The sequence below is a fragment of the Nonomuraea sp. NPDC048826 genome (assembly GCF_043198225.1).
Taxonomy (GTDB): Bacteria; Actinomycetota; Actinomycetes; order Streptosporangiales; family Streptosporangiaceae; genus Nonomuraea.
In genome coordinates this window covers 167,245-269,088 of the sequence record NZ_JBICUQ010000008.1, presented here as the reverse complement: position 1 = coordinate 269,088, position 101,844 = coordinate 167,245, and the positions used below count along the sequence as shown (strand labels likewise).

Annotated in this window: 101 protein-coding genes and 1 pseudogene (1 of these 102 only partly in view); 54 read left to right on the top strand and 48 right to left on the bottom strand. The window is 72.5% G+C overall.

All coding sequences use genetic code 11. The annotated features are described in order from the left end of the window. Positions 1–255 precede the first annotated feature (255 nt). From ACGFI7_RS28900 to ACGFI7_RS28885, 4 genes are read right to left on the bottom strand one after another with little or no spacing between them, the layout of a single operon-like run. Complete coding sequence (locus ACGFI7_RS28900; RefSeq protein ID WP_393409930.1) at positions 256–849, bottom strand: phosphoribosylanthranilate isomerase; 594 nt, start codon at positions 847–849, stop codon at positions 256–258. A gap of 10 nt (positions 850–859) precedes the next feature. Continuing rightward, complete coding sequence (locus ACGFI7_RS28895) at positions 860–1,285, bottom strand: hypothetical protein (protein WP_393409929.1); 426 nt, start codon at positions 1,283–1,285, stop codon at positions 860–862. 55 nt (positions 1,286–1,340) lie between these two features. Further along, the gene (locus ACGFI7_RS28890; RefSeq protein ID WP_393409928.1) at positions 1,341–2,036 is read right to left on the bottom strand and encodes a response regulator; all 696 of its coding nucleotides are present in this window, start codon (positions 2,034–2,036) and stop codon (positions 1,341–1,343) included. Next, the gene (locus ACGFI7_RS28885) at positions 2,033–3,634 is read right to left on the bottom strand and encodes a sensor histidine kinase (RefSeq protein WP_393409926.1); all 1,602 of its coding nucleotides are present in this window, start codon (positions 3,632–3,634) and stop codon (positions 2,033–2,035) included. Before ACGFI7_RS28885 ends, ACGFI7_RS28890 begins: the two co-directional genes overlap by 4 nt. A gap of 129 nt (positions 3,635–3,763) precedes the next feature. Here ACGFI7_RS28885 and ACGFI7_RS28880 point away from each other — a divergent pair, with 129 nt between their 5' ends. Together ACGFI7_RS28880 and ACGFI7_RS28875 are read left to right on the top strand one after the other, a co-directional pair. Continuing rightward, positions 3,764–4,381, top strand: coding sequence for a class I SAM-dependent methyltransferase (locus ACGFI7_RS28880; protein ID WP_393409924.1), 618 nt, complete (start codon positions 3,764–3,766; stop codon positions 4,379–4,381). Beyond that, positions 4,381–5,562, top strand: coding sequence for an acyl-CoA dehydrogenase family protein (locus ACGFI7_RS28875; RefSeq protein WP_393409923.1), 1,182 nt, complete (start codon positions 4,381–4,383; stop codon positions 5,560–5,562). Before ACGFI7_RS28880 ends, ACGFI7_RS28875 begins: the two co-directional genes overlap by 1 nt. Before the next feature lie 146 nt (positions 5,563–5,708). Here ACGFI7_RS28875 and ACGFI7_RS28870 read toward each other — a convergent pair whose 3' ends face one another. The 3 genes from ACGFI7_RS28870 to ACGFI7_RS28860 are packed head-to-tail and all read right to left on the bottom strand — an operon-like array spanning position 5,709 to position 8,158. Continuing rightward, on the bottom strand, positions 5,709–6,488 hold the full coding sequence (locus ACGFI7_RS28870) for an enoyl-CoA hydratase/isomerase family protein (protein ID WP_393409921.1): 780 nt from the start codon (positions 6,486–6,488) through the stop codon (positions 5,709–5,711). After that, positions 6,485–7,399, bottom strand: coding sequence for an alpha/beta hydrolase (locus ACGFI7_RS28865; protein WP_393409920.1), 915 nt, complete (start codon positions 7,397–7,399; stop codon positions 6,485–6,487). Before ACGFI7_RS28865 ends, ACGFI7_RS28870 begins: the two co-directional genes overlap by 4 nt. A gap of 9 nt (positions 7,400–7,408) precedes the next feature. Next, on the bottom strand, positions 7,409–8,158 hold the full coding sequence (locus ACGFI7_RS28860; protein ID WP_393409918.1) for a gamma-glutamyl-gamma-aminobutyrate hydrolase family protein: 750 nt from the start codon (positions 8,156–8,158) through the stop codon (positions 7,409–7,411). Positions 8,159–8,570: 412 nt separating this feature from the next. Between ACGFI7_RS28860 and ACGFI7_RS28855 the strand changes: the two genes are divergently transcribed. Then, positions 8,571–9,689, top strand: a complete 1,119-nt coding sequence (locus tag ACGFI7_RS28855) for a globin domain-containing protein (RefSeq protein ID WP_393409917.1) — start codon at positions 8,571–8,573, stop codon at positions 9,687–9,689. On the opposite strand, the gene ACGFI7_RS28850 is transcribed toward ACGFI7_RS28855, so the two are convergent. Next, positions 9,690–10,442, bottom strand: a complete 753-nt coding sequence (locus ACGFI7_RS28850) for a helix-turn-helix domain-containing protein (RefSeq protein ID WP_393409916.1) — start codon at positions 10,440–10,442, stop codon at positions 9,690–9,692. Positions 10,443–10,614: 172 nt separating this feature from the next. Here ACGFI7_RS28850 and ACGFI7_RS28845 point away from each other — a divergent pair, with 172 nt between their 5' ends. Then, entirely contained in the window at positions 10,615–11,694 is a 1,080-nt protein-coding gene (locus ACGFI7_RS28845) for a WD40/YVTN/BNR-like repeat-containing protein (protein WP_393409914.1), read from the top strand. Between the two features lie 3 nt (positions 11,695–11,697). Beyond that, the gene (locus ACGFI7_RS28840; protein ID WP_393409913.1) at positions 11,698–12,006 is read left to right on the top strand and encodes a molybdopterin synthase sulfur carrier subunit; all 309 of its coding nucleotides are present in this window, start codon (positions 11,698–11,700) and stop codon (positions 12,004–12,006) included. A gap of 9 nt (positions 12,007–12,015) precedes the next feature. Here the strand turns inward: ACGFI7_RS28840 and thyX are convergent, their stop codons facing one another. The 3 genes from thyX to ACGFI7_RS28825 all read right to left on the bottom strand — a co-directional run bounded on the left by thyX (position 12,016) and on the right by ACGFI7_RS28825 (position 16,167). Beyond that, positions 12,016–12,744 (bottom strand): FAD-dependent thymidylate synthase, encoded by a 729-nt coding sequence (gene thyX, locus ACGFI7_RS28835; protein ID WP_393409912.1) that lies wholly within the window; start codon positions 12,742–12,744, stop codon positions 12,016–12,018. 94 nt (positions 12,745–12,838) lie between these two features. Continuing rightward, entirely contained in the window at positions 12,839–13,990 is a 1,152-nt protein-coding gene (locus ACGFI7_RS28830; RefSeq protein WP_393409910.1) for an amidohydrolase family protein, read from the bottom strand. 50 nt (positions 13,991–14,040) lie between these two features. Next, positions 14,041–16,167 carry an anthranilate synthase component I gene (locus ACGFI7_RS28825; protein ID WP_393409908.1) on the bottom strand — a complete coding sequence of 709 codons (2,127 nt, stop codon included), beginning with the start codon at positions 16,165–16,167 and terminating at the stop codon, positions 14,041–14,043. Positions 16,168–16,395: 228 nt separating this feature from the next. Here ACGFI7_RS28825 and ACGFI7_RS28820 point away from each other — a divergent pair, with 228 nt between their 5' ends. The 5 genes from ACGFI7_RS28820 to ACGFI7_RS28800 all read left to right on the top strand — a co-directional run bounded on the left by ACGFI7_RS28820 (position 16,396) and on the right by ACGFI7_RS28800 (position 24,974). Beyond that, the gene (locus ACGFI7_RS28820) at positions 16,396–17,835 is read left to right on the top strand and encodes a glycosyltransferase family 39 protein (RefSeq protein WP_393409907.1); all 1,440 of its coding nucleotides are present in this window, start codon (positions 16,396–16,398) and stop codon (positions 17,833–17,835) included. A gap of 127 nt (positions 17,836–17,962) precedes the next feature. Next, positions 17,963–21,466 (top strand): S8 family serine peptidase, encoded by a 3,504-nt coding sequence (locus ACGFI7_RS28815; protein WP_393409905.1) that lies wholly within the window; start codon positions 17,963–17,965, stop codon positions 21,464–21,466. 70 nt (positions 21,467–21,536) lie between these two features. After that, on the top strand, positions 21,537–22,376 hold the full coding sequence (locus ACGFI7_RS28810) for a DUF4394 domain-containing protein (protein WP_393409903.1): 840 nt from the start codon (positions 21,537–21,539) through the stop codon (positions 22,374–22,376). A gap of 46 nt (positions 22,377–22,422) precedes the next feature. Next, positions 22,423–24,021, top strand: coding sequence for a CocE/NonD family hydrolase (locus tag ACGFI7_RS28805; protein WP_393409902.1), 1,599 nt, complete (start codon positions 22,423–22,425; stop codon positions 24,019–24,021). Continuing rightward, a complete protein-coding gene (locus ACGFI7_RS28800; RefSeq protein ID WP_393409900.1) occupies positions 24,003–24,974 on the top strand; it encodes a helix-turn-helix transcriptional regulator in 972 nt (323 codons plus the stop codon). The genes ACGFI7_RS28805 and ACGFI7_RS28800 overlap by 19 nt, the downstream gene beginning before the upstream one ends. Positions 24,975–25,034: 60 nt before the next feature. Here ACGFI7_RS28800 and ACGFI7_RS28795 read toward each other — a convergent pair whose 3' ends face one another. Together ACGFI7_RS28795 and ACGFI7_RS28790 are read right to left on the bottom strand one after the other, a co-directional pair. Then, positions 25,035–25,925 carry an SDR family oxidoreductase gene (locus tag ACGFI7_RS28795; protein WP_393409898.1) on the bottom strand — a complete coding sequence of 297 codons (891 nt, stop codon included), beginning with the start codon at positions 25,923–25,925 and terminating at the stop codon, positions 25,035–25,037. A gap of 403 nt (positions 25,926–26,328) precedes the next feature. Then, positions 26,329–26,958: a DUF4240 domain-containing protein gene (locus ACGFI7_RS28790; protein ID WP_393409896.1), complete on the bottom strand. Its 630-nt coding sequence runs from the start codon at positions 26,956–26,958 to the stop codon at positions 26,329–26,331. 1,349 nt (positions 26,959–28,307) lie between these two features. Here ACGFI7_RS28790 and ACGFI7_RS28785 point away from each other — a divergent pair. Continuing rightward, positions 28,308–30,197: an alpha-glucuronidase gene (locus ACGFI7_RS28785; protein WP_393409895.1), complete on the top strand. Its 1,890-nt coding sequence runs from the start codon at positions 28,308–28,310 to the stop codon at positions 30,195–30,197. On the opposite strand, the gene ACGFI7_RS28780 is transcribed toward ACGFI7_RS28785, so the two are convergent. The 7 genes from ACGFI7_RS28780 to ACGFI7_RS28750 form a co-directional block, all read right to left on the bottom strand. Further along, entirely contained in the window at positions 30,191–30,883 is a 693-nt protein-coding gene (locus tag ACGFI7_RS28780) for a hypothetical protein (RefSeq protein WP_393409893.1), read from the bottom strand. The two genes, ACGFI7_RS28785 and ACGFI7_RS28780, sit on opposite strands and share 7 nt — an antisense overlap. Positions 30,884–30,887: 4 nt before the next feature. Further along, entirely contained in the window at positions 30,888–32,528 is a 1,641-nt protein-coding gene (locus ACGFI7_RS28775) for an extracellular solute-binding protein (protein WP_393409892.1), read from the bottom strand. A 35-nt stretch (positions 32,529–32,563) separates the two neighbouring features. Beyond that, positions 32,564–33,439: a carbohydrate ABC transporter permease gene (locus ACGFI7_RS28770; protein ID WP_393409890.1), complete on the bottom strand. Its 876-nt coding sequence runs from the start codon at positions 33,437–33,439 to the stop codon at positions 32,564–32,566. Continuing rightward, positions 33,436–34,422, bottom strand: coding sequence for an ABC transporter permease (locus ACGFI7_RS28765; protein WP_393409888.1), 987 nt, complete (start codon positions 34,420–34,422; stop codon positions 33,436–33,438). The genes ACGFI7_RS28770 and ACGFI7_RS28765 overlap by 4 nt, the downstream gene beginning before the upstream one ends. Then, positions 34,419–36,761: a glycoside hydrolase family 3 N-terminal domain-containing protein gene (locus tag ACGFI7_RS28760; protein ID WP_393409887.1), complete on the bottom strand. Its 2,343-nt coding sequence runs from the start codon at positions 36,759–36,761 to the stop codon at positions 34,419–34,421. The genes ACGFI7_RS28765 and ACGFI7_RS28760 overlap by 4 nt, the downstream gene beginning before the upstream one ends. Before the next feature lie 212 nt (positions 36,762–36,973). Then, entirely contained in the window at positions 36,974–37,978 is a 1,005-nt protein-coding gene (locus tag ACGFI7_RS28755) for a LacI family DNA-binding transcriptional regulator (RefSeq protein ID WP_393409886.1), read from the bottom strand. A 163-nt stretch (positions 37,979–38,141) separates the two neighbouring features. Further along, a complete protein-coding gene (locus tag ACGFI7_RS28750; RefSeq protein WP_393409885.1) occupies positions 38,142–38,999 on the bottom strand; it encodes a helix-turn-helix domain-containing protein in 858 nt (285 codons plus the stop codon). A gap of 75 nt (positions 39,000–39,074) precedes the next feature. On the opposite strand from ACGFI7_RS28750, the gene ACGFI7_RS28745 reads away from it, so the two are divergent. Then, positions 39,075–39,908, top strand: coding sequence for an alpha/beta fold hydrolase (locus ACGFI7_RS28745; protein WP_393409883.1), 834 nt, complete (start codon positions 39,075–39,077; stop codon positions 39,906–39,908). Here ACGFI7_RS28745 and ACGFI7_RS28740 read toward each other — a convergent pair. The 3 genes from ACGFI7_RS28740 to ACGFI7_RS28730 form a co-directional block, all read right to left on the bottom strand. Continuing rightward, positions 39,905–40,363: a VOC family protein gene (locus ACGFI7_RS28740; RefSeq protein ID WP_393409881.1), complete on the bottom strand. Its 459-nt coding sequence runs from the start codon at positions 40,361–40,363 to the stop codon at positions 39,905–39,907. The genes ACGFI7_RS28745 and ACGFI7_RS28740 overlap by 4 nt on opposite strands. A gap of 26 nt (positions 40,364–40,389) precedes the next feature. Beyond that, entirely contained in the window at positions 40,390–40,809 is a 420-nt protein-coding gene (locus ACGFI7_RS28735; RefSeq protein ID WP_393409880.1) for a hypothetical protein, read from the bottom strand. Between the two features lie 70 nt (positions 40,810–40,879). Beyond that, positions 40,880–40,990, bottom strand: coding sequence for a DUF397 domain-containing protein (locus tag ACGFI7_RS28730; protein ID WP_393410527.1), 111 nt, complete (start codon positions 40,988–40,990; stop codon positions 40,880–40,882). Between the two features lie 125 nt (positions 40,991–41,115). On the opposite strand from ACGFI7_RS28730, the gene ACGFI7_RS28725 reads away from it, so the two are divergent. Continuing rightward, complete coding sequence (locus tag ACGFI7_RS28725) at positions 41,116–41,382, top strand: GntR family transcriptional regulator (RefSeq protein WP_393409879.1); 267 nt, start codon at positions 41,116–41,118, stop codon at positions 41,380–41,382. A gap of 54 nt (positions 41,383–41,436) precedes the next feature. On the opposite strand, the gene ACGFI7_RS28720 is transcribed toward ACGFI7_RS28725, so the two are convergent. The 3 genes from ACGFI7_RS28720 to ACGFI7_RS28710 form a co-directional block, all read right to left on the bottom strand. Further along, on the bottom strand, positions 41,437–42,102 hold the full coding sequence (locus ACGFI7_RS28720) for a lytic polysaccharide monooxygenase (protein ID WP_393409877.1): 666 nt from the start codon (positions 42,100–42,102) through the stop codon (positions 41,437–41,439). Between the two features lie 193 nt (positions 42,103–42,295). Further along, positions 42,296–42,430 (bottom strand): hypothetical protein, encoded by a 135-nt coding sequence (locus ACGFI7_RS28715; RefSeq protein ID WP_393409876.1) that lies wholly within the window; start codon positions 42,428–42,430, stop codon positions 42,296–42,298. Beyond that, on the bottom strand, positions 42,427–42,765 hold the full coding sequence (locus tag ACGFI7_RS28710; protein ID WP_393409874.1) for a DUF6285 domain-containing protein: 339 nt from the start codon (positions 42,763–42,765) through the stop codon (positions 42,427–42,429). Before ACGFI7_RS28710 ends, ACGFI7_RS28715 begins: the two co-directional genes overlap by 4 nt. Before the next feature lie 46 nt (positions 42,766–42,811). Between ACGFI7_RS28710 and ACGFI7_RS28705 the strand changes: the two genes are divergently transcribed. The 6 genes from ACGFI7_RS28705 (at position 42,812) to ACGFI7_RS28680 (ending at position 48,707) form a co-directional block, all read left to right on the top strand. Continuing rightward, entirely contained in the window at positions 42,812–43,993 is a 1,182-nt protein-coding gene (locus ACGFI7_RS28705; protein ID WP_393409872.1) for an acyl-CoA dehydrogenase family protein, read from the top strand. Then, positions 43,990–44,934: a phosphotransferase family protein gene (locus ACGFI7_RS28700; RefSeq protein ID WP_393409871.1), complete on the top strand. Its 945-nt coding sequence runs from the start codon at positions 43,990–43,992 to the stop codon at positions 44,932–44,934. Before ACGFI7_RS28705 ends, ACGFI7_RS28700 begins: the two co-directional genes overlap by 4 nt. Positions 44,935–44,961: 27 nt before the next feature. After that, the gene (locus tag ACGFI7_RS28695; RefSeq protein ID WP_393409870.1) at positions 44,962–45,681 is read left to right on the top strand and encodes an ABC transporter ATP-binding protein; all 720 of its coding nucleotides are present in this window, start codon (positions 44,962–44,964) and stop codon (positions 45,679–45,681) included. After that, complete coding sequence (locus tag ACGFI7_RS28690; RefSeq protein ID WP_393409869.1) at positions 45,678–46,499, top strand: ABC transporter permease; 822 nt, start codon at positions 45,678–45,680, stop codon at positions 46,497–46,499. Before ACGFI7_RS28695 ends, ACGFI7_RS28690 begins: the two co-directional genes overlap by 4 nt. Positions 46,500–46,529: 30 nt before the next feature. Next, a complete protein-coding gene (locus tag ACGFI7_RS28685) occupies positions 46,530–47,222 on the top strand; it encodes a class I SAM-dependent methyltransferase (RefSeq protein WP_393409867.1) in 693 nt (230 codons plus the stop codon). Between the two features lie 63 nt (positions 47,223–47,285). Next, positions 47,286–48,707, top strand: coding sequence for a dihydrolipoyl dehydrogenase family protein (locus ACGFI7_RS28680; RefSeq protein WP_393409866.1), 1,422 nt, complete (start codon positions 47,286–47,288; stop codon positions 48,705–48,707). Here ACGFI7_RS28680 and ACGFI7_RS28675 read toward each other — a convergent pair. The 3 genes from ACGFI7_RS28675 to ACGFI7_RS28665 are packed head-to-tail and all read right to left on the bottom strand — an operon-like array spanning position 48,695 to position 52,026. Beyond that, the gene (locus tag ACGFI7_RS28675) at positions 48,695–49,348 is read right to left on the bottom strand and encodes a TetR family transcriptional regulator (RefSeq protein ID WP_393409865.1); all 654 of its coding nucleotides are present in this window, start codon (positions 49,346–49,348) and stop codon (positions 48,695–48,697) included. The genes ACGFI7_RS28680 and ACGFI7_RS28675 overlap by 13 nt on opposite strands. Positions 49,349–49,386: 38 nt before the next feature. Further along, complete coding sequence (locus ACGFI7_RS28670) at positions 49,387–51,150, bottom strand: bifunctional sugar phosphate isomerase/epimerase/4-hydroxyphenylpyruvate dioxygenase family protein (RefSeq protein WP_393409863.1); 1,764 nt, start codon at positions 51,148–51,150, stop codon at positions 49,387–49,389. A gap of 33 nt (positions 51,151–51,183) precedes the next feature. Next, a complete protein-coding gene (locus ACGFI7_RS28665) occupies positions 51,184–52,026 on the bottom strand; it encodes a shikimate dehydrogenase (RefSeq protein WP_393409862.1) in 843 nt (280 codons plus the stop codon). Positions 52,027–52,219: 193 nt separating this feature from the next. On the opposite strand from ACGFI7_RS28665, the gene ACGFI7_RS28660 reads away from it, so the two are divergent. The 5 genes from ACGFI7_RS28660 to ACGFI7_RS28640 all read left to right on the top strand — a co-directional run bounded on the left by ACGFI7_RS28660 (position 52,220) and on the right by ACGFI7_RS28640 (position 58,308). Next, entirely contained in the window at positions 52,220–53,563 is a 1,344-nt protein-coding gene (locus ACGFI7_RS28660) for an MFS transporter (RefSeq protein ID WP_393409860.1), read from the top strand. A gap of 111 nt (positions 53,564–53,674) precedes the next feature. Continuing rightward, positions 53,675–54,481: a hypothetical protein gene (locus tag ACGFI7_RS28655; RefSeq protein WP_393409859.1), complete on the top strand. Its 807-nt coding sequence runs from the start codon at positions 53,675–53,677 to the stop codon at positions 54,479–54,481. After that, the gene (locus ACGFI7_RS28650) at positions 54,478–55,575 is read left to right on the top strand and encodes a hypothetical protein (protein ID WP_393409858.1); all 1,098 of its coding nucleotides are present in this window, start codon (positions 54,478–54,480) and stop codon (positions 55,573–55,575) included. The genes ACGFI7_RS28655 and ACGFI7_RS28650 overlap by 4 nt, the downstream gene beginning before the upstream one ends. Before the next feature lie 13 nt (positions 55,576–55,588). Beyond that, positions 55,589–57,016: a hypothetical protein gene (locus ACGFI7_RS28645; RefSeq protein ID WP_393409857.1), complete on the top strand. Its 1,428-nt coding sequence runs from the start codon at positions 55,589–55,591 to the stop codon at positions 57,014–57,016. Beyond that, complete coding sequence (locus ACGFI7_RS28640) at positions 57,013–58,308, top strand: AAA family ATPase (protein WP_393409856.1); 1,296 nt, start codon at positions 57,013–57,015, stop codon at positions 58,306–58,308. Before ACGFI7_RS28645 ends, ACGFI7_RS28640 begins: the two co-directional genes overlap by 4 nt. On the opposite strand, the gene ACGFI7_RS28635 is transcribed toward ACGFI7_RS28640, so the two are convergent. After that, positions 58,305–59,246: a GNAT family N-acetyltransferase gene (locus ACGFI7_RS28635; RefSeq protein WP_393409855.1), complete on the bottom strand. Its 942-nt coding sequence runs from the start codon at positions 59,244–59,246 to the stop codon at positions 58,305–58,307. The genes ACGFI7_RS28640 and ACGFI7_RS28635 overlap by 4 nt on opposite strands. A 66-nt stretch (positions 59,247–59,312) precedes the next feature. On the opposite strand from ACGFI7_RS28635, the gene ACGFI7_RS28630 reads away from it, so the two are divergent. Next, on the top strand, positions 59,313–59,633 hold the full coding sequence (locus ACGFI7_RS28630) for an STAS domain-containing protein (protein WP_393409853.1): 321 nt from the start codon (positions 59,313–59,315) through the stop codon (positions 59,631–59,633). A 79-nt stretch (positions 59,634–59,712) separates the two neighbouring features. Beyond that, the gene (locus tag ACGFI7_RS28625; protein WP_393409852.1) at positions 59,713–60,144 is read left to right on the top strand and encodes an ATP-binding protein; all 432 of its coding nucleotides are present in this window, start codon (positions 59,713–59,715) and stop codon (positions 60,142–60,144) included. A gap of 49 nt (positions 60,145–60,193) precedes the next feature. On the opposite strand, the gene ACGFI7_RS28620 is transcribed toward ACGFI7_RS28625, so the two are convergent. After that, on the bottom strand, positions 60,194–60,328 hold the full coding sequence (locus ACGFI7_RS28620) for a hypothetical protein (protein ID WP_393409850.1): 135 nt from the start codon (positions 60,326–60,328) through the stop codon (positions 60,194–60,196). Between the two features lie 80 nt (positions 60,329–60,408). Beyond that, on the bottom strand, positions 60,409–61,368 hold the full coding sequence (locus ACGFI7_RS28615; RefSeq protein ID WP_393409849.1) for a Ppx/GppA family phosphatase: 960 nt from the start codon (positions 61,366–61,368) through the stop codon (positions 60,409–60,411). 222 nt (positions 61,369–61,590) lie between these two features. On the opposite strand from ACGFI7_RS28615, the gene ACGFI7_RS28610 reads away from it, so the two are divergent. Both ACGFI7_RS28610 and ACGFI7_RS28605 read left to right on the top strand, forming a co-directional pair. Further along, positions 61,591–62,406: a formylglycine-generating enzyme family protein gene (locus ACGFI7_RS28610; protein WP_393410525.1), complete on the top strand. Its 816-nt coding sequence runs from the start codon at positions 61,591–61,593 to the stop codon at positions 62,404–62,406. 4 nt (positions 62,407–62,410) lie between these two features. Then, positions 62,411–63,562, top strand: coding sequence for a glycosyltransferase (locus tag ACGFI7_RS28605; RefSeq protein WP_393409847.1), 1,152 nt, complete (start codon positions 62,411–62,413; stop codon positions 63,560–63,562). A 26-nt stretch (positions 63,563–63,588) separates the two neighbouring features. Here ACGFI7_RS28605 and ACGFI7_RS28600 read toward each other — a convergent pair whose 3' ends face one another. From ACGFI7_RS28600 to ACGFI7_RS28585, 4 genes are all read right to left on the bottom strand, one after another. Then, positions 63,589–64,488 carry a hypothetical protein gene (locus ACGFI7_RS28600; RefSeq protein ID WP_393409846.1) on the bottom strand — a complete coding sequence of 300 codons (900 nt, stop codon included), beginning with the start codon at positions 64,486–64,488 and terminating at the stop codon, positions 63,589–63,591. 89 nt (positions 64,489–64,577) lie between these two features. Continuing rightward, positions 64,578–65,447, bottom strand: coding sequence for a hypothetical protein (locus tag ACGFI7_RS28595; RefSeq protein WP_393409845.1), 870 nt, complete (start codon positions 65,445–65,447; stop codon positions 64,578–64,580). Positions 65,448–65,519: 72 nt separating this feature from the next. Continuing rightward, positions 65,520–66,410, bottom strand: a complete 891-nt coding sequence (locus ACGFI7_RS28590; RefSeq protein WP_393409844.1) for a hypothetical protein — start codon at positions 66,408–66,410, stop codon at positions 65,520–65,522. A gap of 48 nt (positions 66,411–66,458) precedes the next feature. Then, complete coding sequence (locus ACGFI7_RS28585; protein WP_393409842.1) at positions 66,459–66,686, bottom strand: hypothetical protein; 228 nt, start codon at positions 66,684–66,686, stop codon at positions 66,459–66,461. A 79-nt stretch (positions 66,687–66,765) separates the two neighbouring features. Here ACGFI7_RS28585 and ACGFI7_RS28580 point away from each other — a divergent pair, with 79 nt between their 5' ends. Together ACGFI7_RS28580 and ACGFI7_RS28575 are read left to right on the top strand one after the other, a co-directional pair. Beyond that, positions 66,766–67,422: a response regulator transcription factor gene (locus ACGFI7_RS28580; protein WP_393409841.1), complete on the top strand. Its 657-nt coding sequence runs from the start codon at positions 66,766–66,768 to the stop codon at positions 67,420–67,422. A 2-nt stretch (positions 67,423–67,424) separates the two neighbouring features. Further along, entirely contained in the window at positions 67,425–68,570 is a 1,146-nt protein-coding gene (locus ACGFI7_RS28575) for a sensor histidine kinase (protein ID WP_393409839.1), read from the top strand. Here the strand turns inward: ACGFI7_RS28575 and ACGFI7_RS28570 are convergent. Both ACGFI7_RS28570 and ACGFI7_RS28565 read right to left on the bottom strand, forming a co-directional pair. Further along, positions 68,567–71,632 carry an NACHT domain-containing protein gene (locus tag ACGFI7_RS28570; RefSeq protein ID WP_393409837.1) on the bottom strand — a complete coding sequence of 1,022 codons (3,066 nt, stop codon included), beginning with the start codon at positions 71,630–71,632 and terminating at the stop codon, positions 68,567–68,569. The genes ACGFI7_RS28575 and ACGFI7_RS28570 overlap by 4 nt on opposite strands. Positions 71,633–71,708: 76 nt before the next feature. After that, entirely contained in the window at positions 71,709–73,571 is a 1,863-nt protein-coding gene (locus tag ACGFI7_RS28565) for a propionyl-CoA synthetase (RefSeq protein WP_393409835.1), read from the bottom strand. A gap of 151 nt (positions 73,572–73,722) precedes the next feature. On the opposite strand from ACGFI7_RS28565, the gene ACGFI7_RS28560 reads away from it, so the two are divergent. Further along, positions 73,723–74,367 (top strand): DNA polymerase beta superfamily protein, encoded by a 645-nt coding sequence (locus ACGFI7_RS28560; protein ID WP_393409834.1) that lies wholly within the window; start codon positions 73,723–73,725, stop codon positions 74,365–74,367. Positions 74,368–74,394: 27 nt separating this feature from the next. Continuing rightward, positions 74,395–74,730 (top strand): annotated as a pseudogene (locus tag ACGFI7_RS28555) (DNA polymerase beta superfamily protein); the annotation flags it as partial. Here the strand turns inward: ACGFI7_RS28555 and ACGFI7_RS28550 are convergent. Continuing rightward, the gene (locus ACGFI7_RS28550) at positions 74,693–75,625 is read right to left on the bottom strand and encodes a GNAT family N-acetyltransferase (protein ID WP_393409833.1); all 933 of its coding nucleotides are present in this window, start codon (positions 75,623–75,625) and stop codon (positions 74,693–74,695) included. The pseudogene ACGFI7_RS28555 and the gene ACGFI7_RS28550 sit on opposite strands and share 38 nt — an antisense overlap. Positions 75,626–75,761: 136 nt before the next feature. On the opposite strand from ACGFI7_RS28550, the gene ACGFI7_RS28545 reads away from it, so the two are divergent. Together ACGFI7_RS28545 and ACGFI7_RS28540 are read left to right on the top strand one after the other, a co-directional pair. After that, positions 75,762–76,676 (top strand): hypothetical protein, encoded by a 915-nt coding sequence (locus tag ACGFI7_RS28545; RefSeq protein ID WP_393409832.1) that lies wholly within the window; start codon positions 75,762–75,764, stop codon positions 76,674–76,676. A gap of 25 nt (positions 76,677–76,701) precedes the next feature. Continuing rightward, complete coding sequence (locus ACGFI7_RS28540) at positions 76,702–77,223, top strand: hypothetical protein (protein WP_393409830.1); 522 nt, start codon at positions 76,702–76,704, stop codon at positions 77,221–77,223. An 8-nt stretch (positions 77,224–77,231) separates the two neighbouring features. Here ACGFI7_RS28540 and ACGFI7_RS28535 read toward each other — a convergent pair whose 3' ends face one another. Beyond that, a complete protein-coding gene (locus ACGFI7_RS28535) occupies positions 77,232–78,026 on the bottom strand; it encodes a class I SAM-dependent methyltransferase (RefSeq protein WP_393409829.1) in 795 nt (264 codons plus the stop codon). 134 nt (positions 78,027–78,160) lie between these two features. Between ACGFI7_RS28535 and def the strand changes: the two genes are divergently transcribed. The 4 genes from def to ACGFI7_RS28515 all read left to right on the top strand — a co-directional run bounded on the left by def (position 78,161) and on the right by ACGFI7_RS28515 (position 80,298). Further along, entirely contained in the window at positions 78,161–78,682 is a 522-nt protein-coding gene (def, locus tag ACGFI7_RS28530; protein ID WP_393409828.1) for a peptide deformylase, read from the top strand. Positions 78,683–78,771: 89 nt separating this feature from the next. Continuing rightward, positions 78,772–79,200, top strand: a complete 429-nt coding sequence (locus ACGFI7_RS28525; protein WP_393409827.1) for a CBS domain-containing protein — start codon at positions 78,772–78,774, stop codon at positions 79,198–79,200. A 10-nt stretch (positions 79,201–79,210) separates the two neighbouring features. Then, positions 79,211–79,561, top strand: coding sequence for an MmcQ/YjbR family DNA-binding protein (locus tag ACGFI7_RS28520; protein ID WP_393409825.1), 351 nt, complete (start codon positions 79,211–79,213; stop codon positions 79,559–79,561). A 44-nt stretch (positions 79,562–79,605) separates the two neighbouring features. Beyond that, the gene (locus ACGFI7_RS28515; RefSeq protein WP_393409824.1) at positions 79,606–80,298 is read left to right on the top strand and encodes a B3/4 domain-containing protein; all 693 of its coding nucleotides are present in this window, start codon (positions 79,606–79,608) and stop codon (positions 80,296–80,298) included. Between the two features lie 14 nt (positions 80,299–80,312). On the opposite strand, the gene ACGFI7_RS28510 is transcribed toward ACGFI7_RS28515, so the two are convergent. Next, entirely contained in the window at positions 80,313–81,275 is a 963-nt protein-coding gene (locus tag ACGFI7_RS28510; protein ID WP_393409823.1) for a hypothetical protein, read from the bottom strand. Between the two features lie 87 nt (positions 81,276–81,362). Between ACGFI7_RS28510 and ACGFI7_RS28505 the strand changes: the two genes are divergently transcribed. From ACGFI7_RS28505 to ptsP, 8 genes are read left to right on the top strand one after another with little or no spacing between them, the layout of a single operon-like run. Then, a complete protein-coding gene (locus ACGFI7_RS28505) occupies positions 81,363–82,124 on the top strand; it encodes a DeoR/GlpR family DNA-binding transcription regulator (protein ID WP_393409822.1) in 762 nt (253 codons plus the stop codon). Then, on the top strand, positions 82,121–83,230 hold the full coding sequence (pfkB, locus tag ACGFI7_RS28500; protein WP_393409821.1) for a 1-phosphofructokinase: 1,110 nt from the start codon (positions 82,121–82,123) through the stop codon (positions 83,228–83,230). Before ACGFI7_RS28505 ends, pfkB begins: the two co-directional genes overlap by 4 nt. 52 nt (positions 83,231–83,282) lie before the next feature. Then, the gene (mtlA, locus tag ACGFI7_RS28495; RefSeq protein ID WP_393409819.1) at positions 83,283–84,509 is read left to right on the top strand and encodes a mannitol-specific PTS transporter subunit IIC; all 1,227 of its coding nucleotides are present in this window, start codon (positions 83,283–83,285) and stop codon (positions 84,507–84,509) included. 3 nt (positions 84,510–84,512) lie between these two features. Further along, the gene (locus ACGFI7_RS28490) at positions 84,513–84,821 is read left to right on the top strand and encodes a PTS lactose transporter subunit IIB (protein ID WP_393409817.1); all 309 of its coding nucleotides are present in this window, start codon (positions 84,513–84,515) and stop codon (positions 84,819–84,821) included. Beyond that, positions 84,814–85,242, top strand: coding sequence for a PTS sugar transporter subunit IIA (locus ACGFI7_RS28485; protein ID WP_393409815.1), 429 nt, complete (start codon positions 84,814–84,816; stop codon positions 85,240–85,242). The genes ACGFI7_RS28490 and ACGFI7_RS28485 overlap by 8 nt, the downstream gene beginning before the upstream one ends. Next, positions 85,239–86,243, top strand: a complete 1,005-nt coding sequence (locus ACGFI7_RS28480) for a zinc-binding dehydrogenase (RefSeq protein ID WP_393409814.1) — start codon at positions 85,239–85,241, stop codon at positions 86,241–86,243. The genes ACGFI7_RS28485 and ACGFI7_RS28480 overlap by 4 nt, the downstream gene beginning before the upstream one ends. Positions 86,244–86,253: 10 nt before the next feature. Continuing rightward, complete coding sequence (locus tag ACGFI7_RS28475; protein WP_393409813.1) at positions 86,254–86,535, top strand: HPr family phosphocarrier protein; 282 nt, start codon at positions 86,254–86,256, stop codon at positions 86,533–86,535. Then, positions 86,528–88,144 (top strand): phosphoenolpyruvate--protein phosphotransferase, encoded by a 1,617-nt coding sequence (gene ptsP / locus ACGFI7_RS28470; protein WP_393409812.1) that lies wholly within the window; start codon positions 86,528–86,530, stop codon positions 88,142–88,144. The genes ACGFI7_RS28475 and ptsP overlap by 8 nt, the downstream gene beginning before the upstream one ends. Here the strand turns inward: ptsP and ACGFI7_RS28465 are convergent. Together ACGFI7_RS28465 and ACGFI7_RS28460 are read right to left on the bottom strand one after the other, a co-directional pair. Beyond that, positions 88,141–89,532: an FAD-binding oxidoreductase gene (locus ACGFI7_RS28465; RefSeq protein ID WP_393409811.1), complete on the bottom strand. Its 1,392-nt coding sequence runs from the start codon at positions 89,530–89,532 to the stop codon at positions 88,141–88,143. The two genes, ptsP and ACGFI7_RS28465, sit on opposite strands and share 4 nt — an antisense overlap. A 107-nt stretch (positions 89,533–89,639) precedes the next feature. Continuing rightward, positions 89,640–90,281 (bottom strand): SDR family oxidoreductase, encoded by a 642-nt coding sequence (locus tag ACGFI7_RS28460; RefSeq protein WP_393409810.1) that lies wholly within the window; start codon positions 90,279–90,281, stop codon positions 89,640–89,642. 22 nt (positions 90,282–90,303) lie between these two features. On the opposite strand from ACGFI7_RS28460, the gene ACGFI7_RS28455 reads away from it, so the two are divergent. Next, complete coding sequence (locus tag ACGFI7_RS28455; RefSeq protein ID WP_393409809.1) at positions 90,304–90,996, top strand: HAD family hydrolase; 693 nt, start codon at positions 90,304–90,306, stop codon at positions 90,994–90,996. 52 nt (positions 90,997–91,048) lie between these two features. Beyond that, entirely contained in the window at positions 91,049–92,473 is a 1,425-nt protein-coding gene (gene gndA / locus ACGFI7_RS28450) for an NADP-dependent phosphogluconate dehydrogenase (RefSeq protein WP_393409807.1), read from the top strand. A 13-nt stretch (positions 92,474–92,486) separates the two neighbouring features. Here the strand turns inward: gndA and ACGFI7_RS28445 are convergent, their stop codons facing one another. Both ACGFI7_RS28445 and ACGFI7_RS28440 read right to left on the bottom strand, forming a co-directional pair. Further along, positions 92,487–93,239, bottom strand: coding sequence for a thioesterase family protein (locus ACGFI7_RS28445; protein WP_393409806.1), 753 nt, complete (start codon positions 93,237–93,239; stop codon positions 92,487–92,489). Positions 93,240–93,471: 232 nt separating this feature from the next. Beyond that, positions 93,472–93,822, bottom strand: a complete 351-nt coding sequence (locus ACGFI7_RS28440) for a VOC family protein (protein ID WP_393409804.1) — start codon at positions 93,820–93,822, stop codon at positions 93,472–93,474. Between the two features lie 68 nt (positions 93,823–93,890). Here ACGFI7_RS28440 and ACGFI7_RS28435 point away from each other — a divergent pair, with 68 nt between their 5' ends. The 3 genes from ACGFI7_RS28435 (at position 93,891) to ACGFI7_RS28425 (ending at position 96,722) form a co-directional block, all read left to right on the top strand. Beyond that, positions 93,891–94,685 (top strand): TIGR02569 family protein, encoded by a 795-nt coding sequence (locus ACGFI7_RS28435; RefSeq protein ID WP_393409803.1) that lies wholly within the window; start codon positions 93,891–93,893, stop codon positions 94,683–94,685. A 163-nt stretch (positions 94,686–94,848) separates the two neighbouring features. Next, positions 94,849–95,775, top strand: coding sequence for a helix-turn-helix domain-containing protein (locus ACGFI7_RS28430; protein WP_393409801.1), 927 nt, complete (start codon positions 94,849–94,851; stop codon positions 95,773–95,775). Between the two features lie 515 nt (positions 95,776–96,290). Beyond that, on the top strand, positions 96,291–96,722 hold the full coding sequence (locus ACGFI7_RS28425) for a type II toxin-antitoxin system PemK/MazF family toxin (protein ID WP_393409799.1): 432 nt from the start codon (positions 96,291–96,293) through the stop codon (positions 96,720–96,722). A gap of 18 nt (positions 96,723–96,740) precedes the next feature. On the opposite strand, the gene ACGFI7_RS28420 is transcribed toward ACGFI7_RS28425, so the two are convergent. From ACGFI7_RS28420 to ACGFI7_RS28410, 3 genes are read right to left on the bottom strand one after another with little or no spacing between them, the layout of a single operon-like run. Then, the gene (locus tag ACGFI7_RS28420) at positions 96,741–97,148 is read right to left on the bottom strand and encodes a cupin domain-containing protein (protein WP_393409797.1); all 408 of its coding nucleotides are present in this window, start codon (positions 97,146–97,148) and stop codon (positions 96,741–96,743) included. Next, positions 97,148–97,969, bottom strand: a complete 822-nt coding sequence (locus ACGFI7_RS28415) for a phosphoenolpyruvate hydrolase family protein (protein ID WP_393409796.1) — start codon at positions 97,967–97,969, stop codon at positions 97,148–97,150. The genes ACGFI7_RS28420 and ACGFI7_RS28415 overlap by 1 nt, the downstream gene beginning before the upstream one ends. After that, entirely contained in the window at positions 97,970–99,175 is a 1,206-nt protein-coding gene (locus ACGFI7_RS28410) for a Tm-1-like ATP-binding domain-containing protein (RefSeq protein ID WP_393409795.1), read from the bottom strand. A gap of 34 nt (positions 99,176–99,209) precedes the next feature. Between ACGFI7_RS28410 and ACGFI7_RS28405 the strand changes: the two genes are divergently transcribed. The 3 genes from ACGFI7_RS28405 to ACGFI7_RS28395 all read left to right on the top strand — a co-directional run. Next, a complete protein-coding gene (locus ACGFI7_RS28405) occupies positions 99,210–100,739 on the top strand; it encodes an NAD(P)/FAD-dependent oxidoreductase (protein WP_393409793.1) in 1,530 nt (509 codons plus the stop codon). A 105-nt stretch (positions 100,740–100,844) separates the two neighbouring features. After that, a complete protein-coding gene (locus ACGFI7_RS28400) occupies positions 100,845–101,564 on the top strand; it encodes a DUF3152 domain-containing protein (protein WP_393409792.1) in 720 nt (239 codons plus the stop codon). Positions 101,565–101,573: 9 nt separating this feature from the next. Next, on the top strand, positions 101,574–101,844 hold the 5' end (the start) of the coding sequence (locus ACGFI7_RS28395; protein WP_393409791.1) for a carboxylesterase/lipase family protein. The gene runs 1,160 nt beyond the window's last position; only the first 271 of its 1,431 coding nucleotides appear in the window; the start codon lies at positions 101,574–101,576; its stop codon lies off the right edge, out of view.

Here is a 101,844-nt window from a genome sequence, read left to right as displayed (position 1 = left end):
GCAGAGGTCGCGTCCGAGCCAAGCTCGGGGGCAGAGGTCGCGTCCGAGCCAAGCTCGGGGGCAGAGGTCGCGTCCGAGCCAAGCTCGGGGGCAGAGGTCGCGTCCGAGCCAAGCTCGGGGGCAGAGGTCGCGTCCGAGCCGAGCGCAGGGGCAGAGGTCGCGTCCGAGCCGAGCGCCGGGACCGCGTCCAGGGCGGGGGCGGGGGTCGCGGCCGGTTCTGGGGCGGGGGGCGGGGTTGGGGGTGGGGTGGGCATGTCAGGCCGCGTCGCGGGCGGCGGTGATGAAGGCGGTGATCAGGGCCGGGTCCTTGACGCCCGGGGAGGTCTCGACGCCGCTGGAGACGTCCACCCCCCACGGCCGGGCGGCGGCGACGGCCTCGGCGACGTTGGCCGGGGCCAGGCCGCCCGCGAGGAGCCACCGCCCGGTGGGACGGCCGCGGACGGCCGACCAGTCCCATGGCTCGCCGGAGCCCGCCCGGGGCGCGTCGACGATGAGCAGGCTCTCGTCGTGGGCACCGCACCGCAGGTCGGCCTGGGCGTCGACGGCCCTGATCAGGGTGAGGTCGAGGTCCTTGAGCGCGGTGAAGTCGCCGTGCGGGTGGCGGCCGTGCAGCTGGATGGCGCGCACGCCGGCCGTGAGCGCCGCGGCCCGGACCGTCGCCGGGTCCTCGCCGCGGAAGACGCCCACGGTCAGCACCTCCGGCGGCACCCCGGCGGCCAGCTCGGCGGCCCGCTCGGGGGTGATCCGGCGTGAGCTGCTGGTGAGCACGAAGCCGATGGCGTCGGCGCCGGCCTCGACGGCGGCGGCCACGTGGCCGGGGTCGGTCAGGCCGCAGATCTTCACGTACACACGAACGAGATTAGCGGCGGCGGGACGCCCCCGGCGACCACGACCAGATGACCAGCGCGGTGGTGAGCCCGAACATGAGGATCCCGTTCGGCAGGTGGGCGCCGAGCATCATCCAGGTGAAGTGCTGGCCCATCCCGGCGAGGAACAGCACGAGGCTGGCCAGGGCGGGCCAGCCGGCGCCGCGGCCGGGCCGCCAGACGAGCACGGCGATGATGATCTGCACCAGCCCGACGAGGTGGACGAGGAGCCCGGCCATCACGTGGGACTCGGCCATCGCCCCGTCGGTGGCGACCGACTGGCCGGCGAGCGAGCCGGCCACGACGAGCCCGGCCGCGTGGGCGATGATCGACACGCGCAGCGCGTACAGCAGGCCGCTGCTGACCGGCTTGGCGGGGGTCTCGGCGGGCGGGCGCCGGAAGAGGTCGGTGTCACTCATAATCAGGTCCTTTCGATCGAGGACCAAGAATGCGCGCCGGGCCCGCCCGGGGTCGTCAGCCTGCCGGGTTACCCGGTGCTCCGCCGCGCGGCGGACGCACGGGGCGGAAGGACGCGTCGACGAGGCCGCTGCGGTGCGCGACCACGGCCGCCTGGATCCGGTTGCGCAGGCCGAGCTTCTCCATCGCGGCGGCGATGTGGGTCTTGACGGTGGTGACGCCGACGTGCAGCTCCTCGGCGATCTCGGCGTTGGACAGGCCGGTGCCGACCAGGGCGAGGACCTCGATCTCGCGCTCGGTGAGCCCGCGCGGGGCGCCGCCGATCTGTTCCTCGGCGTCGAGGAAGCGTTCGACGACGCGGCGCAGCACGGACGGCGCGAGGAGTTGCTCCCCGGCGTGGGCGCGGCGGATGGCGTCGACCATGCGTTCCGGTTCGTCGTCCTTGACCAGGAAGCCGACGGCCCCGGCGCGGAGTGCGGCGTAGACGTTGGAGTCCTCGGCGAAGGTGGTGAGCACCACGATGCGGGTGGACGGGCGGACGGCGAGCACCCGTTTGATCGCCTCCAGCCCGTCGACCCTGGGCATGCGCAGGTCCATGAGGATGACGTCGGGCAGGTGGCGCTCGGCCAGCCGGACGGCCTCGGCGCCGTCGTCGGCCTCGCCGACCACCTCCATGTCGCTGTTGGCCTGCAGCAGCATCCGCACGCCCGCGCGGACGAGGACCTGGTCGTCGGCGATGAGGACGCGGATCACGAGACGCCCCTGGCCGCCGGCAGGTTGGCGGCGAGCAGCCAGCCGCCTTCCTCGTCCGGCCCGGCGTGGAGCGCCCCGCCGAGGGCCCGGACCCGTTCCCGCATGCCGGCGAGCCCGCGCCCGGACGATGGCAGGCGCTCGATCGTGGTGGGCGGGCGGCCGTTGTGGATCTCGACGTCGACCCCGTCGCGGTCGGCGCTGACCCGGACGCGGACCTTGGTGCCGGGTCCTGCGTGTTTGAGCACGTTCGTGAGGCCTTCCTGGACGATGCGCGCCGCGGAGGTGCGGGCCACGAGCGGGGCGTGGTCGGTGTCCGGGTCGAGTTCGAGGTCCACCACGAGGCCGGCGGCCGTCATCCGCTCGGCGGACTCGCGGATGACGTCGTTGGGGTCGGCGAGCAGGTTGGACTGCCGGTCGGGGTCGCGCAGCAGGTCGATCAGGCCCCGCAGGTCCTCCAGCACCTGATGGCCGGTCTCGCGGATGTCGGTGAGCGCGTCGGCGACCGGGCCGTCGGGCGCGGTGTAGCGGGCGGCGCTGGCCCGCAGCACCATGGCGCCGACGTGGTGGGCGACGATGTCGTGCACGTCGCGGGCGATGCGCTCGCGCTCGGCGAGCTGGTCGGCGCGCATCTGGGCGACGGTGAGCCGGGTGGACTCGCGCACGCGCAGCCGCTCGGCCGCGGCGGCGGCCTGCCTGACCCCGAGGTAGCGGCCGATCGCCACCGGGGTGACGACGAGGGCGCAGACGATGGCGGCCCGGAAGACGGTGGTCTCGGTGCCGGGGCCGACGACGGCGACCGCGGCCAGCAGGCAGGTGGCCAGGTAGGCGAGGGCGGTCCACAGCCAGGAGGCGACCCGCATGGCGAACACGGCCAGCGCGATCAGGACCAGCACCAGGCTGGCGTTGACCACGTCGGGCAGGTAGGTGTCGGCGGCGACGAGCAGCATGCCCTGGAACAGGAAGACCAGGCCGGGCAGGCGTCTGGCCACGCCGAGCGACAGCCCGGCGGCGACCGCGAACACCCCGGTCACCCAGGCGGGCTGGGGTCCGGCGTGCCAGCTCGTCCAGGTGCTCAGCATGGTGTGGGCCAGGCCGCCCGCGGCGAGCAGCACGTCGGGCGTGATGTCACGGTGTTCCAGCTCGCCCACCGAACCCCGCAGGTAGCCGCCGACCACGACCGGGAAGACGGCGATGCCCGCGCAATAGAGGCCGATCCTGAACGACAGGGTCATGCCGGGGTCGACCAGGTTGACCGCGGTGGCGATCACGGTGGCGGCCATGACCATCCCGACGGCGCGCGGCCGTTCCCGGTAGGCGGTGACCGCGACCGCGACCAGCAGCAGCATCTGGGCGGTGTTGGAGCTGTAGGCGCTGATCTGGTCGGTGACGACCAGGGCGGCCGCGAGCCACAGCGCGACCGCGAGCGGCCACCGCCGCACGAATCCCAGGGGCGCGCCGACCAGCAACGCCAGCGGGACGACCGTGGAGGACGGCGGAAGCTCCCCCTGCAGCGCCTGGCCGAACATCAGCAGGTCCAGGCTGACGCCCGCGGCGGCGAGGAGCAGGTCGAACGGCACACCGCGCCAACGCCAACTCATGCCACCCAAGGTATCCAGCCGCGCCTCGTGGACAGTCCTCCCGGCGGAGGATGGTATCTCCTCCATCTGGCCGGATCTCCGTCCCCTTGAGGGAGACGCGGACGCGATCTTCACGTCTACGGTCTAGCCATGTCGAACGACACCGCACTGTTCCTGGCGCAGTTCCTGCGTTCACCGGGCACCATAGGAGCGCTCGCGCCGAGCTCGCAACGGCTCGCCGCCGCGGTCTGCGCGCCGGTGCCCGAGCGCGGCGAGCCGACCGTGGTCGAGCTGGGGCCGGGGACGGGCCCGTTCACTGTGGAGATCCAGCGCAGGCTGGCCGGTCGCGGCCATCACCTGGCCGTGGAGCTCAACGAGGCGATGTCGGCGCTGCTGGCGGAGCGCTTCCCCGCGGTGGACGTGGTGAACGGCGACGCGGCCAAGCTGCCCGAGCTGCTGGCCGAGCGCAACCTGGGACAGGCGGACGTGGTGGTGAGCGGCCTGCCGTGGGCGGCTTTCCCGCAGGCGCTGCAGCTGGCGCTGATGGGCTCGGTGACGTCGGTGATGAGCCACGCGGGCGCGTTCACGACCTTCTCGTACGTGCACGCGATCCCGCTCAGCCGGGCGCGGCGCTTCCGGGCGCTGCTGACCGAGCGGTTCGAGGAGGTGGTGGCCGGGCGGACGGTGTGGCGTAACGCTCCCCCGGCGTTCGTCTTCCATGCGCGCAGGCCTCGCCCGCGAACAGAGCTTTCTTCTACCATGGCTTGATGGATTTCACTCTCCCGGAGAGCGCGCTCGCGGTGCAGCGGGGCATCGCCGACATCTGCTCCCGTTACGACTTGGACTACTGGCAGCGCTGTGAGGCCGAGAAGCGCTGGCCCGAAGAGGTGTGGCAGGAGCTGGGCAAGGGCGGGTGGCTGGGTCTGGCGGTGCCGGAGCGGTTCGGCGGCGGCGGGCAGGGGCTGCTGGAGCTCGCGGTGGCGACCGAGACGATCTCGGCGTCGGGTGCGGCGGGCGGATCGGCTTTCACGTACGTGCTCACGCCCGGGTTCGGCGCCATGACCCTGACCCGGCACGGCCAGGGGTGGCAGCAGGAGGAGCTGCTGCCGAGGCTGGCCACCGGCGAGCTGGAGACGTGCTTCGCGCTGACCGAGCCGGACGCGGGCTCCAACGCGCTGGCGATCACCACATCGGCCCGCCGCGACGGCGACGAGTTCGTGCTCAACGGGCAGAAGATCTGGATCACCGGTGTGCAGCGGGCGACCTGGATGCTCCTGGTCACCCGGACGGTCCCGGCGTCGGAGGCCAGGCCGCGCAGCCACGGGCTGACGGTGTTCCTGGTGAACGTGCCGGAGGCGGTCGCCGCCGGGCGGCTGTCGTACCAGCCGATCCCGAAGATGGGCGCCAACACGACGCCGTCCAACATGGTGTTCATCGACGACCTGCGGGTGCCTGCCGCGAACGTGGTCGGCGAGGTCGACCAGGGCGCGGCCGTGCTGTGGGACATCCTCAACCCCGAGCGCATCCTGCTGGCGGCCTCCGCGCTGGGCGGCGCCGAGGTGGCCCTGCGGGTGGCCGTGCAGTACGCCAAGGAGCGCGAGGTGTTCGGCCGGCCGATCGGCGCCAACCAGGCGGTGGCCTTCCCGCTCGCCCAGGTCAAGGCGAAGATCGAGCTGGCCAGGCTGATGCTCTACAAGGCGGCCTGGTCGTTCGACCGGCAGCTGCCGTGCGGCACCGAGGCCAACATCGCCAAGCTGACCGCCTCCCAGGCCGCCTGGGAGGCCGCCGACGCCGCCTTCCAGACGCACGGCGGCATGGCGTACTCCCTGGAGTATCCGGTGGCCCGCCTGCTCGCCGACGCCCGGATCGGGAAGGTGGCACCCGTGACTGAGGAGCTTCTGCTCAACTACCTCGCGACCCAGGTGCTCGGCCTCCCTCGCGGCTTCTGACCGCCCCCCGGCCGTGACCTCGCGGCGGGCCGCTGCTTCGTCCCCCGAGGCGGCGTTCTCGGCCCCGGCCGACAGGCCCGCCGTGTGGTCCGGCCTTGCGTTCCATGCCTGTGCGCCTACCCGCGGCACGGGACCGAAACCACTTCTCAGGCGAAGCGGGGCGGGCGCTTCTCGCGCAGCGCCCGCACGCCCTCGGCGACGTCGGGGCCGGTGAAGCCGAGGAACTCCATGGCCAGCGAGGCGTCGAACGCGGGCCCGGCCAGGCGCAGCCAGTTGTTGAGCGCGTACTTGGTGAGCCGGATGGCCTCCTGCGAGCCGGCGGCGAGCTTGACCGCGATGTCCATGGCGGTCTCGTGCACCGCGTCGTCGTCGACGCACAGGCTGACCAGGCCCATCCGCTCGGCCTGCTCGCCGGTGACGGGCTCGCAGAGCAGCAGGTGGTACTTCGCCTTGGCCATGCCGCACAGCAGCGGCCAGATGATGGCGGCGTGGTCGCCGGCGGCGACGCCCAGCCGGGTGTGGCCGTCGATGATCCGGGCGGTGCGGCCGGCCACGGAGATGTCGGCGAGCAGGGCCACGGCCAGCCCGGCGCCCACGGCAGGGCCCTGGATGGCCGAGACGACCGGCTTGGCGCAGTTGAGCACGTTGTAGACGATGTCGCGGGCCTCGGCGAAGACGCGCAGCCGGGTGTCGTGGTCGCGCGTCATCTCCTCGATCATGGACAGGTCGCCGCCGGCGGAGAACGCCTCGCCCTCGCCCCTGATGACCACGGCCCTGACCGCGTCGTCGCGGTCGACGTCGCGCCAGATCTCGGCCAGCTCGCGGTGGCCGGCGCGGTCGACGGCGTTGAGCCTGCGCGGCTCGCTGATGGTGATCCGCAGCACGCCTTCGGCGGGGGTGTCGGTCTTAAGCCGCTCGTAGGTCACAGCGCCTCCTTCAGCCGGGCGGCGATGTGGTCACGGGCCTCGGTCGCCTGGTCGAACAGGCGCGGCAGGCCGAAGAAGCTGTGCACGGCCCCGTCGAAGCGGCGCAGGTCGACCGGCACCCCGGCCTCGGCGAGCCGGGCGGCGTAGCGTTCGCCCTCGTCGCGCAGCACGTCGCAGCCGGCGGTCAGCACGGTGGCGGGCGGCAGCCCGGCGAGCGACTCCAGCCGCAGCGGCGACAGGCGCGGGTCGTCGGGGTCGGCCCCGCCGGCGTACTGGCGCAGGAACCAGGCCATCTCCGCGGCGTCCAGGCCGTGGCCGCGGGCGAACTCGCGGTAGCTCGGGGTGTCCATCCGGGCGTCGAGCACCGGGTAGACCAGCACCTGGTGGGCCAGGCTCAGCCCGGCGTCGCGGGCCTGCCAGGCGGCCACCGCGGCGAGGTTGCCCCCGGCGCTGTCGCCGATCACCGCGACCTTGCCGTCGCACTGGTAGAAGGCGGGCCGGGCGAACACGTCGCGCACGACGGTCCAGGCGTCGTCGGCGGCGGCCGGGAACGGGTGCTCGGGGGCGAGCCGGTAGTCGACCGAGACGACCACGGCGCCGGTGCGGATGGCCAGGTCGCGGCCGAGCGCGTCGTTGCGCTTGACGCTGCCGAAGACGAACCCGCCGCCGTGGAAGTAGACCAGGACGGGCAGCGGGGCGTCGCCCCGGTCGGCCCGGTAGATCCGGATGGGCACGCCCTCGGCCGTCTCGTCGCGGACCGAGGGCAGCTGCGTGAGAGGCCCGCGCTGGGCGGCCAGGCCGTCGACGGCGCGCATCTCGCGGATCCGCTCCAGGTCGAGCGTCTCCGGGTCGACGCCCAGGTCCGACGGGTAGGCGGCGACGTACGCGCGTGCCTGGGGATGCAGCGACATGATCGAAGCCTAGCGGGCCGCCTCCACGAGCGCATCGAACAAGCCGTGGCCCGTCACGCCGTCTCCGGTCTCCCGCTCCGGGTGCCACTGCACGCCCACGCCGAACCGGTGGCCCTGCAGCTCGATGCCCTCCACGATCTGGTCGTCGGCCCAGGCCACGGCCAGCAGCCCGGTGCCGAGCCGGCGCACCGACTGGGTGTGCGGGGCGACGGCCTCCACGTGGTCGCCGACGGCCTTGCCGAGCTTGCTGGACACGCTCACCTGGATGCGGTGCGGGGCGCCCGGCTCGTTGTGCCGCTCGCTCTCCAGCATCTCGGGCAGCCACGGGATCAGGCTGCCGCCCTGGGCCACGTTGAGCACGTGCATGCCGCGGGCGATGCCCAGGATGGGCAGGTCGGCCTGCACGGCGGCCCGGGCCAGCGCCAGCTCGAACCGGTCGCGGTGCGGCTGCGGCTCGCCCGCGCGCGGGTCCTGCTCGTCGCCGTAGGCCGCCGCGCCCACCCCGGTGCCGCCGGTCAGCACGATGCCGCTCAGCCCGCGCACGTAGTCGGCGATGGCGTGGCCGTTGATCGGCGGCAGCACGACCGGGGCGCCGCCCGCCCGGTCGATCGCTCTGGCGTAGGCGGGTGGGGAGAGCACGGCCTCCCGCACGTAGTCATCCCATCGGGCGGCTTCGAAGTAGGCGGTGACGCCTATCAACGGTCGGGACATGGCGATCTCCAGGGGAGCGTTGTGCGGGGCGGCCTGGGGCGCAGGCACATGCCCATCATGGCGCACACCATTTCGGTTATGTCGCTTGTCCCACAAGTCTCCTGGCGGCTGCCCGTCTGGAGCCCGCCGTCCGGGTCCGGGGCGGGGGCCGAGGGGGCGGCGGCGGGGGTACGGACCGCCCGGCTCCCGAAATTTCACCACAAAAGACGAATGAGATTCCTTCTCACATTCACCGCTCAATGCCATTCCGGATAGGTGCGGAAAATAACATGACCGTTACTGATAGTTCAGATCTGCACCTCATCGGGCGAATCGGTTGTGAGGCCACGGAGGCGATGTAACACTGATTTCGAGCGCTCGGACGTGCCGGGGCAGGCCGGACGCTCGTCACCCGGAGCCGTCAGGGAGGTGGGACGACACGACCGGAATTGTTTTCCGGTCAATAGGACGGGTTGGGTATATGACATTGAATCCGCGCCTGGTCAAGGAGAGTTTCTCCATCATCGAGCCGGTGGCCGACAAGGCGGCCGCCTACTTCTACGGCAGGCTGTTCGCGGAGAACCCGCACCTTCGCGGGATGTTCCCGCCGGCCATGGACGCGCAGCGCGACCGGCTCTTCAGCGCGCTGACCCGCATCGCGTGGAGCGTCGACAGCCCGGAGAGCATGCGCTCGTTCCTGAGCCAGCTGGGGAGGGACCATCGCAAGTACGGAGTGGTCGCCGAGCACTACACGGCCATCGGCAGCGCCCTGCTCGCCACCGTCAGGCGCTTCGCCGCCGACATCTGGAACGCCGAGATCGAGGCCGCGTGGGTGTCGGCCTACACGGCCGCCGCCAACCTGATGATCGAGTCGGCCGAGGCCGACGCCGGCGTCTCCCCCGCCTGGTGGCTGGCGGAGGTCACCGACCACGAGCGCCGTCACGACGACATCGCGGTCCTCACCCTGCGCCCCACGCAGCGGCTGCCGTACACGCCCGGCCAGTACGTCAACGTGCAGACCGCGCGCTGGCCGAGGGTGTGGCGGACGTACTCGATCGCGAACGCGCCGCGGCCGGACAACACGATCCGGCTGCACGTGCGGTCGGTGCCCGGCGGCTGGGTGTCCACCACGCTCATCCGCGACACCCGCATCGGCGACACCCTCATGCTGGGGCCGCCGATGGGCACCATGGCCGCGCCCGCGCGCAGCGTCAGGGACATGCTGTTCGTGGCCGGCGGCACCGGGCTCGCGCCGCTCAAGGCGATCATCGAGCAGGTGATCGACTCCGGCCGCCGGCCCACCATGCACCTGCTGTACGGGGCGCGCACCTCGGCCGAGCTGTACGACCTGCCGGACCTGATCCGGATGGAGTCGGCGTTCCCGTGGCTGCGGGTGCTGCCCGTGGTGTCGGACGAGCCCGGCTACGAGGGGATGCGCGGCCGCCTGCCGGACGTGACCCGCCGTTTCCACTCCTGGACCGAGCACGAGGTGTACGTGTGCGGCCCGCCCTCGATGGTCACCGAGACCGTACGCAACCTGCAGGCCGACGGGGTGCCGCCGGCGCGCATCCACCGGGACGTGCTGCACGGCGAGCCCTGATCAGCGGAACGCCGCGGCGGTCTCCTCGTCGGCGGGCCAGAACGTCTCGATGGCCAGCTCCGAGGCCGTCACCTCGACGGGGGTGCCGAAGGTGGCGATCGTGGTGAACATGGACAGCACGCGGTCGCCGTGCCTGATCCGCAGCGGCAGCAGGATGTCGCCGGGGCCGGGCACGTGCGCCACGTTCAGGTCCACGCCCGGATACCGGTAGCCGGCCAGCTCGTCGTGCAGCTCGGTCAGCCGCCCGTTCCCGGACATCTCGGCCTGCCTGCGCAGCCGGTGCAGCAGGTGGGCCCGGACCTCGGCCAGGTTCAGCAGCCGCCCGCCCATCGCCTCCGGGTGCAGCGACAGCCGCATCACGTTGACCGGCTCGCGCAGCAGCTCCTCCGGCACCCCCGCCATGAACATCCCGGCCGCCGGGTTGGCCGCCACCAGGTTCCAGGAGGCGTCCACCACCAGCGCCGGGTACGGCTCGTGCCCGGCCAGGATTGTGTCGAGCGCCTGGCGCACCACGCCCATCTCCGGGGCGCGCACCTCCCGCTCGGCGAACACCGGCGCGAACCCGGCCGCGACCAGCAGCCGGTTGCGGTGCCGCAGCGGCACCTCCAGCTCCTCGGCCAGCTTCATCACCATCTCCCGGCTGGGCCGGGCGCGCCCGGTCTCCAGGAAGCTGATGTGCCGGGCGGAGACGTCCGCCTCGATCGCCAGGTCGAGCTGACTGATCCGGCGTCGTTGCCGCCACCCTCGCAGCAAATCACCGAAATTCTCTTCTTGTACGGCCACAGCTCCCATATCCCGAAGATTAGTGACATTCAGGGAAGGGACACGATTACCCATGAGGTAATCGCGCGGCAAATCGCCCAGTACTCGGCGGGCCGCCCATGCGCGTGGCACGATGGCCGCAAGCGACGATGGGAGCGATGCCATGACAGACGCGATGCTCGCGATCGGCACCCGCAAGGGCCTGTTCCTCGCCCGTTCCTCCGGCGGAGGGGCGTTCCACGTCGAGCCGATCCAGTTCTCCACCGTCGGGGTCCACTCCGTGGCGATCGACACCCGCGGCCCGTCCCCCCGCCTGCTGGCCGGGATCGAGTACGGCCACTTCGGCCCCTCGGTCATGTACTCCGACGACCTCGGCGCGACCTGGCAGGAGGCCGACCGGGCGCCGATCGCCTTCCCCGAGAAGACGGAGGCCACGCTCACCCGCGTGTGGCAGCTCGTGCCGTCGCCGTCGGAGCCCGGCGTGGTGTGGGCCGGCACCGAGCCGGGGGCCCTGTTCAGGTCAGAAGACGGCGGCGTCACCTACACCCTGGTCGAAGGGCTGTGGGAGCACCCGCACCGGCCGCAGTGGCAGCCGGGCGGCGGCGGGCTGTGCCTGCACACGATCATCCCGCACCCGGCCGACCCGCGCGTGATGGGGGTGGCGATCTCCACCGGCGGCTTCTACCGCACCTCGGACGGCGGCCTGTCGTGGGAGGCGGCCAACCAGGGCATCCGGGCCCCGTTCCTGCCGGAGGGGCAGCAGTATCCGGAGTTCGGCCAGTGCGTGCACAAGGTCGCGATGGACCCCGGCCGGCCCGACCGGCTGTTCCTGCAGCACCACTTCGGCGTCTACCGCAGCGACGACTTCGGCGGCTCCTGGCACGACATCGGATCGGAGCTCCCCTCCGACTTCGGCTTCCCCGTCGTCACCCACCCGTCGCGGCCGGACACGCTGTACGTGCTGCCGCTTCACGCCGACATGGACCGCACCCCGGTCGGCCACCGCTACCGCGTCTACCGCAGCGCCGACGCGGGCGCGTCGTGGACGCCGCTGGGGAGCGGGCTGCCGGAGGGGCCGGTGTACGCGAGCGTGCTGCGCGACGCGATGACGGCCTCGGAGGCGGGCCTGTTCTTCGGCACCCGCGACGGCGAGGTCCACTGGTCGGCCGACGAGGGCGAGACGTGGTCGACGGTGGCCGCCCACCTGCCCGACGTGCTGACGGTGCGGGCGGCGGTGCTCTGAGCCATGGCCCGTCCGGTGATGCTGGTCGTGTTCGTGCTCCCCGCCGCCCTGCGCAGGTGGGTGAGCGGCCGTACGGAAGTGAAGGTGTTCGCGGTCGGGACCGACCGCGACTCGCCGCCCACCCTGGGCGCGGCGCTCGACGTGCTGCGCCGCACCCACCCGCTGCTGGAGGAACGGATCAGGGACGAGTACGGCCGGATCCGGCGCCACATCAACATGATCGTGTGCGGCGAGAACGCCCGGGGCCTCGCCAGTCTCGACTGCGCGCTCCCCCCGGGCGCCGAGGTGTACGTCATGCCCGCCCTGGCCTGACGCGCGACCTCAGGGGCAGACGCGGCCGTTGGCCTCGAAGGCCGCGTGGGTGAGCGGCATGAGGCCGGCCCAGAGCGCCTCCATCTTCTCGGCCACCATCTCGATCTCGCGCTGCGGGAAGGACGGGAAGGTGGAGTCGTCGCGCTTGACCCGGAGGGAGAGGAAGTTCATCAGGGCGCGGGCGTTGCAGGTGGCGTACATCGAGGAGTAGAGCCCGACGGGCAGGACCGTCCGGGCGACCTCCCTCGCGACTCCGGCCTCCAGCATCTCCAGGTAGGCGCGGTAGGCCTGCCGGTAGCTCTCCGTCGTCGCCTCGGTCACCAGGTCGTGCTGCTCGGGGGTGCCGGGCTTGAAGACGTACTTGCCCGGCTTGCCTTCCTGCACCAGGTCACGGTCGGGGCCGGGCACGTAGAAGACCGGCACGAGCTGGCGGTATCGGCCCGACTCCTCGTTGTAGGAGAAGGTGCGGTGGCGCATGAACTCGCGGAAGACGAAGATCGGCGCGCTCACGTAGAAGGTCATGGACGAGTGCTCGAACGGGGTGCCGTGCCGGTCGCGCATCAGGTAGTTGATGAGGCCCTTGGAGCGCTCGGGGTCGGCTTCGAGCTCGGCCAGGGAGCTCTCGCCCTTGGTGGAGACCCGGGCCGCCCAGAGCACGTCGGCGTCGGAGGCGGCGGACTTGACGAGCTCCACGTCCATGTCGCTGCGGAACTTGATCTCGGCTTCGACTCTGCCCATGGTTCCCCCGGTCGCATCAGTGGAGTGGTGACGGCACCCAAGCAAATCACAGGTACGGGCCGGTCCGGACCCCTGCATGTGGCCCTGCGCCGGCTCACAGCCGGTACACGCGGCGGGCGTTGCCCGCGCCGATCATGTGGGCGATCCTGGCCGCGTCTGCGGCGCTCCACTCCCCCGCGTCCAGCCGCTCCTTGATCGCCGAGCCGAGCGCGCGCCGGAAGTAGACCGCCCCGAGATGACACGTCTCGGCCAGCTCGCGGCAGCCGGAGCCGTACAGCTGCTTGTGGAACGGCGCCAGCTCCAGCAGCTCGGCCAGCACCCGGGACGCGCCCGCGGCGGTGTGGGCCAGGGCGAGCCCGACGTCCGCGTACACGTGCGGGAAGGCGTGCGCCAGATAGGCGGCCTGGCGCTGGTGGGGGTAGCAAGTGAGCAGGACCACCGGCACCCCGGCCGGCTGCAGCGCCCGGACGAAGCCGGTGAGCAGGGACGGGTCGGCGAGGTGCAGCCCGGCGTGGCATCCCCCCATCCCGGTCTGCGCCTGCAGGGGCAGACCGCGTTCCCTGGCCACGTCGGCGGCGGCCCAGAGCAGGTGCAGGGCCAGCACCGGCTCGGTGAGCGGCTGCTTGGGGTCGGCGAGCCGGCGGTTGGCGGCGGCGAGCACGGCGCCCCGGCTCGGCCTGGCGGCGTCGACGTCGAGCCCGACGAGCCCGGACACCACCGTCTTCAGCGCGACCGCGCGGGCGGCGCGGGCGGCCAGCTCGTCGCCGAGGGCGGCGAGGTAGTCGAAGGCGGTGCCGCCGGACGCCAGCTCGGCCACGTCCTGCTCGATCTGCTCGATCCTGACGACCTCGTCGGCGGCGGCCCCGCCGTCGCGGCCCATCTCGGCCGCCGTGAGCAGCTCCGCGCCCTCGGGGCCGGTGTCGACGAGGAGCGCCGACACGCCCGCGGCCCGCAGCAGGAGCCGGTTGGCCTCGGCGGCGCCCAGCTCGGCCCGGCGCGACAGGTAGACCGACGGGGGCACGTGCGGGTCCAGGCCCAGGACGGGCGCGCACCAGCGCCGCACGGCCGCGCCGAGCGGGGTGTCGAAGTGGGTGGTGCCGGGCGGGGCCGGGCTGCCGCCCTCGCTGATCAGCAGCTCGAAGCGCCCGCGGGTCAGGTCGTCGCGGCGCACCCCGTGACAGGCGTGGTCGACCAGCGGGGCCAGCAGGGCGTCACGCACCGTGTCGGGCAGGTCTACGGGGAGCATGCGGGAGACTCTAGGCGGTCCCCGCACGCCCCCGTGGACGTTTTACCGAGTCACCGGCGGCACAACCGCAGCACGTTCCGGATGACCCTGGCGCCCGCGCCGCCCTCGGCGGTGAGGATCGACTCGGGGTGGAACTGCACGGCGAACCGGCGCCGGTCGGGGTCCTCGATGGCCATCACGTTCCCGTCGGGGGTGACGGCGGTCGGGGTGAAGCCGACCACGCCGGGCCGCTTGGCGTGCAGCGAGTGGTAGCGGGCGGCGGTGAACTCCTCCGGCAGCCCGTCGAGCAGCGCGCTGCCGCCGAGCCGGGAGACCTGGCCGCGCTTGCCGTGCTCGGGGTAGTCGAGCAGTTCGAGGCTGCCGCCGGCGTGCTCGACCATCGCCTGCAGGCCCAGGCAGACGCCGAACACCGGCAGGTCGCGGGCGTAGATCCGGTCGAGGAGCGCGGTCATGCCGAAGTCGGAGGGCCAGCCGGGGCCGGGCGAGAGCACGACCAGGTCGGGGCCGATCTCGTCGATCATCGCCGTGGGAAAGCCGTGGCGCAGCGTCACCACGTCGGCGCCCTCCTGGCGGAAGTAGTCGGCGAGGGTGTTGACGAAGGAGTCCTCGTGGTCGACGAGCAGCACCTTCAGGCCCAGCCCCGGCTGCTCCCTGGGCGCGGTCGCCGTCACGGCCTCGGGCGTGCCGACCGTGGCCAGCGCGCCGAGCAGGGCGCTGGCCTTGAGCTCGGTCTCGCGCTCCTCGGCCTCGGGGTCGGAGTCGAACAGCAGCGTGGCGCCGGCCCGCACGGTGGCCAGGCCGTCCTTGATCTGGGCGGTGCGCAGGGTCAGGCCGGTGTTCATGGAGCCGTCGAAGCCGATGAACCCGATGGCGCCGCCGTACCAGCGGCGGGTGGTGGCCTCGTGGTCCTCGATGAACTGCATGGCCCAGGTCTTGGGCGCGCCGGTGACGGTGACGGCCCACATGTGGGTGAGGAAGGCGTCCAGCGCGTCGAACTCGGGCCGCAGCCGGCCCTCGATGTGGTCGACGGTGTGGATGAGCCGCGAGTAGAGCTCGATCTGGCGGCGGCCGATGACCTTGACGCTGCCCGGGACGCAGATCCGCGACTTGTCGTTGCGGTCGACGTCGGTGCACATGGTCAGCTCCGACTCCTCCTTGACGCTGGACAGGAGGGTGCGGATGGCCTCGGCGTCGCCGACCGGGTCGGCCCCGCGGGCGATGGTGCCGGAGATCGGGCAGGTCTCGACCCGGTCGCCGGTGACGCGCACGTACATCTCGGGCGAGGCGCCGACGAGGTGCTCGCCCTCGCCGAGGCTGATGATGAACTCGTACGGGGCGGGGTTGCTCTTGCGCAGCCCGCGGTAGAAGCCGGCCGGGTCGGGGCAGGTGGCGTGGAAGACCTGGCCGGGCACCACCTCGAACAGGTCGCCGCGCTTGAACCGCTCCTTGGCGGCGGCCACGACCTCGGCGTACTGGCCCCGCGGCGGGTTGGGCGGCACCTCGGCGGGGGCGACCGGCGGGCGGGACTCCCCGGTGCGCTCCAGGCCGCGCGTGCCGCGGCCGTCGACGGTGAACTCGTAGCGGCGCTCGAAGCAGGTCTCGCGCTGCCGGTCGATGACGACGAGCCGGTCGGGCAGGTGGAGCACGAGATCGCGCTGGTCGGCCGGGCGGTCGAGCCGGTGCTTGATCGGCTCGAACTGGAAGGCCAGGTCGTAGCCGAACGCGCCGTAGAGGCCGAGGTGCGGGTCGTCGCCCTTGAAGGCGGCGATGACCTCGCGGATGGCGGTGAAGACGGTGGGCCGGCGGCTGCGCATCTCCTCGGGCAGCAGGTCCTCCGACTCCGGGACGTGCACCTGCACGAAGTCGGCGGTCGGCTCACCGATCGGCTTGCCCGCGGCCAGCAGGCAGGAGGCGACGGCCGGCAGCACCACGCGGCCACGCTCGTTCAGCGCCCTGGCCGAGATGGTGCGGCCCTTGGCGACCAGCTCCAGACAGGGGTCGACGTAGCCGAACGCCCATCGGCTGTAACGGCCCGGGTAGTCCATCCCCGACGAGAACGCGCCGCCGCGCCGCTCCCCCAGGGACGTCACGATCTCTTCGAGCGCGTCCTCGGACACCGCGCGCACCTCGAGCTCGACGCCGATGCCCTTGGCGGTGGTATATCCGCTCGTCTCCACTGCTGCCCCTTCGCCCACTTAGGTCAACGAGCCCCGGGGCGAACACAACAAAGGCCGCCGAACCGGGGCGGCCTTCAGGTATGCGAGATCATCGCGCCGCCTAGGAGCGGCGCCACCACTGAAGCGAGGAATGATGTCGCATGGGAGAAGGCTACTCCCGCCTGTCAAGATCGCGCAACGCGGCGCGCACATGGCGAGGGGGATCTTCGGCGCATAGGTTGGGATCTCATGGACACCCCCCTCGCCTGGCGGCCGGTCGCGGCCGTCTCCGGCCTCCTCGTCACCGTGCTGCTGGCGTTGAGTCCCCGTTACGGCTACCACCGTGACGAGCTGTACTTCCGGACGCTGGCCGACTATCCCGCCTGGGGCTACGTGGACCAGCCGCCGTTCACGCCGCTGGCCGCCAGGATGTCGATGGCGGTGTTCGGCGACTCGCCGACCGCGCTGCGGGTGCTGCCGGCACTCGCGGCGGGGCTGCTGGTGGTGCTGGCGGCGCTGATCGCCCGGGAGCTGGGCGGGGGCGGCGTCGCGCAGACGCTGACCGCGGCGGGCACCGCGACGGGCGCCTACCCGCTGATCGGCGGTCACACGCTGCTGACCGTGAGCTTCGACCTGCCGCTCTGGACGGCGGCCATCCTGTTCGTGCTGAGGGCGCTGCTGCGCGACGAGCGGTGGTGGCTCGCGGCCGGCGCGGTGATCGGCGCGGCCACGTACAACAAGCTCCTGATCGCCATGCTGGTGCTGGCGCTGGCGGCGGGGGTGCTCGTGGCGGGGCCGCGGCGGCTGCTGCTGAGCCGGTGGCTGTGGGCGGGGGCGCTGGTCGCCGCCGTGCTGGCGGTGCCCAACCTGATCTATCAGCTCACCCACGACTGGCCGCAGCTGAAGATGGCGGCCGGGCTGAGCGAGGACGAGGGCGGCACCATGCGGCTGCTGTTCGTGCCGATGCAGTTCCTGCTGTTCGGGCCGGTGGTGGCGGTGATCGGCGCCTTCGGGTTCGTGCGGCTGTGGCGTGACCGGCGGGTGCGGGCGCTGGCCGTCGCCTATCCGGCGGCCGCGGTGCTGACGCTGGTCAGCGGCGGCCGGTTCGACTACACGGGGGGCCTGATCCCGCTGCTGTTCGCGGCGGGCTGCGTGGCCGCCGAGTCGGCCGGGCGCGACAAGGTCAAGTCAGCGAGCTGGTCGCTGGCCGCGAACGGGCTCGGCAACGCGCTGATCGCGCTGCCCCTGGTGCCGCTGACCCTGCTGGCGAGCACCCCGGTGCCGCTGATCAACGAGGTGGCGCGCGAGTCGGTCGGCTGGCCGGCGTTCAACGCGGCCGTGACAGGGGTGCTCGACACGCTGCCGCCGGAGGAGCGGGCGCGCGCCGTCGTGGTCACCGGAAGCTACGGCGAGCACGGCTCGCTCGTGCAGGCGGGTCTGACGCGCGTCTACTCGGGCCACAACCAGCTCTGGGAGTACGGGCCGCCGCCGGACGACGGGGACCCGGCGATCATGGTGAACGTCGGCCGGGCCGGTCGCGACCAGCAGTTCTCCTCCTGTGAGGAACGGGCCAGGGTCGACAACGGGGTGGGCGTGGACAACGAGGAGCAGGGCATGCCGGTGTTCCTGTGCCGGGGGCTGCGGCAGCCGTGGAGCGCCGTCTGGGACCGCTGGCAACATTTCAACTGACCACATTACATTTTGTTACAGGTGGCGGCTTGTCAGGATTTTCCCTTGCATTCCCGACAAGATCTCTTCACTCTTCTCCACAGAGCCGGAAAGATCAGCTCTTTCCGGCAGGTGCGAAGGAGAGCTTGTGCCGAACACCCCCCGCTGGCGCGCGCTCCTGATGGGAGCCGTCGCCGCATTAGCCCTGATCATCCCGACCGGGGTCGCCCAGGCGGCCCCGGATCCGGAGAAGATCAGCAAGGCTGTCCAGGCCCAGCTGGACAGCGATGACAAGGCCACGTTCTGGGTCCGGATGAAGGACGAGGCCGACCTGAGCGGCGCCCGCCGCGCCGCCGCCAAGGAGGACAAGGCCGAGCGCGTCTACGAGGCCAAGACCGAGAAGGCCGACGCGTCGCAGGCGGGCCTGCGCAAGCTGCTGGACCAGCACCGCGCCGAGTACACCCCGTTCTGGATCGTCAACGCCGTCAAGGTGACGGCCGGGGCCAAGCTGGCGGCGGAGATCGCCCAGCTGCCCGAGGTGGCGGGGATCGAGCCGGTACGGACGCTGTCGCTGCCCAAGCCGGTCCCGGTCCAGGAGCAGGCGCGGGTGAACGCGGTCGAGTGGAACATCGACCGGGTCAACGCTCCGCGCGTGTGGGAGGAGCTGGGCAACCGCGGTGAGGGCATCGTGGTGGCCAACATCGACACCGGCGTCCAGTTCGACCACCCGGACCTGCAGGCCGCGTACCGGGGAAAGAACCCGGACGGCTCGGTCAGCCACGACCACAACTGGTTCGACCCCGCGGGGGTGTGCCCGACGGCGGTGCCCTGCGACAACAACGGCCACGGCACCCACACGATGGGCACCATGGTCGGCGCGAACGGCATCGGCGTGGCCCCGGGCGCGCGCTGGATCGCGGCCAAGGGCTGCGAGCTCAACACCTGCACGGACGCCTCCCTGCTGGCCGCCGGTCAGTGGGTGCTGGCGCCGACCGACCTGAACGGCGACAACCCGCGTCCCGACCTGGCCCCTGACATCGTCAACAACTCCTGGGGCGGCGAAGGCTTCGACCCCTGGTACAAGGAGACGGTCGAGGCGTGGGTCGCGGCGGGCATCTTCCCGGCGTTCTCCAACGGCAACGAGGGCCCGTCGTGCCAGAGCAGCGGCTCGCCCGGCCAGTACGAGATCAGCTACAGCGCCGGCGCGTTCGACGTGAACAACGCGCTGTACGTGAACTCCAGCAAGGGCGCGGGCGAGAACGGCGAGATCAAGCCGAACATCGCCGCCCCGGGCGTGAGCGTGCGCTCCTCCCTGCCCGGCAACCGCTACGGAGCGGCCACCGGCACCTCGATGGCCTCGCCGCACGTGGCGGCCACGGTCGCGCTCATGTGGTCGGCCTCGCCGCGGCTGCACGGCGACATCGCCGCCACCCGCCCGCTGCTCGACAGCACGGCCGTCGACACCGCCGACACCAGCTGCGGCGGCACGGCCGCCGACAACAACGTCTGGGGCGAGGGCAAGCTCGACACCTACGCGGCGGTGCAGGCCACCCCGCAGGACTCGCTCGGCGGGCTGAGCGGCGTGGTCACCTCCGGCGGTCAGCCGGTGTCCGGCGTGACGGTCACGATCGACGGCCCGACCGACCGCACGCTCGTGACGGGCGACGACGGCGCGTTCTCGTTCGTCCGCCTGCTGCCGGGCGAGTACGCGGTGACGGCGGAGAAGTTCGGCTACGAGCGCGCCGCCGCGACGGCGACCGTGACCGGCGACCAGACCACCACCGTGGACCTGACCATGACCGCGCTGGCGACGGGCACGGTGTCCGGCACGGTCACCACCGCCGGCACGCCGGAGCCGGGCGTCACCGTCGCGGCGGCAGGCACCCCGCTCAGCGCGGTGACCGACGCCGCCGGCCGCTACGAGCTGACGCTGCCGCACGGCGCGTACGACCTGTCCGTCACCCCGGCGTCGCGCTGCTCCACGGCCACCACCGTGGCCGTGACGGTCGACGGTGACGTCACGCGCGACGTCGACCTGCCGCTGCGCGGCGACAACTTCGGCTACACCTGCCGCGCGGGCGCCGAGCCGTACGTGGCCGGCACCGAGAAGCTGGCGCTGACCGGCGACGACGAGGCGGTCCAGGTGACGCTGCCGTTCCCGGTCCCGTTCTACGGCAGCGGCCAGACCCGGGCCTGGGTCGTCACCAACGGGTTCCTCACCTTCGCCGAGGGCCGGCTGACCACGCCGAGCAACAGCCGCCTGCCGAGCACGGCCACCCCGAACCACGCGGTCTATCCGTTCTGGGACGACTTCATCGTGGACGCCGAGAGCGGCGTGTACACGGGCGTGACCGGGACGGCGCCGTACCGGAAGTTCGTGGTGGAGTGGCGCAACGTGAAGTTCTACGCCGACCAGACCCAGCGCGTGTCGTTCGCGGCCCTGCTCGGCGAGGACGGCTCGATCGGCTTCCGCTACCAGGGCCTGGAGAGCGACAGGGAGCGGGGCGCGTTCGGCACCGTCGGCGTGGAGAACGCGACCGGCGACGACGCGCTGCTCTACGTGTACGAGGAGCCGGTGCTGGCCAGTGACCGGAGCCTGACCATCACGGCGAGCAGGCACGGCCTGGTGACGGGCGTGGTGACCGACGCGAACGACGGCGACCCGCTGCCCGGCGCGACGGTGCGGATCGGGGACGTGGCCACGTTCACCACCGGCGCGGACGGCGCCTTCTACGGCCAGGTGCTGGCCGGCGACTACGAGGTGATGGTGTCGAAGGAGCACTACGGCACCTTCACCCAGCCGGTCACGATCGCCCCGGCCTCGGTGACCAGGATCGACACGGCCCTGGTGACCGGGCGGGTGGCCGCCTCGGCGGCCGAGCTGACCGTGGTGATGCCGGCGGGCCAGACCAGGACCCGCACGCTGGAGCTGACCAACCTCGGCACGGCGACCCCGTACACGGTCACCACGGACCCGGCGGGCGGCTGGCTCGGCGTCACCCCGGCCGCCGGCGACCTGGCCACCGGTCAGAAGGCGACGCTCCGGGTGACGGTGTCGAGCGACGGCGTGCAGCCGGGCACGACCCGCGCGGGGAAGCTCCTGATCAGGTCGGCCAGCGGCCGCCAGCCGGTGATCGAGGTCGCCGTGACCGTCGTGGTGCCCAAGCACCAGGTGGCGGTGGACGTCGGGGCGACGCGCGGGTCGACCGACTCCGCCGGTGACGCCTGGACGCCGGATCGCCGCTACAGCACGGGCTCGCACGGCTGGGTCGCCAATTCCTCGGGCACCCACAGCACGAACAAGACGATCAAGAACACCCAGGACCAGGCGCTCTTCAGGACCGCCCGCGAGCGGATGCTGGAGTACCGCTTCGACGCCGTGCCCAACGGCGTCTACACGGTGGAGCTGGACTTCGCCGAGATCCGCAACATGGCCATGGGGCGGCGGGTGTTCGACGTGCTGGTCGAGGGCCAGCTCGCCATCCCGGCCCTGGACCTGGCCCTGGAGGCGGGCACGTACACGGCGGTGAGCAGGCAGTACACGGTGCGGGTCACCGACGGCCAGCTCAACGTCAGGTTCGCGGCCCGTAATGGGTCGACGATCGTGAACGCGATCCGCGTCTCCGAGCGGCCGGACAAGACCGCGCCGTAGCGGCGTCCATCCGGGGACGGTGCCCGCGCGAAGAAGGGAGGACAGCAGACACCGACCCCGAGGAGATCTGATGCGTAAGAAAGTGGCCGCAGGGCTGCTGGTGCTCGGTGCGGGAGCGGCGCTCGCCGCCGCTCCCGCCCAGGCCGCCGACAGGCCGCCGGCGCCGTTCGTGGCCGGGCTGACGTCGGCGGGAGAGCTCGTGGCCTTCCTCGCCGACAATCCCGGCAAGGTGGAGCGTGTGGGCATGGTCAACGGCCTGCGGGGGGACTCGGCGCTGGTGGGCGTCGACTTCCGGGTGCAGGACGGCAAGCTGTACGGCGTCGGCGACAAGGGCGGCGTCTACACGCTCGGCCGGCAGGCGAAGGCCACCAAGGTGTCGCAGCTCAGCGTGGCCCTGGACGGCAAGGCGTTCGGGGTGGACTTCAACCCGGCCGCCAACCGGCTGCGGGTGATCAGCGACACCGGCCAGAACCTGCGGCACAACCTCGACGACCCGATGGGCGCGCCGGCCGCCGGCACCACCGCGGTCGACGGCACCCTGACCCTGCCGCCCACGGCGACCGGCGTCACGGGCGCGGGCTACACCAACAACGACCTGGACGCGGCCACCGCGACGACGCTGTTCGACGTGGACACCGCCGGCGACCAGGTCGTCGTGCAGTCGCCGGCGAACGCGGGCAACCTCGCCCCGACCGGCAAGCTGGGCGTCGACGCCGGCCCGGTGGCCGGGTTCGACGTCTTCACCACCCTGCGCAAGGGCGTGGCCGTCGCCAACCAGGGCTACGCCACGCTGCGGGTCCGCGGGGCCTACCGGTTCTACGCGGTGGACGTCCTGACCGGGACCACCACGCGGATCGGCACTTTCCCCGCTGACCACCAGGTCGTGGACATCGCGGTCCGCCTGGACTAGGCGTACGGGCTACCGCTCGCCCCGTCCCGCATGTTACTGGTAAGTAATGCGACGCGTGCATGTCCACCGTGACGTCCCCGTGCCGATGCCCGACGGCGTCACCCTGCTCGCCGACCACTACGTCCCCGCCGGGGCGGAGCGGTCCCCGGTCATCCTCATCCGTTCCCCGTACGGCCGCCGCGGCCTGTTCGGGCTGCTGTACGGGCGCGGCTTCGCCTGGAACGGCTTCCAGGTGCTGATGCAGAGCTGCCGGGGCGGCTTCGGCTCCGGCGGTGACCTCGACCCGCTCGGCCACGAGCACGACGACGGCCTGGCGACGATCGCGTGGATGCGCGAGCAGCCCTGGTACGGGGGCTCGTTCGCCATGTTCGGCCCCTCCTACCTGGGCTTCACCCAGTGGGCCGTGGCCCCGTACGCCGGCCCCGACCTGAAGGCGATGGCCACCCAGATCACCGCCTCCCAGTTCAGGGACGCCGCCTACGTGGGCGGCGCGTTCGCGCTGGAGTCGACGCTGAGCTGGACCACGCTGACCGACCACATGGGCCGCCGGTTCGGCGGCACGGCGGCCATCACCGCGCCCCGGGTGACGCGGCGGGCCGTGCTGTCGGGGCTGTCCGGGCGGCCGGTGGCCGAGCTCGACCTGGCGTCGGCGGGCCGGCCGCTGCGCTTCTACCGCGACCTGCTGGCCCATCACGCCGACCCGGCCCCGTACTGGACCAGGCGCGACCACTCCCCCAAGGTCGGCGAGGTGGACGCCGCCGTCACCATGCTCGGCGGCTGGTACGACGTGTTCCTGCCCTGGCAGCTCAAGGACTACCTGGCGATGCGGGCGGCGGGCCGGCGGCCGTACCTCACCATCGGCCCCTGGTCGCACATCGACGCCCGGCACATGATGCCGTCGATGGCCGAGTCGCTCGCCTGGTTCCGCGCCCACCTGCTGGGCGACTTCACCAAGCTGCGCGACCAGCCGGTGCGGCTGTACGTGACGGGGGCCGAGGAGTGGCGCGACTACCCCGACTGGCCCGTCCCCGGCGTGCGCGAGCAGCGCTGGCACCTGCAGCACGGCTTCGGCCTCGGCCCGGACAGGCCGCTGGAGTCGGAGCCTGACCGGTTCCGCTACCACCCGGACCACCCGACGCCGGTGATCGGCGGCCCGGTGCTGCTGGCCGACTCCCGGCCGCGCGACCAGCGCCGCCTGGAGGCCCGCCGCGACGTGCTCGTCTACACCTCCCCCGCGCTGGAGTCCGACCTGGAGATGATCGGCCCGGTCGCCGCCGAACTGCACGTCCGTTCCAGCACCCCGTACGCGGACGTGGTCGTCCGCGTGTGCGACGTGCACCCGGACGGGCGCTCGACGAACGTGTGCGAGGGCGTGCGCCGCCTCGGCCCGCTCGACGCCGATACGCTGGGGGACGTGCGCAAGGTGCGGGTGGAGCTGTGGCCGATCGGCCACCGGTTCAGGCGGGGCCACCGCGTCCGCGTGCACGTCGCCGCGGGCGCCTACCCGACGATCGCCCGCAACCCCGGCACCGGCGACCCGCTGGGCGGTCCCGGCGGCCCGATGGTGCCGAACGACGTCGAGGTCCTGCACTCCCCCGATCACCCCTCCGCCGTGATCATGCCGCTGTGCGCGCCGCCCGGCTGATGTCCCTGGTCCTGCTGCTGCAGGGCCGGGGCGGCATGACGGCGGCGGAGCTGGCCCGCGAGCTGGAGGTCTCCGAGCGCACCGTGCACCGCGACGTGGCCGCGCTGTCGTCTGCCGGTGTCCCTGTTTATGCCGACCGGGGGCGCGGCGGTGGGTACCGCCTGTTGGAGGGGTACCGGACCCGGTTGACCGGGCTGGACCGGGCGGAGGCGGAGGCGCTGTTCCTGTCCGGGGTACCCGCGGCGCTGCGCGAGATGGGGCTGCAGGAGGTGGCGGCGACGGCCCGGCTGAAGGCCGCCGCCGCGCTCTCCCCCGGCCTGCGCGACGCCCCGGCCGTGGCCGCGCAGCGCTTCCACCTGGACGCGCCCGGCTGGTTCGCGCACGACTCCCCGCCGCCGGCGCAGCTCGCGCCGCTGGCCAGGGCGGTGTGGAACGACCGGGTGGTGACGGCCTCGTACAAGGGGCGGACGCGGGCGCTGGAGCCGTACGGGCTGGTGCTGAAGGCGGGCGCCTGGTACCTCGCGGCCCGCTCACCGTCTTCGGAAGGGGGGTCCTCTCCCAAGGAGGCGCGGTTTCTGCTGTTCCGGGTGGACCGCTTCGGCGAGATCTCCGTACGGGACGAGAGTTTCAGCCGGGACCCGAGCTTCGACCTGGCCACATTCTGGACCGAACAAGCGGCCGCGTTCGGCCGGTCGCTGCTGCGCACCTCGATCACGCTCAGGCTCACCGAAGCCGGGCGGCGGATGCTCCGGCACATCGCCGACCCGGCCGCCCTGCCCGACGCCCTCGCCTCACTCCAGCCCGACGGTACGGTCCGGCTCGGCGTCGAGTCGATCAAGGTGGCGTACGCGCAGGTGCTGCAGTTCGGGCCGGAGGCGGAGGTGCTGGAGCCGGCGGAGCTGCGGGCGATGACCGCCGAAGCCGCCGCCCGCATGTCGGCCCTCTACCGGTAGCCCGGGTCGCCATCCGCTACCCAGACCTACCGCCCGCCTGCCGATACCCGAGCCGTCGCCCTACCGGTAGTCGTCCGGGTCAGCCTGCTTGCCACCTTCGGTGTCGGCCAGGTAGCGCCACACATCCGGCCGGCTGCCGTCCACGTCGGTGAACCCGTACGCCTTGGCGAGAGTCCCGCTGTCCACCGACTTGCCGGACCAGCGCATCCGGTCAGGGTCGTTGGCCAGGGCCGCGACCGCCCGCCCCGCGTAAGCCGGGGTCTCCGACACCGCGAACGCCGGCTCCCGCTCCGCCCCGTCGCGCCAGTTCGCCTCGGTGACGCCGAAGTTCTCCAGCATCGCCTCCGACCGCAGGAACCCGGGCGTCAGCGCCACCGCCGCGCAGCCGTACGGGCGCAGCTCGTGGGCCTGGGTGAAGGCCAGCCGGTTCACCGACATCTTGGCCAGGTCGTAGAAGAGGTTCTCTCGGTAGCGGGGGGCGTTGAAGTCCCAGGTCCCATCGGTCACCTCGACGACCAGGCCGCCCCCGTTCCTGATCATCAGCGGCAGCGCGTGGTGGCTGGTGATCAGATGGGTGTGCACCCCCAACCGGAGGATCTTCAGCCCCTTCTCCAGATCCTGCTCCCAGACCGGAGTGTTCCAGTTCCACAGCCCGTCGGCGCCCCAGACATCGTTGACCAGCACGTCGAGCCTGCCTTGCTCACGATCGATCCGTTCGGTCAGTGCCTTGACCCGGTCCGGCTCCAGGTGGTCCACCTGCACGGGGATGCCGGTGCCCCCGGCCTTCGTCACCAGCTCGGCCGTCTCCTCGATCGTCTCGGGCCGGTCCATCTCCGAATGCCGCTCCCGCGTACTCCTGCCCGTGCAGTAGACCGTCGCCCCGACAGCGCCGAGCTCGACGGCGATGCCTCGTCCTGTGCCGCGGGTCGCACCCGCCACCAAAGCAATCATGCTGGACAGGCTTCCGGGAAAAGAGGACACCTCATGTCATGTTTCAGGGCCAAGCACATCTTCCTCTTCAAGAGGAGCACCGACGAGCCTGCCGCCGTACCGAATACCTTCCCTTGGCACCGGCCCCATGACCGCAGTGCAGGTAGCGGAAGAGACCACTCCCGCTGGCAATTTCACAGAGCAGGTCTGGTCAGATCTTCGAAGCGCCATCACTGGACAACATCGCCGCAGCCACCGACCACTACCGCAGCCACCCCACCGACGGACTCCAGCTACTCGGTTTCACAACATGAGAACGCATCGGCCCTGGCTACGTCACAGCTTCACCTCCTGCTCTGCTGGGCGCACGAAAAGGGCTCAGTAGTTTATTTAGCAGGATTCGCGCATGCAATACCAGATTCATTCATTCCAAAAGTTGTTGATAATGTTTCATATACCTATAAATGCCCGGGAGTCTCACTGCCATCTCGTCAGGATCCGAGGGTTCCCAACGTTCACCCTCCGGATCAGCTATCGAATAGGTCACCCCATATGCATCCAGCTTGGCCTCCAGACCGTCGAAGTCATCATCGGTGAGGGCTAGATAAAGCTTACGCGCCATACCGCCCAGTTGGTAGAAGTAGGGCTCATCTTCACGAGTCCACACGGGCAACTCGCCGCCGCTTCGCACCCAGTCCAGTTGGAGCTGAAGAAGGCGTTCGATGGCCGGTAGGTGGATTAGACTATCCGGCCGCATAGCTACCTCTTCGAAAACTTCACGGCCCAACCCTATCAACCAAGACAGGAAATAGTCGAAACTATCCGCAGAGCCCACAAGGAAGATACCAGAGAAGGCGCTATACATATCCCACGTATTGACTCTCTGTTTGGCGACAGAAAGCCACCAATGGAAATCTGCGATTTCGCCGACAGGGCGTGTGGCCAGCATGCTTCGTAGCCATTTCGCCCGCTCTAACTTCCCCTCCGTCTCATTCTTTGATCGATGAATTAGGTCCCAGAACTCATCAATTGTCAGTGTAGGTACTTCCGACATGACTCTCACCCCTCGCTCGAAATGCTTCTGCAGCTATCTCACCTTTATGCCACCGGCCCTTCTGCTTCCTATCAGTCTTTGCGGAGGCATCCACCTATCGAGCTTGCCTGGCGAAGCAAACCTGCCAGTTTCCGCTCCTCCCCAGCGAATTTCATAAGCATGAGCGCCCTTCACCACTGGCACGCCTAGGGGCCTTCGCACGCCAACCCCAAGCTGCTGAAGCACGCCCAGCCCCGTATTAACTGCATGGACGCAGCCTCAAGACACTGGGCCTTTTCGAGGCTGCTCACCGGCGCCCCGCAGCTCACTCCAAAGGCGAAGAGAATGCCGAAGAGCGCTAAGGGACCGATTCTCCCGCTACACCTTTCACCAACCGAACGATGCCGCTGCTCCCACCACTTCATATGAATCATTCTCCAGAAGGACGGAATGTATTCCCGCACCGGCATCGCGTTGAACGCCGCCGCCTCTCTACTCGCAGCACCGAAAGCTCAGGGAAGGGGACGTGCGGCTAACAGGCAGGCTCTCAGGGCGCACCGGACCAGCGTTGCGCAGGCGGCGCGAGGATGAAAGCGTTCACTCTTTATCCCAACTAAGAAAATACAACCAAGTCTTCGTCTTCAGGGGCAGTCCGCCCTGCTTTTACTGGTAAGGGCGCCGCACACTCACCTCTTCAGTGGGAAATTCGAGGGTGAGCATATCCGCTTGACGGGACACTACCCTCATGTGAGGCCTCTCCACTCTCAGGGGATGGATCAATCTCCATCGAGATGGAGTTCGAAGGAAGGCTCGCTGGAGCAGATGAGCGCCATGCGCCTCACCTCAGCCAGGATCGCTGTTTGCCAGGGTGAATTCACACGCTCTTTGAGGAGATCCAGCTCTCGGATGAGTTGGTCCATCTCCTCTGAAGTCAGAATCACCGTTCTGACAGGGTCCGCCCTTTCCAGCATCGGCAGTCCGCTGCCCGAGCACAGTTGCACGAACCGGTCGTCCGTGTCCGCGTAGGATTCAACCCGAGTCAGTCGGCGCCGCCTGGGGCTCGTGCCCTTTTGTTGCACCTGTACGAGGACTACGTCGACTCCCATGCTGCCACCGCACCTCCGCCTATCCAGAATGCACGCTCTGTCCCGCCGGGGCGATGGCCCGGTGCATGCGCCTCGAACTCGGTCTCGATGATCTTACGGCCGAGGACGCCTAATCACGGCGTCGACTTCGAAGGTGGTGTCATGGCCGCGCGGGTGAGACGCCGGTAGGTTCGTTCTATGCCAGAGGTCCATCCAGCGTGGCTTCCCGATGAGGCGTTCCGGGCTGTCGGGTCGCGCCGGGTTCTCGTTCTGACGGATGGGGTGGTGCGGGACGAGGTCGCGCGGGCCTGTGCCGACTACGGCGGGAGCATGTGCGAGGACGGCGGGCAGGCCGACCTCGTGCTGGCCACGTCCGACCGCCTTCCGGACCGCCTGCGGGTGAGGGGGGTGCCGGAGGACTGGCAGGAAACCGGCGAGGAGTTCCTGGTCGCCAGGCGTGACGGGGTGACCGTGGTGGCGGGCGGTGGGCCTGCCGGGTTGCTCTACGGTCTGTTCCACGTGGTGCGGATGGGTGAGCGGGCGTTCGGGGGTGACTTCCCGGCCCAGCGGCACCGGCCCGCGATGCGGCGGCGGATGCTCGACCACTGGGACAACGTCGCCGTGCATCCCGTGATGGGGCAGGTCGAGCGTGGGTATGCGGGCGGGTCGCTGTTCTGGGCGGACGGCGGGCCGCGCGGTGATCTGGATCGGGTGCGGGCCTACGGGCGGCTGCTGGCCGCTGTCGGTGTCAACGCGGTGGCGGTCAACAACGTCAACGTGCACGCCGCCGAGGCGCGGCTGCTCACCGACCGGCTGGGTGACGTGGCCGACATCGCCGACGTGCTGCGCCCGTACGGGATCAAGGTGCATCTGTCGGTCACCTTCGCCGCGCCCGTGGTGCTCGGCGGGCTGCCGACCGCCGATCCACTGGACGAGGACGTGCGGGGCTGGTGGGCGCGGGCGACCGAGCGGGTGTACGAGGCGATCCCGGATTTCGGGGGTTATCTGGTCAAGGCCGACTCCGAAGGGCAGCCGGGGCCGTTCGCCTACGGGCGCAGCCATGCCGACGGGGCCGATCTGCTGGCCGGCGCGCTCGCCCCGTACGGCGGGGTGGTGCACTGGCGAGCCTTCGTCTACGACCATCGGCAGGACTGGCGCGACCGGTCCACCGATCGGGCCCGCGCCGCTTTCGACCATTTCGCCCCGCTCGACGGCCGGTTCGCGGAGAACGCGATTCTCCAGGTCAAGCACGGGCCGATGGACTTCCAGGTGCGGGAGCCGGTCTCGCCGGTGATCGCCGCCATGCCGCGTACCCGCCTGGCGGTGGAGGTGCAGGTAACGCAGGAGTACACCGGTCAGCAGCGGCACGTCTGCTATCTGGCGCCGATGTGGCGTGAGGTGCTCGGCTTCGAGCCCTCCGGCGGACGGCCGGTGTCCGGGGTCGTCGCCGAGCTGGCGGGGGTCTCGAACGCGGGCGACGATCCGTACTGGACCGGGCATCCGCTCGCGCAGGCCAATCTGTACGCGTTCGGGCGGCTGGCCTGGGACCCGGGGCTCGACCCGGCGGGGATCCTGGACGAGTGGATCGACCTGACATTTCCGGACGTGGCTGGGGAGGTGCGGGCGCCGCTGCACGCGATCATGGACGATTCGTGGGAGCGGTACGAGCGGTACACGGCGCCGCTCGGCGTCGGCTGGATGGTCCGGCCGGGTCACCACTACGGCCCCGACGTGGACGGCTACGAGTACACGCCGTGGGGCACGTACCACTTCGCCGACCGCGACGGGGTCGGCGTCGACCGGACGCGCGCCACCGGCACCGGCTACACCGGCCAGTACCCGGAGCCGTGGTCGGAGACGTACGAGTCACCGGAGACGTGCCCGGACGAGCTGCTGCTGTTCTTCCATCACGTCCCGTACGGGCACGTGCTGAAGAGCGGCAAGACGGTGATCCAGCACATCTACGACACCCACTTCGCCGGGGCGGAGGAGGTCGCGGAGCTGTTGCCGGTCTGGGAGAAGCTGGCCGGGCCGGTGGACCCGGCGCTGCACGCCCGGGTGCGCGACCTGCTCCACGAGCAGCTCCGTTCCGCCCGGGAGTGGCGCGACCAGATCAACACGTACTTCTTCCGCAAGTCGGGCGTGCCCGACGCGCACGGCCGCCGCATCTACTGATCCAGGACGAACCGTTCCCGGATCTCCGCGATCATCGGCCGGCTGTTGCGCAGCAGCCCCGCCGCGAACGCGAACGCCAGCGCCAGCGGCGCCAGCTCCGAGGCGGCCAGCGTGAGCCCGCCCGCCACCACCAGCAGGGACGCGTTGCCCAGCGTGGCCGCCGGACGGCGGATCAGGAAGTACGAGGCCAGCCGGGCGACGTCCACGGCCCGGAACCGGAACAGTGACGCGATCACCAGCGCGCCGGCGGCCCAGAGCGCGCCCGCCACCGCGACGGCGACCAGCAGCGCCGCCCACCACCCTGGCACCCCGGCGGCGTGGAAGTGCGCCAGGTTGACGCCGACCACGGTCATCCCCGCCAGCCACGGCGCCCAGATCTTCAGCACGTCGAAGGCGTTGGCCCGGTAGCCGCGCAGGAACGCCGCCCCCGGCGACAGGTCGGCCAGGTCGAGCCGCCGGTGGTGCAGCGTGTACAGCGCGGCCGACAGCGCCGGGCCGGCCGGCAGCGCGCAGAGCGCGTACAGCGGCAGGTTGCTCGCGTCGCGGTCGAGCAGCACCAGCCCGGCCAGGCCCGGCGCGCAGGCGGCCACCGTCAGCAGTTCCACGACCAGCACCGTGTAGATCAGGGCGGCGGCACGCGAGAGCGGCCCTGCGCCGAACCGCCGCCCGGCGGTCACCTCGCTCACCGGATCAGCCGTGTTCCTTCTTGAACCGTTCGGCCGCGGCGTTGATCAGGTCGATGTAGGCGGTCATGTTCTTGCCTTCGAGCTCCTTGACGTAGGCGTCCCATTCGCCGAGGTCGCGCTCGCCGAGGATGAACTTGAGGGTGTTCTGGGTGACGTGGTCCTTCAGCGGCGTCTCCCAGAGCGTCGAGCGCTCGCGCTCCTCGTCGGTGAACGGGTGCGGCGGGTCCACCGGCCAGGGCTTCCTGGCGTTCATCACGTTCTGGAACTCCATCTCCTCCTCGGAGAAGGTGGACTGGAGCAGCTTGGTGGTGCCGCCGTAGGCGAACACGCCGTTGCCGAAGCCGAAGTCCTTCTGCAGGTGCTTGGGGGCGCCCGGGTTGAGGCCGACCATGTCGACGTCGTCGGCGAGCTTGTAGGCGCCGGCGGAGTCCTTGGTGTAGGTGGTGCCCTCGACGCCCCACTTGGCGAACTCCTGACCCTGGTCGGAGTACCACAGCCAGTCGATGAACTGCATCATGGCCACGAAGTTCTTGTTCTCCAGGGCCTTCTTGGAGATCATGACGCCGTTCTCCAGCCGGGTGCCGATCTTGTAGTCGCCGACCGGGCCCATGAGCACGGGGATCTTGGCGACCTTGGCGCCCTTGACGGTCTTCTCCAGCGTCCCGCGGTACTCGTTGACGAGCGTCTGGGCGTTGGCGCTGATGACGAACGACTTGCCGGAGGTGAACTTCTGCTTGGCCTGGTCGTCCTGCTGGGTGAAGCTCTCCGGGTCGAGCAGCTTCTCCTGGACGAGCTTGCGCAGGTACTCGATCATCTGCTTGTACTGCGGCATGGCGCCGGTGTAGGCGAACTTGCCCGCCGCCGGGTCCCAGGTCGCGTGCTGGTACTCCCAGCCGCCCTTGGTGCCGTACGCCTGGGCGACGATCTTGAGCAGGTTGCCGCCGGGGGTGGGGACGCCCCACCGGTCGGTCATCGGGTAGCGGTCGGGATACTCCTGCTTCATGGCCGTGAGCACGGTGTGGAGTTCGTCCCAGGTCGTCGGGGTCCGCAGGCCGAGCTTGTCCATGATGTCGGTCCTGATGGCCAGGGTGTAGTCGACCCAGATGCTCTCGTGGATGCCGGGCAGCAGGTAGAAGCGGCCGTCGGCCTGGCGGAGCGTGTTCAGCTCGGGCTCCAGCCGCCATTTGGCGATCTTGTCCTTGAGGTTCGGCATCAGGTCGAGGTAGTCGCTGACCGGCAGGATCGCGCCGGAGGAGACGAAGGCGTCCTCCTGCGGATGGTAGGTCTTCGGGATGATGAGCGGGGCCTGGCCGGAGCCCACGAGCAGGCCGCGCTTCTTCTCGTAGTCGCTGAGCGGCACCTCGACCGGCTTGAGCGTCACGTCGGTCCGCTTGGTGAGCTCCTGCCAGAACAACCAGTCCTTCTTGTTGGGGTAGAACGGGTGGTTGTTGTAGAGCACGTCGAAGGAGAGCGGCTCGGTGGCCTTGAACTGCTGGTTGACGCCGAAGTTCGCCATCGCGCCCGCCCGGTTCGCGGAGGTCTCGGCGGCCTGCTTCGGCGCCGTGCCGTCCTCGCCGCAACCGGTGAGCACGAGCGTGAACGCGCCCAGTCCGATGATCGCCTGACGCCGGGAGATGTCGCGCATGGGAGGACTCCTTTGCCGTGGGGGTGGGTTGCGGCCTATCCCTTGACCGCGCCGAGCATGACGCCGGAGACGAAGTACCTCTGGACGAAGGGGTAGACCGCCAGGATGGGCAGCACGGTGAGCATGATCGTCACTGACTGGATGTTCGACGCCGCCTGGGTCACGTCCGCGAGCCCGGCGCCGGCCGACTCCGCGCCGGTGGCCCCGGCGATGAGGTTGCGCAGGTAGATGGTCACCGGGAACAGCTCCTGCTCGTGCAGGTAGAGGAAGGCGGTGAACCACGAGTTCCAGAACGAGACCGCGTAGAAGAGCACCATCGTGGCGATGACCGCCTTCGACAGCGGCAGCACGATGCGCCACAGGATGCCGTAGGTGTTGAGGCCGTCGATGGCGGCGGCCTCCTCCAGCTCGACCGGCAGGTTCTCGAAGAACGTCTTCATGATGAGGAGGTTGAAGACGCTGATGGCGTTGGGCAGGACGACGGCCCACAGGGTGTTCGTCAGCCCGAGGCTGTTGATCAGCACGTACTGGGGGATCAGGCCGCCGGTGAAGATCATGGTGAAGACGGCGAGCCAGATGAGGACCTTGCGCCCCTTGAGGTGCTTCTTGGCCAGGACGTACGCGTAACACGTGGTCAGGACCATGGCGATGGCCGTGGCGACCACGGTGTAGACTACCGTGTTGCGGTAGTTCGCCCAGAACATCGGGTCCGACACCACGATCTTGTAGGTGGTGAGGTTGAACCCGCGCGGGACGAGGTTGACCTGCCCGGTGACGATGTACCGTTCCTCGCTGAGCGAGCGGGCGATGATGTTGGCGAACGGGTAGAGCGTCACGACCACGACACCGGTGAGGATCACCGCGTTGATCCACCGGAACACGCGGTGGCCGCGGCCGCCGTCCCGCGTCACCACAGGCTCGTCCCCACCGTACGGCGGGAGATGAGGTTGGCCGAGGCGATGAGCACGATCCCGATCAGCGCCTCGAACAGGCCGATCGCGGCGGCGTAGCTGAGGCTGCTGGACTCGACGCCCATGCGGTAGAGGTACGTGGTGATCACGTCGGCGGTCGGGTAGGTCAGCGGGTTGTACAACAGGAGCACCTTCTCGAAGCCCACGGCCATGAACGTGCCGATGTTGAGGATCAGCAGCGTGACCGCCGTCGGCCGGATGCCCGGCAGGGTGACGTGCCAGATCTGCCGCCACCGGCCCGCGCCGTCGATCCGGGCCGCCTCGTACAACTGGTCGTCGACGGTGGTCAGGGCGGCGAGGTAGAGGATGGTCCCCCAGCCGACCGTCTGCCACATCTCGGACGTGACGTAGATCGTCCGGAACCACTCCGGCTTCTGCAGGAACGGGACCGGCTCCTCGCCGATCGTCTTCAGGAACTGGTTGATCGGGCCGTCGATGGACGTCATCTGCATGACGATCCCGGCCACGATCACGATGGACAGGAAGTGCGGCAGGTACGACACCGACTGCAGGAACCGCTTGAGCCTGCGGGTGCGGAGCTCGTTCAGCAGCAGCGCCAGCACGATCGGCAGCGGGAAGCAGAACAGCAGCGTCAGCCCGCCGAGGACGAGCGTGTTGGTGAACACCGTCCAGAACGTCGGGTCGTCGAGGAACATGCGCACGTAGCGCAGGCCCGCCCACTCCTCGCCGAAGATGCTGCCGCCGGGCTCGAACTTGCGGAACGCGATGACGTTGCCGACCATCGGCAGGTACCGGAAGATCAGGAAGAAGGCCAGCGGGAGCAGGGCCAGCGAGTACAGCTGCCAGTCGCGGCGCAGCGCCTGGCGCCAGGTGGTGCGCGGCGCCGCCGCCGGCTTCGCGTCCGGGGGGCGTGGCCGGCCTGGGTCGCGGGTGTCCGGCGGGGCCGTGTCGGTCGTGCTCATGAGACCTCCGGTGCTCCGCCTCGGCCGTCGACGCCTGCGACGCGGACGTCCGGCTGCAGCCGCCGCCCGTGGCCGACCTCGCGTTCGCGGCCGGTGAGGCGCAGCGGCAGCGCCGCCACCACGTCGGCGCTGGAGCGGGCCAGGCGCAGCTCGACGTCGCCGGGCTCGACGATCCGCCGGCCGCGCACCCCGGTGAACGAGGCGAGGTCGGCGTGCACGGTGAACGTCACGCGGGCGGCCTGGCCCGGCTCCAGCGGTACGCGGGCGTACCCGATGAGCCGGACCACCGGGCGCGTGGTCTGGGCGACCGGGTCGTGCAGGTAGAGCTGGACGACCTCGGTGCCGGGCCGGTCGCCGGTGTTGCGCACGGTGACCGCCGCGACCGCCTCGCCGTCGACGGGCCACTCGCCGCCGCTCTCGGCCCCGGTCCAGGAGAAGGCGGTGTAGCTCAGGCCGTGCCCGAACGGGTAGGCCGGGGTGGGGTCGACGGACGACACGTCGGTGCGCCGTCCGAGCGGCGGCGTCAGGTAGGTGGACGGCAGCCCGCCGTCGTCCCTGGGCACGCTGACCGGCAGCCGCCCGGACGGCTCGGCCGCGCCGGTGAGCACCTCGGCCAGCGCCCGGCCGCCGAGCTGGCCGGGGAAGAAGCCGAACAGCACGGCCGCGGCGGCGTCGGTCTCCGGTCCGAGCGCGTACGGACGACCGGCGAGCAGCACCAGCACCACCGGGGTACTGGTGGCGAGCACGGCCCGCACCAGCTCCGCCTGCACCCCGGGCAGGCGCAGACCGGCGGCGTCGCACCCCTCCCCCGAGGTGCCGCGGCCGAACAGCCCGGCCCGGTCGCCGACGGCGAGCACGCACACGTCGCTGTCCTGGGCGGCGGCGACGGCCGCCGCGATCCCTCCGGTGTCGTCCCCGCTGACGTCGCAGCCCGGCTCGTACGTGAGCCCCGGGACGAGCGCGGCCAGTTCCTCGCGCAGCGACGGGATGTCCAGCCCCGTCCCGTGCTCGGGATGGTGCGGGCCGACGTGGTTGGGGAAGGCGTAGCAGCCGAGCATCGCCATCGGGTCGTCGGCGACCGGTCCGACGAGGGCGACTTTCCGGCCGGGGGCCAGCGGCAGCACGCCGGTTTCGCGCACCAGCACCACGGACTGGCGGGCCAGCCGCAGCGCCAGCCCCCTGGACTCCTCGTCGTCGAACCGGATCTCGTCCGGGTCGCCGGGGACAGGCCGCCAGTCGTGGTCGAGCAGGCCGAGCTCGGCCTTCTGCGTCAGCACGCGGCGCAACGCCCGGTCGACCAGCCCCTCCCCCACCACGCCCGACTTGACCATGTCGACGAGCGGCTCGCCGTAGGCGTCGACGGTGGGCAGTTCGACGTCGATCCCGGCGCGCAGCGCGAGCCCGGCCGCCTCCGCCCCGTCCCCGGCCACGCCGTGCAGGCTCTCCAGGAACCTGACGGCGAAGTAGTCGGCGACGACCGTGCCGGTGAAGCCCCACTCCTCGCGCAGCAGCCCCGTCAGCAGGCTCTCGTCGGCGGCCACCGGAACGCCGTCGATCTCCGTGTACGCGTTCATGACCGATCGGGCGCCGCCCAGGCGCAACGCCATCTCGAACGGCGGCAGCACGACGTCGGCCAGTTCGCGCGGGCCCAGATGCGCGGGCGCGAGGTTGCGGCCGCCGCGGGAGGCCGCGTAGCCGGCGAAGTGCTTGAGCGTGGCGACGATCCCGGCGCTCTCCAGGCCGCGCACGTAGGCGGCGCCGATGCTGCCGACCAGGTACGGGTCCTCGCCGATGGTCTCCTCGGTGCGCCCCCAGCGGTAGTCGCGGGTCACGTCGAGGACCGGCGCGAGGCCCTGGTGGACGCCGGCGGCGCGCATCGACCGGCCGATCCGGCCGGCCATCTCCTCGACGAGCGCGGGATCGAAGGCGGCGCCCCAGCTCAGCGGCGCCGGGTAGACGGTCGCCCGCCAGGCGGAGAGCCCCGTCAGGCACTCCTCGTGCACCTGGGCCGGGATGCCGAACCGGCCGGCCGCCATGATCTCCCGCTGGGAGGCGGCCAGGGAGCGGGCGCCGGCGGCCGGGTCGACCGGGGCGGTGCCGTACGGGCGGGTGAGCTGGCCCAGGCCGTGGCGGATGACCGCAGGCCAGTCGACGACGTTCATGTCGGACTGGCGCGGGGCGACGCCGTCCCCCGATGGGTCGGCGCCGGCCCACACCCCCACGAGCTGGGCGAGCTTCTCCTCCAGCGTCATGAGCGGGATGAGGGCGTCGGCCCGCTCGGCGGGCGGCAGCATCGGGTCCCGCCAGGGGGTCGCGTCGGGGGGTGCCTGGCCCGTCATGAGATCCTCTCGGCCGGCAGCCGGCGGAAAGTGTGCCGCCAGACTTTGCCGAAACTTTTCGGAGAGTTGTCAAGTCTGTCGGCAACGTAGGACCGGGTGTCGAGAGGTGTCAAGAGGCGAGTCGGAACTCGGCTCATCCGGCGACGTGCACCTGCGGCGACGTTACGGGCGTGGCGGGCTTGCCGGAAAGTTTCAGGAGCCGTGCCCGGGAGTCAGCGGGCCTCGGCGGTGCTGGCGCGCACCACGAGGCTCGTGGCGAGCTCGATGCGGGTGCCGGTGGAGCGTGGGTGCGTGAGCTCCTCGTGGACCAGGCGGATCGCCTCGTTGGCCATCTCGTCGAGCGGCTGACGCACGGTGGTGAGCGGCGGCGTCATCATGTCGCACGTCGGCGAGTCGTCGAAGCCGACGACCGACAGCTCGTCGGGCACGCGGATGCCGCGCTGGGCGGCGGCCTGGTAGACGCCGGCGGCCTGCGGGTCGGACCCGGCGAAGACGGCGGTCGGCCGGTCGGGGTGGTCGAGCAGCTCGCCGCCGTGCAGCCGGCCGCCCGAGACCAGGAAGTCGCCGTAGCGGGTCAGGGCCGGATCGGGGTCGATGCCGAAGGTGCGGTGCGCGGCGAGATAGCCCTCGTGGCGGTCGAGCGTGCACTGCTTGTCGAGCGGGCCGCCGATGAAGCCGATGCGCCGGTGACCGAGCTCCAGCAGGTGGGTGGTCGCCTGGACGCCGCCGGCCCAGTTGGTCGCGCCGACGGCCGACAGGCCCAGGTCGCGCTGGCCCACGGGGTCGAGCAGGACCAGCGGGACGTGCAGCAGATCCTTGATCGCCTCGATCTCCTCCCGGCCGGCCCGCGACAGCACCAGCACGATGCCGTCGGTGCCGCGCTTGCGCAGCATGCCGACCCAGCGCCGCCGGTCGAAGTCGGAGTGGTAGGACGAGGTGACCACCAGCGAGAAGCCCCAGCGCGCCGCCGCCGCCTCGGCGCCCTCGATGATGACGTGCGACCAGGGCGAGCCGAGGCCGTTGATGAGCAGGTCGACGATGCCGGCCCGGGGACCGCCCGGCGGGCGCGGCGGCTCGTAGCCGTGGGCCCTGGCCGCCTCCAGCACCCGGTCGCGGGTGGCCGGCGAGACGTGCTTGCGGCCGCTGAGGACCTTGGAGACCGTGGGCACGGAGACCCCGGCGGCCGCGGCGATGTCGGCGAGCGTGGCGCGTTGCACGGAACCCCCCGGAGGCGTTCGCGGCGCTGTTGACAGAGCCGCGAAGCGGAGCCTACCTTAACGAAACAATCTTCAGCCAAATTACCGGCAACTCTCGCTGAAACTTTCCGACGTCACCCGGATCGATGGGAGCGTCATGCCCCGTACGTCGGCGGCGTGACGATCAGTTGCGTTCGCGCAGGAGTGCGGCCTGACCGGTGGGCCAGGCGATGTCGTCGACCGCCAGGAACGGCTCGTCGGCCACCGTCGCCGGGGTCGCCCCGGTGAAGGCCATGACCTCGCGGTGGAGGTGTGACTGGTCGGCGTAGCCGGTCTCGGCGGCGACCCGGGCGGCGGGCTCGCCCGCGACCAGGCGGTGGGCGGCGTGATCGAAGCGGACCAGGGTGGCGGCGCGCTTGGGCGGCAGGCCGAGCTGGGACCGGAACCGGTTCCACAGGCGCTTGCGGCTCCAGCCGACCTCGTCCGCCAGCTCGTCGACCCGGACCAGGCCGCGGCCCCTGACGAGCCGGTGCCAGGCCCACGCGACCTCCCGGTCCACGGGCGGCCCCGTCTCGTGGCGGCGGGCGATCAGCGCGTCCGCCAGGGCGAAGCGGTCCTGCCACGACGGCACGTCGCCCAGCCGCCCGCGGATCCGGGACACCTCCCGGCCCCACAGGTCGTCGAGGGAGACCAGGGCGCCGTCGAGGTCGGCCGGGGAGACGCCCAGCACCGCGCGGGCGACCACCGGGGACAGCCTGACCTGCACGCACTCGACGTTCTCGCCGCGCACCCGGACCGTACCGCCGGCTCCGATCCCGGGTCCGGCGACGACGCTTCCCCCCTCGCGCAGGCCCCCGGCGTCGTCCACGACGATCGAACCGGCGCTGAAATCGATCAGCAGCATCGCGGCAGGATGCGGCACCATCCGGAGGGCGTCCAGGTCACGGATGCGGAACCCGGCCATGGTGACGCCGGCCACCCGGCCGGGCCGCCGCGGGCGGGCGACCTCCCACACCACGCTGCCGTGCGCGAACGTCTGCACGGCCTCATGCTACGTAAGCCGTACGGGGGACATTCGTTCAATACGTCGCCCCGCGCCGGAGCCGACAGTGGTGCCATGACTGTTTCCGACGACCGGTCGCGCGTGAGCCGCGACGCCGAGAGCATCCTTCTGCCCCTGGACGACGGCGACATCCACGTGTGCCAGGAAGGCCCGCGCGACGCCCCCGCGCTCCTGCTCGTCCACGGGTCGGCGGCCTCGGGCCGCTCGTGGGACGCGATGGTCCCGCTGCTGGCCGGATCCCATCGGGTCATCCGGATCGACCTGCTCGGCCACGGGCGGTCGGCCAAACCGGCAGGTCCCAGTTATGCGACCGTCGACCAGGCACGCCGGGTCGGCGCGGCCCTGGATCTGCTCGGTGTCGGCCGCGCCACGGTGGTGGGCCATTCCAGCGGCGGCGCCGTCGCCACCGCCCTGGCCGAACAGCGACCGGACCTGGTGACCGCGCTCGTACTGATCAACACGGGGCCCGGCATGGACGCCTTCATCGCGTCGGAGTCCGCCGCCATCAGCCCCGCGCAGTGGCCGCCCACGAACGAGCAGATCCGGCAGTTCGCCGGCTCCGGTTTCAGCCGTCCCGGGTACGAGGTCCCGCGAACGATCCTGGACGAGATGCGCATGATGACCCACCACACGCTTGTCACCACGATGCGGGGCACCACGGAGTATCTCCAGCAGCGGCGGCTCCCGGATCGGCTGGCGGTCCTGGGCAAGCCGTTGCTGGTGATCTTCGGTGCGGACGACCGCAGGTGGCGGTCCTCGTCGGCCGCCGACTACCGCGCCGTCCCGGGCGCGCGGATCGAGCTGCTGCCCGAGGTCGGCCACACGCCCATTCTGGAGGACCCGGACCGGACCGCCGCGCTCCTCCTGACCTTCACCCGGGGCCGCTAGGTCCCGGTGCCGAAGCCGTCGAGCGTCTCCCGTTCCTCCAGGGTGGTCAGCTCCTGGAAGACCGTGATGTGCATGCCGCCGGGGGTGTCGAGGCGGGCGTTCAGCGACTGCCAGGGCGTGACGGTGGGCGGCGCGACCTCGTCGGCCCCGGCGGCGACCAGACGGCCGGCCGTCTCCCGCGTGTCGTCCACCTCGAACGCGACCCGGAACTTGGGCGCCACCTGACGGCCCACCTCCACGTCGTCGATCATCCGCTTCTGCGTCGGGTTGGCGATCTCCAAGGTCGCCCGTCCGGCCTCCAGGATGACCACCTCGGCCCCGTCACCCCCGGAGAAGGCCGCCTGCTCCGGCAGCCCCAGCACATCCCGGTAGAAGGCGACGGCCGCCTCGTAATCCTCCGCCTCCACCACCAGCCGCAACTGCCTGACGGCCTGCGGCTTCCGCTCGGCTGACATGATCGCCCCTTCCCGAGATCCTCCGGTCAAGATTCTGGCAGAGCCGGAGACGAGCCCCGGGCGGGGCACGGATGGGGGACGTGCCGGTTCGAGCAGCAGATCACGCCGAGGGTGACGAACCGGCCACCCTGCAACCACTCTCCCCACTGCACGTCCACCCCCCGGAGCAGCAGGTCACGAGCGGTCTCCAGCCGCTCCTCGACCGGGATCCGCTCCGGCGGCAGCAGCGCCGTGCGCGTCTTGCCGTACTCGCCCGCCAGCCACGCGACCGCCGGGGCCACTTCCGCGAAGGTGACGGCGATCCGTGACCTGGGCTTGAGCAGCCAGTCGCCGGTGCGCATCGGCGGCAGCGGGGAGGTGGAGAAGCCGGGCGAGGTGGGGCGGCGGTCGGCCTCGTCGGCACGTTCCGCCCCCGGGCCGGTCCACTGATAGGCGTGCCAGTGCATCGTGTGGCGCTCCCGGTAGGGTCGCGGCGGCTGTGATCAGGCAGGGACCGCCGTCTTCGCGGGTGACGCCTCAAGGATGGACAGACCGGCGGTGCGAAGCTCGGCTACCGGTGAACCGGAGCGTCCCGGCATCCGGGTTCTTCGAGTCACGCACCGCGTAGGCGTCCTCCGCCCCCGGGATGGGGGCGATCCTTCCCTGCGAGACCTGGACCGGCCGGTCCAGCGGGAGACAGCATAAAACCTTCTAATACCTTTGCAGACGTAGTCCAGAGTTTTAGCAGGTCAGCAATCCCATACGGTCTCACCATGGCCCTCGAGGACAGAAGCGACCGAATCGACCATGACGGGGCGAAGCTGGTCTGGCAGCAGGTGGCGGAGGATATCGAAGCGGGGATCGCCTCAGGCGTACCGTCAGCCGGCGCCAAGATGCCGACCGAGCTGGAGATGGCCGACCAGTACGGGGTGTCCCGCGTGACAGTGCGCCGCGCGGTCAAAGACCTCGCCGAACGGGGCCTGCTCGTCGTCGTTCATGGTCGCGGCACGTTCGTGGCGCAACAGGTCCCATCGGACTGATGCCGATGGGGCGGCCACGCGGCTTTGCGTGACCGCCCCCGTGAGGCGAAGGTGTCAGCTGAAGGTGACGTCGCTGCAGAAGTAGTACGTCTGGTCCATGTGGGACGCCTTCCAGATCGTGTAGATCACGTGGCGGCCGGTGCGTGAACCCTTGGTCAGGCTGGTGATCAAGTAGTTCTCGGCGGGTGCGTAGCGGGGTGTCTCGCGGACGAGCTCCAGGTGGTTCCAGCCGAGCGGGGTGGTGGTGGCGTCGTAGCCCTGGCGGGTGATGTAGACCCTGATGTAGTCGGCGCCGTGGCGGGCCTGGTCGTGCAGCCGCAGGTTGAAGGAGCTGCCGAGGGCGGTGGTGGTCCAGGCGCCGGGGGTGTCCATGGACCGGTAGCGGCCGTCCTGGGTGCGGCCGGCGCTGCAGAGCTGGCCGTCGGGGACGGCGGCCTGGTGGTTGCCGCCGACGTTGTCGCGGTAGAGGCCGTTCCAGTTCCACATCGCGTTGGTGTTGTCCTGCCAGGCCTGCCAGCACATGGGGTCGATCTGCTGCATGGCGGGGTTCTGGAAGTCGCTGCCCCAGCGCAGCCAGCAGCCGTAGTTGCGGGTGGCGGGGTCGACGATCGAGCCGTGCGCGGAGGCGGTGCCGGTCATGGGGACGACGAGGAGGGTCACCGTGGCGAGGAGCAGGGCGAGGATGCGCCGCGCCCGGCGGCGTGGTCCGGCGTGGGACATTGTGCGGTCTCCGTGTTCCGGTAGGGGGCCGGGGGTGGGAGCGCTCCGTGCGGGTGACGGTATCTGACCGCGAAAGTTCACGCCAATGACGATCCGGTGTCAACGGACGGGAGTGAGGGAGACCTGACGGGATGGCCTGGGGAAAGGGCTTTCCGAAGCGGTCGTGGTCCGGCTGAAAGTTTCGTGGCCCCGATCAGCAGGTCAGCTCGCCGTCCCGCACGGTGACGCCGGTGTGGCCCTGTGGGGCGGGAGCGCTGGGGACGAACATCGGGAGGCAGCTCGTCGCCGAGATCGCCAGCGCGCAGGTGGCCAGGGCCGTACGGATCACGAGGCGTAGCCGGGGTTGGCGACCGCGAGCTTGGCTCGTACGGCGTCGCGGAGGAACGGCGTCAGCATGGGGTTGTCGTCGAGGCGGCCGTCGCGGATGGCCGCGGCGAGCTCGGCGTCGTCGGCGACGCCGAGGGCGGCCAGGCGCGTCTCGTGGTCGAGTGCCTGGGACGGGCCGAGCTCGATCTCCCGCTCGACCATGGCGAGCACGTTGATCGCGACCCTGGTGTGGAAGCGGACCCGGCCCTCGGCGGCCGGCAGCACGTCGGATTCGAGGAACTCGCGGACGGCGGCGATCAGCTGGGCGGACGTCGGGGCGTCGTGCGGTGCGGGCATGCAGTTCTCCGTTGACCGGACACCGGTTTTCCGTTGAGATCCTTGCATGAGTTTCGCCGTGCCTGACAGGGTCCGCCCGTTGCGGGATGCCGTGTATGCGTTCATGACCGAGCGGGTGGAGCCCGCGGAGCGCGCCATCGAGGAGGGTGGCCGGGAGGCGCTCCGCGAGCTGCAGGAGGAGGCGAAGAAGGAGGGGCTCTGGGCGCTCGGCCATCCCAAGGAGCTCGGCGGCGGCGGGCTGCCGTTCCTCGACTACGTGTACGTCAACGAGGTGCAGGGACGCAGCGAGTACGGGCAGCTCGCGCTCGGCACGTACACGCTGCAGGACTCTCTCATGCTGTACGAGCACGCGACCGGCGAGCAGCGGGAGCGCTATCTGGCGCCGCTGGTGCGGGCCGAGATCTCGCCGAGTTTCGCGATGACCGAGCCGGCGGTGTCGAGCAGCGACCCGACGCAGCTCGCGACCCGGGCGGTGCTCGACGGCGACGAGTGGGTGATCAACGGGCACAAGTGGTTCACCACGGGCGCGTCTCAGGCGGCGTACACGACCGTGATGTGCCGGACCGAGGACGACGCTCCCCCGCACCTGGCGTTCTCGATGATCCTGGTGCCGACCGACACGCCGGGCTATCGGATCGTGCGCGACACGCCGGTGCTGGGGCTGCACGGGTCGCACTGCGAGGTGCGGTACGAGGACGTGCGGGTGCCGGCGGGCAACCTGCTCGGGCCGCGCGGGCACGGGTTCGTGATCGCGCAGAAGCGGCTCGGGCCTGGGCGGATCTTCCACTGCATGCGGTGGCTGGGGCAGGCGCAGCGGGCGTTCGACCTGATGTGCCGCCGGCTGCACGAGCGGACCGCGTTCGGCGAGCCGCTGGCGAAGAAGCAGCTCATGCGGCAGCACGTGTTCGACTCGTACGCGGAGATCCAGGCGGCGCGGTTGCTCACGCTGCAGGCGGCGGAGGCGGTCGACGCCGGGGGCGACGCGCGGGTGGAGATCGGCGCGATCAAGGTCGTCGGGGCGCGGATGCTGCACAACGTGGTCGACCGGGCGATCCAGGTGTACGGCGCGGCGGGGCTGACGCCGGACACGCCGCTGGACCGGATGTACCGGCACGCGCGGGCCGGGCGGATCTACGACGGCCCGGACGAGGTGCACATCGACTCGGTGGGGCGGCGGATCCTCGGCGCGTACGCGGCCGGCGGCAACTGGGAGTTCGGCCTCCGGTGAGCGACGTCGAGACGGTGGTGCGGGCGGCCTTCGGCGACGGGGCCGTGGTCGAGGGCCGGGTGCGGCTGCCCGGCGGGGCGTCGCGGGAGACGTGGGCGCTGGACGTCGTCACCCCCGGCGGGGTGCGGCATCCGCTGATCCTGCGGTCGGGGTCGGAGGGCGCGCTCGGGACCGGCCTGGCGGCGGAGGCGCGGCTGATGCGGGCCGCGCGGGAGGCCGGGGTGCCGGCGCCCGGCGTGCTGGCCGAGGGTGACGCGTACGTGCTCATGGAGCGGATCGAGGGTGAGACGATCCCGCGGCGGATCCTGCGGGACGACGCCTACAAGGCGGCCCTGCCGCGGCTGGCCGGGCAGTGCGGTGAGGCGCTGGCGGCGATCCACCGGATGCCGCTGTCGGCGCTGCCCCAGCCGCAGGGCGACGATGACCCGCTGGATCAGTACCGGGCGGCGCTGGACGCCGTCGAGGAGCCGCATCCGGTGTTCGAGCTGGCGCTGCGCAGGCTGGCCGCCGCGCGGCCCCGGAGCGTCCGGCGGACCGTGGTGCACGGCGACTTCCGCAACGGCAACCTGATCATCGGCCCCGAGGGCGTCCGCGCGGTGCTCGACTGGGAGCTGGCGCATGCCGGCGACCCGCTGGAGGATCTCGGCTGGCTGTGCGTGAAGGCGTGGCGGTTCGGGTCGCCGCTCCCGGTGGGCGGTTTCGGGCGGTACGACGACCTGGTGACCGCGTACGAGAAGGCGTCGGGACACCCGGTGGACCGGGAGGCGCTGCGCTGGTGGGAGACGTTCGGCGTGCTCAAGTGGGGCGTCATCTGCGCCGTGCAGGCGCGGCGGCACCTGTCGGGCGAGTCGCGGTCGGTGGAGCTGGCGGCGATCGGGCGGCGGGTGTGCGAGAACGAGTGGGACCTGCTGGCCATGCTGGAGGAAAACCCGTTGCGATGAGCGGCGCCCGGGCCGCAGGCTGTGGCGGTGGCCATCATCGAGGCGATCAGGCTTGTCAAGCGGTTCGGCCCGGTCACCGCGGTCGACGAGCTCAGCTTCGGGGTAGGCGACGGTGAGGTCGTGGGCCTGCTCGGGCTCAACGGCGCGGGCAAGTCGACGACCCTCCACATGCTGCTCGGCCTGATCACCCCCGACGCGGGCGAGGTGCGGGTGTTCGGGCTCGACCTGGCCCGGCACCGCACCGAGGTGCTCAGCCAGGTCAACTTCGCCGCCAGTTACGTCGACCTGCCGGGGCCGCTGCTGGTGCGCGAGGTGCTCGACGCGTTCGCCCACCTGTACGCGGTGCGGCGGCCGGGGGCGCGGGTGGCGGAGATGATCGAGCTGCTGGAGCTGGGGCCGCTGCGCGGACGGCGGATGATGGATCTGTCGTCGGGCCAGCGCACCCGGGTGCAGCTGGCCAAGGCGCTGCTGAACGCGCCCCGCCTGCTGGTGCTCGACGAGCCGACGGCCAACCTCGACCCGGACGCGGGCGACCGCATCCGCGGCCTGCTGACGCGGGTGTCGCGGGAGCGCGGCAGCGCGATGCTGATCACCTCGCACAACATGCGTGAGGTGGAGCGGATGTGCGACCGCATCCATTTCATGGCGGCCGGGCGGATCGTGGCCACGGGCACGGCGGCGGAGCTGGCCGGCCGCTACGGGGCCGAGGACTTGGAAGAGGTCTTCCTGAAGGTGGCGCGCGGATGACGACCATGACGTTGCCCCCGCTGGGGGCGGCCGCCCGGCGGCGGCGGGTCCTCGGCGTGGTCCGGCGCGACTTCGCGGCGCTGCGGCGCAGCCCGATCAGGATGTTCGAGATCCTGTTCTGGCCGGTGGTGGAGCTGGTGCTGTGGGGTTTCGTGACCCTGTTCCTGCAGACGCAGCGGGTTCCGTTCGTGGTCACGTTTCTGATCGGGGCCGTGCTGCTGTGGCAGGTGCTGCAGAAGGCCAGCAACGAGATCTCCATCGCCTTCCTGGAGGACATCTGGTCCAGGAACCTGCTGAACGTGCAGGTGAGCCCGCTGTCCAGCGCCGAGTACCTGACCGGGCTGGTGCTGTTCTCGCTGGGCAAGGTGGCGTTCGCGGTGGCGGTCATGGCGGGGCTGGCGTACGCCCTGTACGGGTTCGGGGTGACGAGCCTGGGCGTGGGGCTGGCGCCGTTCATGGGGGTGCTGCTCATGTTCGGCTGGTCGCTGGGCCTGGTCGCCATCTCGGCGGTGCTCAGGTTCGGCGAGAACGCGCAGGTGATCGCCTGGTCGCTGGTGTTCGTGGTGCAGCCGCTGGCGGGGATCTTCTACCCGGTCTCGGTGCTGCCGGAGCCTCTCCAGGCGCTGGCCTGGTTCACGCCGGCGTCCCACGTCTTCGAGGGGATGCGGGCCGTCCTGGCGGGCGGCGCGGTGCCGTGGGACCGGCTGGCGTGGGCGGCCGGGCTGAACGTGGTCTACCTGGCGGCGACGCTGGCGTTGTTCGGGTGGGCTCTGCGGTACGCCCGGCGGCACGGGAAACTGTCCCGGTTCGGCGACTGACGGCGCGCTCGCCGGGTTAGTCTCAGGATCATGAAGATCATCCCGAACAGCGGAACCGGGTCCGGCGCCATCACGCCCGACGGCTCGTCCGTCGAGGTCTACAAGATGATCAAACCGGGCGAGGAGCCGGACGTCGTGGCCGGGCAGGTGCCGGCCGGCGGCTCGGTGCTCGACCTGGGCGCGGGCGTGGGCCGGGTGACCCACGCCCTGATCGAGCGCGGCTACGAAGTCGTCGCGGTCGACGAGTCGGCCGAGATGCTGGCCGAGGTGCGCGGCGCGGAGACCGTGCGCTGCCGCATCCAGGACCTGCGGCTGGGCCGGCGCTTCGACGGCGTGCTGCTGGCCTCGAACCTCGTGCACACCGCCGACGAGGCGGGACGGCAGGGCCTGCTGGAGGCGTGCGCCCGGCACGTCGCCGGCGACGGGTCGGTGCTGGTCCAGTGGACCCCGCCGGAGCGGCACGACGCCTGGGAGGTCGGCCGGGGCCGCACCGAGGGCGACATCCGGGTCGAGATGTCGGCGCTGGAACAGGTCGCCCCCGGCGTGGTCAACGCCACCATGCGGTGCGTGTGCGGGGAGCGCGAGTGGACGCAGTCGTTCACCTCCCGGCGCCTGTCGGACGAGCAGCTGGCGGCCGCGCTGGAGGCGGCGGGGCTGCGGCTGGACCGGTTCCTCACCGACGACCGGGGCTGGGTGAAGGCCGTGCCTGCGGCCGGGGCCTGACTGGAGTGGCGGCTGATCGACTGGCAGACTGCACCCAGGGGGTACGCCAAACGGGAGGCCGACGTGTCCGACGAGTTCGACGAGTTCGACGTCATCGTGATCGGAGCCGGTCCGGCCGGTGAGAACGTCGCCGACCGGGCGGTGCGCGGCGGCCTGTCCGCCGCGGTCGTGGAGGAGCGGCTGGCCGGCGGCGAGTGCTCCTACTGGGCGTGCATCCCGAGCAAGGCGCTGCTGCGCCCGGTCGAGCTGGCCGCCGAGGTGGCGCGGGTGCCGGGCCTGGAGGCGGGGCCGATCGACACGCGGGCGGTGCTGGCCCGCCGCGACGAGGCGGTCAGCGGCTACGACGACGCCGGTCAGGTGCGCTGGGTCGAGGGCGTGCCCGCCGCGTTCGTGCGCGGGCGCGGGCGGCTGGACGGCCCGCGCCGGGTGGTCGTCGACACGCCGGACGGCGGCGAGCGGGTGCTGACCGCCCGCCACGCGGTGGTGCTGGCGACCGGCAGCGTCGCCTCGGTGCCGCCGGTGCCGGGGCTGCGAGAGGCGGAGCCGTGGACCAGCCACGAGGTCACCGCCGTCAAGTCGGTGCCCGGCCGGCTGGCGGTGATCGGCGGCGGCGTGGTCGGCTGCGAGATGGCGCAGGCCATGCACGGGCTGGGCGCGCGGCAGACGACGCTGCTGGTGCGCGGCGGCGGGCTGCTGGAGCGCATGGAGCCGTTCGCGGGCGAGCTGCTGGCCGACTCGTTCGCGGCCGCGGGCATCGACGTGCGGCTGCGTACCGGGGCGGAGCGGGTGGAACGGCCCGAGCCGGGCGGCAAGGTGACCGTGCACCTGTCGCAGGGCCCACCGGTCGAGGCCGACGAGGTGCTGGTCGCCGCCGGCCGCAAGCCCGCCACGAAGGGGCTGGGGCTGGAGACCGTCGGACTGCCGGAGGACCGGCCGGTCGAGGTGGACGACAGCCTGCGCGCCACCGGCGTGACCGGCGGCTGGCTGTACGCGGTGGGCGACGTCAACGGGCGCAACCTGCTCACCCACATGGGCAAGTACCAGGGCCGGGCGTGCGGCGACGTGATCGCGGCCAGGGCCGCGGGCCGGCCGGACGACCTGCCGGGCATGCGCGCGGGCGCCGACGGGTCCGGGCCGCCGCAGGTGGTGTTCACCGACCCGCAGATCTGCTCGGTCGGCCGCACCGAGGCCGCGGCCCGCGAGGCCGGGTTCCGGGTGCGGACGGTGGAGTACGACCTGGCGAACGTGTCCGGGGCCTACCTGCTCGGCGACGGCTACCGCGGCCGGGCCAAGGCGGTGGTGGACGAGGACCGCAAGGTGCTGCTGGGCGTCACCTTCGCCGGGCCGGGCACGGCCGAGCTGCTGCACTCCGCGACCGTCGCGGTCATCGGCGAGGTGCCGCTGGAGCGGCTCTGGCACGCCGTGCCGTCGTTCCCGACGGTGAGCGAGGTGTGGCTGCGCCTGCTGGAGGCCTACGGCCTCTGATCGCCGCGCAGGTAGGCGACCGTCATCTCGCCCACCATGCGGCGCAGCCGGGCGCGGTGCTCCGGCGCGGTCATGTCGCGGCCGAACAGCGCGCCGAACGTGTGCTGGTTGGCCACCCGGAAGAAGCAGAACGCGCTGATCATCATGTGCACGTCGACGGCGTCGGCCTCGGTGGCGAAGTCGCCGCTCGCCTTGCCCGCCTCCAGGATGCGCTCGATGACGCCGAGCACGGGTGTGCCGAGGTTGGCCAGGACCTCCGACTTGCGGATGTGCTCGGCCTCGTGGATGTTCTCGATCGCGACCAGCTTGATGAAGTCGCGGTGCGCGTCGTGGTGGTCGAACGTCAACTCCGCCAGCGTGCGGATCGCCTCCACCGGCGCCAGGTGCTCCACGTCGAGGTCGCGCTCGGCGGCGCGGACCACCGAGTAGGCGTGCTCCAGGACGGCGATGTAGAGCTTCTCCTTGCTGCCGTAGTAGTAGTAGATCATGCGCTTGGTGGTGCGCATCAGCTCGGCGATCTCGTCGACCCGCGCCCCCGCGTAGCCGCGCCTGGCGAACTCCCGCTGGGCGACCTCGAGGATCTCCGCCCTGGTGCGGTCGGCGTCGCGCCGGCGCTCACCGGTGGCTGGCTGCGAGGTCATGAGACTCCACGGGACGGCGGGGACGATTTCGCCTCATCCTATGACCGCTCCACGTGCTGCACCGCCAGCCGGACGGCCGCGTTCGCCGCGCCGTACCCGTCGTAGCCGCCGATCCGCTGGACCAGTTCGAAGAAGACCCGGCCCGCCGTCACCGTGTACAGGTGCAGGAACTCGCCCCGCTCGTCCCTGTCGTACAGCAGCCCCAGCTCCCTGATCTCCGGGTCGGTCGCGTACCTGGCCTCCAGGTTGTCGTGGTAGTTGGCCGGGATGGGCAGCAGCAGGCCGGGATGCTCGGCGCGCAGCCGCCGGGCCAGCGCCCGCAGGTCGCGGACGGCGAGCGCGACGTGCTGGCCGGGCGCCCGGCCGGCGCCCACCCTGGCGATGTTGACGACCAGCCGGGTGCCGCCGCCCGCCATGGCGCGGCTGCGCAGCAGGCCGTACGGGTCGGCGACCTCCAGGCTCTCCTGCGGACGCAGCCCGAGCACGCTGCGGTAGAACAGCGACGCCTCGTCGAAGTGCTGCCACGGCTGGGTGAGCGCGACGTGGTCGATCGCGGTCACCTCTCCCTCCGGTACGGGGGACACGCGCGGGAAGTCGGCCGTCCAGTCGGGGTGGTCGGCGCGCCCGGTGCGGCAGAAGAACAGGGCGGTCCCGTCGGGGGCGGCGATGGCGTCCAGCGGCGCGTCGCGGGGGGCGCGCTCGCGGGGCAGCACGGGGGCCAGCAGCGTCTCGGCCCGTTTCACGGACGCGGCCGGGTCCGGCGTCTCCAGCCCGATCGCCACCAGCCCGGGCTCCTCGTCCGCGGGTTCGTCCTGGCCGGCGTTGAGAAGGACGCGGGCGCCGCCCTGCTCCCAGAGCTCGACCGGTTTCGTCCGGTGTGTGCCCGTACGAGCGAAACCGAGGGCCGACAGGAGGGCGGGGAGCTCGGCGGAGCCGCCGGTGGCCAGTTCGGCGAACGCGAACCCGGACGGCACGACCGGCGGGGCGCCCGACGGCCGCAGCGCCTCCTCCAGCGCGATCAGCGACCGCATCGCGTCCAGCGCGGTCCTGCGGGCGTCGGACTGGCGGAAGACGTCGTTGAACACCTCCAGCGACAGCGGCCCCGCGTACCCGGTGGCCAGCACGTGCCGGACCAGGCCCGTCACGTCGAAGCCGCCCTGGCCGGGGAAGCAGCGGTAGTGGCGGCTCCACGGCAGGACGTCCATGGCCATCCGGGGCGCGTCGGCGAGCTGCAGGAAGAACACCTTCTCCCCCGGGATCGCCTCGATGCCGATGGGGTCGGAGCCGCGCGAGAGGATGTGGAAGCTGTCCAGGCAGACGCCGAGCGACGGGTGGTCGGCCGTGCGCACGATCCGCCAGGCGTGCAGATACTCGCTGACGTGCCGCCCCCAGGCGAGCGCCTCGTAGGCGATCCGGATGCCGTGCCCGGCCGCCCGGTCGGCGAGCCGGTGGAGCTGCTCGGCGGCGAGCGCGTCGTCGGGCAGGGCGTCCGGGGAGACGTTCGAGCAGACGAGCAGCGTGTCCGCGCCGAGCCGGTTCATCACGTCGAAGGTGTACTCGGCGCGGCGCAGGTTGACCCGGAGCACGTCGTCGGGCACCGCTTCGAAGTCGCGCAGCGGCTGGTACAGGTCGATGCCCAGGCCCAGGTCGGCGGCCCTGAGCCGGATCTCCTCGGGCGGCAGCGGGCAGGCGATCAGGTCGTTCTCGAACACCTCCACCCCGTCGAAGCCGGCCGCGGCGATCGCCTCCAGCTTCTCGGTCAGCGTGCCGCTCACCGACACGGTCGCGATGGACTTGCGCATGGCGTCCTCCTGTCAGGCGGGGTTCAGGCGGGTTCAGGCGGTGACGAGTTCGGTCAGGTGGGCGAGCATCCGCTCGGCGTCCGGCTTCCTGCCCGTGAACAGGTGGAAGGCGTGCGCCGCCTGGAAGACGACCATGCCGCCGCCGTCGAGCGTGCGGCAGCCGAGTGCGCGGGCGCGGCGCAGCAGCTCGGTCTCCAGCGGCCGGTAGACGATGTCGGCCACCCACAGGCCGGGGCGGAGCAGGCCGGCGGGCAGCGGCAGGCCGGGGTGCTCCGCCATGCCGGTGGGGGTGGCGTGCACCAGCCCGTCCGCGCCCGGCAGCAGGTCCGGCAGGTCGCCGGGCACGGCGGGGCGGGCCCGGCCCGCGCCGAACCGCCCGGCCAGCTCGGCCGCCAGCGCCCGGGCCCGCGCCGGATCCGCGTCCACCACGGTCAGCTCGCCCGCGCCGAGGGTGAGCAGCGCGTGCCCGACCGCCGCCCCGGCCCCGCCCGCGCCGAGCTGCACCACCCGGCCGGTGGGCGCGCCGGGCAGGTCGCGGGCGAACGACTCGGCGAAGCCGGTCCAGTCGGTGTTGTGCCCGACGGCCCGGTCGCCGTCGAACACCACCGTGTTGACCGCGCCCAGCGTGGTCGCGTCCGCCGACAGCTCGTCCAGGTGCGGGAGCACCGCCCGCTTGCACGGGTGGGTGATGTTGAGCCCGTCGAAGCCCAGCCGCCGCGCCATCCGGACCAGCTCTCCCACCTCCTCGGCGGCGCCCGCCTCGATCAGCCGGTAGACGTACGGGATGCCGAGGCGGGACGCCTCCCGCTCGTGCAGGGCGGGACTGAGTGACGGTCCGATGCCGGAGCCGATGAGCCCGATCAGGTAGGAGGTCATGCTCACCCTCGAGTTATGTACGAACTAGTGAGTTAGTCATAACATCCCCGACGCCGTCCCGGGAAGAGACTCTTGACATGAGATGGCGGTCACAGCACCATGGCGAGCAATTAACTATCTAGTTCGTAACAAGTGAGCGGCCCGGACGGGGGGCAGGGCCCGCACTGACGACGCCGCACCACAGGGAGCCATCGTGACCGACCAACCCCCCGGTGCCCGCCAGGGCACGCCGCGCAAGGCGGCCGTCGCGGCCTGGATAGGCAGCGCGCTGGAGTACTACGACTTCTTCATCTACGGCAGCGCCGCCGCCCTCATCTTCTCCAAGGTGTTCTTCGACGAGTCCGACCCCACTACGGCGACCCTCCAGTCGCTGGCCAGCTTCGGCGTCGCCTACGCCGCCCGGCCCGTCGGCGCGTTCTTCCTGGGCCACTACGGCGACCGGTTCGGACGCAAGCGCATCATGGTGTTCACGCTCGTGCTCATGGGCGTGTCGACCTTCCTCATCGGCTGCCTGCCGACCCGCGACCAGATCGGCGGGCTGGCTCCCGTCCTGCTGGTCCTGCTGCGCGTGCTGCAGGGCCTGTCGGCCGCCGGCGAGCAGGCCAGCGCCAACTCCATGACCTTGGAACACGCCCCGGAGCACCGCCGCGGCTACTACACCAGCTTCACGCTCAACGGCACCCAGTTCGGGCAGATCCTGGCCACCATGGTGTTCATCCCGGTGGCGGCCATGCCCGAGGAGCAGCTGCTGTCGTGGGGCTGGCGGGTGCCGTTCTGGCTGAGCGTGGTCGTGGCCGTGGTCGGCTGGGTGATCCGGCGCCGGCTGGAGGAGACGCCGGCGTTCGAGCGCGAGGTGGCCGAGGGCACGGTGCCGCGGATGCCGCTGTCGCTGCTCTTCCGCGACCACTGGGCGAGCGTGCTGCGGGTGGTGTGCGCGGCGCTCATCGCGACGGTCAGCACCATCTTCACCGTGTGGTCACTCAACTACGCCACCGAGAACGTCGGCCTGGACCGGGCCACCATGCTCTGGGTGAGCACCGTGGCCAACGCCGCCGCGCTGCTGGCGATCCCGCTGTGGGCGATGCTGTCGGACCGGATCGGCCGCAAGCCCGTGTTCCTCATCGGGGCCGTCGGCAGCCCAATCATGATCTTCGCCTACCTGGCGGCGATCAACTCGGGCAGCTACCCGATGATCTTCCTGGTCGGCATCCTCACCCTGGGCGTCGTCTACAGCGCCTCGAACGGCATCTGGCCCTCGCTCTACGGTGAGATGTTCACCACCAAGGTGCGGCTGTCGGGCATGGCGATCGGCACCCAGATCGGCTTCGCCATCGCCGGCTTCGCGGTCGCCTCGGCGGCCGGCATCGTCTCCCCCGAGGGCTGGCTCGGCCTGCAGGGCTGGGTCGGCGTGGGAATCTTCACCGCCATCCTGTGCGCGATCAGCGCGGTGGCCGTGGCGACGGCACGCGAGACGCACAAGGTCCCCACCGACCAGCTCGGCCTGCCTCCCGCCGACCGCGTCACCACGTCCTCCTGATTCATTCCTCGTACGCGGCCGCGCCTTTCCCGGCGCGGCCGCGTCCGTGTGCCAGGGCGACACGCCCGGGAAAATACTGGTAATTACTGGAACCACTGATACTCTCGCGCCATGAGTGACCGGCTGGACGAGCTCGAACGGCGGATCGACGAGCTCAGAGCCGGTGTGCGCAGGGCCGTGCGGGCCAGGGACGGCGCGGCGGCCAGGACACTGCGGGCCGAGCTGCGCACGGCCGAGCGGGCCTGGGACACGCTGGTCAGCGGCCCTGACGACAAGCCCGGCGACACGCGCGGGCAGAAGGCTCGTGGGTCTCGGCTGGTGACCGTGCGCGAGCAGGTGCACCAGGCGCTGGCCCTGCTGGGCGCGCCGGCGCAGGCCCGGCTGGTGGTGGCGGTGAGCGGCGCGTTCCAGGCGGGCACGATCCGCAGCTCCCAGCTCACCAGCCTGCGCAGGGACGAGGAGCGCTCGTTCCGCTCGTCGCCGTTCGGACGGCCCTACTACCTGTGCGCGGCGCTGACCGACCGGCTCTCCCCCGCCCGCGGCTACCTCGCCGTCAGCACGTGGCCGGTGGAGCGCCGGGTGGTGGGCCCGCTCAGCCCCCGGGTCGACTTCCTCACCTGCGCCATCCGCATCGCCGAACACGCCGGGTCCGGCGGGCGGACCGCCGAGGGCGACCGGCTGTTAGCCAGGATCGCGCGCAACATCCCGGGCGCCGGCGACCAGGTGCCGCCCGACCCGGCGCGGGTGGCCGAGGCGGCCCGGCGGGAGCTCGCGGTGCACGCCGGACGCGACGCCGACGACCGGGCGGAGCTGGCCGGGCGCGCCGACGCGCAGCTCGATGACGTGGCCCGGCTGTTCGGGGCCACTACGCTGGCCACTGTTCCAAGATCAGTCACGGCTATGAGAGGCGGCCGATGAACCGGCTTGACGCGTTGCGCGGCACCACGCCGCCCAAGCCGCACGACGCCCGGGCGATCGCCGCGCTGGCGGCCAACCCGGGCTGCACCCGCCGGGCGCTCATGGACGGCGCCGGGATCGACAAGGACGCCGTCGCCCGCCATCTCGGGTTCCCCGCCCCGTTCGGCCAGTCGCCGTTCGCGATCACCCGCGGGAACGCGTTCGAGTCGCTGGTGAAGGCCGACGGGTGCGCGGAGCTGATCCGGATGCTGCGCGAGCTGCTCGGCCTGCCGATCGACGAGGTGGCCTACCACGACGTGGAGAACGTCGGCGCCCACCTGCGCCACACCCACACCCGCGCGCTGATCGACCGCGCGGCCAGGGGCGAGGGCACGGGCACCGTCTACGACCACCCGCTGTTCACGCTGGCCATCGCCGGCCATACCGCCTACCTGGAGCCGGACGTGGTGGCGTTCCAGCTCGGCGGCCGGTTCCACATCGTGGAGATCAAGTCGTTCGCGGTGGTCGACGGGCAGGCCGACCCGGCGGCGGTGGCGGCGGCCGCGCGGCAGGCGGCCGTGTACGTGCTCGCGCTGCGCACGCTGCTGGAGGATCTCGGCCACGACCCGCTCCGGGTGGCGCACGACGTGGTGCTGGTGTGCCCGGAGAACTTCGCCAACCGCCCGGTGGCGACGCTGGTCGACGTGCGCAGGCAGCTCGCGGTGCTGCGCCGCCAGCTCGCCCGCGTGACGAGCCTGGACCGGCTGCTGGCGGCGCTGCCCGAGGGCGTGACGTTCGACCTGGAGCCCGGCGAGGACGGCCGGCCCGCCCGGCCGGTCGCGGAGCTGGCCGACGCGGTGCGCCGGACGGAGGCCCGCTACGCCCCCGACTGCCTGTCCACTTGCGACCTGTGCTTCTTCTGCCGTGACGAGGCCCGCCAGGAGGGCGCCTCCGACCTGCTGGGCCGCGACGTCCGCGACGCGCTGGGCGGGGTGGCGTCGGTGCGGGAGGCGCTGGCGCTGGCCGATGGCTCGCGCGCGCCGGCGCCGGGCCAGGAGGAGATCGCCCGGCTGCTGCGCGGCGCCGAGCGGCTGCGGCGGGAGTGCCTGGCGTGACCGGGAGGCGCCCGTGAGCCTGCTCACCTCGCTCGCCCGGCTGAGGGCGATCGACGAGGGCGTCGCGCAGCCGATCGCGACCGTCCGCCACTGCCACCTGTCGGCGCGGCCGATGGTGTTCATCCCGCTGAAGCTGTCGGGTGAGGCGGCGGCGCCGCTGGCGGCCATGCTGGGCACCGATGCTGACGAGCCGCGGCTGCTGGTGGTGACCCAGCCGCGCAACCGCGACCTGCGCTTCGCCTGGGCGGCCGAGGTGGCCGGGGCGCTGCTGCCCTACGTGGCGGGGTTCGCCGCCGAGACGGAGACCGTGGAGCGGCGCAACGCCGACCCGTACGAGCGGGCGCTGGACGCGCCGCAGCTGATCGTGCCGAACCGGGCGGGGGTGGCCTTCACCCGGCTGCTCGGCCGCTCCACCCGGTTCCGGCGCACCGACGGGCCGTTCCCGGTGCCGGAGGGGGTGCCGCTGCTCGGCCGGTGGCTGACGTACTTCACCGAGCGCGCCGCCTACCCCGGCTCCTCGCTCATGCTGGCCGCGACGGACGAGCTGGCCCGCCACTGGGCGAGCGGGCAGAGCGCGCTGGAGGACGCCAACCTGGCGGCGCTGCTCGCCTGGATCACCGACGGGCCCGACGACGCGGCCGAGGACCCGCTGATCTGGCCGCCGGCCGGCCCGGCCACCGATCCGGGCTTCGACGCCGAGGTGCTGGCGCCCGCGATGGAGAGCGGCTCGGCCGAGCGGATCACCGAGGCGCTGCGCACCCAGCTGGAGCCGACGTGGCGGCTGGTGTGGCGGGCGATCGGCCTGCTGCGCGAGCTGCCGCCCGGCGCGAGCGTGGCGCAGCGCTGGGAGCAGGACCGCGGCTCGTTCAGCGGCATGACCGCGCAGCTCGCGGAGGGGGCGCCGCCGCAGGCCCGGCGCGACGGCGCGGTCGCGGCGGCGGCCCGGCTGGCGCGCATGGAGCGTGCCCAGGCCGCCTACGACGTGCAGCGCGCCTACGACGACCCGCTGGTGATGGCCGAATACCGGCTGACGGGCGAGGCGTTCGCGGGCGAGGTCGTCGACACGGTGCCGGACCACACCGAGGGCGAGGGCCGCTCGCGCAAGCTGCGCCCGCTGGTGACGATCAAGACCGACGATCTCGTACGGATCCCGCCGGGGACCGCGCTGGGCACCCCGCAGCGGCGGGGGCAGGGCGCCGAGCTGGTGTCGGCGCGGGACGGCCTGGTCACCTTGAAGATCACCAAAGGGATGGGGCGGGGCAAGACCCCGGCGCCCGGCGCGGTGCCCGAGGCCGGCGAGCGGGTCTGCTACACCTCGCTGACCGACGACTTCCAGGGCGCGGCGGCGCTGCCCGAGCCGGACCAGACGCCGTGGACGCACGGCGGCCCGCCCCGCCCGTACGAGCCGACCGACGAGGACGCCAGGGAGGAGTGGTCGTGACCCCCGAGCCCACGCCGGAGCCCACGCCCGAGCAGGTCGTCCGCCGGGTGCTGGACGACCTGCCCCGGCACCGCGGCGTGGTGGTCGACTCGCCGCCGGGCGCGGGCAAGTCCACGCTGGTGGTGCGGGCCGCCGCGCACCTGGCGGCCACCGGCGAGCCGCTGATGATCGTCGCCCAGACCAACGAGCAGGTCGACGACCTGGTGGCCCGGATCTGCGACAAGCATCCGCGGCTCACCGTCGGCCGGTTGTCGGCGGGCGCGTACGTGCCTCCGAAGCGGATGCTGGAGCTGCCGGGGGTGACCGTCGGCACCCGCGTCCAGGATCTCGGCGATCCCGACATCGTCATCGCCACCGCCGACAAGTGGGCCTGGATCGGCGGCAGGACCTGGCCGTGGGCGATCGTGGACGAGGCTTACCAGATGCGCTCCGACAAGCTGCTGCGCATCGCCGGGCTGTTCGAGCGGGCGCTGTTCGTGGGCGATCCGGGGCAGCTCGACCCGTTCTCGATCGTGGACGGCGACCGGTGGTCGGGGCTGTCGTGGGACCCGCTGCAGAGCGCGGTGTCGGTGCTGCTGCGGCACAACCCGGACCTGCCGGTGCACCGGCTGCCGGTGTCGTGGCGGCTGCCCTCGTCGGCGGCGCCGGTGGTGTCGCGGGCGTTCTACCCGTTCACCGGGTTCCGGTCGGGGACGGGGCCGGGCGACCGGCGGCTGGAGCTGGTCACCGGCGGCATGGGCACGGTGCACGACCGGGCGCTGGAGGAGGCGGCCCGGTCCGGGTGGGCGATGCTGGAGCTGCCCAACCGGCACACCGTGCGCACCGACGCCGAGGCGGTGGAGGCGGTGGCGCTGCTGGCGGCCCGGCTGCTGCAGCGCGGCGCGGTGGCGGGCTCGGAGCAGGGCGAGCGGCCGGTCACCGCCGACCGGATCGCGGTCGGCGCGGCCCACCGCGACCAGGTGGCGGCGATCAGGAACGCCGGGCTGCCGCCGGAGATCACCGTGGACACCGCCAACCGGCTGCAGGGCCGCGAGTACGACGTGACGATCGTGCTGCACCCGCTCTCGGGACGGCGCGACGCGACCGCGTTCCACCTGGAGTCGGGGCGGCTGTGCGTGCTGGCGTCGCGGCACCGGCACGCGTGCGTGGTGGTGGCCAGGGCCGGCATCGCCGAGCTGCTGGACGCCCACCCGTCGGCGGAGCCCGTGCGACTCGGGGCGCCGGTGAAGTTCCCCGACGGGTGGGAGGCCAACCAGGCGGTGCTGGACCACCTGGCGGCCCACAAGGTCTAGGCGTCGCTCGTGATCGTGTTCCGCCAGATGTCGACGACCAGGACCGGGCGCATCCCCTCCGACTCGTACAGGCCCAGGGCGGGAGTGGTGTTGTTGGCGTCGACGTGCAGGATGGTGCCCTTGCGGCCGCGGGCGTGGTCGGCGGCGACGGCGGTGCGCAGCAGCAGGCGGCCCAGGCCGCGGCCACGGAACTCGGGCAGCACGGCGAGCGTGGCGACGTAGCCGCAGCCCTCGTCGGAGAGGAACTGGTCGTTGCCGAGCACCATCGCGGCCGGGCGGCCGTCCACCCTGGCGACGGTGAGCTGGTCCCAGTCGGTGGTGGTCCGGCCCTGGCGGACCTCGTACCAGTGGTCGTAGTCGACGTAGGCGTGGCCGAAGTGGGCGGCGAAGCCTTCCTGGTGCACCCGGTGGGCCTCGCGGAGGATCTCCTCGTCGTGGCCGCTGTGCAGGGTGACGCCCGGGGGCGGCTCAGGCGCCTGGACGGGGCCTTCGAAGTCGACGCGCAGGCGGTGGAAGCTGGTGGCGGCCGCGAACCCGTACCCCTGGACGAGTTCCTGCTTGGCCCGGTCGGCCCGGTAGACGCCGACGTCGACCACGGCGGCGGCGTGGCCGCGGTCGCGGGCGAGCACGCCGGCGCGCTCCAGGACGAGCGGCCAGAGCCGCTCGGCGAGGCCGGTCACCCCGGGACGGACCACGACGTCGGCCTCGACGATCTCGCTGTCACCCTGGGCGCGGGCCCACGCCCAGCCGTCGAGCCGGCCGTCGGGGCCGTGCCAGAGCCAGGCGTCGCTGCCGAGGTCGAAGCCGGGTTCGGCGAGCTCGCCCGCGATGTCGTCGAGGGTGAGGTCGGGCTGGCCGAGCACGTCGGTGTCGCAGGCGGCGGTGAGCTCGTAGATGGCCGGGGCGTCTGCCACCTGGGGCCGGCTGAACTGATGCATGTGCCGATTGTCGTAGATGTCCCCCTCTGCGCGCGCCATATTTTCCATGGTGGCTAGGCTGTGGGGGTGGTCGACAAGACACCGCTGCACATAGAGATCGACTCGTCAGACGCGACGACTGTCCAGGTCACGCTGAGCGGTGATCTCGACTTCGACACCGCGAGTGAGCTGGCCTCGGTATCCCTGGGCGAGGGGTTCGAACGGGTGGACGTCGACCTGTCGGGCGTCGAGTTCATCGACTCGTCGGGGATCGCCGCCCTGGTCCGGCTCTACCAGCGAGCGGCCGCCGAGGACGCGGTGCTGCGGGTGGTGGCGGTCACCCCCTACCTGCGCAGCCTGCTGCGGATGACCGCGCTCGACCGGCTGTTCAGCCTGCCACCGAGCTGACCTGCCCGCCTTCGTCCCGCGACGATTGCTTCGCCGGATCAAGGGCAGGTGCTCTCTCGACACGGAAGGGAGGGCGCCAGTGGAGGCGACGATGGCGCTCCGGCTGCCGAGGGACGCGGCGAGCGTGCCGCTGATCAGGCAGATGCTGGACGGCACGCTCACCTCGCTCGGGGTGGAGCCGCAGATCCGCGACGACATCGAGCTCATGCTGTCGGAGGCGTGTTCCAACGTCATCCGGCACGCCGCGCCGAGTGACGACTACACGGTGAGCGCGATGGTCTACGACGACCTGTGCGTGATCCGGGTGACCGACAACGGCAACGGGTTCGACCCCGCGGCGGTGCGCGAGGCGACGCCCGGCTCGGAGCACGGGCGTGGGCTGCAGATCATGCGGGCGCTGGCCGACGACATCCGGTTCACCAACAGGCGCGAGAACGGCGCGGTGGTGTGCCTGGAGAAGCGGCTGCGCTATTCGCCTGGGGCGGCGGGCCCGCACTTCATGACGACCTGAGCGCGCCCTGGTTCACGGTCGCTCCGCCGAACGGCGGAGCCGCCATGTGTCAGGACGATCGGGGCGTCGTGGAGGCCATCAGCACCAGCCAGATCAGTACGATCACCGCGATGACCAGCACGGCGAGGAATGACAGGGTGAGGGCGATCAGCAGTGAGCCGATCGCGCCGAGCAGCGTCCACACCCTGTCAGATTTGCCGGTGAACACCCGTTCTCTGCAGTTTCATCGCGGTCACTTGGGCGTTATGTGGCGATATATCCCTCTTACTCGATGGCTCCGTCCAGCGCCTCCAGCCGTCCGGGGAGCGCGTCCAGCCGGCGCAGGATGACGCCCTCGCGCAGCGCCCACGGGCAGATCTCCAGCCGCTCGACCTCGAACAGGTCCATCACCGCGTCGGCCACGAGCGCGCCGGCGGCGAGCTGGGCGGCCCGCCCGGCGGACACCCCGGTCAGCTCGGCCCGCTCGGCGGTCGTCATGCCCGTCAGCTTCGCCGCCCAGTCGGCCATGTCGGCGCGTGACAGCGAGCGCGGCACGTAGACGCCGTCGCTGGACGGGGCCGCCCCCGAGATCCTGGCCAGTTGCTTGAAGGTCTTGGAGGTGGCCACCGCCCGGTCGGCCGCGCCGTAGCGGACGACGCCGCCGACGGTCCGGGCGATCTCGGCGCGCACGTGGCGGCGCAGCTGACGCACCTCGTCGGCGGAGGGCGGGTCGCCGGTGAACCAGTCGCGGGTCAGCCGCCCGGCCCCGAGCGGCAGGGAGACGGCGACGTCGGGCTCCTCGTCGACCCCGGCCGCGATCTCCAGGGAGCCGCCGCCGATGTCGAAGGCCAGCAGCCGACCGGACGACCAGCCGAACCAGCGGCGCACGGCCAGGAACGTCAGCCTGGCCTCGTCGCGGCCCGACAGCACCTCGATGAGCACGCCGGTGTGACGCTGGACCTTCTCGAGCACCCGTTCGCCGTTGGCCGCCTCGCGCACGGCAGAGGTGGCGAAGGCCAGCAGCTCCTCCACGCCCTTGTCCTCGGCGATGACCACGGCCTGCTGGACGAAGGCGCCCAGCCGCTCGATGCCCTCGGCGGACAGCTCGTCGTGCGGGCCGAGATGCTCGCTTAGGCGCAGCTCCTCCTTGTGGGAGAAGGCCGGGATGGGGCGAGCGCCCCGGTGGGCGTCGACGACGAGTAAATGGACCGTGTTCGAGCCGATGTCCAGCACGCCGAGTCGCATGGTGACGACGCTACAGGCAGGCGCTCGGCGCGGCGAAGCCGAGGCCATCGGCGTGTGACGGCCGCGTCGTGGTGGGCATGCCGGGGCGACTACCCTTCCTAGAGGTCGCTGACACTTGGGAGGAGCCAGATGAGCGCGTGCTGCGGGCCGAGCCGGGACACCGCCCCGGAAGGGCCGGTCCTCGTGAGCCCCGTCCCGGTGCGCCGTGAGCCGCCCCGGGGGATGATCCGCATCCCCGGCGGGACGTTCTCGATGGGCGGCGACGACCCCGACGCCAACCCGGAAGACGGCGAGGGCCCGGTCCGCCAGGTGACGCTGGACCCGTTCCTGATCGACCCGGCCTGCGTGACGAACGCGCAGTTCGCCAGGTTCGTGAAGGAGACCGGCTACGTGACCGAGGCCGAGCGGATCGGCTGGTCCTTCGTGTTCCGCCAGTTCGCCTCCCGGGGGGTCATGGACGCGAGCGTGCCGCAGGCGCCCTGGTGGGTGGGCGTGGAGGGGGCCGCCTGGCGCTCCCCCGAAGGGCCGGGCTCGTCCATCGGCGACCGCCAGAACCATCCCGTGGTGCACGTGTCCTGGAACGACGCGACCGCGTACGCCCACTGGGCCGGCAAGCGGCTGCCGACGGAGGCGGAGTGGGAGATGGCCGCCCGCGGCGGCGCGGAGCGCACCCGCTACCCGTGGGGCGACGAGCTCGCGCCGAAGGGCCGGCAGCGGTGCAACATCTGGCAGGGGCCGTTCCCGGCGGCGCCGAGCGGGGGCACGATGCCGGTCAAGTCGTTCCAGCCGAACGGCTACGGCCTCTACAACGTGGTGGGCAACGTGTGGGAGTGGACCGCCGACTGGTGGGACACCCGCTGGGAGCCGTACGCGGCGAACCCCACCGGGCCGGCCGAGGGCACGATGAAGGTGATCAGGGGCGGCTCCTACATGTGCCACGACTCCTACTGCAACCGCTACCGGCTGGCCGCGCGCACCGCCAACACCCCCGACTCGGCCACCGGACACACGGGTTTCCGGTGTGCGGCCATAGTCTGAGCCCATGGCACCAACCCTGCGACTGCTGATCACCGGCGGCGGCACCGGTGGTCACACCTACCCGGCCCTGACGACCCTGACGGCCATCCAGCGCCGAGGGGTGCCGCACGACGTGCTCTGGGTGGGCACGGCCAACGGCCTGGAGGCGCGGATCACGGCCGAGCACGGCATCCCGTTCAAGGCGATCACCACGGGCAAGCTGCGCCGCCGGCCCAACCTGCGCGAGCTCGGCACCAACCTGGCCGACCTGTTCCGCATCCCGGTCGGTGTCTGCCAGGCGATCGGGCACGCCGCCCGCTATCTCCCCGACGTGGTGCTGTCGACCGGGGGCTACGTGGCGGTGCCGATCGGCGTCGCGGCCAAGCTGATCCGCAGGCCCCTGGTCATGCACGAGCAGACGACGGTGGTGGGGCTGGCCAACCGGATCCTGTCCAGGCTGGCCACCCGGATCGCGCTGTCGCACGAGTCGTCGCTGGAGCACCTGCCCGCCAAGGCCAGGGCGAAGGCCGTGGTGACGGGCAACCCGATCCGGCCCGAGCTGCTGCAGGGCAACCGGGCGGCGGCCTACGACCTGTTCGGGCTGACCTTCGAGGTGCCGCTGATCTACGTGACCGGCGGCGCCCAGGGCAGCAAGCAGATCAACACCCTGATCGCGGAGATCCTGCCCCGGCTGCTGCCGCACGCCCAGATCGTCCACCAGTGCGGCCCGGCCTGGATCGAGCAGATGCGGGCCGTGCAGCTGCCGCCGGAGCTGGCCGACCGCTACCACCCGGTGCCGTACGTCGGCGGCGAGCTGGCCGACCTGTACGCGGCGGCCGACGTGGTGATCTCACGCAGCGGGGCCGGCACGGTGTCGGAGCTGACCGCGATCGGCAAGCCCTCGCTGCTGATCCCGCTGATCCCGACGGGCGGCGACGAGCAGCGCAAGAACGCCGGCTACCTGGTGTCGGCGGGTGCGGCGCGGGCGCTGCTGGAACCGCGCCCCACGGCCGACCAGCTGCTGGCCGAGCTGATGCCGCTGCTGGCCGACCCGGGGCTGCGGGCGGCGATGGGCGAGGCGGCCCAGAAACTCGGCCGGGTCGACGCCGCCGACGCGCTCTGCGACCTGCTGCTGCACACCGCCCAGCCCGCCCGCGCCACCCAGCCCTCCGTCTGACCCGGTCCGGTCGCCCGGCGGGCTGTCTAGCCGGGCTCGCCCGGCTCGCCCGGTTCCAGGTGGCGGAAGGCCTCGTGGGCGGAGCTGAGGCTGCGCCGCAGCGCCTGCTCCAGCTGGTCGGCGTCCTCGGCGAGCCGGGCGATCTCCGGCACCGCGAACGCGTCGGCCCCGGTCTCGGCGACCAGCTCCTCATACTGGTGGAGTCGGCCGCGGAGCTCCTCGATCTGCTGGTGGGCGCGGAAGGCGCGCTCGGCCTCGGTGACGTTGGCGGCGTAGCGCTCCAGCGCCTCGACCCGGGCCACCACGGCTTCCTCGCTGCTGTCGAGCGCCCGGCCGAGCGGCTCGGCCACCGCGGCGACCTCGGGGGCGACGGCGCCGGTGACCGTCTCGCGGTGCTTGGTGCGCAGCGCCGACAGCTTGGCCAGCAGGCGGGCGATCTCCCACTCCTGGGCGGGCAGCATCACCGCGTTGCGCACCCCGTCGAGCAGCCCTTCGGCGTTGACCGCCGAGTCCTCGACGGTGGCGATGGCCTGCCGCGCGCGGGCCAGCAGTCTCCTGGCGGACTCGTCGAGGTCCTCCGTGATCACGTAGCGGCCCTCGTACCAGCGCAGCTGCTCGTAGATCTCGCGGTCCGCCGCCGCTTCCTCGTCCTCCTCGACCAGGTCGTTGCGGATGAACGCGACGAGGAGCACGGGCACGCCGACGAAGGCGAGCAGCAGCAGGCCGATGCCGCGGCTCATCAGGCCGAGCGCGACCATCAGGACGGCGATGGCGGTCACGGTCACGGCGACGCCCTTGGACCGGGCGGCACCGCCGCGCGGCGGCTCGGGGACCCAGCCGCGGCGCATCCTGATCAGGACCGGAGCGCTGTCCCTGATCAGTTGTGCGTCTTCCGGCGGCACCCCTGGATCCACCACGACACCCACAAACGGGGATCCTATGCCCTTCGGGCTCGATTCTTCGTACGACAAACGGCGTGCGACCCTCCCTGTGGCGGACGGCAGGTGACTGACCGTCACCCTCGTAAGTGACGGAAGGCTTCGTGGGCGGAGGTGACGCTGTCGCGCAGCGCCTGTTCGAGCCGGTCGGCGTCCTCGCTGAGGCGTCTCAGCTCGGGCACGGCCGAGTCGTCGGCCCCTGACTCGGCGAGCAGTTCCTCGTAGCGGGGCAGCTGGGCGCTGAGCCGCGCGATCTGGTCGCGGGCGCGGTGGGCACGCTCGGCGTCGGCGACGTGTCCGGCGTACCGTTCCAGAGCTTCGACCCGGGCCACGACGGCGCGTTCGCTGCTGTCGAGCGCCTGGGCGAGCGGTTCGGCGACGGCCGCCACCTCGGGGGTGACGCCCTCGGCGACGACCTGCCGGTGCCCGGCGCGCAGCTCCGAGAGCTTGGCGAGCAGGCGGGCGATCTCCCATTCCTGGGCGGGCAGCATGACGGCGTTGCGCACGTCGTCGAGCAGCCCTTCGGCGTTGACGTGGGATTCCATGACGGAGTCGATCGCGGCCTGGGTGCGGGCCATGAGCTGGCGGGCGCCCTCGTCGAGTTCCTCGCGGAGCACGTAGCGGCCGGAGAACTTGCGTGCGCTGTCGTACACCTGCCGCTCCACCGCGTGCCGGCGTTCGGCGTCGGCGTCCGGGCGGGGTTTGGCCAGCACGCCCGCGATGAGCAGCGCGGCCAGGGTCATCACGACGACGAACGGGGTGTAGAGGCCGGCGAGGAAGAAGTCGAGCCCGGCGCCGATGGCCAGCAGGGCGACGAGCGTGGTGGTCATCCGGGTGACGAGCCCGAGGACCGGCGGATGCCGCTTGCTCGGGGGGGTCCACCCGGCGCGGATGCGCAGCAGGAGCTTGCGGTGGTCGCGCAGCAGGTCGGCCGTCTCGGCAGGCACGGTCGGCTCCACTACCACCTTCGCATGACGACCCGGCACATTACGGATCCTATGTGGCGGTCTGTCCGAACGTCAGCCTTCCAAGTAGCGAAAAGCCTCATGCGCCGAGGTGACACTTCGCCGCAGGGTGCGTTCCACGGTGTCGGCGTCCTCCGCCAGGCGCTCGATCTCGGCGACGGCCATCGTGCCGGCGCCGGACTCGGCCAGGAGTTCTTCGTATCGGGGCAGGCTGGCACGCAGTTCCTCGATCTGGTCGCGGGCGTGGTAGGCGCGCTCGGCCTCGGCGACGTGCCCGGCGTAACGTTCCAGAGCCTCGACGCGCGCGACCACGGCCGCCTCGCTGCTGTCGAGGGCGCTCTGCAGCGGCCTGGCCACCGCCGCCGCCTCGGGGGCGAGGCCCCGGGCGAGCATCTCGCGGTGCTCGGTGCGCAGCGCCGACAGCTTGGCCAGCAGGCGGGCGATCTCCCACTCCTGCTCCGGCAGCATGATCGCGTTGCGCGCGCCGTCGAGCAGCCCTTCGGCGTTGACGTGGGAGCGCAGCACGGCGCCGATGGCCAGCTGGGCCCGGCGGAGCACGGCCGCGGCCTCCTCGTCGAAGTCGTGCGGGATGAGGTAGCGGCCGTCGTGCAGGCGGGCCTTCTCGTACAGGGCGCGCTCGTGGGACCGGTCGTCCTCGGGCACCTCGCTGATGCTGGCGATCTTGACGAGGACGACGAAGACGAACCCGCCGAGCAGCAGGAACCCGGCGGGCGCGGCCGGCGACTCCAGGAGCACGGCCATGAGCGCGATGACCAGCGGGGTGACGGCGAGCAGGGCCACGCTGGACGAGTTGCGCCGCCGCACCGGCACGGGCAGGGCCGCGGGCGGCACCCAGCCGGCCCGGATCCTGGCCAGCAGGGGGCCGTTGGCACGCAGCAGCCCGGCGATCTCCGGTGGCACCGCCGGATCGACCACCACTCCCACGCTCTGCCCTGGCACCTTGGCGCCCCCCAAGCTCCGCTTTTCCGGATACTACGAAACATCCCGCTCGAGTGTCAGCCTCCCGAAGGACAGCCTGGGGAACCACCAGTTGCGCTCGCCGAGCACCTCCATCGCGGCGGGCACCAGGACGAGCCGCACGATCGTGGCGTCGACCAGCACCCCGGCGGCCGGAGCGGAAGGCTGGACGCCATGACGCCGTCCCCCGAACGGGCCGGGCCGGCCGGAGGAGACGCAGTTCAGCGGTGAGCGGATAACCACGGGGTCACTTGATCCGGTTACGCCCGCGTTATGGCTCTACAGTCACACTGTCCGGCACTGTCGAACTTGGGGGGCAAGGGTGCGCGTGTTGATCGCCGAGGACGAGCGGATGCTCGCCGACTCGATCGCCGAGGGGTTGCGGGACGAGGCTCTGGCCGTGGACGTCGCCTACGACGGCGACGCGGCGCTCGATCGTCTCGGTGTGCACGACTACGACGTGCTCATCCTTGACCGGGACCTGCCGGGTACACATGGCGACGAGGTGTGCGCGACCGTGGTCGAGCGGGGCTGGCTGGTGCGGGTGCTCATGCTGACCGCGGCGGGCGACGTGCGGGCCAGGGTCGCGGGGCTGTCGCTGGGCGCCGACGACTACCTGCCGAAGCCGTTCGCGTTCGAGGAGCTGGTGGCGCGGGTGCACGCGCTGGGCCGGCGCGCCCGGCCGGCCGACCCGCCGATGCTGGAGCGGGCGGGGGTGCGGCTCGACTGGGCGCACCGGCAGGTGTTCAGGGACGGGCGGTACGTGCCGCTGGCCCGCAAGGAGTTCGGGGTGCTCGCGGAGCTGTTACGCGCGCGCGGCGCGGTGGTGTCGGCCGAGGAGCTGCTGGAGAGGGTGTGGGACGAGCACATCGACCCGTTCACGAACACCGTGCGGACCACGATGATGAAGCTGCGCAAGAAGCTCGGCCCGCCGCAGGTCATCGAGACCGTGCCCGGCGCGGGATACCGCATCCCATGAGCATGCGGTTCAGATTCGCGCTGGCCTGCGCGGTGGTGTTCGCCCTGGTCGGGGCGCTGCTGCTGGCCGGGCTGCTGCTGGTCGTCCGGCAGAGCCTGGAGCCGCGGAGCGGCCTGCTGACGCCCGAGTACATGGACCTCCCGTCGGGTCATTACCGGCGCGGAACGCTGGGCTACGTCCTCGCCCAGGAGCGGGTCGCCGAGGTGCGCCCGGTCTACCAGCGCGACACGATCGCCAACGTGCGCGACCTCGGGGCGCTCGGGGTCCTGGCCGGCGCGGGGCTGGCCTTCGCGGCCGGCTGGCGGGCGGCCGGATGGGTGCTGCGGCCGGTCGGCAACGTCACCGCGACCGCGCGGCGGGTGGCGCAGAGCCACGACCTGACCGAGCGGATCGGCTACGAGGGGCCGCGCGACGAGCTGAAGGAGCTGACCGAGATCTTCGACACCATGCTCGGCCGGCTGGCCCGCTCCTTCGACGGCCAGCGGCGCTTCGTCGCCAACGCCTCTCATGAGCTGCGCACCCCGCTCACCATCAACAGGACGCTGGTGGACGTGGCGGTGCGGCGGCCGGACGCGACCGACGACGTCAAGCGGCTGGGCGAGTCGCTGCTGCTGGTCAACGCCCGGCACGAGCGGCTCATCGACGGCCTGCTGGCGCTGACCGAGGGTGAGCGGGCGGTGCTGGACCGGCGGCCGTTCGACCTGTCGGACGTCGCCGAGCACGTGCTGGACCAGGCCGCGGAGGAGGCGGCCGAGCGTGAGGTGACCATGCACCGGCTGCTCGACACCGCGCCGACGGCGGGTGAGGCGGTGCTGGTGGAGCGGCTGGTGCAGAACCTGGTGGAGAACGCCGTCCGGCACAACCACGCCAAGGGCGAGGTGTGGGTGACGACGCGGCAGCGGGCCGACCGGGTGGAGCTGGTGGTGGCCAACACCGGGCTGCAGGTGCCCTCGTACGAGATCGAGACGATCTTCGAGCCGTTCCGGCGGCTGCACGGCGACCGGCTGCGGTCCGAGCGCGGCAGCGGGCTGGGCCTGTCGATCGTCCGGGTCATCACCGAGGCGCACGGCGGCACGGTGATCGCCAGGCCGCGCGAGGAGGGCGGCCTGACCATCACCGTCGAGCTCCCGGTCCAGGAGGCCGGTTAGGGGCTGTGGATCTTGCGGAGCACGTCCTCGGGAATGCCCGCCTGGACGAGGCTCTCCCAGCTCTCGAACCGCTCGGCGATCATGGCTTCGACGAGCGGCCGCAGCAGCGCGTGGTCGGCGCCGGCGTGCAGGAGCTCGCTGAGGATGCGGCCGCGGCCGGCGAAGGGCAGCGCGACACCGTCGAGCGTGACCGCGTGCGCGACGAGCGCGAGCGGCCGGGCGTCGCGCGGCATGCCGGGGGCGGTGAGCGCGGTGATCGCGTCGAGATAGCGTGCGACCCTGGCCTCGGGGTCCGGCGGCACCCCGGCGAGCAGGTCGAGCAGGAGCCGGGGCAGGCTGGCCGCCTGGTTCGGCGGGCGCAGCACGAGCGCCAGGTCCGCGCTCTCGGCCAGCAGGTCGGCGAGCAGGTCGGCGTCGGGGCTGAGCAGGTACGGGCGTTCGGCGAAGGCGCGGACCCGGTGGCGCAGCACGGTGGCGCGCTGCCCGAGCCGGTGGTCGAGCCGGTGGGCGAACCACCAGCCGAGTCCGTCGCCGCCGGACGGCTCGGCGGGCCCGCCGAGCAGGATGTCGCGCTCGCCGTTCTCCGACACCCGGCGGGCCGGCAGGGCTGCCAGCAGCCCGTTCCAGCCGCCGTCGCCGAGCTGGCTGCGCCACAGGTGAGCGTGGGAGGTCCAGCCGGCCAGCGGGTCGGGCTCGCCGAACAGCTCCGACACCCGTACGGGCACGCCTGACGCGGCCACGGCGAGCAGGGTGAGGTTGGCGGAGTAGGCGGCCAGCCGCCGCGTCACCGGGCGCCGCACCGGCTCGAACCCGGTGAAGGAGCGCCGCCGCCGCTCGTGCAGCGACTCGCGCAGCAGCGCGCCGAGCAGTTCGACGGCCCGCTCGCGCTCCTGGGCGGGCAGCTCGGCGAGCAGCTCGACGGCGAAGCCGACGACCGGCCCGCGCTCGGCCAGGCAGGAGAACGAGGTGACCGCGTACAGCAGGTCGTCGTCCAGGTCCTGGGCGGGCGCGGCGGCCAGCTCGCCCCCGGTCAGGTCGTGTCTTCTGACCAGCTCGCGGACCGCGAACACGGCCAGCCAGCCGACGAGGAACTCCCCGAACGTGGCGTGCGCGAACGCGTAGCCGCGCACCCGCTCCGCGTCGCGGCCGGGCTCCGCGGCGCTGTGCACGACCGTGCGGTGCACGAAGAACAGCCGCCTGGTGGCCCGGTCGGCCCGGTTGCCCGGCCCGCAGAGCGCCGTGAGGTCGGCGTCGAGCGCGGCCTCCGCGGCGACCGGCCGGCCGCGGGCGAACATGGACAGCGCGACCACCCCCAGCCGCACCAGCTCCCGGTCGACCAGGGCGCGCAGGCGGGGCGGCGGCAGCCCGACGGCCGAGGCGTCCCTGGCGATCTCGCGGCGGGCGAAGTCGCGGACGAGCGCCTCGTACAGCTGGGCGCGGCCGATCCGGCCGGCGTCGCGGACGCCGCCGCCGGTGGCGTCGTGCAGCGCGAGCAGGAGCAGGAGCAGCGGTTCCGCGGCGAGCTCGGGATGGGCCAGCGCGTCAGCCGCGGACAGCGGGACGCGGTCGCGGCGGGCGAGCACCGCGCGGTTCGTCTGGTCCCAGATGTCGAGCCAGTGCCGCACCTGGTCCTCCTCGAACGGGCACAGCTGCAGCACGACCACGCCCTCGGGGAAACGCACCTGGTCGGCGACGACGGTGCGCCCGGTGACGACGACGGCGACGGGCCGGCCGACGCGGTACTGCCTGGCTTGGAACTCCTGGATCTGCTCCAGGTAGTCGTACCGGCCCGCGCCGGCCGCCTGGATCAGCTCGTCGAAGCCGTCGAACAGCACCACCGGCAGCGCCCCCTGCCCGGCGTCCACGAGATCCTCGAAGCGCACGTCCTCACCGAGCACGGCGCGCAGCCCCTGGTCGATCTGCGACAGGACGGTGGAGTCCGGCACCACGTCGCGCAGTTCCACCCGGACCGGCAGGAACTCCGACCCGGCCAGCCGGGCGGCCAGCACCTCGACCAGCGTGGACTTGCCCGCCCCCGGCTCGCCCAGCACGACCAGCGGCGCCTGGGTGGCGCCCAGCGAGGTGAGGTGGCCGACCAGGAACGCCTCGGTGTCGGGCAGCGCCCGCTGCCCGGCCCACCAGCTCTTGGCGGCGGGCCTGGCCGGTTCGGCGGCGGCCTCCTCGGGGGCCACCTCGGCGACCCGGCAGCGCGGGGTGACGTAGCCCTCGCCGAGCAGTGGCAGGGTCACGCCCTCCGGCGGCTCCTGACCGGCCATGAGCGGCTGGTCGAGCGCGCCGGCGGCGAGGCGGACCAAATGGATGACGGGCCGGTCGCCGGTCCGCGGCGGGGCCAGTTCGGCCAGCAGCCGCGCCACCCGTGACAGCCCGGCGCCGAGCGGCGGCCGTTCGGGGATCAGGCTCCACCTGCCGAACTCGGGGCAGTCCAGGGCGAGCAGCCGGTAGTCCTCGTCGTAGACGCGCAGCGCGTGCGCCTCGGGGCCGTCGGCGAGCAGCGCGGGCAGCCGGGTGCGGTCGCCCGCCGACAGCTCGCCCCACACCGGCAGCTCGCGCACGTAGCCGACGAGCGCCTCGGACATCCGCCGGAAGACGTGCCGCACGGCCTGCCGGGTCTCCTCGTACGGGCGGTGCGGCTCGGGCGCCGGCAGCCGGGTGGCGAGCAGGCTCCGGACGAGGGCGGTGTACGGGTCGGCGGCCTCCGGGTGGCGGGCGTGCTCCAGCTGCTCCAGTTTGACCGGCAACCTGGCCGACTCGTCCATGGCCTCGAAGTACGCCGAGACGACGATCACGGCGTGCGCGGCGGCCAGCCGCCGGGTCCTGCCGAAGCGGCTGCCGTCGCCGCGCAGGGCGGTGCCCCTGCGCACCGCGTCCTCGGTGTAGCGGACGATCTCGCCGCGCAGCTCGATCAGGCCCGCGGCGGGCACGACGCCGCCGCCCCGGCCTGCCGGGGACCGGGCCGCGGCCTGCTCGACGGCCTTGGCCAGCCTGATCCGCTCACAGCCGAGGATCTCCAGCGCACCGGCGTAGCTCAGGATGTCCGTCATCAGCGTCTCCGAAGAGCGTGAGAAGTCCCATCATGACGCCGTTCGTGCGGCTTTGGAGCGTTCTTTGACGGTCGACTCAGCGCTTGACCGCGTCGGCGATCTCTGTGAGCGCCGCGGGGTCCTCGATGGTGGACGGGACGCGGTAGGCGGCCCCGGCGGCGATGTCGCGCATGGTGCTGCGCAGGATCTTGCCGGAGCGGGTCTTGGGCAGCCGGCTCACCACGACGGCCTTGCGGAAGGCGGCCACCGGGCCGATCCGCTCGCGGACCAGGGCGACCAGCTCGCGCTGGAGGTCGCCGGGGTCGCGTTCGGAGCCGGACTTGAGCACCACGAACCCGACGGGAAGCTCCCCCTTGAGCTCGTCGGCCACGCCGATCACCGCGCACTCGGCCACGTCGGGGTGGGCCGAGACGACCTCCTCGATGGCCCCGGTCGACAGCCGGTGACCGGCCACGTTGATGACGTCGTCGATGCGGCCCATGACGAACAGGTAGCCGTCGTCGTCCACGTAGCCGCCGTCGCCGGTCAGGTAGTGGCCGGGGTAGCGCGACAGGTAGGACTCGTGGAAGCGGTCGTCGTCGCGGTAGAGCGTCGGCAGGCTGCCCGGGGGCAGCGGCAGCCGGACCGTGACGGCGCCCTCGGCCCCGGGCGGGCACTCGTTCCCCTCCCGGTCGAGGATGCGCACGTCCCAGCCGGGGACGGGCTTGGTGGGCGAGCCGGCCTTGAGCGGCAGTTCCTCGATGCCGACGCAGTTCGCGGCGATCGGCCAGCCGGTCTCGGTCTGCCACCAGTGGTCGATGACGGGGATGCCGAGCAGGGCCGAGGCCCAGTGATAGGTGTCGGGGTCGAGGCGTTCGCCGGCGAGGAAGAGGTAACGCAGGCCGGACAGATCGTACTTTTTCGCGAAATTGCCGGATGGGTCCTCCTTTTTGATGGCGCGGAACGCCGTGGGCGCCGTGAACAGCGTCCGAACCCCGTACGTCGACACCACCCGCCAGAACGCGCCCGGGTCGGGCGTGCCGACGGGCTTTCCCTCGTACAGGACGGTCGTGCAGCCGGCGAGCAGCGGGGCGTAGACGATGTAGGAGTGGCCGACGACCCAGCCGACGTCGGAGGCGGCCCAGTAGACCTCGCCGGGCGCGGCGCCGTACACGTTGCCCATGCTCCAGTGGAGCGCCACCGCGTGGCCGCCGTTGTCGCGCACCACGCCCTTGGGCACGCCGGTGGTGCCGGAGGTGTAGAGGATGTAGAGCGGGTCGGTGGCGGCCACGCTCACGCACTCCGCGGGCTCGGCGTCGCCCACCGCGGTGGCCCAGTCGAGGTCGCGGCCCTCGGCGAGGTCGGCGCGGCACTGCTCGCGCTGCAGGATCACGCAGTGGTCCGGCCGGTGCGACGCCTGCTCCAGGGCGGCGTCGAGCAGCGGCTTGTAGGCGATCAGCCGGGTCGGCTCGATGCCGCACGACGCCGACAGCACCACCTTGGGCCGGGCGTGGTCGATGCGCACCGCCAGCTCGTTGGCCGCGAACCCGCCGAACACCACCGAGTGCACGGCTCCGAGCCGGGCGCAGGCGAGCATGGCGATCACGGCCTCGGGCACCATCGGCATGTAGATCACGACGGTGTCGCCGGTCTCGACGCCCAGCCCGCGCAGCATCCCGGCGGTGCGGGAGACCTGGTCGAGCAGCTCTCGGTAGGTGTAGCGGCGCGCCGTCCCGGTGACGGGGCTGTCGTAGATCAGCGCGTCCTGGTCGCCGCGGCCCGCCGCGACGTGCCGGTCCACGGCGTTGTGGCAGGTGTTGAGCCGCGCGCCGGGGAACCACCGCCCGGCCTCATGGATCCGATCGGGCGCGACGTCCCAGTCGATGCCCCGCGCCGCCTCGCGCCAGAACTCCTCGGGCGCCTCGATGCTCTGCCGGTAGACAGCCTCATAACCACGCACTTATCGATCAGACCAGCCCCGTCCGTCCTGTGCAAGCCCTGCGCGGGGTGTCGGGCAAGATCGGGGAAACCAGGCGACACCCGGTTGCCCGGCTCGTTACGGTATGCCCCTGGGAGCGGGTGCTTCCGCAGGTGGTGGTACGGGGGATCTGGTGGACGGCACTGACGACCTGATCCTGTCCGTGGTGACCGGTTCGCGCGCGTACGGGCTGGAGACCGAGCAGTCCGACACCGACCGGCGCGGCGTGTTCGTGGCGCCCACCGAGGCGTTCTGGCGGCTCGACAAGCCGCCGACGCACCGCGACGGGCCGCTGCCCGAGCAGTTCTCGTGGGAGGTGGAGCGGTTCTGCGCGCTCGCGCTCCAGGCGAACCCGACGGTGCTGGAGTGCCTGTGGTCGCCGCTGGTCGAGCTGGTCACGCCCGCCGGGCGGCGGCTGCTCGACCTGCGCGGCGCTTTCCTGTCGAGCCGCGTCCACGAGACGTTCGCCCGGTACGCGGACGCGCAGTTCCGCCGCCTGAACCCGGCCGCGCCGAAGTGGAAGCAGGCCATGCACATGATCAGGCTGCTGATGAGCGGCCTGCACCTGGTCCGGCACGGCGAGCCGCGGGTCCGGGTGGGCGACGACCGCGAGCGGCTGCTGGCGATCAAGCGCGGCGAGGTGCCGTGGGCCGAGGTGGACGCCTGGCGGCTGCGGCTGGTCGCCGAGCTGGCCTCGGCGACGTCGGTGCTGCCGGAGCGGCCCGACCGGGAGGCCGTGGAGGAGTTCCTGATCGGCGTGCGGAGGGAGAACCTGTGAACCTGCCCGCCTGGCTGCCGGAGATCGCCGGCGCACGAGGAGCTGGTGGCGCTGGCGCCCCGCTGCCTGACCCGCCACCACGCCCACCATTACCTGGGGTTCGCGCGGACGCAGTGGCGGTTGTTCGACAGGACGGGCGAGCTGAAGCCGCTCCTCTACACCTTCCGGGTGCTCGCCACCGGGATCCACCTGATGCGGACGGGTGAGCTGCGGGCCGACCTGACGGAGCTGTACGGGTACGGGCCCGCGTACCTGCCGGAGCTGGTGGCGGCGAAGCGGGAGGCCGAGCACGCCGCCCTGCACGACCTCGTGGTCCGCCTCCGCCTCACGCCTGCAGGGGGGCGGCCGAGAGCACGAGCCTGACGGCGAACAGCTCGTAACCTGCCCGCTCGAACGCCCGCGCCATCGGCGTGTTGCCCGCGTCGGTGTCGGCGGCGACCCGGTCGGCGCCGCGGGCGGCATGGCAGCGGGTGATCTCGGCGAGCAGGTCGTCGACGTAGCCGCGGCCCCGGTGGCCGGGCAGCACGCCCAGGTAGCCGACCACCGGCCCGGACTGATTGGCGGACGGCAGCGCGAACCCGGCGAGCTCGCCCGAGGCCGTGCGGGCGAGCCGCCACCACGACCGGTCGCCCGGCATCGCGAGGTAGTCGGCCAGGTCCTCCCTGGCCTGGGTCTCGGCGTCCTTGACCAGCAGCGCCTGCCGGGTGTGGTGGTCGAGGCTGCCGGCCGACGCCGCGGCGAAGGCGGCGACGAACACCTCGTCGTCGGGTTCGGCGGTGAAGGTCAGCCTGCCGGACGCCTCGGGCACCGGACGGTCCGGTGTCCAGGCGTACCGGAGCCGTTCCAGCTCCTCGGTCAGCCCGGCGCGGCGGCCCGCCTCCCACCGCCAGCCGACGGCGCCGGTGACGGCCTGGTTGTCGCGCCAGCCGACCGGCACGAACAGGTGATAGGCGGGCCGGTCGCCGAACGCGTCGTGGGCGTGCCGCAGCAGGTCGGCCGCGAGCGTGATCCGGTCGGTGACCGACGGGTGGACATAGAGGCAGTCGAGCGCGAGCGGCGCGGCGCCGGGGAAGCCCCACCAGACGGCGCGGGCCAGGATCTCGCCGTCCTGTTCGGCCACCCAGATCCGGTCGTACCGGTAGTGGCCGTCGGCGAGGAAGGAGCGCAGTCGTTCGGGGTGGGCCCAGCTGACGGGCTCGTCGACGACGCAGTCGAGCAGGCGGCCGAGATCAGCCTCGGTCGCGGGACGGACGTGCATGGTTCCTCCGAAGAGCGGGATCGGACGCGGTGAACGTCCGGGGAATGCGGGACATCTCAGCGCCTCCTTTCATCCGGTCTTACGGGGCAAGGGGGACCCTATCGCACTTGCCAGGAAGGTCCGACAGGATAGGGGGATGTCCGCCTACGAAGACGTGTTCCCGCTCCAGCCGCCCGTCCGCCTGCCTCCGCCGGAGGAGCTGGCCGCCGCCGTGCGGTCGGCCCCGCTGGCGGCGGAGTTCCTCGACGGCCAGGAGGACGAGCTGGAGGCGTGGGGCGAGGTGTGCCGGGACCGGCTCGACGAGGCCCTGCTCCTGGAGGTGGTGCGCCTGTTCGTGGCGCGCGAACCCGCCGCCGGCGAGCCTCCCGCCGAGCTGGTGGCCTTCGGCCTGGTACGGGGCGCGAACCCGTACGAGGCGACCCCGGTCGGGCTGTGGATGGGCCGGCGCCTCATCGAGGAGCTGACCGGCCAGGAAGTGCCGATCATGGGCTCGCTCGCGGAGCGGGACGCCGCCGGGCTGCTGCGGGGGCTGCGCTCGTACCCTGAGGCGGAACGCGACGAGGAGCTGGCCGGCTGGCTGGCCCGCCGCGACCCGGACGGGGCCGCCAAGGAGGTCGCCGCCGTGCTGGCGGAGGCGAGCCCGCTGAGCCGTGCGGTCGGCATCGAGCTGCTCGGGTTCAAGATGGGCGACGAGGGCCGCAGGGCGCTGGACGACCTGGTGATCGAGCCCAAGGTGGGCGCGGTGATCGCGGCCAGGCTGAGCCGCGACGACCGGCAGCCGGCCACCGAGGAGATCGGCTGGGTGCTGGTGGACATGGCGGCGGCGCTGCTGGAGTTCGGCGGCGAGGCGTCCGAGGTGGTCGAGTCGGTGGCGGCCGGCATGGAGACGGACGAGCAGGCGAGCACGATCACGCTGCTGGCGCTCTGCGACCATCCGGCCACCGAGCCCGTGTTGCGGGTGTTCATCGAGCACCACCCGGACGCGGGCGTGGCCGCGGCCGCCCGCAAGGCGCTGCGCCGCCTGCACGGGCTCGCCTCGGCCCGCGGGTGAAGGAGCGGGGGTAGAGTCGGCCGCGATGACGAAGCATACGATCACCCGCCAGACCGGGACGATCCTCGGCGAGACCTACGGCTGTGACTGCGGCATCTACCTGGCCGGACGGATGGCGGCCGAGGTGCACGCGGCCGAGCACCACCAGTGCTCGGTCTGCCTGGGCTCGGCCGAGGAGGAGTCGGCCCCCGGCCTGAGGCGCCCTTGCACCTCGTGCGCCGGCACCGGGCGGCGGCGCGAGCAGATCACCTGGCAGCTCGCGCACACCGAGGCGGAACACCTGATCACGCTCGCGGTGGTGCGCGGGGTGGTGGACGCCTTCGACGGGCCGTTCCGGCTGTCGGAGGTCGCCGACGCGGTGCGCGACGGGTTCGGCCTGCCCCCGGGGCGCCTGCCGGTGGGGCCACGGGTGCGCGACCTGCTGCTGGACATGCAGTCGGCGGGCGAGATCACCATGGTGTCGGCGCCGGACGAGCTGATCGACGGCACCGACGTGGTGCTCTTCCGCGACCCCCAGTGGCAGAAGGCGCGCACGCTCGGCTTCTAGAGCCCTTGTCAGACGCGGCAGAGGATCTCGCCGTGCAGGATCGACAGCCAGCCGTCGCCGTCCGCCGCCCACTCCCACCAGCCCTCGGAGATCCGCCGCAGGTCGTCGGCGGTGGCGGCGCCGGTGGCGAGCGCCTGCTCCGCCATGGCGGAACGCAGGACCCGGTCGGCCCACATGCCACCCCACCAGGCGCGGTCTTCCGGTGAGGCGTAGCACCAGGTGGAGGAGGTGGCGGTGACGTCGGTGAAACCGGCGGCGCGGGCCCACGAGAGCAGCCGCCGCCCGGCGTCGGGCTCGCCGCCGTTGCCGCGGGCCACCTTCTGGTAGAGCGCCATCCAGTCGTCGAGCGCCGGGACGCGCGGATACCAGACGAAGGCCGCGTAGTCGCTGTCGCGGGCGGCCACGACGCCGCCCGGCCGGGCCACCCGCCGCATCTCGCGCAGCGCCTGGACCGGATCGCCGACGTGCTGCAGCACCTGGTGGGCGTGGACGACGTCGAACGAGCCGTCGGGGAACGGCAGCGCGTGCACGTCGGCGACGGCGAAGTCGGCGTTGGCCACCCCTCTGGCCGTCAACTCGGCCCTGGCCAGCCCCAGCGCCTCCTCGCTCACCTCGGTGGCGGTCACCCTGGACACCAGCCCGGCCAGGTCGGCGGTGATGGTGCCGGGGCCGCTGCCGACGTCGAGCAGGGTCGCCTCGGGGCGGAGGGCGGGCAGCAGGTAGGCGGCCGAGTTGGCGGCGGTGCGCCACCGGTGGGAGCGCAGCACGGATTCGTGGTGGCCATGGGTGTAGACGGTGTCCATCGTGACTCCCTCGTCATCGGATGATGAACGGCACGCTATCATCCATCTCATTATTCAAGAGGATATGTCTTGCTATATGGACATCTGACGGGTGACCGTAGACTGGGCCGGACGTCTGGGAAAGGGCGGTTGCCGTGGGCGAGGTCCGGCCGATCGTGCTGGTGGGCGACCCGGTGCTGCACGCGCCGTGCGAGCCCGTCACCGGATTCGACGACGCGCTGCGGGCGCTGGTCGGCGACCTGTTCGCGAGCATGTACGCGGCCGACGGGGTGGGGCTGGCGGCCAACCAGATCGGCGTGCCGCTGCGGGTGTTCGTCTACGACTGCCCCGACGCCGACGGGGTCCACCACCGGGGCGTGGTCGTCAACCCCACGCTGGAGCTGCCCGGCCTCGGCCTGCGCCGGCTCGACGCCGATGAGGAGGGCTGCCTGTCGGTCCCGGGCCAGTACGCCCCGCTCCCCCGCCCTGACCGGGCCACGGCGCACGGCTTCGACGCCGAGGGGCGGCCGGTCACGGTGGAGGGCACCGGCATGCTGGCGCGCTGCCTCCAGCACGAGACCGACCACCTCGACGGCCATCTCTACATCGACCGCCTCCCGGCCAAGCGCCGCAAGCAGGTGCTCGCCGCGTACGAGAAGTCACGTACCGTAAGCTAAATTCCGACAAATACCTCATTCGTCAAGTGAGCCGGGGGGATGTCGGGTAGATGCTGCTCCTCCGACCAGGAACATCGAGGAGGCACACCATGGCCAACACCATGGCCAGAACCGTGGCAGACGTGATGACCACCAGTCCCGCGAGCATCGACGGCGGCCAGCCGGTGAGCGCCGCGGCCGCGCTCATGCGCGACAACGACACCGGCGCGATCATCGTCAACGACCACGGCCGCATGTCCGGCATCGTGACCGACCGCGACATCACGATCCGGCTCGTCGCCGACGACAAGGGCCCTGACACGCCCGTACGCGAGGCGTGCACGCCCGCCGTCGAGGTCGTCTGTCCCGACACCAGCATCGACCAGGCCGTCCAGCTCATGCGCCAGCACGCCGTGCGCCGCCTGCCGGTGGTCGAGGACGGCCGCGCGGTCGGCATCCTGAGCATCGGCGACCTCGCCATGGAGCGCGACCCGAACTCGGCGCTCGCCGACATCTCCTCGGCGGAGGCCACCCGCTAACGTTGCGGGCGTGATCACAGTCGAGGACGTACGACAGCTCGCGGTGACCCTCCCGCGATCGTCGGAGCACCTGATCAGGGATCGGGTCAAGTTCCGCGTGGGCTCGATCGTCTACGTCGCGTTCTCGCGCGACGAGACGCTGATGGGGTTCGGATTCCCGAAGGAGGAGCGGGACGCGCTGATCGCCGCCGAGCCCGACAAGTTCCTCCTGCCCCGGGAGTCCGATCTGCGCTTCCACTGGGTGGTCGGCCGCATGGCCGCCCTCGATCCCGACGAGATGCGCGAGCTGGTGGTGGAGGCATGGCGGATGGCCGTGCCGAAGAAGGTGTACGCGGCGTACATGAGTCGGCCGGGCCACTGACCGCGGGTCGCCCGTGACCGGGGTGTCCGTTAGCCTGGCCGATCATGTACTTCCACCATGCGGACGCCATCTGGCGCGACTTCCCCGAGCTGGTGCCCGGCACGATCGTGGCGACCGGCATCACGCCCGCCGCCGACGTGACCGGGGCGGTGGAGCGGTTCTCCGACGTTGCCCGCTCCCGCCTCGGCGGCGGGTCCGAGGCGGAGCTGCCGGAGATCCAGGCGTGGCGGCGGGCGTTCTCCCGGATGGAGCTCAAGCCGACGCAGTACCGGTGCGCCTCGGAGTCGCTGCTGCGCCGCTTCAGGAAAGAGGGCGCGCTGCCGCGCATCCACCCGCTGATCGACCTGTGCAACGCGGCGTCGCTGGCCTACGCCGTCCCCGTCGCGGTCTTCGACGTCTCCCGGGTCACCGGCTTCCTGGAAGTACGGCGCGCCACCGGCGACGAGACCTACACGACCTTCGGCGGCGACGTCGAGCACCCGGAACCGGGTGAGGTGATCTTCGCGGACGAGGCCGGACGGGCGCACGCCCGCCGCTGGACGAACCGGCAGAGCGGGCACTCCGCAGTCCGCGGCAGCACGACGGACGTGCTCATCGTGGCCGAGGCGCTGCACGCCACGGCCGCCGACGACGTCCGCGAGCTCATCGCCGACCTGGCCGGCGAGCTGGAGGCGCGCTGGGCCGTCGGCGGCGAGCCGGCCGTGCTCTCCCCGGCGGCGCCGCGGCTGGCGTTCTGACGAAGCCGGGGCCGCTATGACACGCCGCGGTGGAGGTCGCGGGTGATCGTCGTGATGCGACGCACCGCGCTCCGCCACGAGCTGCCCGCCGGATGCGCGGTCAGCACCGCCATGACGTACCTCTCGTCCTTGCCCACCAGCCCGGTCGTGTAGAGCACCGGCCGGCCGTAGTCGGGCACGCGCTCGTCGGCGGCGCGGGCGGCGACGAGGGAGATGGACGCGCTCTGCGTCCTGGCGTCGCACCGCACCGGCGGCGTCAGCCCGAAGCCCGACCAGCCCTGCTTGACCGCCTTGCGCCCCGGCACCCCGTCCGGGATGCCGAAGGTCTGGTCGAACCCGTCGCTGCCGCACGGCGTGGCCTTGCGCAGATGGCCCAGGATCGTCTCGCGCACCCGTGGCGCGGCGGTGTCGAGCAGGTAGCGGTAGGTGCGCACGACGTCGTGCGCGCTCAGCGTCGCGTAACCCCAGAAGCCGGGCTTGGACGCGGGCGGCGGCGTGGTGTCCGCCAGCCGGAGCTTGCGTGCCATCCGGGTGACGATGGCGCCCTTGCCGCCGCGGTTCCAGAACGCGGTGGCGGCGTCGTCGTCGCTCTCCCGCAGCATGATCTTCAGCAGCCTGGCGTCGGCCGTGGAGACCGCCTTGCGCGACTCCAGGAAGTCGATCGCGATCAGGATCTTGATGACCGAGGCGGAGCGGTACTTGCGGTGCGCGTGGCGGGTGGCCACGAACTTGCCCCGCTGCCGGTCGTACACCAGCCACGACGCGGTCGTGCCCGGCGGCACCTTCGGCGGCCTGGCCGTGCGCGCCGCCGCGTCCGACTCCGTCGCCGACGCCGTGACCTGGGCGGACGGGCTCTGGGCCGGTGAGCTCTGCGGGGCGGAGCCGGACGCGCGGGCGGGGGCCGCCACGGGGCCTGCGACGCATCCTGCCGCGAGGGGCACGGCCGCGGCGACCGCGGCCCAGGGCTTGATTCGCATCGGACATACCTATCAGAGTCTTGACCAACCACAGAAACGGCGATAAACACAGGGGAAACCAACTCGAAACGGCGGTGAATCAACATCATGTACGCCGAGGAACGGCAGCAGGAGATCCTGCGCAGGGCGCGCGCGGCGGGTCGCGTCGACGTGGTGTCGCTGGCGGCCGAGCTCGACGTCACCACCGAGACCATCCGCCGCGACCTGACCGCGCTGGAGCGGGCCGGCGTGCTGCGCCGCGTGCACGGCGGCGCCATCCCCGTGGAGCGGCTCGGCTTCGAGCCCGCGCTCGCCACCCGCGACGAGGTGATGACCGCCGAGAAGGAGCGCATCGCCAAGGCCGCCCTGGCCGAGCTGCCCGACGACGGATCGGTCATCATCGACGCGGGCACCACCACGGGCCGCCTGGTCGGCGTGCTCCCCGCCGACCGCGAGCTCACCGTGGTGGTCAACTCGCCGCCGCTCGCCACCGTCCTCGCCGCCCGGAGCAACCTGAACGTGATCATGCTGGGCGGCCGGGTACGCGGCCGCACCCTGGCGACGGTGGACGACTGGGCGCTGCAGCCGCTGGCCCACCTGCACGTCGACGTGGCGTTCATGGCCACCAACGGGTGCTCTGCGGAGAAGGGCCTGACCACGCCCGACCCGGCCGAGGCGGCGATCAAGCGGGCGATGGTCCGCGCGGCCGAGCGCAGCGTGCTGCTGGCGGACCACACCAAGTTCACCAACACCTACCTCGCGCGGTTCGCCGCGCTGAGCGAGATCGACGTGGTGATCACCGACACCGGACTGGACGACGCGCTCGCCGCCGAACTGTCGGCCTCCGGACCTCAGGTGGTGCGCGCATGATCCTGACCTTGACGCTCAACCCCAGCCTGGACCGCACGATCGAGATCGCCGCCCTGGACCGGGGCGCCGTCATCCGCGCCGCCGCCGCCCGCCTCGACCCCGGCGGCAAGGGCGTGAACGTCTCCCGCGCCCTGCTCGCCAACGCGGTGGCCTCGCGCGCCGTGGTGCCGTTCGGCGGCGACGAGGGCCGCCAGCTCGTGCACCTGCTCCGCCAGGAGGGCCTGGACATGGTGACCGTGCCGGTGGCCGGCCGGACCCGGTCGAACGTGACGCTGGCCGAGCCCGACGGCACGGTCACCAAGATCAACGAGCCGGGCACGGCGCTCTCACCCGGCGAGCTCGACACGATCGCCGACTCGGTGCTGGCCGAGGCGCACGAGGCCGACTGGGTGGTCGCCTCCGGAAGTCTGCCGCCCGAGGTGCGCGAGGACGTCTACGCCCGGTTGTGCCGCCGGTTCGCCGGGGCGGGCATCCACGTGGCGATCGACACCAGCGGGCCGGCGCTCGCCTGCGCGCTCGGCTCCGGGCCCGCACTGGTCAAGCCCAACCTGGAGGAGCTGGCCGGCGCCACCGGCATGGCAATCACCTGCGTCGGCGACGTGGTGGCGGCCGCGGCCAAGCTGCGGGCGGCGGGCGCCCGCACGGTGCTGGCCAGCCTCGGCGCCGACGGCGCCGTCCTGGTCGAGGACGGCGGCGCCTGGTACGGGGAGGCGCCCGTCGCCGAGCCGCGCAGCGCGGTGGGGGCGGGCGACGCGATGCTCGCCGGGTTCCTGGCGGGCGGCGGGCGGGGTGAGGTGGCGCTGGTGGAGGCGCTGGCCTGGGGGGCGGCGGCGGTCGGCCTGCCGGGCAGCCGGATGCCGGGGCCCTCGGACATCCGCCGCGACGCCGTCCGCGTCCGACGCCCCGACCCCGCCCGGCCGCTGACCTCGCCGCTCCCCCGCGGGAACGTTCCCTCGGGCGCCGCCGGAGAGCCGGGTCTCCCCCGGCCCGTGACACCCGCCTCCGCCGGCCGCCCGGACGGGACGGCGACGCTCTCCGCCGGGAGAGGCGACGGCCTCACGGAGACGGGTCCCGGCGCGGGGCTCCCGCCGCCGTCCCCCCGCTGACCCCCCGCTCATCACGCACGAGCCTGCTCACCCCCCGAAGGAGCAATGTCCCATGGCCGACACCTACACACCCCCGGTCTACGGCACCGGCGTCAAGGCCACGATCCAGCGGATCGGCGGTTATCTGGCGGGCATGATCATGCCGAACATCGGCGCGTTCATCGCCTGGGGGCTCATCACCGCCCTGTTCATCCCCACCGGCTGGCTGCCCAACGAGTCGCTCGCCGCGATGGTCGGCCCGATCATCTCCACCCTGTTGCCCATCCTCATCGCCTACACCGGCGGCCGGATGGTGCATGGACAGCGGGGGGCCGTGGTCGGCGCCGTGGCCGCGATGGGCGTCGTGGTGGGCACGGACGTGCCCATGTTCCTCGGCGCGATGATCATCGGTCCGCTCACCGCCTTGATCCTGAAATATGTAGACAAGTTCACGGAGGCGCGGACCAAGGCCGGCTTCGAGATGCTCGTGGACAACTTCTCCGCGGGCATCGTCGGCGGCGCCATGGCCGTGGCCGGCGTGCTGGGCATCGGCCCGGTCGTGCAGGAGGTCACCAGGGTCGCGGGCGAGGCGGTGAACTGGCTGATCGGCACCGGCGTGCTGCCGTTCGCGTCCGTGCTGATCGAGCCGGCCAAGGTGCTGTTCCTCAACAACGCCATCAACCACGGCGTCCTCGGCCCGCTCGGCGTGACCCAGGCGGCGGAGACCGGCAAGTCGATCCTGTTCATGCTGGAGTCGAACCCCGGCCCCGGCCTCGGCCTGCTTCTCGCCTTCATGTTCTTCGGCCCGCGCGCGATGCGTCCCAGCGCGCCGCCCGCGATGATCATCCACTTCTTCGGCGGCATCCACGAGATCTACTTCCCGTACGTGCTGATGAAGCCCCGGCTCATCCTGGCCGTCATCGGCGGCGGCGCGGCCGGCGTGTTCACCTTCATGATCACCGGCTCCGGGCTGGTCGCCACGCCGTCGCCGGGCAGCATCTTCGCGTACGTGGCGGTCACGCCGCGCGGCGGCCTGCTGGGCGTGATCGCCGGCATCGTGGTCGCCACGGCCGTGTCGTTCGTCCTGGCCGCGCTGCTGCTGGGCTTCGGCCGCGGCGAGAAGGAGGAGGAGCCCGCCGCCGGCCTGTCGGCCGAGGACGCCGGGACCTCCGCCGGCGCCACCGAGGACTCCCTCGACGAGCAGCCGGCGAACGGCGAGCGCCGCGAGCCGGCCGGGAGCGCCGAACGCGCCGAATCCGCCGAGGAGACCCAGACCCGTACCGCCGGCAAGGAGGCGTGAACCGTGCCCAGCATCGACAGCAAGGACATTCACAAGATCATCGTGGCCTGCGACGCGGGCATGGGCAGCAGCGTGATGCTCGCCAGCCAGCTCCGCAAGCAGCTCAAGGACTCGGGCGTCACCGTCGAGCACACGCCGGTGAACAACATCCCGGCCGACGCCGACGTGGTGCTCTGCCACGCCGGGCTGGCGGCCAGGGCCAAGGCGGTGGCGCCGGACAAGGTGCTGGTGCCGTTCCAGATCTTCCTGGGCGACCCGGCCGTGACCAAGCTGGTCGCCACCATCAAGAGCGGCGGCACCGTCGATGCGTGACGACCTGCTCGACCCGCGCGCGGTGCTCCTGCACGAGAGCGCAGCCGGCCGCGACGAGGCCATCCGGCGGTGCGGGCGGGTCCTGGTCGACATCGGCGCGGTCGCGGAGCCGTACGTCGGCGCGATGCTCGAACGTGAACGCTCGATCTCCACGTACGTCGGGGAGGGCGTGGCCATCCCGCACGGCACCGCGGCCGCCAAGGAGGACGTCAAGCGCGACGCGATCTGCGTCGTGCGCTTCCCCGGCGGCGTCGACTGGGACGGCGAGCTCGTCACGGTGTGCGTCGGGATCGCGGCCAAGGACGACGGCCACGTGCCGCTGCTGGCCGCGCTCGCGGAGATCCTCCTCGACCCGGAGCGGGCGCGCACGCTGCGGGAGGCGACGGAGGCCGATCAGGTGATAAGGGAGCTGACAACGTGAAGGTCGCCAGATTCCACGCGCCGGGCGACATCCGGATCGAGGACGCGCCGGAGCCGGTCGCCGGCCCCGGCGAGCTGAAGATCCGGGTGCGCAACTGCTCGACGTGCGGCACCGACGCGAAGATCTACAAGTTCGGCCACCACCACATCCGGCCGCCCCGGGTGATGGGCCACGAGATCGCCGGCGAGGTGCTCGGCACCGGCGAACGGGTGCAGGTGATCGCCGCCATCCCGTGCGGCACGTGCCCCGACTGCCGGCACGGCCGGCTGACCGTCTGCCCGAACCAGGAGTCGATGGGCTACCACTACGACGGCGGGTTCGCCGAGTACATGATCGTTCCGGCCAAGGTGCTGGCCGTGAACGGGGTGAACACCGTCCCGGACGGCGTCGGGTTCGCCGAGGCGTCGGTGGCCGAGCCACTGGCGTGCGTGCTCAACGGGCAGGCGCTGGCCCGGGTGGGTACGGGTGACGACGTGGTGGTGATGGGGGCGGGCCCGATCGGGTGCCTGCACGTGCGGCTGGCGCGGGCTCGCGGCGCCGCGCGGGTGTTCCTCGTGGACGTGAACACCGACCGGCTCGCGATGGCGGCCGAGCTCGTACGTCCCGATGCCGCGATCGACGCCGACCCGGTGGAGCAGGTGCTCAAGCTGACCGGCGGCCGGGGCGCCGACGTGGTCATCACCGCCGCCGCGGCCGGCGCCGCCCAGGAGCAGGCCGTGCTGATGACCGCCCGGCAGGGCCGCATCAGTTTCTTCGGCGGGTTGCCGAAGGACGACCCGTTCATCAGGCTGGACTCGAACCTCGTCCACTACCGTGAGCTGACGATCGTCGGCGCCAACGGTTCCAGCCCCGCCCACAACGCCGAGGCCCTCCGCCTGATCGCCGAGGGCGCCGTGCCCGTCGCCGACCTGATCACCCACCGGCTCCCGCTCTCGCGGGTGCTCGACGGGATCGGCCTGGTCAGCCAGGGCGCGGCCATCAAGGTCACCATCGAACCGTGAGGAGGTCGCCATGCCCGAGAGGACCGTGGCCGTCGCGTCGGCCAGCGGGCTGCACGCCCGGCCCGCCAAGCTGTTCGTGCAGGAGGCGGCGCGGCTGGGGGTGCCGGTGCGTATCCGGGTGGGAGAGAAGTCGGTCCCGGCCCACAGCATGCTGGGCGTGCTGTCGCTGGGCGCCGTGCGCGGCACCGAGGTGACGCTGGAGTCGGACGCCCCCGGCGCCGACGAGGCGCTCGACGCCCTGGCGGCACTCCTGTCCCGCGATCTGGACGCGGAAGAGGCCCTCGATGCCTGATGTCTCGCCCTCCGGCCCGGCCTCCCTGGCCGGGCTGGGGGTCAGCCCGGGGCGCACGGCGGGGCCGTGCCTGCGCATGGCCGGGCCGCCGTCGCTGCCCGGCCCGCGCCCCGTGACCGACCTGGACGCCGAGCTCGCCGTCGTGGGCAAGGCGCTGGAGGCGGTCGCCGAAGACCTGCGCCGCCGATCCGCCGCCGCGGCGGGCGGCGACCGCAGCGCCGGGGAGATCCTCGATGCGCTCGCCATGATGGCCGACGACCCGATGCTCAAGGAGGAGGCGGAGCAGGGGGTGCGCGACGGCCTGGACGCCCCGCACGCCCTGGACGCCGCCTTCGCCCGCCACCGTGAGGCGCTCGCGGCGCTGGGCGGCTACCTCGCCGAGCGAGCCGCCGACCTGGACGACCTCAAGCACCGCGCGGTGGCCGCCGCCCTCGGCGTGCCGATGCCCGGCGTGCCCTCGCCCGGCCACCCGTTCGTGCTCGTCGCCGAGGACCTCTCCCCCGCCGACACCGCCGGGCTGGGCGCGGAGGTGCTGGCGCTGGTGACGGTGCAGGGCGGCCCGACCAGCCACACGGCGATCCTGGCCCGCGGCCGCGGGCTGCCCGCCGTGGTGGCGTGCGCGGGCGCGGCGGGCCTGGCGGACGGCACGTACGTCGCGGTCGACGGCGGCACCGGCGAGATCGCCGTGGGCGTCACGGAGGAGGAGGCGGCGCGCATCCGCGAGCAGGACACCGCCGAGCGCGCCCGGCTCGCGGCCACCACCGGCCCCGGCAGGACCGCCGACGGCCACCCGGTCAAGCTGCTGCTCAACATCGGCTCGGCCGCCGACCTGCGCCCCGACGGCGAGGGCGTCGGGCTGTTCCGCACCGAGTTCCTGTTCCTGGACCGCAAGCAGGCTCCCTCGTACGAGGAGCAGGTCACCGCCTACGCCGACGTGTTCGCCGCAGTCCCGTATGTCGTGGTGCGCACGCTCGACGCGGGCACCGACAAGCCGCTGCCGTTCCTGGGCCTGGCCGAGGAGCACAACCCGGCCCTCGGCATCCGGGGGCTGCGCGTGGACCGCGTGCTGCCGGACGTCCTGGACACCCAGCTCGACGCGATCGCCGAGGCGGCCCGCCGCACCGGCGCGGACGCGTGGGTGATGGCCCCCATGGTGAGCACCCCCGCCGAGGCCGCCGCCTTCGCCCGCCGCGCCCGGGCCAGGGGCATCGCCAAGGTGGGCGCGATGGTGGAGGTCCCGGCGGCCGCGCTGCTGGCCGGCCGCCTGCTGCGCGAGGTGGACTTCCTCAGCATCGGCACCAACGACCTGAGCCAGTACACCTACGCCGCCGACCGGCAGCATCCCGGCCTGGCCGACCTGCTCGACCCGGCCCAGCCGGCGCTGCTGCGCCTGGTGGAGATCTGCGCCGAGGCGGGGCGCGCGGCCGGCAAGCCGGTGGGCGTCTGCGGCGAGGCGGCCGGCGACCCCAAGCTCGCCCCCGTGCTGGCCGGCCTCGGCGTGACGAGCCTGTCGATGGCCCCCGTCTGCGTCCCCGCCGTCCGCGACGCCCTGTCCCGTCTCACGATGGAGGAATGCCAGGATCTGGCCCGTACGGCCTTGTCTTCCTAAGGTTCGGCGCGTGCGGTGGGCGGGATGTTGTGGTTGAGGTGGAAGACGTTGTCCGGGTCGTACCGGTCCTTGAGCGCCGTCAGCCGGGCGAGCTTCTCCGCCGGGTACGCCCGCCGCACGCCCGTCTCGCCCTCGTCCGTCAGGGCGTTGACGTAGGCGCCGGTGGCGTAGGGCTCCAGCGACGCCCCGTACCTGCGGGCGGCGGCCATGCGGCCGGCGTCCTCGGCGGGGTCCGACCAGCGCTGCGAGGCGACGAACTCCACCAGCGCGCCACGATGGCTGAAGGCCGTCTCCTCGTCGGCCACGTCGGCGATCGCGCCGCCGTACGACTGGAGGCTCGCCGCCGGGCGGAACGGCCCGTCGCCGGGCGCCAGGAAGGCGCGGACCGCGTCGTCGGGGAACCCGGTGAAGTAGTGGCCCTTCCAGTAGCGGCGCAGGGCGTGACCTTCCACGGTGTCGTCCATGGTCTGGAGGTCGAGGTACGGCAACTCCTGGACGCGTTCGGCGACCGGCGATCCGAGGTCGCGCAGGGCCGGCAGGAGACGGCGGCCCTCTTCCGGGTCGCCCACCCAGACGTATCCCACGGAGGCCAGCGGCCGGTCGTGCAGCTCGGAAGGTAAGTGCGGCCAGTCGCCCGCGATGCCGGTCCACGCGGTCAGGGTGGCGCGACGGGGCGCGTCCGCGATCAGGTCGCGCCACCCGCCCATCGGCGCCGCCGCGTCCTCGGGGTCGAAGTACAGGTCGGCCAGGAGCGCCCGGGTGCCGGACTCGTGCAGGCGGAACCCGAACTCGGTCACCACGCCGAAGTTGCCGCCGCCGCCGCGCAGCCCCCAGAACAGGTCGGCGTTCTCCTCGGCGTCCGCGCGCACCACGTCGCCGTCGGCGGTCACCATCTCGAAGGACACGACGTTGTCGCACGCCAGGCCGTACTGCCGGGCGAGCCAGCCCATGCCGCCGCCGAGCGTCAGCCCGCCCACGCCGGTGTGGGACACGTTGCCCGCCGTGGTCGCCAGGCCGAACCGCTGGGTCGCGCGGTCCAGCGCGCCGAGCGGCGCACCGCCCTGCACCCACGCGCGACGGCTGGGCGGGTCCACCCGCACGGCGTCCATGAGCGACAGGTCGATCAGCAGGCCGCCGTCGGACACCGGCAGCCCGAGGACGCTGTGGCCGCCGCAGAGCACCCCGATCTCGAGGCCGTGGTCCCGCCCGAAACGCACCGCGGCGGCCACGTCGTCGCGGTGCGCGCAGCGCGCGATGAGCGCCGGCCGCCGGTCGACCATCGCGTTCCACACGCGTCTGCGCCTGTCATAGCCGTCGTCACCGGGCAGCAGAACCTGCCCGGCGAGATCCCTGCCGAGCGTCGCCATGTCCGTGCGGCTCGCACCCATGAACCCTCCGGTCGCGCGTCCTCGGCCTCCCGGCCGTGTGCGGACCCACTCTGCACATCCCGGGCGGACCTTACGAGGGCGTCGACCGGACGTTCACCGGCCATCGGTCACTCGGTGGCGACCAGGTCCACGATGGGCGTGTCACCGGAGACGAGCTCGAAGGTGCGGCCGCCCGCGCCGCCGGACCGCAGCAGGGCGGCGACGACGGCGGCCACGTCGTCGCGCGGCACCGAGCCGGACGGCACCTCCGGCTCCAGCCGGACCAGGCCGGTGCCGGGCTCGTCGGTGAGCCGGCCGGGACGCACGATGGTCCAGTCGAGGTCGCGGCGGCGCAGGTCGTCCTCGGCCGCGGTCTTGGCCTCGATGTAGGCGGCCCACACCTCGTCGGTGCCGGGGCCCGGCGGCTTGCCCGCGCCCATGGACGAGATCTGCACGAACGTCCGCACCCCGGCCCGCTCGGCGGCGTCGGCCATGAGGACCGACGCGGCCCGGTCGACGGTGTCCTTGCGGGCGGCGCCGCTCCCCGGCCCCGCGCCGGCGACGAACACGATCGCGTCGGCGCCGCGCACGATCTCGGTCACCTCGTCGACGCCCGCCTCCTCCAGGTCGCACACCAGCGCCCGCGCTCCGGTGGCCTCGACGTCCGCGATGTGCGCGGGATTGCGGACCAGGCCGACGGCGGCCGGGCCGAGCAGCTTGGCCAGCCGCAGCGCGATCTTCCCGTGCCCGCCCGCGATGATGATCCTCATGACTCCATGGTGTCATGGGGACATGGACGACTTCCCTGAGACACCGGCTCCGGCGTTCCTGTTCGACCTCGACGGCACTCTCATCGACAGCGTCTATCAGCACGTCATCGCGTGGCGGCAGGCGTTGTCGGGGCTGGGCATCGACCTGTCGGTGTGGCGCATCCACCGCCGCATCGGCATGAGCGGCGGCCTGTTCGTGCACGCGCTGCTGCGCGAGACCGGGCTGAAGCTCACCCAGGAGCAGATCGACGCGCTGCAGACGACCCACGCGGAGGCGTACGAGCAGCAGGTCGGCTCGGTCCGGCCGCTGCCCGGGGCCAGGGAGCTGCTGGCCGAGCTGTCGTCGCGGGGCGTGCCGTGGGCGATCGCGACCAGCGGGTACGCGCGCACGGCCCGGCTCGCGCTGGGCATGCTGGAGCTGCCTGAGGACACCCCGATGGTGACGCGCGACCTGGTGCGCCGGGCCAAGCCGGACCCCGACCTGTTCCTGGCCGGGGCCGCGCTGCTGCGGGTCGATCCGGTGCATGCCATGGTGGTGGGCGACAGCATCTGGGATCTGCTCGCCGCGCGCCGCGCGGGCTCGCTCGGGATCGGGTTGCTGTCCGGCGGGTACGGCAGGGATGAACTTGAGCGTACGGGGGCGTTCCGGGTATACGCCGACCCCGCCGACATGCTCGACCGGCTCGACGAGCTGGGCGTACGGCGCGGAGACTAGCGGCCGAACCCTCGGGCCGGGGCCTGCGTATCACCCATAGAGGAGCTTTCACATGGACTTGGCAGACATCGGCGTCACCGGCCTGGCCACCATGGGCCGCAACCTGGCCCGCAACCTGGCCCGGCATGGCTACGCGGTGGCGGTGCACAACCGGTCGGCGTCCCGCACGCACGCGCTGGTGCGGGAGTTCGGCGGTGAGGGGACGTTCGTGCCGTCGGAGCAGCTGGCCGACTTCGTGGCCTCGCTGAAGCGGCCGCGGCGGGCGATCATCATGGTGAAGGCGGGTGCCGGCACCGACGCGGTGATCGACCAGCTCGCCGGGCTGATGGAGCCGGGCGACATGATCGTCGACGGCGGCAACGCGCACTTCGAGGACACCCGGCGGCGGGAGGCGGCGCTCCGCGAGCGGGGCATCCACTTCGTCGGCACCGGCATCTCCGGCGGCGAGGAGGGCGCGCTCAACGGCCCCAGCATCATGCCGGGCGGGTCGAAGGAGTCGTGGGAGGCGCTCGGCCCGATCTTGGAGGACATCGCGGCCCAGGTCGACGGGGTGCCGTGCGCGGTGCACGTGGGCCCCGACGGCGCGGGCCACTTCGTGAAGATGGTGCACAACGGCATCGAGTACTCGGACATGCAGCTGATCGCCGAGTCCTACGACCTGCTGCGCCAGGCGCTCGGCGCGACCCCGGCCGAGCTGGCCGAGGTGTTCCGCGGGTGGAACCAGGGCGAGCTGAACTCGTACCTGATCGAGATCACCGCCGAGGTGCTCGACCAGGTGGACGCGGCGACGGGCAAGCCGTTCGTGGACGTCGTGGTGGACCGGGCCGAGCAGAAGGGCACCGGCCGGTGGACCGTGCAGAGCGCGCTGGAGCTGGGCGTGCCGGTGACGGGCATCGCCGAGGCGGTGTTCGCGCGGGCGCTGTCCGGCCACCCTGAGCAGCGGGCGGCGGCCCGGTCGCTGGCGGGCCCCTCGCTGTCCGGGGTGGGCGCCAAGGAGCTGGTCGAGGACGTGCGCCAGGCGCTGTACGCGTCCAAGATCGTCGCGTACGCGCAGGGCTTCGACCAGATGGCGGCCGCGTCCAAGGAGTACGGCTGGGACCTGGACCTGGGCGCGATGGCGACGATCTGGCGCGGCGGCTGCATCATCAGGGCCAAGTTCCTGGACCGGATCCGCGCCGCCTACGACGCCGACCGGAGCCTGCCGACGCTGCTGGCCGACCCGACGTTCGCGGCCGCGCTGGGGGTCGCGCAGGAGTCGTGGCGTCGGGTGGTCACCACGGCCGTCCAGATCGGGGTGCCGACGCCCGGCTTCTCCTCGGCGCTGGCCTACTACGACGGGCTGCGCCGCGACCGGCTCCCGGCCGCCCTGGTGCAGGGGCTGCGCGACTACTTCGGCGCGCACACGTACCTGCGGGTGGACCGGGAGGGCGCCTTCCACACCGACTGGTCGGGCGACCGCGCGGAGCGGCCCGCCTAGCCGGCCCGCCTGGTCAGCCGCGCAGCGGCACCGGGTTGGCCAGGGCGGTGACCACGCAGAAGCCGAACGGGCCGGCGGTGTCGTGCAGGGTGACCTGGCCGGTGGAGACGCCTTCCGCGGCGACCCGGCCGGTGGCCTCCATGCCGATCAGCTCACCCTCGGGCATCCGCGCGAGGGTGAGCGTGTAGTCGGCGTTGATGAAGGCGACGCCGCCGTCGGCCATCGCGGTGAGCGGGCTGGCGAAGTCGCCGGCCAGGGCCGCGCGCACGATCGGGGTGAGCTTCTCGTCGTCGACGAGCGGGCGGTCCTCGCGCATCCACATCCGCCGCTGGCCGGGCATCCACCACATCTCGAACGGCGGTTTCCAGCCCTGCGCGGACGGCGGCGGGCCGTCGGGCGGGGTCTCGTCCCAGGGGGCGGTGAGCGGTTGCTCGTTCTCCGGCTGCTCACCGGTGCGCAGCAGGACGGCGCCGGCGCGGCCGATCACGCCCTGCTCGGTGCGGAGCGTCGCGTCCGCCACCCGGATCCGCCGCCCGTCGCGCACCAGCGCGGTCTCGACCGTGACCGGCAGCAGCGGGCTGTTGCGGAACAGGTCGACGGTGAGCCGCGCGACGTGCAGGCCGGGGTCGCCGTAGCGGGCCTCGATGGCGCGGGCCGCCAGCCCGCCGAGCAGGCGGCCGTGCAGCATGCCGGGAGACCACGGGCTGTGCGCGTGGGCGGCGGGGACGAACTCGCCGCCTCGCGAGGTGAAGAACGCGGACGTCACAGAATCAGATTCTAGAGGACGGTCGCCGGGCGAGGTCATGCGACCTCTCAGACGGACGTGGACGCCGGCCCGGAAGCCTCGTACCGTCGGATCGGCATCCCCCGGGACCGGATCCGGAGGCGCGGCGGGTGGCCGCCGCATCCACCGGGCAGGCTCATCGGGTGGTCCGCTGGACCGACTTCCCGTCCGGCGGCCCGCGTCGCCACGTCCGTATTTTCGCCGGGCTCGGCGCCTATCCCGCGGAGACGCAGAACGGGTGACCCTCGGGGTCGAGCAGCACCGTCCACCCGTCCCCGGGCTGGAACTCCGGCCTGGTGGCGCCGAGCGCCACCAGCTCCCGCACGGCCGACTCCGCGTCGGCCGCCCGCAGGTCCAGGTGCGCGTGCTTGCCCGGGCCCGGCCAGCCGGGCCCCTGGTAGCCGTCCACGCGCTGGAAGGTGAGCCCGACGGGGCCGCCCTCGACGCTCGCCCAGTCGGCGTCGGCGTCGGTCACCTTCCCTCCGACGGCCTGGGCGTAGAAGGCGGCGAGCGCCGCCGGGTCGGCGCAGTCGATCACGATCGACGAGATTGCGGTGATGGTCATGTCGCCAGCCTGCTTGCATCCCGTCCCAAGGTCTTGAACATCCTTGCGGGGCGGCGAAGATCGGAGACATGACGGTTCTCCCGCCCGCGAGCGTGCTCGTGGCCTTCGGCCTGTCCGGTGACCCCGAGCCGCTGCCCGGCGGGGAGGGACGCGCCGTACGGGTCGGCCGCGCGGTGCTGAAACCGGTCGACGGCCGGGAGGAGGCGGAGTGGTGCGCCGGGCTGTTCGACCGCCTGCCGCCGTCCGTGTCGTTCCGCGTGCCCCGGCCGATCAAGGCGGACTCCGGGACGTACGTGGTCGACGGGTGGACGGCGTCGGAGCTCGTCCCGGGCAGGCCGTGCCCTGACGGGAGGTGGGCGTCGCTGCTCGCGGTCGGCCGCGCCTTCCACGAGGCGTTGCGCGCCGTACCGCGCCCCGACCTGCTGGACCGGCGCGCGCACCCGTGGGCGATCGCCGACCGGGTGGCGTGGCAGGAGGAGGACGTCACCCTGCGAGGGGACGCCGCACCGCTGCTGGCGGCCCTGCGCCCGCTGCTCACGCCGGTCGCCGCGCCCGCCCAGCTCGTGCACGGCGACCTGACCGGCAACGTGCTGTTCCACCGCGGCAGCCCGCCCGCGGTCATCGACTTCTCCCCGTACTGGCGGCCTGCCGGGTACGCGGAGGCCATCGTCGTCGCCGACGCCCTCCTCCACCACGGCGCGGGACCGGACCTGGTGGACGCCCTCGGCGAGGAAGGTCCGGAGCTCCTGGCCCGCGCCCTGGTGTTCCGCCTGGTGGCGCTGGCCCTCCTCGTCGAGAAACCCACCCCCGACGACTTGGCACCCTTCGCCGCCATCACCCGGCTGGCCCGGTCACGTCTCTGAAACCCCGCCGCGCGGTCACGCCTTGGGGCCCGCCGCGCGTCCGCGCCTTGGGGCCCGCCGCGCGTCCGGGCCTTGGGGTCCGCCGCGCGTCCGGGCCGCCATCACTCCATGGGGCGTACGGCGGGGCCGGGGATTGTCGGAGCCGGGGCGTAATCTGCCGCGCATGCGCACTGCACGACGGCTGAGGGTGGGGGCCGGGTTCGTGGTGGACGCGGTGACCTGCCTCGACGACCACCACGGCTGGTCCGCGGCCGAGCGGTCCAGCGGCCACCGGGTGGTCCTGGTGCGCCGCGGTCGATTCCGTCGCGCGTCGCGGGGGCACGCCGCGGTGGTGGACCCGACCATGGCCTACGTCGCGAGCCCCGGCGAGGAGGAACGGTTCGCCCACCCGGCGGGCGGCGACGTGTGCACCTCCCTGCACCTGTCCCCCGGCCTGTGGCACACGCTGGCCGGTGACGCCCGGCTCACCCGCTCCACCCTCTACGTCGACGCCCGCCTCGACCTGGCCCACCGCCGCCTCCTGTCGGCCGACCCCGCCGACGACCTCGCCGAGGCGCTCCTCCCGCTGATCTCGGCCGCGCTCTCCCAACTCGCGACCGCCCCCACCCCCGCCGACGACCAGCCCCCCACCTCACCCCGCGCCTCTCTCCACCCTTCAGCCCACCCCCCTCCCTCCACCTCAGCCAGCACCTCTCTCCACCCCTCAGCCAGCCCCTCTCCCCGTACTTCGGTCCGTCCCTCGGCCCGCACTTCGGCCAGTTCCTCGGCCCGCGCCCTGGTCGACGCCGCTCGGGAGGCCATCGCCGACGGCCATCCCGCCTCCGACGCCCTGCTCCCCCTGGCCGCGCTCCTCGGCGTCTCGCCCTACCGGCTCAGCCGCGCGTTCACCCGCGAGCTCGGCGTCTCCCTCACCCATTACCGCAACCGCGTCCGCGTCGGCCGCGCCCTCGACCGGCTGGAGCAGGGCGAGCCCAGCCTCGCCGATCTGGCGGCCGACCTCGGCTTCGCCGACCAGGCCCACCTCACCCGCACCGTCCGCCACCACCTGGGCCACACCCCGACAGCTCTGCGCCGCCTCCTGCGCCCCTGACTCCGCCCTCTGTTGCCTCTCGGGTCCGGCCGCAGCCCGAACTTCGCGCGGCCCGCCCACCCTTAGGACCCATCCCACAGACACCGGCCTCGACGTCTCCCACGGTGTGGACGGGCGGTCAGCGAGACAGGGACCCGGTCGGCACGGGCGGGCTGGTTTCCGTCGATACCCCGGCCAAGGCCGGGCGAGCGAGGAGACGGGGAGCCGGTCAGGACCGGGGAGGCGGGCCCGTCGGCACGCCCGCCCAGCTGGGCGGGCGACGAGACAGGGACATAGTCAGGCGCGGGAAGGACGAGACTCGCGGGTACCCCGACCAGACCAGGCAGGCAGCGAAACAGGGGCTCGGTCAAGCGCGGGGGGCCAAGATCCGTTGCTGCGCCAAGCCGAGTGAGCAGGAGACAAGAACCCAGTTGGGCGCGGGCCGGGGGCTCGTTGGTGCCCCGGCCAGGCCGGGTGGGCGGTGAGACCCGGGCCCGGTTGGGGGTGGGTGGGGTGGGGTCCGTAAGATCCGGCAGGTGCGTGATGTCGGAGAGGACCCGCGGCCCGTCAAGGGTGCCGTGCGGGAGGTGCGGTCGTTGCGTGAGGCCGCCACGTTGGCCTACTCGCCTGACCTGGACGGGCTCGCCGATCCGGGCGAGATCGTGTGGGCGTGGGTGCCGTACGAGGAGGACCCGTCGCGGGGCAAGGATCGGCCGTTGCTCGTGGTGGGCCGGACGGGGCGCAGGCTGCTGGGCCTGATGTTGTCCAGCCGGGGCGACGACGGGCCCGACTGGTTCGAGCTCGGCGTGTGGGGCCGCGACGGCAAGGTCTCCCACGTACGGCTGGACCGGGTGTTCGTGCTGGACGAGGACGACATCCGGCGCGAGGGCGCGGTGCTCGACGGCGACCGGTTCGCGCGGCTGGCCTCGGTGCTGATGAAGACGTACGGGTGGGCCGCGGGGCGGTGAGCCCGGCGGCCCACCGGGTCAGGAGCGCCGCCAGGCGGGGATGTCGCCCGCCGGGTGGAGGTGGAAGTCGGGGGCGGCTTCCAGGGCCTTCTCCTCGCCCCCCGGCGTGTAGGTGACGATCAGGCGGAGCGGACGCCAGGTGGTGTTGTAGGTCGAGTGGTAGACGCCCATCGGGATGTGCACGGCGTCGCCCTCGCGGATGGGGAACTCCTCGCCGTCGCCGACGGTCTGGCGGGCCTCGCCGGAGATGACGTACAGCACCTCTTCGGCGTTCGGGTGGTTGTGGCGGGCGTGGCCCATGCCGGGGTTGACGATCACCTCGCCGAGCGTGCTGCCCGCGCCGGCGATGGCGGCCGGGGTGACGAACCACTTGATCGAGCCCCAGTCGAACGTCATCGTCGGGACCGCGTCAGGATTGATCAGCATCAGATCTCCAGGCTCTTGAAGGCGGTGACCTGCTCGGTGATGGCCCGCTCGGTGGGCAGGCGTTCGACGGAGGACGCGCCGAAGAAGCCGACCACGCCCTTGGTGCGCGCGAGCACGTACTGGGCGTCCTGCGGCTCGGCGATCGGCCCGCCGTGGCAGAGCACGAGGATGTCCGGCCGGACGGCCGCGGCGGCGTCGCGCATGGCCTGCACCCGGGTCACCGCCTCGTCGAGCGTGAGCGCGGTGCCGGCGCCGATGCTGCCCCTGGTGGTCAGCCCGACGTGCGGGACGAGCACGTCGGCCCCGGCTTCGGCCATGGCCCTCGCCTGGTCCTCGTCGAACACGTAGGGGGCCGTCACCAGCTCCCGTTCGTGCGCCAGCCTGACCATCTCGACCTCGAGGTCGTACCCCATGCCGGTCTCCTCCAGGTTCTGCCGGAACACCCCGTCGTACAGCCCGACGGTCGGGAAGTTCTGCACCCCGGCGAACCCCATGGCCTTGAGCTGGTCGAGGAAGCGCGGCATGACCCGGAACGGGTCGGTGCCGCAGACCCCGGCCAGCACCGGCGTGTCCTCGACCACGGGCAGCACCTCGGCGGCCATCTCGACCACGATCTGGTTGGCGTCGCCGTACGGGAGCAGCCCGGCGAGCGAGCCGCGCCCGGCCATCCGGTAGCGGCCGGAGTTGTAAATGATGATCAGGTCGACGCCCCCGGCCTCCGCGCACTTGGCGGACAGGCCGGTGCCCGCGCCCGCGCCGATCACCGGCCTGCCCTGCGCGACGGTCGCGCGCAGGCGGTCGAGCACTGTCTGCCGGTTCATCTACTTGCCTCCGATCAGTTCGTGGAGCCGGTCGGCCATGGCCCGCCCGAACTCCGGATCGTTGATGTGCAGGTCGAGCCGGACGGTCGAGGGGAACGCCGCCAGGGCGGCGAAGCAGGCTTCGTCCGCCTCCTGGTCGTGGAAGGGCATGCCCTCGGCGTCGAGCGCGGACACCCCCTTGAGCGGGACGAACAGCTCGGCGGGCCCGGTCGCCCGCGCCAGCTTGGCCGCCACCCTGCGGCCCAGCTCGGCCATCTCGTCCGTGGTGGTGCGCATGAGGGTGACGGTCGGGTTGTGCACGTACAGGTCGCGGCCCGCGAACCGCTCGGGGACGGTGTCGCGCGGCCCGAAGTTGACCATGTCGAGCGCGCCCGGCGCGACCACCTGCGGCACGCCGTGCCGCCCGGCGGCGGTGAGCCGGTCCGGCCCGGCCGACAGCACGCCGCCCACCAGGTCGTCGGCCAGCTCGGTGGTGGTCAGGTCGAGCACCCCGGCGAGCAGGCCGCTCTCGGCGAGCCCTTCCATGGCCCGGCCGCCGGCCCCGGTGGCGTGGAAGACGAGCACCTCGTACCCGAGGTCGCGCAGCCGTTCGCGGGCGGCGTCCACGGCGGGCGTCGTCACCCCGAACATGGTCGCCCCGATCAGCGGCCGGTCCCCTTCCTCGGCCCGCTGCTCGCGGTAGGCGGCGGCCATCCCGGCGGCAGCGGCGGCGGCGTTGCCGAGGATCACCCGCGACAGGCGGTTGACGCCGGCGATGTCGACGACGCTGTACATGAGCGTGACGTCCTTCGCCCCGACGTACGGGGACACGTCGCCGGCGGCCATCGTGGAGACGATGAGCTTCGGCAGGCCGATCGGCAGGTCGCGGACCGCCCGCGCGGCGATCGACGAGCCGCCGCTGCCGCCCACGGCGAGCACGGCCGAGACCTGCCCGGCCGCGTGCAGCCCGGCCAGCACCGCCGCCGCGCCTTCGCCCATCGCGGTGACGGCGGCGCCCCGGTCGCCGGTCGCGCGCAGCGCCTCCAGGTCCGCGCCGGCCGCGGCCGCGACCCGGTCGTTCGGGTGGTCGACGGGGTACGACACGCCCGGCGCGCCGGTGCCCGCGTCGATCACCAGGACGTCCTGGCCGAGCTCGATCAGCCTGTCACGCAGCCATCCGTATTCGTCGCCCTTGGTATCGAGCGTGCCGATGAGTACGACTGTCATTCTCCGACGTTAACCCGGCTGGGATCATGGCAGCATGCGTGTTGCGGTCATCGGGAGCGGCATAGTCGGAGCCGCCGCGGCTCACTGGCTGAGCGGTCGGGGTGTGTCGGTGACGGTCGTGGACGGGGCCTACCCCGGGCAGGCCACCCAGGCGGGGGCCGGGATCGTGTGCCCGTGGGTCGACCACCCCGACGACGACGCCTGGTACCGGCTGACCCGCGCCGGCACCCGCTACTACCCGGAGCTGGTGGCGGCGCTGGGCGAGACCATGGGGTACGCGCGGGTGGGCGCGCTGCTCGTGGCCGACGACCCCGCCGACCTGGAGCCGGTGCGCGCCCTGCTGGCGCGGCGGTACGCGGAGGCGCCGGAGATGGGGGAGGTCGTGGACGTGGCGTCGCCGTCCACGCTGTTCCCGCCGCTGGCCGAGGACCTGAGCGCGCTGCTGGTGCCGGGCGCGGCCCGGGTGGACGGGCGGGCGGTGCGGTCCGCGCTCCTGCGCGCGGCGGTCCGTCAGGGGGCCGAGCTGCGGTCGGGTACGGCGACGCTCACGGCGGACGGCGGCGTGCTGGTCCGCGACGTCCGCGAGGCGGACTCCCGCGGCTCCGACGCGCCCGCCTCCCCGGGCCCCTCGGACCTGGCCTCCTGGCGCCAGGCCACCCCCGGCCCCACCCCGTACGAATCCCCCGCCCCCCGACCGGATTCCCCGTACGGCCCACCGGACGGCGGCCAAGCCGGAGGCACGCCGGGCTCCCCGTACGGGCAGGGGGGCGGAGAAACCAGGGGCGCGGGAGGCTCCCCGTACGGGCCTGGAGGGGAAGACGCCGGGGGCGCGACGGGCTCGCGGGGCGGCGGAGCGGCGGGGGCCTCACACGGGCCGGAGGTCGGTGGAGGTGCCGGGGGTGCGGCGGGTTCCCCGGGCGGGACGGTGGGGGGCTCGCGTGGGGCGCGGGACGGTGGGGGTGTCCTGTACGGGGAGTCGGAGGTCGCGGTGGCGGGTGGGGAGGTGGGGGAAGAGCGACCGGGGGCGGTCGGTGAGGGGGTGCCGCTGGACGTCGACGTGGTGATCGTGGCCGCGGGGGCGTGGACCGGGGAGGTGTGCCGGGGGCTGGGGGTCGAGGTGCCGGTGTTCCCCCGGCGGGGGCAGATCGTGCACGCGACGCTGGACGACGTGGACACGTCGGGGTGGCCGATCGTGCTTCCGCACATCGGGCCGTACCTGGTGGGGTTCCCGGGCTCGCGGGTGGTGGTGGGGGCGACGATCGAGGACGTGGGGTTCGCGCCGCGGGTCACCGTGGGCGGTCTGGACGAGGTGCTGCAGGCGGGCCTGCGGGTGGCGCCGGGCCTGTTCGGGGCGACGGTGAGCGAGACGCGGGTGGGGCTGCGGCCGGTGTACGCGCCGGGGTCGCCGCTCGTCGGGCCGGTGGGCGAGCGGGTGATCGTGGCGACGGGCATGGGCGCGTACGGCCTGACGGCGGGCCCGTTCGCCGGGCGGCTGGCCGCCGGGCTGGCGCTGGGCGAGGAGCCGCCGATCGACGTGCGCCCCTACGGCCTGCGCGGGCGCTGACGCCCGGTCCTGCCGCGGGGGCACGATGGGCGCAATACCCGGTGCGGCGGTCACGCAGCGGGTACGATCAGTCACCTCCCCGTCGTGACTCGTGGGGAGGCGTGGGTGCGCGCGTTGGTGATACCGGTCCTGCTGGGCCTGGTGGCGGCGTGTTCCGGGGCGGTCCCGCCCGGTCCGCCGCCGGAGCCCCCCGCGACGTCGCCTCCCGTCGAGCCGCCGCCGCAGACGGTTCCTCCGATGCCCGAACAGCCGCCGGAGATGACTCCTCCGATGCCGAGCGCGCCGCCGCGGGTCCCGCAGCGGGCGTCGGGCCGGTACGAGGTCGCGCGCGGCGGCGCGGCGCCGGGCCGGGGGCGCGGCGGGGTGATCCGCTACCTGGTGGAGGTCGAGCGGGGGCTGCCGTTCGAGCCGCGGGAGTTCGCGGCCGAGGTGCACCGGACGCTCAACGACCCGCGCGGCTGGGGCCGGTTCCGGCGGGTGGACCGGCCGCCGGTGCGGCTGCGGGTGGCGCTGTCCAGCCCGCGGCTCACCGACCGCGAGTGCCTGCCGTTGCGCACCGGCGGCGACCTGTCCTGCTGGAACGGCTCCCGGTCGATCATCAACGCGCTGCGCTGGGCCGAGGGCGTCCCGCAGTACGACGGCGACCTGGCCGCCTACCGCCACTACCTGATCAGCCACGAGGTGGGTCACGCGCTCGGCCACCGGCACGCCGCCTGCCCGGGGCCGGGCCGCCCGGCGCCGGTGATGATGCAGCAGTCGAAGTCGCTGCGCGGCTGCCGGCCGAACCCGTGGCCGTACCCGGACCGGGGCCGCCAGGAGCGTTAGGCTGAGTGCATGCCGACGATCAGCACCGGTGAGGTCCGCGGATCCGAGCATGACGGCGTCGCCGTCTTCACCGGCATCCCCTACGCGAAGAGCCCGTTCGGCCCGCTCAGGTTCGCCGCCCCGGAGCCGGTCGATCCGTGGCACGGCACGTTCGAGGCGACCCGGTTCGGGCCGCGCCCGCCGCAGCCGGCGATGTTCCCCGGCCTGCCGGAGTGGGATCCGGCCGCCGGGCTCGACATCCTGACGGTCAACGTGTGGACACCCGATCAGGGCGGGTCCG

What these genes read in the sequence shown, in the direction of transcription:
- ACGFI7_RS28510 (WP_393409823.1), bottom strand. Translation starts at nt 81,275, where the DNA reads ATGCGAATCAAGCCCTGGGCCGCGGTCGCCGCGGCCGTGCCCCTCGCG.
- ACGFI7_RS28775 (WP_393409892.1), bottom strand. Translation starts at nt 32,528, where the DNA reads ATGCGCGACATCTCCCGGCGTCAGGCGATCATCGGACTGGGCGCGTTC.
- ACGFI7_RS28635 (WP_393409855.1), bottom strand. Translation starts at nt 59,246, where the DNA reads ATGCATCAGTTCAGCCGGCCCCAGGTGGCAGACGCCCCGGCCATCTAC.
- ACGFI7_RS28705 (WP_393409872.1), top strand. Translation starts at nt 42,812, where the DNA reads ATGAGTTTCGCCGTGCCTGACAGGGTCCGCCCGTTGCGGGATGCCGTG.
- ACGFI7_RS28685 (WP_393409867.1), top strand. Translation starts at nt 46,530, where the DNA reads ATGAAGATCATCCCGAACAGCGGAACCGGGTCCGGCGCCATCACGCCC.
- ACGFI7_RS28420 (WP_393409797.1), bottom strand. Translation starts at nt 97,148, where the DNA reads ATGCTGATCAATCCTGACGCGGTCCCGACGATGACGTTCGACTGGGGC.
- ACGFI7_RS28795 (WP_393409898.1), bottom strand. Translation starts at nt 25,925, where the DNA reads ATGATTGCTTTGGTGGCGGGTGCGACCCGCGGCACAGGACGAGGCATC.
- ACGFI7_RS28765 (WP_393409888.1), bottom strand. Translation starts at nt 34,422, where the DNA reads ATGAGCACGACCGACACGGCCCCGCCGGACACCCGCGACCCAGGCCGG.
- ACGFI7_RS28610 (WP_393410525.1), top strand. Translation starts at nt 61,591, where the DNA reads ATGATCCGCATCCCCGGCGGGACGTTCTCGATGGGCGGCGACGACCCC.
- ACGFI7_RS28880 (WP_393409924.1), top strand. Translation starts at nt 3,764, where the DNA reads ATGTCGAACGACACCGCACTGTTCCTGGCGCAGTTCCTGCGTTCACCG.
- ACGFI7_RS28550 (WP_393409833.1), bottom strand. Translation starts at nt 75,625, where the DNA reads ATGCACGTCCGTCCCGCGACCGAGGCTGATCTCGGCCGCCTGCTCGAC.
- ACGFI7_RS28670 (WP_393409863.1), bottom strand. Translation starts at nt 51,150, where the DNA reads ATGCGCAAGTCCATCGCGACCGTGTCGGTGAGCGGCACGCTGACCGAG.
- ACGFI7_RS28735 (WP_393409880.1), bottom strand. Translation starts at nt 40,809, where the DNA reads ATGCACTGGCACGCCTATCAGTGGACCGGCCCGGGGGCGGAACGTGCC.
- ptsP (WP_393409812.1), top strand. Translation starts at nt 86,528, where the DNA reads ATGCCTGATGTCTCGCCCTCCGGCCCGGCCTCCCTGGCCGGGCTGGGG.
- ACGFI7_RS28430 (WP_393409801.1), top strand. Translation starts at nt 94,849, where the DNA reads ATGCGCACTGCACGACGGCTGAGGGTGGGGGCCGGGTTCGTGGTGGAC.
- ACGFI7_RS28465 (WP_393409811.1), bottom strand. Translation starts at nt 89,532, where the DNA reads ATGGGTGCGAGCCGCACGGACATGGCGACGCTCGGCAGGGATCTCGCC.
- ACGFI7_RS28435 (WP_393409803.1), top strand. Translation starts at nt 93,891, where the DNA reads ATGACGGTTCTCCCGCCCGCGAGCGTGCTCGTGGCCTTCGGCCTGTCC.
- ACGFI7_RS28570 (WP_393409837.1), bottom strand. Translation starts at nt 71,632, where the DNA reads ATGACGGACATCCTGAGCTACGCCGGTGCGCTGGAGATCCTCGGCTGT.
- ACGFI7_RS28740 (WP_393409881.1), bottom strand. Translation starts at nt 40,363, where the DNA reads ATGTCAGCCGAGCGGAAGCCGCAGGCCGTCAGGCAGTTGCGGCTGGTG.
- ACGFI7_RS28575 (WP_393409839.1), top strand. Translation starts at nt 67,425, where the DNA reads ATGCGGTTCAGATTCGCGCTGGCCTGCGCGGTGGTGTTCGCCCTGGTC.
- ACGFI7_RS28865 (WP_393409920.1), bottom strand. Translation starts at nt 7,399, where the DNA reads ATGTCGCTGCATCCCCAGGCACGCGCGTACGTCGCCGCCTACCCGTCG.
- ACGFI7_RS28805 (WP_393409902.1), top strand. Translation starts at nt 22,423, where the DNA reads ATGCGACGCGTGCATGTCCACCGTGACGTCCCCGTGCCGATGCCCGAC.
- ACGFI7_RS28460 (WP_393409810.1), bottom strand. Translation starts at nt 90,281, where the DNA reads ATGAGGATCATCATCGCGGGCGGGCACGGGAAGATCGCGCTGCGGCTG.
- ACGFI7_RS28665 (WP_393409862.1), bottom strand. Translation starts at nt 52,026, where the DNA reads ATGACCTCCTACCTGATCGGGCTCATCGGCTCCGGCATCGGACCGTCA.
- ACGFI7_RS28725 (WP_393409879.1), top strand. Translation starts at nt 41,116, where the DNA reads ATGGCCCTCGAGGACAGAAGCGACCGAATCGACCATGACGGGGCGAAG.
- ACGFI7_RS28830 (WP_393409910.1), bottom strand. Translation starts at nt 13,990, where the DNA reads ATGCTCCCCGTAGACCTGCCCGACACGGTGCGTGACGCCCTGCTGGCC.
- ACGFI7_RS28885 (WP_393409926.1), bottom strand. Translation starts at nt 3,634, where the DNA reads ATGAGTTGGCGTTGGCGCGGTGTGCCGTTCGACCTGCTCCTCGCCGCC.
- ACGFI7_RS28650 (WP_393409858.1), top strand. Translation starts at nt 54,478, where the DNA reads ATGAACCGGCTTGACGCGTTGCGCGGCACCACGCCGCCCAAGCCGCAC.
- ACGFI7_RS28515 (WP_393409824.1), top strand. Translation starts at nt 79,606, where the DNA reads ATGTACTTCCACCATGCGGACGCCATCTGGCGCGACTTCCCCGAGCTG.
- ACGFI7_RS28845 (WP_393409914.1), top strand. Translation starts at nt 10,615, where the DNA reads ATGACAGACGCGATGCTCGCGATCGGCACCCGCAAGGGCCTGTTCCTC.
- ACGFI7_RS28455 (WP_393409809.1), top strand. Translation starts at nt 90,304, where the DNA reads ATGGACGACTTCCCTGAGACACCGGCTCCGGCGTTCCTGTTCGACCTC.
- ACGFI7_RS28675 (WP_393409865.1), bottom strand. Translation starts at nt 49,348, where the DNA reads ATGACCTCGCAGCCAGCCACCGGTGAGCGCCGGCGCGACGCCGACCGC.
- ACGFI7_RS28820 (WP_393409907.1), top strand. Translation starts at nt 16,396, where the DNA reads ATGGACACCCCCCTCGCCTGGCGGCCGGTCGCGGCCGTCTCCGGCCTC.
- ACGFI7_RS28840 (WP_393409913.1), top strand. Translation starts at nt 11,698, where the DNA reads ATGGCCCGTCCGGTGATGCTGGTCGTGTTCGTGCTCCCCGCCGCCCTG.
- ACGFI7_RS28745 (WP_393409883.1), top strand. Translation starts at nt 39,075, where the DNA reads ATGACTGTTTCCGACGACCGGTCGCGCGTGAGCCGCGACGCCGAGAGC.
- ACGFI7_RS28405 (WP_393409793.1), top strand. Translation starts at nt 99,210, where the DNA reads ATGCGTGTTGCGGTCATCGGGAGCGGCATAGTCGGAGCCGCCGCGGCT.
- mtlA (WP_393409819.1), top strand. Translation starts at nt 83,283, where the DNA reads ATGGCCGACACCTACACACCCCCGGTCTACGGCACCGGCGTCAAGGCC.
- ACGFI7_RS28540 (WP_393409830.1), top strand. Translation starts at nt 76,702, where the DNA reads ATGACGAAGCATACGATCACCCGCCAGACCGGGACGATCCTCGGCGAG.
- ACGFI7_RS28410 (WP_393409795.1), bottom strand. Translation starts at nt 99,175, where the DNA reads ATGACAGTCGTACTCATCGGCACGCTCGATACCAAGGGCGACGAATAC.
- ACGFI7_RS28760 (WP_393409887.1), bottom strand. Translation starts at nt 36,761, where the DNA reads ATGACGGGCCAGGCACCCCCCGACGCGACCCCCTGGCGGGACCCGATG.
- ACGFI7_RS28790 (WP_393409896.1), bottom strand. Translation starts at nt 26,958, where the DNA reads ATGTCGGAAGTACCTACACTGACAATTGATGAGTTCTGGGACCTAATT.
- ACGFI7_RS28720 (WP_393409877.1), bottom strand. Translation starts at nt 42,102, where the DNA reads ATGTCCCACGCCGGACCACGCCGCCGGGCGCGGCGCATCCTCGCCCTG.
- ACGFI7_RS28690 (WP_393409869.1), top strand. Translation starts at nt 45,678, where the DNA reads ATGACGACCATGACGTTGCCCCCGCTGGGGGCGGCCGCCCGGCGGCGG.
- ACGFI7_RS28895 (WP_393409929.1), bottom strand. Translation starts at nt 1,285, where the DNA reads ATGAGTGACACCGACCTCTTCCGGCGCCCGCCCGCCGAGACCCCCGCC.
- ACGFI7_RS28855 (WP_393409917.1), top strand. Translation starts at nt 8,571, where the DNA reads ATGACATTGAATCCGCGCCTGGTCAAGGAGAGTTTCTCCATCATCGAG.
- ACGFI7_RS28505 (WP_393409822.1), top strand. Translation starts at nt 81,363, where the DNA reads ATGTACGCCGAGGAACGGCAGCAGGAGATCCTGCGCAGGGCGCGCGCG.
- ACGFI7_RS28475 (WP_393409813.1), top strand. Translation starts at nt 86,254, where the DNA reads ATGCCCGAGAGGACCGTGGCCGTCGCGTCGGCCAGCGGGCTGCACGCC.
- ACGFI7_RS28415 (WP_393409796.1), bottom strand. Translation starts at nt 97,969, where the DNA reads ATGAACCGGCAGACAGTGCTCGACCGCCTGCGCGCGACCGTCGCGCAG.
- ACGFI7_RS28485 (WP_393409815.1), top strand. Translation starts at nt 84,814, where the DNA reads ATGCGTGACGACCTGCTCGACCCGCGCGCGGTGCTCCTGCACGAGAGC.
- ACGFI7_RS28605 (WP_393409847.1), top strand. Translation starts at nt 62,411, where the DNA reads ATGGCACCAACCCTGCGACTGCTGATCACCGGCGGCGGCACCGGTGGT.
- ACGFI7_RS28655 (WP_393409859.1), top strand. Translation starts at nt 53,675, where the DNA reads ATGAGTGACCGGCTGGACGAGCTCGAACGGCGGATCGACGAGCTCAGA.
- gndA (WP_393409807.1), top strand. Translation starts at nt 91,049, where the DNA reads ATGGACTTGGCAGACATCGGCGTCACCGGCCTGGCCACCATGGGCCGC.
- ACGFI7_RS28810 (WP_393409903.1), top strand. Translation starts at nt 21,537, where the DNA reads ATGCGTAAGAAAGTGGCCGCAGGGCTGCTGGTGCTCGGTGCGGGAGCG.
- ACGFI7_RS28615 (WP_393409849.1), bottom strand. Translation starts at nt 61,368, where the DNA reads ATGCGACTCGGCGTGCTGGACATCGGCTCGAACACGGTCCATTTACTC.
- ACGFI7_RS28525 (WP_393409827.1), top strand. Translation starts at nt 78,772, where the DNA reads ATGGCCAACACCATGGCCAGAACCGTGGCAGACGTGATGACCACCAGT.
- ACGFI7_RS28440 (WP_393409804.1), bottom strand. Translation starts at nt 93,822, where the DNA reads ATGACCATCACCGCAATCTCGTCGATCGTGATCGACTGCGCCGACCCG.
- thyX (WP_393409912.1), bottom strand. Translation starts at nt 12,744, where the DNA reads ATGGGCAGAGTCGAAGCCGAGATCAAGTTCCGCAGCGACATGGACGTG.
- ACGFI7_RS28545 (WP_393409832.1), top strand. Translation starts at nt 75,762, where the DNA reads ATGTCCGCCTACGAAGACGTGTTCCCGCTCCAGCCGCCCGTCCGCCTG.
- pfkB (WP_393409821.1), top strand. Translation starts at nt 82,121, where the DNA reads ATGATCCTGACCTTGACGCTCAACCCCAGCCTGGACCGCACGATCGAG.
- ACGFI7_RS28875 (WP_393409923.1), top strand. Translation starts at nt 4,381, where the DNA reads ATGGATTTCACTCTCCCGGAGAGCGCGCTCGCGGTGCAGCGGGGCATC.
- ACGFI7_RS28710 (WP_393409874.1), bottom strand. Translation starts at nt 42,765, where the DNA reads ATGCCCGCACCGCACGACGCCCCGACGTCCGCCCAGCTGATCGCCGCC.
- ACGFI7_RS28535 (WP_393409829.1), bottom strand. Translation starts at nt 78,026, where the DNA reads ATGGACACCGTCTACACCCATGGCCACCACGAATCCGTGCTGCGCTCC.